Genomic DNA, 114,762 nt, shown 5'->3' on the forward strand with positions numbered 1-114,762 from the left:
ATTCCGAGTAGCAAGAAGCCAAGGGTGAGAACGGGACGGCGTCCGATATAATCGGAACTTGCGCCGGCGATCATTAGCGTGGCGAGCAAAGCGCCGGCATAGATGGCAAAAATGCCCGTCAAGGCTGCTGCGGAAAAGCCAATCTCCTGCTGCAATGCCGGATAAAAGGGAGAGGGCAGGCTCGCGCTGGCCATCATGACAAACTGGCTGAGCAAAGCAATTGTGAAACCGGGTCGGCTACCGCTTGCTGCTTTGATCTGATCATTCGACATAGTGCACCTGCTGCAATCACCACAATGTAGTAGGAAATGGTTTGATAATATTCGAACCATTTCCTACTATGAAATGGCCGACGGTTCAACTATATTCGAACCATGACGAATGAAATTCTATCTCACCCGGTTGATCTGGCTCATCCGAATTGTGAAGAAATCACGCTAACGCAGATACTTTTTGCGCTAAGCGATCCGTCGCGTCTTGAAATTGTGCGGCAATTGGATGGCGGCCCGCTGGAGATGGCGCGGTGTCATTTGAGCGATCCGAATGTACCGAAATCAACGCGTTCGCATCTGATGAAGGTGCTGCGTGAAAGTGGAGTCGTCTGGAACAAGCCGAAGGGTCGCGGACGCTTGTTGTCACTGCGGCGCGAAGAACTCGATCAACGTTTCCCGGGCCTTCTCGATGCGGTTCTCAACGCGGCAAAAGGCTAAGCTGATTAAGGCCATCTCATTCAGCGACGTCTTTTTTTAAGAGCAGTCCTTCGAGAAAAGTGCGAAAAGCCTGCGCGGCTTTTTCCGAAGTAACTTCGGGATCGTCTGCATTGGCAATCCATTGTGCGGCGCTGCTGCTGGCTGCATTGATGAGGCGCGCGCCAGCTTCCGGATCGATGTCAACAATCATGCCAGCTTTTTGCAGGTCGGCGAGGCTGCGCGCCACCGTTGCAATGCAGCCATTGGCATTTGGCCAGCCTGATGGATCTCCCAGCACTGCAGGCCCATCTCTGAACATGATGCGCTGGATTTCTGGTTCGAGAGCCATCTGAACATAAGCAACATTCTCGTCAACGAAGCCCTGCCAGGGTGTCTCAGCTCGGGAAGAAATGGCGCAAAGCCTGTCCGTCATTTCTGCGTCGATCTGAGTAACCACCGCCTGCAACAGACCCTTCTTGTCGCCGAAGTGATGGTAAAGCGCACCTCTTGTCAGACCGGCTGCACCCGTGAAATCATCCATTGAAGCATCCGCATAGCCGACCGTTCCAAATGCCTGACGCCCCGCCGCGAGTAGTTTTGCCCGGGTTTCGGCGATCATTTCGCTGCGGGGTTTGCGCATATCGTTCTCCAATTTCTACATACGTTGCGTATATTAGTTGACATACGCCGCGTATCAACTAATTATTTGACATACGCTACGTATGTAAGTGGTAAATCATTACCATCAAGGAACATGTCTATGTCCAATCCCTACAGAGAGATTTTCCGTGCGCCGGGCGCACTGGGCTTTTCAACGGCAGCAGGCTTCGCGCGGCTCCCAATGGCAATGGCTCCAATTGGAATCGTTGCCATGTTGTCTCTAACGCATGGCGAATATTGGCTGGGAGGCGCAGTTTCAGCTACGTTCGCGCTGACCAACGCGTTTTTATCGCCGCAGATATCCCGGGCGGTCGACAAATACGGTCAACGGGCTGTCGTCGGGCCGGTTACGGTCATTTCGGTGATAGCATTTGCAGTGCTTATTCTGGCCGCCAATCAGAAATGGGCGAGCTGGACCTTGTTCGTTGCGGCGTTTCTGGCGGGCACGACGCCAAGCATACCTGCAATGGTCCGGGCGCGTTGGACGGAAATATTTCGCAACCGGCCGGAGTTGAACACTGCTTTCGCGTTTGAATCAGCTGCCGACGAACTCGTCTATATTGCGGGTGCTTCGCTCTCCGTTGGCTTGGCCGTGGCGTTGTTCCCAGAAGCAGGAATGCTGATCAGTACAGTGTTTCTGGCAATCGGCACGGTTGCGTTTCTGGCGCAGCGCACAACTGAACCCAGAGTCCGTGCTCCTGATCAAACCGGTCCCCAGCGCTCCGCTATCCGGCTCCGTTCGGTTCAGATTATTACACTTGCCCTTGTGTTCGTCGGCTCGACCTTTGCAACGGCGGAAGTCAGTGCTGTGGCAATCACCAGAGAGCTTGGTCAACCCAATATGGCAAGTCTGGTCATCGGCGTTTACGCTATCGGGTCTTTTGCAGTCGGTCTTACTCTCGGTGCGCTTAAGCCAAGAATTCAATTGCCATTGCAGTTGCTGATCGCGGTTAGTGTGCTTGCAATTACGGCCTTACCGCTTTTGTTTGCCAGTTCGTCAGTTGTTTTGCTTGCCTTGGCTGTCTTCGTCAGTGGTGTTGCTATCTCGCCCACCTTCATCACCGCCTTTGGTCTCATTGAGCGTCGGGTGCCGGAAGCTATGCTAACTGAGGGAATCACATGGGTTATGACGGGCATCGGTATCGGGATGGCGCTCGGCGCCTTCATCGCAGGTTGGGTGGTTGATAATTTCGGGGCAGCGAACGGCTTCTGGGTGTCAATTGTAGCCACTGTAACGACTGTTTTGATTGTCGGATTCGGACAGCGTGCTTTGTCAGGAGAGCGGAGAACATCGAGTGTTGATGACAATTGTATGGCTCAACCTGCCGAATGAAGCGGTTTTGTGCTTGAAGATAGCCCCTGACGGAAAACCTGTCGGGGGCTGCTCGTGTCAGGTCACGCGGCCTCTTTCAGCAAGAAAGTCCAGAAGTGCCCGGACCCTTGATGGCAACGGACCGCCTTGACCGATGTAAACAGCATGGAACGCCTCACGGTCATGCGGATTTAAATGTTCCAGAACAGGCACAAGGCGTCCCGCAGCGATATCGTCGCGAACCGTGAATTCCGTCAGGCGTGCAAGTCCCGTTCCGCTGAGAGCCAGGCGTCGTACGGCTTCCCCATCACTGGCCTGCACGCGTTCGACCGTTGGAGCGACGATGGGCTCACCGTTTTGGACCATCGGCCAGCCATCTGTTGTGCGTATATATCCAAGACCGATACAATTGTGAGAAGCGAGTTCTTCGAGCGTTTGCGGTGTGCCGAAGCGGTCGAGATAAGCGGGCGCACCAACCACGATCATCGATGTCTCGCCAAGCTTGCGCGCGACGAGGCTTGAACTCTTCAATGGTCCTGCTCGCACTGCCACATCAATTCGCTCACTCAGCAGATCTATAACAGTGTCGCTGAGCGTCAGATCAAGTGTGACATCCGGATATAGTTCCAGAAATGCAGGCAGGATCGGCGCAAGAACATGCGTTGCGTAAGATGGGCTGGTGCTGAAGCGGATGCGACCGACAGGTCTTTCGCCGACACCTGTAACGCGTTCGGCGTCTTCAATATCGACAAGAATCCGGGTTGCGCGCTCATAGAAAGCACATCCTTCGGGCGTCAGCTGAAGCGCGCGTGTGGAACGATTTATCAGGCGTGCACCAAGCCGCGTTTCTAAACGGGCGACCAGCTTGCTGACAGCTGAGGGCGTCATCCGGCAAGCTCTGGCTGCCGCTGAAAAGCCACCTTGTTCCACAACGCTGACAAAGACTTCCATCTCGCCAGAACGGTTGATCTCTGATCTCGCCATTGGTCTTCTAATTCACAAATGATTTGAATTGTCGCATTCTATATCACAGGATGAGAGAGGTCTATGTTCATTCATCAATTGTTGCGGGGATCATATTGCCCCACCGTTTTGAAAGTCAAAATCTTATGGAATACCGTTATCTGGGACGCTCTGGCCTCAAAGTATCGACCCTGAGCTTTGGCGCGGGAACGTTTGGTGGTACAGGCCCCTTGTTCGGTGCATGGGGAAACACCGATGTGAATGAGGCGCGCCGCCTCGTCGACATATGTCTGGAGGCTGGTGTCAATCTGTTTGATACAGCCGATGTCTATTCGACCGGCGCATCGGAAGAAGTTCTGGGCGCAGCGATAAGTGGACGGCGCGATAGCGTCATTATCTCAACCAAAATGAGCCTGCCGATTGGAGCGGGCGCCAATGATGCCGGGTCATCGCGATTTCGCCTGATACGTTCTGTGGAACAGGCGTTGAAGCGGCTCGATACCGACTACCTTGATCTTCTGCAACTGCATGCCTTTGATGCGCATACGCCAGTGGAAGAAGTTTTGTCCACGCTCGATGTGCTCGTGCGGACAGGCAAAGTTCGCTATGTCGGCGTGTCGAATTTTTCGGGCTGGCAGATCATGAAGGCGCTCGCTGTCGCAGATCGTTATGGCTGGCCGCGCTATATCGCCAATCAGGTCTATTATTCGCTCATTGGCCGGGATTATGAGTGGGATCTGATGCCGCTTGGAGCCGACCAGGGACTGGGCGCATTGGTCTGGAGCCCACTTGGATGGGGCCGATTAACCGGGAAAATCAAACGCGGCGAGGCGTTGCCTGAAGGTAGTCGGCTCCATGAGACCGCAAGCTATGGCCCGCCCGTGGAAACGGAACATCTTTTCAATGTTATCGATGCATTAGAGGTGGTAGCGGGAGAAACCGGCAAAACGGTTCCGCAAGTGGCGCTGAACTGGCTCCTGTCACGACCGACAGTGGCATCGGTTATCGTGGGGGCCCGTAATGAAGAGCAGTTGCGCCAAAACCTCGGCGCGGTGGGCTGGTCTCTGTCTTCTGCCCAGATTGCTACACTCGATGCAGCCAGTGCAGTTACGGCGCCATATCCACATTTTCCCTATCAACGTCAGGCAGCTTTTGCTCAAATCAATCCGTCTCTTATCGCAGGATAAGACATGGCTGTTCGCTCCTTAGCGATCCGGCTGAACGTCACCTTGAGCGATGATTTCGCTTAAGGTGACGAAACGGAAGGACCATGCTATAGGGATATCAACGGGCTGGGGAAAATCGTTGAAACGCCAATGACGGGGAGGGTTATGGCGGACGAAAAGCGAAAAACGGTCCGGCAGCGCCTTGCCACGATCATTATTGCTGGCGTCGGGAGCGCTTTGGCAAGTGCGATTTCCTATGCGACCGCCATCTATCATGCTGCCAATCCGGTACCGTTGCAGGTCGTCACGGAAGGTGGAATGATAGATACTGGGCAGTGGAACATCACAGTGTTCGATGCGCGGTTGAGCAATACGTCTCCAACAGGCCTTCAGCCAGTTGAACCCAAAAAGTTTCTTCTGATCGATTTCGAAGCGGATAACCGCTCGGCTGAATCAGCATTCGTTCCAATGAAGTTGATCGCACTTGATCCCCCGGTAGCGGGGCTGGTTGATCCGACTATCTATCTCGCCAGAGACAAATTTGTAGCCGGCGCGATCCATCCAGGATTGCCGGAAAAACTGACCCTTGCCTGGGAAGTTCCTGCCAATGTCACGTTGCCGGATAAGATAAGACTATTAGTCGGAAGCCAGATTTATAAAAAGCGCGACAATCTCTTTGGCGCGTCCAACTGGCTGGACCGTGACCCGGTTGCTGCTGTCGAACTGAAAATAGCCGAATCCGCTCCCGGAGACAGCGGATGAGACGCACGCTACTAACCTTCGTCGCAGTGGTTGCTACGATCGCGACCTTATACGCCATGCAGCATTCCACGCCTTATTACAGTGACATTGTTTCGATGGTTAAAGTACGCGGTGAAGCTGGAAAGCCGGTCTCAACTGCGAAATTCACCATGGGTGTCGCGGAGGCCTATATGGCGGATCAACTGGTCACATCCAGTTTGGGAAATGATCGCAACTATACGACGTCAGGTAAATGGCTGGTCCTGGAAGCCGCGGCAAGAGCGAACAAGGAGAGCATCAACCTGATGTCGGCTCTGTGGCAGGGACCAAGTGGCGCGCAATATGCGTTGAGCCAACGTATCACCAATGCATGGGGCGTGCTCGGTTCGGAGAGGCTGGAACCGGGCATTCCAAGGCCGGTTCTTCTCATATTTGAGTTGCCGGAACATGAGATCAAGGGCGGTTCCCTTCTCGTGGCTGAAAGCCTGATAACGCCGCTCGCGCAACAGGCAGAGATCCGCGTCGATTCTCCCGATGAAAGCCATACGCAACACGCAATCCTGATCAAGCGCGGCGGTCGCGTTCAACCTTGGGCGTTGGAGGCGCGATGACAGTCGAACAAACCCTGAGCGAAAAGCGATATTTCCGGATCAGTATCGTTCTATTAGTGCTACTCATCCCGCTTGCGGTTCTGGTCCACTCGCGCGGCGGCTTCATTGAATGGGTGCAGGAAAAACTGCGTCAGCCGACAATAGCCGAGAGAGGCGAAATGCCGGGCTATGCAGGCGCAAACTGGAAGCTTGTTGAGCTGACATCTTTTCCCGGCGAGTTACCGCAGACCAATATGCTGGTCGCAGAAATGGAACTTAAAATCGACGATCCCGAGCAATTTAAACAGGCTATGCCGTGTATTATTGCCGTGACTGACAGCCAGGAACGCAGCTGGAGCCCAACTTTCCTGACAGATCAAGTGCTGAAAACGATGAAACCGGATGCAGCTGAAAAGCAGCACTGTCTCAATCTCATTCAAAGCGCGGAGAAAGGAACCGTAGAGATTGCTGAAACATTTCTTGTCCCCGCTGGCGCAAGGGATTTCGCAGTCTCGGTTGCTATGCGGGGCGAACCGCAGCAGAGCCTGCTTTTGAAGTAGCACCAGCAACGGCATATTCAAGCACGGCTGCCAGAAGTGCAACCCGCACGGCATCGAGCACAATGCCACCGTCAAGCTCCGATGGGCTTCCTATCAGGATGACCAGTATATCGGAGATGCGTTGCCATGTTCCAATGTCATAAGGGCCGACGGTATGCGTGATGGCATACCAGATCCAGGCACCGCCCCAGCTGATTGCTTTATAAAAAACGATGAAACTCAACAGCGTTCCAAGTCCGGCCCCGAACACGAGTCGTAGACACGTCCAGACCGGTCGATACCGCGAACGATAGCCGCCCAGATAATGAGCTGCAAAGTCCTTCAGCCAAACCCGCACCGTGGTCACGCGTGAGGGGAGAGGAGGGACTGATGCCCGCTTCGCGGACAGGTCATAGCCATAGATAATGGATGCCATCACCAACCAGACAAGCGGCAGCAGTGCGTAAAAGAACAGGTTTTTTGCCTGCTCGATGAAACTTGGTTGGCGAAATTCGACAGGGACAGACTCTGGAGCCGCGGCATAGGCCTGAATTGAGAACCAGGTCCCATGAGCTTCGAGATATTCGAGAAACGAACCAGCTCCCAACCATGCGATAAAATCGTCTTTCCATTTATCGAGGGCATAAAGACCGATGAATATCCAGCTTGCGTCCGCTGCCACGATCAACAGGCGGAGCCATGGCGATTGCGTCTTGTACGCGCTTTTCTTCGCAATCCACCGTATGAACCAGCAGAGAACGATCGCAGCGATCAGACTTCTGGATCGCACGAGATCGAAAATTTGAATTTTCTCCCCGAAAGCCGCACTATCAAAGGCCAGTCGCGAATATTCGCGAATTGTGTCACCCAGAAATCCCCAAGCGGCATAATAAGCAAAAAATGGCAAAATGGCTGCAGCTGCCACCACGAGCATGCGATCGCTACGCTTATCGTCTTTTCGAGGACTCGCTCCTAGAGCCGAATTTTCACGCAATGCGGTCAGTGCGGGCAAACCGGGTCGCAAAACTGCAAACATCGTGATGAAGACAAGCAGCTTAACCAAAACAACCAGTGACAGAATGACCATGCCGCCCAACGGAAACTTGAGGCCGGTCGCAACGGCCGCGCCCATCAGCAAGTCACGTGCTATGTATCCAATTGCGCCAACCAGAAGCAGCTGAGGCCAAAACCTAGCTATAAGTCGACCAGTCTGCGATAATAGGCCATCAGTATCTTTAAAAATTGCCATTCGTGCAGTTTAACGGTGCGATCTACACCATTCAACCACAAATATATACTTCTCGTTTGCGGTGATGCCGACGTCCTCCGCGCGGTTTTGATACAGAGATGATGTCGCAACGCTTCGAACCAGATTTGCCGATGCATAAACTGGAAAATCGGACCTTTCCGGCCCGACCTTCTGTTTCCAACGAGCAACAGGCCACTGTGAGGCGCTGTAGCTTAGCCCGCCTTCTTCGTGATGAGTGTCAAAGCCCCGTTTTCCGACAGGCTGGCAGCAATGACATCCTGTTCGTTCATACCCTTCTGTTGAAGAGCTTCACGTGCCTGCGGGAATGTCTTCACAGATGTACGTAGTTTGGTGAGGTCGTCGGCGCTTCGTTTTTCGACAACGGCTTGAACTTCCTTCTGGCTTTCAGCCGGGAGTTCCTTGATATCAACCACCGATACCGTCTGAATGGTTGGTGCCGTTGGTTGCGGGGTCGCTGGCGCCGAATTAGCCGGAGGCTGTGGCGCCTGTTGCTGAGCCATTGCGGCTGGGGTCAGGGCGACGAGAGTTGCGAATGCAAACGATGCAATTCTTGGCATCATCTTTCCTTTCCAGTGATTTCGCTTAATGCGATTTGTGGCGACCGGGCCAGTGCACAGGCCCAATGTGACCGTACCGAGTTATTTTCTGGGCTATTCCGGGGTTAAACCTTGTTCTGGAAACGGCACTTGTGGGATCACACAATTGAAAAGGCCCTGGTTTCACAATGTGTGGGTGAAGTACCGTCGAACCGGATTTAATGTGTGTGTCATGACAAAAAATCGTTATAACAGTTCAATCAGTCTTTTGTCATGATGGAGCCCGTGTGCGCATGTGGAAACCCGTATTGGAACTGCGCAAAGGCGCAACCAAGCACCGACTTCTGACAGAAAAAATCGTCGATGACATCGAGAACGGTGTTCTGCTGCCAGCAACTCAAATGCCCACCCATCGCGAACTGGCACACAGTCTTGGTCTTTCGGTGCAGACCGTCAGCATCAGCTATAAGGAGGCAGAACGACGTGGTTATCTGCGCGGCGAAGTCGGGCGCGGAACATATGTCTGCAAGCGCGTAACTGAACGTGCGGACCGCTTCATGCTGGACCGTGATCCGAGTGGAACCGCGGACATGTCAATTATTCGAGCCGTCTATACGGAAGCGCATGAGAGAGCCTCGAAGCGCCTGTTTGAAGAGTTGAGCCAATCAGAAAACGCCAGTTTCATGCGGCCATGTCGCCCGATTGCGGGCTTGGATCGTCATCGTGCGGTTGCTCAGGAGTGGCTGCAGGGGCTTTCCGTTGACGTTGATCCGGGCCGCATTGTCATTACGAATGGAGCGGCGCACGGCCTGTTTCTTGCCGTTGCAACGATTGTTCAACCGGGCGAAGTTGTACTGACCGAGCGCTTGACCGATCATGGAATTATCGGGCTCGCCAACGTGCTGGGCTTTACGTTGCGCGGACTGCCAATTGATGAGCAGGGCGTCATACCAGACGCCTTTGAACTGGCATGCAAAGCCGGTGATGTGCGTGCGCTTGTTCTGATCCCGACATTGGGCAATCCCACAAGTCATCTCATGTCCGCGCAACGTCGCATAGCGATCGCGGAAATAGCGGCCAGATATGAAGTCTGTGTGATTGAAGACGAAGTTTACAAACCCATTCTGGAAGAGCGGTTGCCTTCAATGCCGGAATTACTTCCCGATCTCGGCTTTTTTGTAACCAGTTTTACAAAGACCGTTATGACGGGACTTCGCACAGGCTATCTCGTCGTGCCGTCGCAATATTCCATTCGTGTGGCTTCGATCCTGCGTGTGACGAGCTGGAGCGGGGTCAATCTTCTGGGCGAGATGGCTAGCCGCTGGATCGAGGATGGCACGGTCAACGAATTGCTCGAAATTCAACGTGGCGAATTGCGAACGAGACAGGCGGAAGTAAGCGATATTCTGGGATCTCTCATAGCAGGGAGTAACCCATTGTCCCTGTGCGCCTGGCTCAAGATCCCGCGTCATTGGTCGGAAGATGGGCTGGTGAGGGCGCTGGCGAACAAGGGCGTGGCGGTCACGCCTTCAGATCCGTTCGTCGCTGGTGCTGATCGCGGCCATGGAGGCATCCGGATTTGCCTTGGTGGACGGTTATCTCGGACGGCCTTGCGCAAGGCCCTCGAAACGATACGGGAAACGTCTGCCCAGCTTCCACCTGTTTACGATGTCGGCGCGATAGCCTGATCTCATAAAACAGACTGGAGAAACTCTTTGGTGCGCTGTTCTTTCGGCGCATGAAATATCTGTTCCGGTGTGCCCTGTTCGCAGATGCGCCCTTTGTCGAAAAAGCAAACGCGGTCAGAGACTTCGCGCGCAAAGCGCATCTCATGTGTTACCATCAGCATCGTCAGATCATGCTCTTGGGCGAGGCTGCGTATAACGGATAACACCTCACCGACAAGCTGCGGGTCAAGCGCAGATGTTGGTTCATCAAAAAGCAGAACGCGAGGACGCATCGCCAGTGATCGCGCTATAGCGACGCGCTGTTGCTGCCCGCCTGATAGCTGTGACGGATAATGATCCTTCTTGTCCGACAGGCCGACGAGCGAAAGCAGGTCCAGTGCACGTGCTTCAGCTTCAGCGCGTTTGAGACCAAGCACGTGAACAGGCGCTTCGATGATGTTGCGCAAAACGGACATGTGGGGAAAGAGATTGAAGCTTTGAAATACCATGCCGACATGCGACCTGATTTTGCGCAGATGCGCTTCACTGGCATGGAATGGCTCCTTGCCGCCGGTTTCATGATAGGGCGTACCACCCAATTCCAGTGTGCCCTCCTGAAACGGCTCCAGCGTCATCAGTATGCGAAGCACAGTGGATTTGCCCGAGCCGGAGGGGCCGATGAGCGTGACTTTTTCGCCGTTGCTGACCGAGAAATTGAACTGATCCAATACGGTCAGCGCTCCAAAGCGTTTGACGACGTTTTGAAAGCGGATGATTTCCTGGGTCATTTGAGAGCGATCCCGTTCTTTGGAAGTTTGCGTTCAAGCAGGCGGATAGCTGCCGAGCAGATGAGCGTCAGGATAAGGAAGATCAGACCAACCATTGATAGTGGCACGAGATATTCGAACGTGCGGTCACCGATCAGATTGGCGAGATTGAGCATGTCGACAATGCTGACGACCGATAGAACTGGCGTCTCCTTGAGCATCGATACCAGATAATTGCCCATGGCTGGTACGATACGTGGCACCGCTTGTGGAATGACGATATCACGATAGGTCCGCCAAGGTGTCAGATTGAGTGCGCGCGCAGCTTCCCATTGTCCGCGGGGAATAGCTTCAATGCCACCGCGATAGACTTCCGATGTATAGGCTGAATATTGCAAGCCGAGTGCCAGAGCGCCGGTTAGGAACGCGGGCAGGACGATGCCATAGACAGGCAGAACATAATAGAGGAAGAAAAGTTGGACCAAGAGCGGCGTGTCACGTAGAAACTCCACGACAACAACGGTTGGCCAGGATACGATTTTGTGACTGCTGCGTCGGAGAAGCGCGAAGACCAGTCCTAGCACCAGGGCGATTGCAAAGCCCGTTGCTGCGGCCTTCAACGTCACTGTCAGGCCTATAGCCAGGATCGGCAGGATCGAGATGGCGAAGGACAGGGTAGACGAGGTATCCCAAGCATAGCCGTATATCATGCGAGACCTCCTGCCATCGTCTGACGTCTAAGGCGTCGCTCCAGCCATCTTATTGCGGTTGCAAGCACGAGAGCCATGGCGAAGTAACCAAGCAGTGTGAGGGAATAGATGGTCACGCTATCCAGCGTCAGATTGCGCAACCTCTGCGCCTGAAACGTCAAGTCACTGATAGCAATGAGGGATGCAAGGGCGGTATCCTTGAGATTGTGAATGGCCAGATTACCAAAGGCTGGCATCATTTCGACAACTGCCTGCGGCAATACAATATGAAACAGTGTGTGCCGCTTGCCAAAATTAAGCGCCCGTGCGGCCTCATGTTGGGCTTCGGGCACGGCCTGTAGCGCACCGCGAACCACTTCTGCACCATAGGCTCCAATATTCAGGCCAAGGCCCATGATGCCCGTGGTGACTGGATCAAAGGAGATACCGATCAGGGGCAGGGCATAGTAGAGCCAGAACAGCTGTACCAGAAGCGATGTGCCTCGGAAGACTTCGATGTAGATTACCGCGATAGCGGACAGGAGCGGTCCACCTGCAAAGCGGGCTATGCCAGCAGCGAATGCGAGTATCGTGCCAATCACCATCGAACTGAGAGCCAGAATGATGGTGACTTGGGCACCTTTGAAAAGGGCGGGTAGATATTCCGTCCAATGCATAGGGTTGTCTCCCTGGCAGAGAAAAGACTGAACCCGCCGACCCCCTGTTGAGACCGGCGGGTGCTGGTAAGCTTACTTTGCGTTGCAGAGTGCCGCTGTGTCCGCCGTACGAGCAGCTTCTACGCTCTCATCGCTAAGTCCATATGTCGTCAGGATTTTCTTATAATCGTCGGTCTTCTTGAACTCGATGAGCTCTTTGTTAAAGGCCGCGAAGAAGTCCTTGTCTTCAGGACGGAAACTGAAGGCGCCAAAGCTTCGAGCCGATTTTCCGTCAACGACAGGATCGGTGAAAGGATGAGCCTGTTCCAGCTGCGGTGAGTTTTCAACCAGCTTTGCAACGGTCAGTTCGGTTGCAGCATAGGCATCAGCTCTACCGGTTTGCACCGTCGATGGTGCATCGGCATTGCCCTGGATCATAACAATCTGGGATTCGTCGATCCCCATTCCATGCAGAAAATCGATCTGATCAGCGCCCGACACAATCGCGACCTTCAGGGAAGGATCCTTCTTGATATCGTCGTAGGAGTGAATCTTTTTAGGATTGCCCTTGGGCACCAGAAGTCCTTCGCCATAGCTGGAATTGGCGACGGTGAACTGCACCTGCTTGCAGCGTTCCGGCAAGACATTTTGTTCAGCGGCCACAAACTCAAACCGCTTGGCTTTCAGCCCGGGAATAAGAGAGCCGAACGGCGTGACGGTCCAGTCGACTTCCTCAATACCAAGCTTTTTGAAGATCGCCGCTGCGACGTCGGGACCAATACCCTTGGCTGCGCCGCTCTCGTCCATATAGCCATAAGGCATCTCGTTGGCGGTTGCCCCACGAACAAAGCCAGCGCTTTTCAGGTCGTCGATTGTGACGGCTTGAGATGGCAAGGTAAGGCCAATTGTAGCCACCGCAGAAAGCAGAGCGGAAATCGTATAAAGTTTCATGCGCATCGTGTTCACTCCTCTTTAAAATTACCGGTTTTGTTTTGCACCGGCTTATTGCTTCAATGTCTCTATTCACACGTGTTAACGCGCGACGGGCTCCTCGCAGATCGTAGCGATGACCGAGAGGCAGTCACCCATTTTGACAAGCCCTGGGAAGTGCCGGGCAGTGAGAACGCCGTCGAGCCTTGCGCGGTATTCCTGCGGCGCACCACCGGTCCGCGCAATGTTATGCACACGGGCGATGACATCACCCTCCCGAACTTCGGAACCAAGATCGACTAGAGGCTCCAGAAGACCGTCTGTGTCTGCAAACCCGAAACAGTCTTGTGACGGCATATCGAGCCAGACAGTCGGCGAGTGTTCTATCTCACCTTCCAGAATGCCGGAATGGCGCAAAAGGTTGCGCACGCCGCGTTTGGCAATGGCAGCCGTGCGGGCGGATATGGTTCCACCACCTGCGAGCTCGGTTGTCACAAAGAGCTTCCCTGCATCCTCCGCAGTCGTGTCATACATGCCCACTGCATCGATCTCGATCATGCGCATGGAATAGGGTGCAGAGAAGGCCTTGACCGCGGCAAAGCAGCGGCTTTCCTGCTCCTTGTCGGGCAGAGCGTGTGCAGCCGCATAGGGTAGGAAATCAAGCGTGCGCCCACCCGAATGGAAGTCTACTAGCACATCGGCTTCAGGCAACAGATAGCGGGTGAAATAGTCGGCGATTTTCTCCGTTACCATGCCATCCGGACGGCCCGGAAAACTACGATTGAGATTGCCTTTATCAATTGGGGAGGTGCGTGTACCAGCTTGAAAGGCCGGAAAATTCATCGCAGGTACGATGATGATGCGGCCCTTGATTTCGTCCGGTTTGAGGTTCGCTGCGAGATCATACAGCGCAACTGGCCCCTCATATTCATCGCCGTGGTTGGCGCCGGTCAACAAGGCCGTCGGACCGTCACCGTTGCGGATCACGCAGATGGGGATCATCAACGAACCCCATGCGGAATCGTCCCGCGACCACGGTAGTCGCAAATGACCATGCTGGACCCCATCCAGATTGAGATCGACAGTGGGCGTGATCGGAGAGGGGCGTAAAGGTGGCGTCGCGTGCATCATGACAGACCTAGTCCTTGACCACCAGCTTGCGCGGTACGTTTGATAGGCATTCGACGCCGGTCTCCGTAATGACGATGCTTTCGGTAATTTCGAGCCCCATGGTTTCGAGCCAAAGCCCCGTCATGAAGTGAAACGTCATGCCCGGCTGCAATTCAGTGCGGTCACCGGATCTAAGGCTCATCGTGCGCTCGCCCCAGTCCGGCGGGTAGGAAAGCCCGATCGAATAGCCAGTGCGATTGTCTTTCACGATGCCGTATTTCTTCAAAACATCGAAAAATCCTGCGGCAATATCCTCGCATGTATTGCCGGGACGTGCGGCGGCGAGACCTGCCTCCATCCCCTCCAAGGTGGCCTTTTCGGCATCAAGAAATGCTTGCGTGGGCTTACCGAGAAAGACCGTGCGAGAAAGCGGACAATGATAACGCTTGTAGCAACCGGCGATTTCAAAGAACGTGCCTTCGCCGGATTTCATCGGCTGATCGTTCCATGTCAAATGGGGGGCGGATGCGTCGGCACCTGACGGCAAGAGCGGCACGATGGCCGGATAGTCGCCGCCGAATTCACCCACACCGCGCGTTCCTGCGTCGTAGATTTCCGCCACAAGATCGCATTTGCGCATACCTGGTTCTATTGTATCGACGATACGCTTGTGCATGGCCTCGACAATGCGGCCCGCTTTACACATATAGTCGATCTCGGTAGAGCTTTTGACTGCGCGTTGCCAATTCACCAGCCCCTGCGCATCCTTGAAACGCGCGTTCGGCAGGCCTTTCTGCAAGGCATGATGAGCGGCCGCCGTATACCAGTAATTGTCGAACTCCACCGCGATGGTCTTGTTGCCCCAACCCTTGTTATCGAGGATGGACGCCAGCAAATCCATCGGATGCCGTTCCAGCGACTGCACATAATGATCTGGATAGCCAATGATACTGTCATGACTGATCCAGGCCGTGCGCTTTGCACCGTTTCCGTCCTGACCACGCCCATACCATATTGGTTCTCCATCCATCGCCAGGACAACGCATTGATGGACGTAAAAGGACCAACCGTCGTAACCGGTCAGCCAGTGCATATTGGATGGGTCAGTTACGATGATGATATCGAAGCCAGCCTTATCCATGGCGCGTCTTGTCTTGGCAATTCTGGCGTCATACTCGGCGCGGGTGAAATTGAGTTCAACGCTCATTGATTGTCTCCAGCAGATTTGTTCGAGTCGATTTTAGCACCGGTGTTGCGGGTAATTGCGCGTTCGGTAGCGAAACGTGCGATGGCGGTATCCTGAACGCCCGTGCCCGTCAGGTCGCAGAAAGTGATGTCTTCGGCATTGCGATGAAAAATGCCTTCTTCCGAAATGATCCGCCCGAGTTCCGGGAAAGAGGTGTCGGCTTTGACAATACCGGCTTCAATTGCGTGATGTAACTCACCCAGTCTGCGCGTTTGGCTCAGGCTGTCCGCAACGTAGAGGACTGGACGACGGAAGATCGCGGGATCTATTTCGTTTTTGTGTTCAGCATCAGATCCCATCGCAGTGAGATGCTGTCCCGACTCCAACCAGTCCGCGTCGATAAGAGGCCTTTCAGACGGCGTCGTCGTGACGATGATATCAACGTCCGCACAAGCTTTCCGGGCATCGTCTGCAGGAACGACGGGGATGTCGAGTTTCTGTTCGAGAGCCGCAGCAGCGCTTTTGGCTCTGGTGAAGTCACGTGCCCAGATGCGCGCTTCCCGGATTGGGCGCACCAACATCAGGGCCTCCAGTTGCAACTGGGCCTGTGTGCCTGCGCCGAAGATCGCGGCCTTGCTTGCATCTTCACGGGCTAGATGTCTTGCAGCGACCGCACCCGCGGCAGCGGTGCGAACATCGGTCAGATAACCATTGTCGAGTAGCAGGGCTTCAATAAGCCCAGTTTTTGCCGAGAATTGGATCATCAAGCCGTTGGTCGAGGGCAAACCAATGGATGGATTGTTGAAAAATCCGGGGCTGATTTTAATCGCGAAACTATCGAGGCCGGGAATATAGGCGGTTTTAACATCGACTTCCCCACGCTCGGCAGGAATGTCAAGCCGGAGGATGGGCGGCATGCTGACTTTACCCCTTGCAAGCGCGCGAAACGCATCCTCAACACAGGCAATGCTTTCCAGATCGAGCGCTATGAACTGACGGAGATCTCCTTCGCTCAATATCCGCATCTCAGCCATCAGTTCGCCCCCTCTACACTGGCACTCATGATCATGCGGTGCTGTTTGGGGTCAATATTACCGCCGGAAACAATGATCGCTGTTGGCGTGGAAACATCTAACTTCCCACTGAGGAGTGCCCCAACTCCAACGGCTGCAGCGCCCTCGACGATCTCGTTCTCATGGACGGCCATATGTCTCACGCCTGCGGTAATCTCCTCTTCCTCAAGCAGAACCACGTCGTCCAGCAGATCGCGGCACATAGCGAAGGTCCAGCGATTATCCAGGCCAATGCCGCCTCCAAGCGAGTCTGCAAGCGTATCCACTTCTTCCACATTGACGGGATGACCTACAGCAAGACTTGCCTGCATTGCAGCGCCGCGCTGTATGGAGATGCCAATTATTCTGGCTTTTGGCTTAAGAGCCTTAACTGCAGCCGCTATACCCGATGCAAGTCCGCCGCCAGAAAGCGGGATCAATACGGTCTCGATCTCGGGCGAACTTTCCAGAAGTTCAAGCCCGACCGTTCCCTGACCAGCTATCACATGGGGATCATCGAATGGTGGGACCACATTCATTCTCTGATCACGGGAGAGACGAGCGACTTCCTCCATTGCATCATCTTGAGATTTTCCAACAATGCGAATATCCGCACCCAGTCGATGTATGGCTTCGACCTTATTTGGCGGAACAAGTGAAGACAGGCAGATGGTGGCTTTGAGACCTTGCAGCGAAGCTGCATGGGCCAATGCGCGACCGTGATTTCCGGTTGAAGCGGTGACAACCCCGAACATCCGCTTCGAAGCTGGCAGGCTTAGAACAGCATTTGTGGCGCCTCGCAATTTGAAGCTGCCTGTGGTTTGACGATTTTCAAGTTTGAGAAAAACAGGTGTTCCCGATATTTTACTTAGGGTATTTGAGCGGATAAGTGGGGTTCGCTTGACATGGCCTTTTAACCTGTCACGGGCTTGTTCTATTTCTCTGATGCTCACCGTTTCGGACACGCCTATTGCCTCTCAGAGCTGGTTGAGTGACGGAAACGCTGCAGCCAATTTGAAGGATGCTCAAACGCAAGGCGCAATAATGCACCATATGCGCAACCGTGTGGCCGCAAGCTCGTTCCCCATGTCTTGATTATTTTCGTTGCAATATGTGTGAAAGACAGGGAAGATCATGTCAATGATTATATTGGATCATTACAATTAGATTTTCGCGCTGTTTTGGCGGCGAGCCTTGCCAGCCCTTCTTGCTCATGCCAAGGAACGGCACCCTAATTAGAAAACCTCATGTGAACCGGATCAACCAAATGAAGTCCGCCTTGAAGCTTGATGCTGTTGATCTGCGCATTCTCGATGCAGTGCAGGAGAATGCAAAAATCACGAAACTCGCATTGGCGGAAAAGGTTGGTTTATCCCCGACACCGTGCTGGTTACGCCTTCGCAAGCTGGAAGAGGCGGGCATAGTGACCGGCTATCATGCGCACATCGCCTATCGAAAAGTCGCGCCCATCGCCCATGTTATCGTGCAGATTACACTGGGTAATCATCGTCAGAGCGACTTTGATCGATTTGAACGGGCTGTTTCGGCGTTACCGGAAGTCATTTCTTGTTGGTCTGTTGGTGGCGGCGTGGACTATTTCCTGATGGTCGTAGCGCGCGATATTGATGGTTACCAGCGGTTAATCGACCGGCTTTTGGACCAGAGTATCGGCATTGAGCGCTATTTCACGTATATTGTGACCAAGTTGGTCAAGGACGCGAAAGGCGCTACGCCACTTTCGCTCCTGACGGATAATCCTGCATAGACCAAGCGGACTACGAACAGGGGCAATATTAGTCCAAATTACGTGTGTCGCAGTTTGCTTTGGTCCAAATCGACAGTGCTCCCATGACATGCTTTTCCTGAATTGGGAGAAGCACGATGAATGCCGTTCTGGATCATCCGATACAACACGACGGGCTTAAAAGGCTCCGGGACAAACATCTCTTTCGAGAGCTTGCCTATATCAATGGGCGTTGGATGTCCGGTGAGAAGGCCGAGACATTTCCGGTTGTCGACCCCGCGACTGGCCAGCGCCTCGCACGTGTCGCTAGTCTGAATGAGACCCACACTCTTGCGGCGGTTGATGCTGCAGAGACTGCATTTCCTGCTTGGTCACGGTTGCTGCCGCAGGAACGCGCGGGTATTTTGCGGCGGTGGTATGAACTGATTGTTCAGAACCGGGACGACCTCGCAGTGCTCATGACGCTGGAGCAGGGCAAACCGTTCTCTGAATCCCTCGGTGAGATCGACTATGGCGCAGCCTTTATCGAGTGGTTCGCTGAAGAAGCAAAACGCCTGAACGGAGAAACAATAGCCAGCCATCTGCCCGATGCCGAAATGCTCGTGCGTCGTGAGGCTCTTGGTGTTGTGGGTTTGGTAACCCCGTGGAATTTCCCGAATGCCATGATTACAAGAAAGGCAGCAGCGGCTCTTGCAGCGGGCTGTCCGGTTGTCGTTCATCCGTCCTCCGAGACACCGCTTTCTGCTCTGGCGCTGGCCGAGCTTGGCGAAAGAGCAGGCTTTCCCGCCGGTATTTTCAATGTAGTCACGGGCAAGGCGGCACCTATCGTCGATACGCTTTGCAATGACACCAGAATACGCGCGTTGAGCTTTACCGGTTCCACCCAGATTGGCAAGTTGATCGCTTCAAAATGTGCTAGAAGTGTCAAACGCCTCGTCATGGAACTTGGCGGGCATGCACCATTGATCATATTCGACGACGCGGATCTGGAGCGAGCAGTAGACGTGGCGATGGCCGCGAAATTCGCCACTTCTGGTCAAGACTGCCTTGCTGCAAATCGCATTTTTGTCCAGCGCGGCATTCTCGCTTCCTTCACCGAAGCCTTTGCGGCGCGCATCGCATCGCTCAAGGTTGGTCATGGTTTCGAGGCTGGGGTGGATATCGGGCCGCTGATGCATGAACGGGCCATCGCCAAGGTCGAAGAACACGTCGCGGATGCGCGTGCGCGTGGGGCAAGTGTGCTCGTTGGCGGAAATCGTATCGGCGAAAACACGTTGTTCTATGAGCCGACCTTATTGGTCGATGTGCCGAATGACGCGGCGATCATGCACGAAGAAACATTCGGCCCGGTTGCTGCAATCACCGCGTTTGATCTGGAAGATGAGGTCATTGCGCGGGCTAACGCCACAGAATATGGCCTCGTCGCTTATGTCGTAACGGCAAACGGGGCCCGGCAACTAAGAATGGGACGTGCTCTCGAATACGGCATGGTTGCCATCAATCGCGCCAAGATCACCGGAGCACCGATCCCCTTTGGCGGCTGGAAACAATCCGGACTAGGGCGAGAAGGCTCCCATCACGGCATCCACGCTTTCACCGAACTCAAATATATCTGCATCGATACCGCCGCATGAATGTGTTGCGAAATGAAAGGAAACTGACAGTGTTAAACAACAGCAACGAACTGACCGCCTGGGACCGCGATCATTTTTTCCACCCATCAACACATATGGGTATGCATGCGCGCGGAGAGACGCCAACCCGAGTATTGGACGAAGGCAACGGCGTGTTTATCACCGATGTGAATGGACGTCAGAGCCTTGATGCTTTTGCCGGCCTCTATTGTGTGAATGTGGGTTACGGCCGCAAGGAGATCGCTGATGCGATCGCTGAACAGGCGCATAAGCTCGCCTACTACCATGCCTATGTCGGCCACGGCACCGAAGTATCGATTACGCTTGCCAAGATGATTATCGACCGGGCGCCAGCGCATATGAGCCGCGTTTATTTTGGTTTGTCCGGCTCTGACGCCAACGAAACCAACATCAAACTGATATGGTACTACAACAATATTCTTGGGCGCCCTGAAAAGAAAAAAATCATCTCGCGCTGGCGCGGATATCATGGCTCCGGCGTCATGACTGGCAGTCTGACTGGTCTTGCGACCTTCCATAATGCATTCGATTTGCCGCGTGCGCCTATTCTGCATACGCAGGCGCCTTATTATTTCCGCCGCGAGGATCGCGCGATGGGTGAGGAGCAATTCTCGCAATATTGCGCTGATCAGCTTGAAGAGATGATCCTCGCTGAGGGACCTGACACGATTGCTGCTTTCATCGGCGAGCCTGTATTGGGCACCGGCGGGATCGTGCCGCCACCTGCTGGCTATTGGCAGAAGATACAGGCCGTTCTGGACAAATACGACATTTTGCTGGTTGCAGACGAAGTGGTGACTGGTTTCGGTCGTCTGGGCAGCATGTTTGGTTCCGAACATTATGGAATGAAGCCAGAACTGATTACAATCGCCAAAGGATTGACGTCGGCCTATGCGCCACTTTCTGGATCGATAGTCTCGGATCGCATGTGGGACGTGCTGGTCAAGGGATCAGACAAAATGGGACCGATTGGGCATGGTTGGACCTATTCGGCGCATCCGATCTGCGCGGCTGCCGGTGTAGCAAATCTCCAGCTCATTGATGACCTGAAGCTCGTGGAGAATGTCGGTTCGACCGGTGCTTATTTCCGCAAGGCTCTTCAGGACGCTATCGGCGATCACAAGCATGTCGGAGATGTGCGTGGTGAGGGGCTGATGGCCGCTATCGAGTTTGTGGAAGATCGCGATGATCGCAGGTTCTTCGACCCGTCGCTCAAGATTGGCGCACAAATTTCGGCGGCCCTCCTTGCCAATGGCGTGATCGGGCGTGCAATGCCGGAAGGTGACATTCTGGGCTTTGCGCCACCGCTCTGTCTGACGCAGGACGAAGCGGATCAGGTCGTTTCAGCAACGAAAGCAGCGATTGCAAGCGTTTTCGCAAATCGCTGATAACAGGACTGCGCGGGGTCAACTTCACGATAGGTTGGCTCCGCATTGTTGACGATATTTCTGCATTCTGCGACATTCGATTCATGCAGAACTCCATCTCTATCGATCAGGACTATCTCGTCACACGGCTCAAGGCGCTTCTTTCGATACCAAGCCCAACCGGCTTTACGGATGAAGCTGTTCACTATGTCGCACGTGAATTGGAAATGCTCGGTCTGGAAGTCATGTTGACCAGACGCGGCGCTATTCAGGCGCGTCGATCGGGTGCATCCAGACGCCCGGCGCGCGGCATTGTCTCCCATGTTGACACATTAGGCGCCCAGGTTAAGTACCTGAAAGATAATGGCCGGCTCGAGCTTGTCTCCATCGGCAACTGGTCTGCCCGTTTCGCAGAAGGTGCGCGTGTATCCATCTTTTCCGGCAAGGGAACCTATCGCGGGTCAATCCTGCCATTGAAGGCCTCCGGGCACACCTTCAACGAAGAAGTGGATAGTCAGCCGGTGGGCTGGCCCTATGTCGAATTGCGGGTCGATGCCCTGGCACGAAACAAGGAAGACCTTGTCCAGCTTGGCATTGATGTCGGCGACATTGTTGCTGTCGACCCCGCACCGGAGTTTATTGATAACGGCTTCATTGTCTCTCGCCATCTGGATGACAAAGCAGGCGTTGCCATCATGCTGGCCTCTCTTGAAGCCATGCAGCGAGGTGAAATCGAAACGCCAGTTGACACCTATTGGCTTTTCACGATTGGCGAAGAAGTGGGGGTCGGCGCTTCGGCTGTAGTGGTTCCCGATATTGCCTCTCTTGTTGCCATCGATAATGGAACCACCGCGCCTGGACAAAACTCCTCTGAATTCGGCGTAACACTTGCTATGGCTGATCAGACCGGACCATTCGATTATCACCTGACGAAGAAGCTCTATGAGCTTTGTGGCGAACACGATATTCAGGTGCAGAAAGATGTGTTTCGTTATTATCGCTCAGATGCTGCTTCTGCTGTTGAAGCAGGGCATGACGTGCGCACAGCGCTACTGACGTTCGGGGTCGATGCGTCGCACGGATATGAGCGCATTCATCTGAGTGCTTTGACATCGATTGCAAAACTGACCGTTCATTACGCAATGAGCGACGTGGAAATCAAACGCGATGCCGAAGAAACTGCCAAGGGATTGAAGGGCTTTACGCATCAAAAGTCCACGAAAGCCGAACAGGACTTGAAGCCGGAAGATACTCCTGCCGAATAGCAAAAATTTACCGGAATTTGCGGGTGGGCCAAGGCCCGCCTTTTTCGTCGGCTTGAAATTTATTATGATAGTTCATTGATCCCAACGATTTTATGCCTATAAATTAGAGTTAGCTAATTGGCATAACGAAAGGGGATCGCTCTATGAGAAGATTATTTCGTGCTGCGCTGACAGCGATAGCGCTCGCAATTGCGGGCCCTGCAATGCCGTCGCTGGCTCAAACGCCGCCCAATGTATTGATCGTAGGACAGATTGCTGAGCCGCAATCTCTCGATCCGCATACGGTGACCGCAACCAATGACTTCCGCATTCTCGTGAATATATATGACGGCCTCGTGCGCTATAAGGATGGGACGCTTGAGGTTGAACCGGCACTCGCTGAAAGCTGGACAATTTCGGATGACGGTAAAACCTATCGCTTCAAGCTGCGTCAGGGTATCAAATTTCATGACGGGTCCGATTTCAACGCCGAAGCAGTGAAGTTCAACTTCGATCGGATGTTGAAGGCGGATCACCCTTTCTACAACACGGGGCCTTTTCCGCTTTCCTTCAATTTCTCGTCGATTGAAGCGGTCAATGCGATTGATCCGGCAACAGTCGAGTTCAAACTGAAAGAGCCATTTTCGCCGTTCCTGTCCAATCTGGCCTATCCGACCGGTTTGATCGTGTCGCCTAAAGCTGTAAAGAAATACGGTAAGGAATTTGGGCGCCATCCATCGGGAACAGGTCCGTTCAAGTTCGCCGAATGGCAGTCCGGCCAACGTGTTGTTGTGGAACGAAACTCCGACTATTGGGATGGTGCACCCGCCTTGGAAGCCATCGTATTCCGTCCGATCACTGATCCCAATACCCGCGTCGCGGAAATGATGGCTGGTGGTCTTGATGTGATGGTGGAAGTGCCGCCAGACAATCTCGCCACCTTCAAGCAGGACGGGAACTTCGCCGTTACCGAGCAGGCTGGACCTCACGTCTGGTTCACAATTCTGAATGCAAAAACGGGGCCTTTCGCGGATAAAAAAGTGCGTCAAGCCGCAAATTACGCAGTGAATAAGAAAGCTCTCGTCGATAATGTTCTGCAAGGCTCGGCAACCGTGGCAGCAGGACCGATTCCACCTGCTTTCAACTGGGTGGAGGACAAAACAGAGCCCTATCCCTATGACCCTGAAAAGGCAAAAGCATTGCTGGCCGAGGCCGGGGTCACCAATCCAGAGATTACATTTTATGTGACTGAGGGCGGTTCCGGCATGCTTGACCCCATCACCATGGGAGCAGCTATCCAAGCAGATCTGCAGGCTGTTGGGTTTAAGGTGAAAATCGAGACCTATGAATGGAACACCTTTCTGGGTCGCGTAAACACCGGCCTCGACGGCAAAGCCGATATGGCGGAAATGGCGTGGATGACCAATGACCCCGATACAGTGCCATATCTGACTTTGCGGACGGACGCCCTACCTGACAAGGGTGGGTTTAATTCCGGCTATTACTCCAACTCGCAACTTGACACGCTTCTCGAGAAGGCGCGCACCTCCACCGATCAGACCGAACGGGGCAAACTCTACGGCAAGGTGCAGGCAATTGTGCATGACGATGCGCCGTGGCTTTTTGTGGCCAACTGGAAGCAAAATGCGGTCACAACCGCAGCCGTGAAAGGCTTCAAGCTGCAACCGTCCTTCCTGCTGCATCTGAAAAACGTGACAAAGGAGTGAGCCTCACCCCCGCTCGCCGAGGTTCACGGCAGCGATTTCCCATGACATACAGGAGGGCTTGAAATGCCAGCCTATATTCTAAAGCGTCTTGCCGCGGTCATCCCCGTCCTGCTGGGACTTTCCATCATCGTTTTTCTTGTGATGGCCATGATCCCCGGCGATACGGCAACTGCATTGCTAGGCTCATATGCGACACCGGAAAACGTTGAGCGAGTAAACCGCGATCTTGGTCTGGATAAGCCGCTTGTGCAGCAATATTTCATCTGGATCGACAATCTGTTGCACGGCGACTTTGGCCGTTCCTTTGTGCTCAACAGACCAGTGCTTGATGAAGTGCTGGAGCGATTTCACGCTACTCTGATCCTGGCTGGTGTGGCGCTCGTCCTGTGTTCCATCGTCGGCTTGCTGGCGGGCATCGTCTCGGCGGTACGGCAATACGGTTGGGCTGATCGCGCGATAACCTTTGTGGTTCTGGCCGGAATTTCCATCCCTTCATTTTGGCTCGGCCTATTGCTGATTTATCTTTTTGCAGTTCATTGGCGGGTGCTGCCGGCCTCTGGAATGTATGCTGTCTATGGCGGCGGTGATCTGAAAGACCTGCTCTGGCATTTGATTTTACCAGCGGCAACACTTGCCGTTGTAGCGGCTGGTGTTATCGCCCGATTGACACGCAGCGCGATGCTGGAAGTCCTGCGACAAGACTATATCCGCACGGCTCGCGCCAAGGGGCTCAATGAACGGCGGGTGATCTACCGCCACGCGTTTCGCGCGGCACTTGTCAGTGTCATTCCCGTCATCGGTATACAGGCAGGTTTCGTGCTGGGTGGAGCGGTCTATATCGAAACCGTGTTTCAATGGCCCGGTATCGGCGCAATGTTGGTGAAGGCCATATCCACGCGCGATATCCTGCTGGTGCAAGGTGGTGTTCTTGTGATGGCCGCAAGCTACGTCATTTTCAATCTGGTGGCCGATATTCTCCAGACCATGCTTGACCCGAGGATTCGCACATGAGCTTGCTGACACAAACTGCGGCGGTTCCGGCACAGACACGTCTGACGTCTTGGGGATTGCTCATGAGCAATCGGCTGGCCGCCTTCGGCTTTTTCCTGCTGATTGCTATCTGTCTTGTGGTTCTGGCGGCACCGTTGCTGCCTTTGCCTGATCCGGATGCAACGGCGCCCGCGACACGTCTACAGCCATTGTTCACATCCGGCCATTTGCTCGGAACCGATCAACTTGGGCGAGATATTTTAAGCCGGATCATCTGGGGGACACGTGTATCAGTGGCGGTGGGCTTTGCTGCAACTTTGATAGCGGCTGTTATCGGTTCTTCCATCGGCCTTGTCGCTGGCTTTGTCGGCAGCCGCACCGATAATCTGATGATGCGCGGCATCGATATGTTGATGGCGTTCCCTTACATACTCCTTGCCTTAGCCATTGTTGCAGTCCTCGGGCCCGGTTTGATGAATGCGCTTTTCGCGATTGCTGTCGTCAATATCCCGTTTTTTGCGCGCAATGTCCGTGGTGTTACGCTCGGTCTTGCCCATCGCGAATTCATTGATGCGGCGCGGCTTTCCGGCAAAAGTCCTATTTCGATTCTGGCGAGCGAGGTTCTTCCAAATGTCATGCCCGTGATCGTCATTACCATGTCGACAACTGCCGGTTGGATGATCCTTGAAACGGCCGGTCTCAGTTTTCTTGGTCTGGGAGCACAGCCCCCGCAGGCTGATCTGGGGTCGATGCTGGGTGAGGGCAGGGCACAACTCTTCAATGCGCCGCATGTGTCGATCATACCCGGTCTGATGATTTTCCTGCTTGTGATCAGCCTGAATGTGCTTGGTGACGGTGTGCGCGACATACTCGATCCACGCCTGCGGTCCGGTGCACTTGCACGCCCCGGCGCCAGAACGGAAATAGCCCGTGATCGCGCCACAAAACCCGATGCGCCCTGCGATGCGATATTGTCGGTCGAAGCGCTGGAAACAGGTTTTGTCAGCGGCGGGCGTTTCACCCCTGCTGTGAAGAATGTTTCTCTCCAGTTGTATCGGGGAGAGTGTCTTGGCCTCATTGGAGAAAGCGGTTCAGGGAAGAGCGTTACCGCGCTTTCAATCATGGGGCTCGTGGCATCGCCGCCCGGGCTTATTCGTAACGGTTCGATATATCTGGAGGGCAGGGATGTGCTTTCCCTGCCGGAAACAGAACTCACGACCCTTCGTGGAAGCAAAGTGGCCTATGTGTTTCAAGATCCGCTGACGACATTGCATCCGATGTATTCCATCGGCTGGCAGGTTGAAGAAGCCATTGGAGCGCATCGTCGCATGACGGCGGCCGAGCGACGCGAACAGGCAATAGCCCTGCTTGAGAAGGTTGGCATTCCGGACGCCCGAGACCGCGCCAGTCACTATCCGCATCAGCTTTCCGGAGGGCAGCGCCAGCGTGTTGGCATCGCGATGGCACTCGCCAATGACCCCGATATCATCATCGCCGACGAACCAACCACCGCGCTGGACGTGACCGTGCAGGCGCGAATTCTGGATCTGCTGCGTGAATTGCAGCGTGAGCGCGGCATCGCGCTGTTGTTCATCACCCATGACTTCGGGGTGGTTTCGGAAATTTGTGACCGCGTTGCGGTGATGAAAGATGGCGAGATCGTCGAGACCGGTACTGCAAAGGAGGTCTTATCCAATCCGCAGCATGACTATACGCGTCGACTGATTGCTTGCGTGCCCGAACTCGGACAAGGCGCAAGCTTTCTCGACAAGGTTGCGAAAGTCTTCGGACGCGAGAATAAAGGCATGCAAGCATGAGTGAAATTGCGATCAGTGCACATGAGCTTACCAAGACATTTGGTGGCGGGCGAACTCTTTTCGGTCGGAAACGCCATCAGGTTGATGCGGTCAAAAATGTGTCACTTGATCTGCGGCGGGGGGAGACACTTGCCGTGGTCGGGGAAAGCGGATCGGGTAAAAGCACGCTTGCACGGATGTTTGTGGGACTGACTGAACCGACAAGCGGGACCATGACAATCGCGGACCGCGATGCAACCGATCTGCGCAAATTAGGTGCTCGCGCATTTGGCAAGGTCATTCAGTATGTTTTTCAGGACCCTGTTGCCTCACTGAATCCGCGCAAGACGATCAAGCAAATTCTGGACGTTCCACTCAATCTTCTAGGCAAACTTGATGCTGCGCAGCGTGCACAGAAAATGGCGCAGTTGCTCGATGCGGTACAAATGCCCAGAGACACGCTGGATCGCTATCCGCACGAATTCTCGGGCGGGCAGGCGCAGCGCATCGCAATTGCGCGAACGCTCGCAGCGGAAGCCGAGATCATTGTACTCGATGAGCCCGTGAGCGCTCTTGATGTCTCGGTACAAGCTCAGGTTCTGTTGCTTCTGGAAGAACTCAAGCGCGAATTTAGTCTGTCCTATCTTTTCATAAGTCACGATCTGGCGGTCGTGGAAGCGATCTCGGATCGTGTAGCAGTGATGTATTTCGGGGAAATTGTCGAGGAAGCTGAAGCCGAAGAGCTTTTCGCTCATCCGAAACACGCCTATACGCGACAATTGCTGGAAAGCGCACCAAGCATCAGGAAAGAGTAGAAGCGGCATGGTCAAGACGGGCCTTAAAAATAGCGGCGTAACAGGCGCGCGCACGCGCGCGGGTGCCACAAAAGCCAAGCGCAGACCGGAGGAAATTGCCGACCGCATCAAAGATTTCATACGAGCGAAAACACTGGAACCCGGAGATCGGCTACCTCAGGAAAAAGAACTGATCGATCAGTTTAAAGCCGCAAAGGGCACTGTTCGTGAGGCCATGAAAGCGCTTGAAACGCAAGGGCTTATCTATACGCGAAGCGGGCCGGGAGGCGGCGCATTTGTGGCTGAGCCATCGGCGCGACATGCCATGGAAATGTTGGGCAGCTTTTTCTTCTTTGACCAGCCAAGCTTGAGCGAAATCTACGCGATACGCAAATTGCTGGAACCGGAAATTGCTGCATTGCTTGCAGGCAAACTCACACAAGGCGATGTCATCAAGCTTGAAAACACGATGCGTATTTATGACCGCCCTCCGATTGATCTGGAAGATCAATATCAACAGCGCGTGGCAGAGCTAGATTTCCATTCGCTGCTGGCGCAACAATGTCCAGACAGGCTGCTAGGTTTCGTTTGTGGGCTGACGCATCACCTTTTGCGCAGCCTGCCTGTTGCGCGCGTAATCTATGCAGATCCAACGCCTGCTTCCCGCGAAGCTGGCCTTGTTTTCCAGCATCGCCTGCTTGCCGCTCTTACGGAAAACAGGGCCGAGGATGCCCGGCGCATCACTTATGAGCATATGGTGGCAGCGGAAGACTATATGCTTTCAAAAGCCAGGACTGTCGCTATTGCGGGATAGGAAAAGTCGATAAAAATGGGAACCATCCCGGCGCTCTTGCATTTGCAACTATGAGGGCCGCCGCCAGAACATACGCGACGGCCCCATTCGTGATAGCGTTACTGGAAAGGTTTGAAGCAGTTTTCAGCAATGCAAAGAGAGGGAGCGGGTTTGACGGACCAACCGTCACAGGACACGCTCTCATTATGACAATGGAGGTTTCGACCCTTTTTATGTGTGGAATTTGCGGAGAAGTCAGGTTCGATGGCGGCACGCCATCGGTTTCGGCAGTCTCGAAAATGGCAGATGTTTTGAGCCCCAGAGGGCCGGACGCATCTGGTATCGTCATCCGGGGCAATATCGGCTTCGGTCACAGAAGACTGAGAATTCTCGATCTTTCCGAAAAATCTCAACAACCCATGATCGATGCGGACCTTGGTCTGACATTGGTATTCAATGGATGTATCTACAATTTCCGCGAGTTACGCACAGAGCTTGAAGCGAAGGGTTACCACTTCTTCTCCGATGGAGACACCGAGGTGATCCTGAAAGCCTGGCACGCCTGGGGAGAAAATTGCGTCTCGCGGTTTCTAGGAATGTTTGCTTTCGCAATCCACGAACGCGATACAGGGCGGATTATTCTTGCCCGTGATCGTTTCGGAATAAAGCCGCTCTATCTCGCCGAGGTCAATGGCGCATTGCGCTTTGCATCTTCTTTGCCTGCACTGGTGAAGGCGGGTGGTGTTGATACATCAATTGACAGTGCTGCCCTCCATAATTACATGAGCTTTCACGCTGTCGTTCCGCCGCCGCGTACGATCTATGAAGGCGTACGCAAGCTTCCGCCCGCAACGATGCGTATTTATGAGGCCAATGGCAGTTTCAAGGATCGCATCTATTGGCAGGCGCCTTATCGCCGACTTCCGGGTGACAGCGCGCTCAGCCGCGAGGAGTGGCAGGAACAGCTGTTGGACATGCTCCGCCTCGCAGTCAAAAGACGGATGATTTCAGATGTTCCGGTCGGCGTTCTTCTTTCCGGCGGTGTGGATTCCAGCCTTATCGTGGGTTTACTGGCGGAAGCAGGCCAGACTGGCTTGATGAGTTTTTCTGTCGGTTTCGAAGAAGCCAATGGTGAGAAAGGCGACGAATTCGTCTATTCGGATCTGATAGCCAAGCACTTCGAAACGGATCATCATAAGATCTTCGTTCCGTCGGCGGATCTTATGGACGCTTTGCCCGGAACCATTGCCGCCATGTCGGAACCGATGGTCTCTTATGACAATGTCGGCTTTTACCTTCTGTCTAAAGAGGTGTCGAAACATATCAAGGTGGTCCAGTCCGGTCAGGGTGCTGACGAGGTGTTTGGTGGCTACCACTGGTATCCGCCGCTTGTGGATTCCAACGATGTCGTTAGCGACTATGCCAAGGGCTTTCGCGACCGCACGAATGCCGTGCTTGCAACGCAACTGTCTCCGGAATGGATGACCGAGCGAGATTACAGTCAGGAACTTCTCGAAGAGAAGTTGCTAGAAGACGGTGCCGATACGCCCGTTGATCGTGCACTCAGGCTTGATACCAATGTCATGCTCGTGGATGACCCGGTCAAGCGCGTCGATAATATGACGATGGCATGGGGGCTGGAAGCGCGCGTTCCTTTCCTTGACCACGAACTGGTTGAACTGGCAGCGCGTATTCCGCCGGAAGAGAAGCTGCGCGACGGCGGTAAAGGCATCCTCAAGGACGTAGCTCGAAAAGTCATTCCAAGCGAAGTCATCGACCGCAAGAAGGGTTATTTCCCGGTACCGCAGCTAAAATATATCGCTGGCCCTTATCTCGACATGCTACGCGATGCGCTTTCATCTCAGAAAGCACGTGAGCGTGGGCTTTTCCAGCGTGACTATCTTGAGACTCTGTTTGCCAAACCATCAGACCACATCACACCGCTGCGTGGCTCGGAACTGTGGCAGGCCGGACTGCTGGAAATGTGGCTCCAGACACAGGAGGCATAAATGCGAAATCATGGTGAGGAACATATGACCCGGCAGAAAGCCAGGGGCGGCAAGGCTCTTTCGCATCGTCTGACACGCTTGCGCACGCCTGAAAGTGCTGGATTTTACCAGGAACATTCGCCTGGCGGCAACAAGGTGGAAGCCAATAGTAGACAACACAATGTCACCCTCGATTGCGGTTGGGGGCGACTGTTGTTTGCCCAGACATTCGACAGCAATCAGTCCATTGTCGACGCAATGCGAGCGGAAGCACCGGCGAGCAGAGATATTCTATTCTATGTCAGCGATCCGCACGTACTGCTGTCGCTTGCACCCCACGAAATATTCCTTGATCCGTCGCATACATATCGTCTGGAACTCTCAACTTACCGGGCCGGTGGACGCCGCACACGCGGCATCACCATTCGCCGCGCTATTTCAGAAATTGATGCGGACGGCATCAATGGAATTTATGCCGCATGCGGCATGGTTCAGCTTCGGGCAGACTTCTTTTCTGCAGAGCGCGTCAATCGTGCAGTCACCTATTTTGTCGCTCAGGACGATGTCACTGGTGAGATTGTTGGAACGGTGACCGGTATTGACCATCAGCGCCTGTTCGATGATCCAGATCGGGGAGCGTCGCTGTGGTGCCTTGCGGTTCACCCTCAGGCACGCCAACCCGGCATCGGCGAAAAGCTGGTGCGCATGCTAGCCGAACATTTTCAGGCTCGCGGCCTGCGTCATGTTGATTTGTCAGTGCTGCACAATAATGAAAACGCAATTCGTCTCTATGAGAAACTCGGTTTCAATCGCGTTCCGCTCTTTGCGGTTAAATGCAAAAATGCAATTAATGAAAAGTTTTTCGCATCCCGTCTCGAAGCTGTTGAAGCACTTAATCCCTATGCACGGATCATCGTGGACGAGGCAACGCGCCGGGGCGTGCAGGTCGATGTAACCGATGCAGAGGGTGGGTTCTTTCGCCTCTCTTATGGGGGGCGTTCGGTTCATTGTCGCGAAAGCTTGTCCGAGATGACATCCGGCGTTGCGATGTCGATCTGCGACGACAAAGCCGTAACCAGACGCGTGGTCGAAAAAGCGGGACTGGTTGTTCCCGCGCAGATTTCCGCAGACGAAAGTGCTGAAGTGCTTGAAGCATTCTTACACCAGCATGGGAAACTTGTCGTCAAACCGGCGCGAGGAGAGCAGGGGCGCGGAATTTCTGTTGGAATATCCGACATGAAACACCTTCAAACAGCGATCAAACAAGCCCGCACTGTTTGTGATCGTGTGTTGCTGGAGGCATGTTTTGAGGGTGAGGATCTGCGTCTGGTCATCATCAACTATGAACTTGTTGCCGCGGCAGTGCGGCGCCCTCCGCGTGTGGTGGGTGATGGAAAAACAACGGTGCGAAAGCTCATCGAAATCCAATCGCGAAGGCGCTCCGCTGCGACTGGTGGGGAAAGTCGCATCCCCATTGATGCGGAAGCGAAACGATGCCTTCAGGAACAAAAATTGTCCCTCGATAGCATACTAAAAGATGGCCATGAGATAACCGTGCGTAAAACGGCCAATTTGCATACGGGTGGAACTATCCACGACGTGACGTCGATCGTTGACCCCAAACTTGTTGACACCGCCTGTCGCGCCGCGCGCGCAATCAATATCCCAGTGGTCGGTATAGATTTCATGATCAAGCAGCCGGACCAGCCAGAGTATATCTTTGTTGAGGCCAATGAACGACCCGGCCTTGCCAATCATGAGCCAAGGCCGACAGCGGCTAAATTCGTTGAGTGTCTGTTTCCCCAGCTCTACAGAGAAGGCTGATAATGCTTCCGGCGTTACGTTAAGCCTCGATATGAGTAACGCGGTCTAAGCGTCGATTATGTAATGACAATGCCCGCATCAAAAGCATCGCCATACCCAATCCGTTTCATCGGCTCGATCAACGAAGCTGGGGCCGCAAATGCAAAACAGGTGCCCGGCTTTTAGCGGGGCACCTGTTTGGCGTCTTTTGGTTCAGCGTTTTGAATGCTGTTGGTTATGCCTTGCCAAGACGCTTGCGCAGTTCGGTGTTCTCGGAGCGAAGCTTCGCAGCCAGTTCCTTGCGCAGCTTGATGTTTTCGGCTTCCAGTGCCACAAGCGCCTTCAGATCGTCGCTCGTCGAAGATGCCTTTGCGGCAGCTGCCGGTGCTGCGGTCTTTCCAGCAGCGTTCTTCCAGTTGTAATAGGTCTGTTCGCTGACTTCAGCCTGCTGCAGTGCAGCCTTCAATGTGATCTTGCCGCCCTTGGTGGCTTTCTCGACAGATGCAAGAATGGAAGCACGTTCTGCAGGCGTATATCGCTTTACCTGACGACCAGCCGGAGCAACAACAGCTGCTGTGCTAGCCTTGACGGCCTTGGGAGCAGCCTTTGCAGCTTTAGGAGCCTTCGCCGCTTTTGCAGCTGGCTTTGCGGCAGCAGCTTTGGGCTCAGCCTTCTTGCGCGGTGCGCGGGTTTTCGGCTTGGCGCTTGCTGGCTCAGCTGCAGCGGTCTGGTTTGCTTCTACAATGGTTTCATCAGCCATGGTCAGGTTCTCCTGGATTGATACTCGGGTAAGCTTTCCGGTCGCCGAATATATGGGACAATGCTTAATGCAACTATAAGTGCCATTACTTTGACACTTTGTGAAGAGATGCCCTCAAATGAGCATGGTGAGCTGATCTATTATATGTCTCGATTGTTTGTTGAAAACCGAGGATGAAATCTATAGGTAGAGCGTAGTACCTGCCGGGGAACCTCCATAGAAATTGATTAAGAAAGCTATTTTCGGATGAAGAATCCAATCCGCAATGTTGTCGTTGAATATAAGAACCGACGTGCACGTAAGGGCGGCAACTCGCTTTGGGGCAATCTCGATCTGAAGTCGATTGCACGGGACGTGGAAGAGGACAGCAAGGCACCAGCACCTGTCGAACCAACGCAGCCCGCGATTTCCGAAACCAGCAGTCAGCCTGCAGCAAAAATCCTTGAGCCAACGCCTCAGGTGGAGGCAGTTGTCGAGCCGAAGATTGTTGTTGCAGACACACCGGAAACCATCGCGGCTGAAACAGAAGTCGCTCCGCAGGAAACCCAAAAGCCCGCCGCTGCCAAAGCGACGACTTCTTCTGCCCGCACCAGGAAAAAGCTCAACGCTCCCCGTCGCTTGCAGACGCTTGCTGACAAGCCGGTGAAGGTCAAGCCGGTACCTAAGGCCACAGTTGACATTCTGGATGAACTGGCTGCGCTAGAAGCAGAGAATGTCGCGCTAAAGCGGCAGCTAGCCGAGAAGCTCAGCATAGAAAATAAACGCATGCGGAAAATGCTGAACAGCTAAAGCTTGGCTGTTCAGCATACGATTTTACTATAGATTATAGTTGTCATTAACGGCGGGAAAATACTTGCCATTTGACAATTGATTTGAAATTATAAACTTATTTACATAAGAATTCTGGCGACCTGGGGGGCATTTCGACTTCTTCAGTATCGAAGAGGGGCGGGGCATGGACGCAAAGTCAGTCTATATTACAGTCATGCTGATCATTCTTGCGAACGGTGGTGTTCTGAGCGCCATTCTTTCCGATTTTCCAGCCGCGTTGCGCCCGGCTGCCCGCATCTGGCAATGGGCAACGCTTCTCGTTGCGCTCGGCTGTGGAATTTTCGCGGCCGAGGTTTATTTACCCAAAAATTTCACGGTTATTGTAGCAAATATAGTGCTCGTTATAGCGCTCAGCATGTACCATCTGGCCATAAGACGCTTTCACGGATTACAGCTCTACTCAAATGTGCTGTTGGTGCCGCTTTTCGGTATGCTCGCATTTCTTTATTATATAGTCGTTGCTCCAGACATCAAAGCACGTGTGGTCATCGTATCGGTTCTCTGGGCCAGCATCATGCTGGCCTCCACGTCGATACTGATCAGCAAAGAACATTCAGCGGAGTATCAGTCCCGTAGCCGTTTTGCGATGGCGGTCATCTATATGATGGCAGCATTCACCACTATTCTTCGCGCCATTTTGTATGTCTCTCTTGATACCCAGGCAAACTTTACGATAGCGGATAACACCCATTGGATGAACAGCGTCACGCCAGTCTTCTTATCGGTGCTGCCTGTCATTGGGACAACGACATTCCTGCTCATGTGCTCCGATCAGGTAAAGCGCCGTTGGCAGAATGCTGCATCTCGTGACTATCTGACGGATCTGCCCAACCGGCGCTCACTGATCGCTTATGGCACGTCGATTATCGAATCCGGCGACGAAACTTCCAAGCATCGAGCTGTTGCAGTTCTGGATATTGATTGGTTCAAATCGATCAATGATACCTATGGTCATTTTGCTGGCGATCTTGTTCTTCAAACTCTTGCGCAGAGGTTGAAAGCAGTCCTGGAAGCGGACGACTTTATCGCTCGGACGGGCGGCGAGGAATTCGTCATCATCTTTGGTGAGAAAGGCAGTCTCAATGCTGAATTGGCAGCGGAGCATATTCGAAACGCCGTAGCTGAGAGTATGTTTGCGATAGAGAATACGTCGATATCAGTGACTGTTTCGATCGGTCTTGTAATCCGGAGCGCACCAGCTAAGTTCGACGACGTCATGATCCGTGCGGATAAGGCGCTTTACACAGCCAAGAACAGTGGACGCAATCGCACAGAAGTTGTTGCAATGGGCGATAACTGATTACGTTGACTGAACGATCTTCCTTTGGCTAAGCAATTTTTGGAAGTTCCATAAGATAGATTACGCGATCCAATAGTGTAGTCGGGTGGGTTCTAGCTTGAAGTGCGACTTGCAAGCGATAACAATGAGTTATCCCAAGCAAGGAACCTGTCATGCAAAGGACCTACTCGCATATTGACTTGGATGAGCGGCGCAAGATCGCGCGCTGGCGTATGGCAAATATTTCTGTCGAAACTATCGCCGAGAAACTTGGCCGTCACCGTTCAACCATTTTCCGTGAGCTCAAGCGCAATCAGTTTAACGATGATGAGATCAAGGATCTGACCAGCTATTACTGCACGGTTGCGGATCAGAAAGCGCGTGAGCGGCGATCGCGGCAACGCAAGCTCATTCGTTTTGCTCATTTGCGTCAATCGGTTGTCGACCGCATAAGCCATGGGTGGTCTCCACAACAGATTGCCGGCAGAATGCGGTTGGAACGTCACCCCATTTCTGTCAGCCATGAAACGATCTATCAGTTTGTCTATTCTGCCGAGGGTCGGAAAGATGGGCTTTGGAAGCATCTGCCCGAGCGCCGTACCAAACGACGGCCACGACATGCAAGACGACGTCATGGACGCCGTTTTTCGCCGGAACTGAGCATCCTGCACCGTCCAGACGTAGTGGCCAAACGCAAACAGTTTGGGCATTGGGAATGTGATTTGATCTAGTTTCGCAAGAAGTTCGGCAAGGCCAATGTAACGTCTCTGGTCGAACGGGTCAGCCGCTTTACCGTCCTGTTGCGCAACAATGATCGTCAGTCCCGTGCTGTCATGAATGGACTGATTACCGTGCTGCAACCCCTTCCCCATATTGCACGTCGGTCGATCACCTTTGATCGGGGCACCGAGTTCACGGAATGGGCTTATCTGCAAGCCGGTATCGGATCGCAAACATGGTTTTGCGACCCACAATCACCCTGGCAAAAAGGCACTGTCGAAAACACCAACAGACGCACCAGACGCTGGCTTCCAAGAGACATCGATCCGCTGGCAATAACTGACCGGGATCTGACATTCATTTGCAGTCGCCTCAACAATACGCCGCGCAAATGTCTGGGTTACAAAACACCGGCAGAGATCTTCCGTCAGAAACTTGTCGCAAACAGACATCGATATGAATAAACTCTAACTCTAAAAGTCGCGGTTCAGCATGAACTCACATCGCGAGGTTAAAGTGTCCTGTTTCTACAAAATTGGAATTTCACTCTTCTCGAAAGTCAGCTTGCTGGGAAACCCTAGGTTGCAGATTTGAATGGCAGGGAGTTCATGGCAGCTAAATGCGCCTGCCCGATGAACCATTAAACAAATGTATCCGGTTCTGATCACCGGTCACATGCACGATCTGGCCGACATCCAACTCGCTGTCTCTCGAAAACTCGACCGTTAACATCTTCGGTTGGCCAATTTCTATATAGCCGAAGATTTGACTACCAAGACGTTCCACAACAGCCAGTTCGCCGGTAAACCATGCCTCTTCTGAAGTGCATGGTTTTAGATCTTCCGGGCGAATACCCACAGTGACACGATCGGGGTAGGAAGCCGTTACCCGGGTTATGGGAAGCATGATGTTATTTGCGCCATACTCGAATACAATACCTTCGTCGCCTTGCTGCCTGATCGTGCCTTGGATAGCGTTCATCGTTGGACTGCCGATAAACTGCGCAACAAAGAGACTTGCAGGATTGCGGTAGATATCGAGAGGCTTTCCGATCTGTTCGACATTTCCGCGGTTCATAACCACAATCCGGTCGGCCAGCGTCATAGCCTCAACCTGATCATGCGTCACATAAACTGTCGTAGCCTTGATGGTCCTATGCAGCTTCGCAATTTCCAGCCGCATTTCCACACGCAATGCTGCATCGAGATTTGACAAAGGCTCATCGAATAGAAACGCATTCGGTTGCCTGACAATTGCGCGCCCCATCGCCACACGTTGGCGCTGACCACCCGAAAGCTGTGCTGGACGCCGTGCAAGAAACTCACCAATTTTTAGGGTCTCCGCCACCGCGTTGATACGAGACGACAGATCATTGTCGTTGGCGCCCCGCATCTTGAGCCCAAAGGCCATATTCTCTTCAACGCTCATATGAGGATAAAGCGCATAATCCTGAAATACCATCGCGATATTGCGTTCCGACGGCGAAAGGTCGTTGACCACGGTGTCGCCGAATTTCAGCTCACCTCCCGATATTTCCTCAAGGCCGGCGATCATTCTGAGCAAGGTTGATTTGCCGCAACCGGAGGGACCGACCAAGACAACGAATTCACCGCTCTCAATCTGAATATCCAGATCCTGGATCACCTTATGGGTGCCGTAGGATTTCTGGATACGTTCCAATGCGATGGCAATCATGCTCTCTCCTCCCAGAGTTTCTGCTTGACGTCATTTATTAATATTATTATCAATAATGATAATTCGGGCAAAGCGCAAGAAGGCGCGGTTATCAGCGTGGCTTATTTTTCATCAAAACTCGTTCAGAGCAGACCACCTAAGGCAGCAATCGTGTTTGAAGCCCTCAAGCAGGATATCATGCTTGGAACATTGCCGGCTGGAGCCAATCTTACAGAGTTGGAGATCGCGGCGCATTTTCAGTGTAGCCAGGGCCCCGTGCGAGAAGCGCTGCTTCAGTTGCAGGAAGAAGGTCTTGTTCTGCGGCAAGGGCATAGAGGTACACAGGTTTCACTTTGCACGCCTGACGAAGCCGTAGAGATGTTCCGGCTGCGCAATTCCATAGAATGCAACGGTATTTTGCGCGTCATGGCCCGGCAATCGAAGCAACTGACCAACGATCTTCGGATCATGCTGGACACGATGTTGCAAGCTGCCGATGAGGAAGACGAATATAGCCTTGCGGCAATTGACCGTGACTTTCACCGACGCATATTCGAGGAAGCGGACCTTCCGGCACTCAATCCCATTCTCCACCGCTGCCTGGTGCACAATCACCGCTTCAAGATTTCGCAGAGCCGAGGTGAGCGCGACCTGCGTGGAACGGCATTGCGTCATTGCTCCATCATCGATGCCATCGAAGCGGGCGACGCTGTCGCGGCTCAATCAGCTATGGGGCACCATATAGCGACGATTGTCGATTTTGGTCCGGCAGTTTTCCCAGATGAGGCTCGCCCATGACAGCCCCTACTCTCAATCGTGAACTCCAACCGGAGATGCAGGAACTGCTGGAAATGCTGGCGGTTGAATTGTCGGCCACTCCAGATCCGATGACGCTGCCTCCGGCTGAAGGCCGTGCGCAAACAGAAAAGAACAATACGCGCTGGAACGTCAATCTTCCCAGAATGCATGCTGTGCGGTCGATCAGTGTCGCTGCCGACCCGTCTGTTGGCTCGAAGGAGACGCCGCTTCTGGTCCTCGAACCGGAAAACCAGCAGCCCGGGACCATCCTGTTTATTCATGGCGGTGGCTTTGCGTTCTGTAGCCCGAGCACCCACGAACGCTTTGCGCGTGTTCTTGCCGAAAAGACGCGAATAACCGTGGTTTTGCCCGATTACAGACTGGCTCCTGAGAACCCCTTCCCTGCCGGTCTTCACGATGTCATCGGTACATTGCGTGCATTGCTCGGCGGCCAGATCGATGGATTAAGCGGGCCTATTTATATTGCCGGAGATTCGGCAGGGGCGAACCTTTCACTTGCGGCGATGCTAAGCGAGGTGGAAAACAACAGGTCGCTTCCTCAAGGTGCTCTGCTTTTCTATGGTAATTATGCCATGGATTTCGAAACGCCATCCTATCAAGTTTTCAAGAACGGCCCGGGCCTGACAACAGATAGAATGAAGCGTTACTGGGGTTGGTACGCGGCTTCAAACGACATCGCATCCAATCCACTGGCCTGCCCCTTGCAGGCCGATGATGCAGCGCTTGAACGTCTTCCGCCGCTCTATCTTACAGCCGCCGGGATTGACCCCCTTTACTCCGATACGGTCCTGCTGCACGAGCGGCTTCTCAAGATCGGTCGTAAAGACGAATTCTCAATCACCCAAGGGGTCGTGCACGGCTTCTTGCAATACACGAATGAACTCGCGGCAGCCGGAGAAGCGTTGGAGGACGCAGCTCAGGCATTGAACCGCATGGCCTGATCGGGAGAGGCCACAACATTAAATGGGAGGAATAACATGTTGAAATCTCTTATGCTCAGTGCGGCATTTGCCGCTGCACTGACTGTATCGGCGCAAGCCGCTGAAACCGTCCGTTTCTGGTATCATTTCGACAATCCGGAAAATCCGATGTCGCAATTGATCGCCAAGTTCGAAGCAGCCAATCCCGACATCAAGATCGAAGCCGAGAACATTCCTTGGAATAGCTATTACGACAATCTTTATACTTCGATCGTCGGCGGCAGTGCACCGGACGCTGCTATGGTCAAGCTGTTTGCACAGCCTCGGCTGACCGAGATGGGCGCGCTGGAGCCACTGAGTGAACGCATCGATAGCTGGGCGGGGAAAAGCGATCTGCTCGACAACCTTCTTGAGCTGAACAAAGCCGCGGACGGCACTCAGTATTACTTGCCTATTCAGTACGTTGTCCTCTATCTCTACTATCGCGCCGACCTCTTCAAGGAAGCAGGGCTGGAGCCGCCCAAAACCTGTGAAGATTTCCGCGATGCGGCGATCAAACTGACAGATGCTCCCAACCGTTATGGGTTTGGTCTGCGTGGCGGCAAGGGTGGCTGGGACCAATGGGGTGCCTTCGTGTTCTCGCAGGGCGCTGAACTAAAGCCCGGAGGACTGACCACACCTTCGGCGATCTCCGCCAATCAGTGGATGATTGATCTGTTCCAGAAGGACAAGGTCATTCCTCCATCGGCACCAAATGACGGTTTCCAGGAAATCATCGCTGCTTTCAAGAGCGGCAAAACTGCTATGACTATTCATCACATCGGCTCTTCCAAGGACCTTGTCGCTGCCCTTGGAGACAAGGTGTCAGCTGTACCAGTGCCTGAATGCGCAAACAATCGCTGGACATCTTATGGCGATGAATCCCTCGCGATCTTCTCATCCTCGACGGTGAAGGACGCCGCATGGAAGTGGATTTCCTTCCTTGCAGAAGGTGAGAACAACGTCTCCTTCAACAGTGCGACCGGCCAGATGACGGTGACAAAAAGCGGCTCCAGAGACTGGAAACTTCATGAGCGCCGGTTCGTCGATGCCACTGTGGCTTCGCTGCCCTTCGCACATGTTCTGCCGCAGAATGAAGGCACATCGGAATTCGTCAATACTGCGTGGCAGACCGCAATGCAGCGGGCACTAACCGGCCAAATCACTTCCGAGCAAATGATGCAGGAACTGGACAAGCTGTTCCAGAACTAACTGCCCTGCGTGGCGATGCTCTCAATTGAGTGTCGCCACGTAATCTCTTCAAAAGTCTTTTCGCCAGCTTCCGCGATTATGAGTATGGATAGATAGCCTATGTCCGCCATTCCCTCCTTTGCCAGCGTACCGAAAGTCGCTCGTCGCCGACAGAAGACGCTGCTGCCTTACTGGCTCTTGAGCCCTGCTGTGATCGTCACCTTAGTGATTGTTTTCCTGCCCATGCTTCAGGCGGTCTGGACGAGTTTCTATGATCTCGTGCTGTTCAAGCCCAAAGCAACGGCCTTTGTGGGGATCGGCAATTACATCAAGCTGCTTCAAGATCCGGTGTTCTGGGCGGCATTCTGGAACACTTGCATCTGGATCGGCTTGACGGTTCCACTTCAGATGGGACTGGGCTTATTGACCGCTCTGCTGCTCAACAGGGAATTTCCCTGGCGCGGTCTGGCGCGCGCCCTGGTCATCATCCCATGGGCTCTTCCCAGTGTGGTCATCGCATTGATGTGGCGCTGGATATACGACCCAAATACCGGCGTTCTCAATGAGATTTTGCTCAATCTTTCGGTCGTGAGCCATGCTGTTCCCTGGCTCGCTGATCCAAACATCGCGCTATATGCCATCATCGCAACACTGACATGGCAGGGCTTTCCGTTCTTCGCAATCATGATCCTTGCTGGCTTACAGGGTATTCCCAAAAGCCAGTACGAGGCGGCGGCTATCGACGGTGCGTCCCCGTGGCGGCAGTTTGTGAATGTCACGCTCCCGGGCATCGCTCCGGTGCTGGCAACAGCAGGTTTGCTGCGCGTCATATGGGTCGCTAATTCGATGGACGTTATATTCGTCATGACAGGAGGCGGTCCTGGCTATTCAACCTATACGTTGCCTCTCTACGCATTCGTAAAAGCGCGACAAAATCTCGATTTTGGCTATGGCACATCCATCGCGGTCACCTTCACATTGTTGCTCGGCGTGATCGTGGTTCTTTACCTTGGACGTACGATGCGTGAGGTGGAAAAATGAGACGTCAAAGCACCCTCAGGCGCATTCTGACGACCGACTTGCCCGTCGCGTGTATCGTGCTCTTCGCTCTTGCACCATTTGTCTGGATGGTACTGACGTCTCTGACCCCGACTGAACAGCTTTCGTCTGGTGGCGTAGCCTTGTCCCCACCAGGCTGGAGCCTCGATAACTACGAACGCCTGTTCAACAAGGCGCAGTTCTACAAGAACATGTTCGACAGTCTTGTTATCGCTGTCGGCACAGTAGTCCTTGGTCTTGCTGTTTCCGTAACCGCAGCCTATGCGCTTTCCCGCTTCCGCTTTATCGGGCGCAAGCTGTTCATGATGCAGTTTCTCCTGATCAACATGTTTCCGATTGTGTTGTTGATCCTTCCGCTGTTCGTTCTGATGCGCAAATATGGCATCCTAGACACTTATTTCGGGCTCATTCTGGCAAATGCGACCGTTGCTATCCCCTTTTCGGTCTGGATGCTGACAAGCTATGTTGCAGCCATTCCGAAAAGCCTCGATGAAGCAGCCATGATCGACGGCTGTTCGAGGCTGGCGGCTCTTCGGCGCGTTGTCCTGCCGCTCATGATGCCAGGCATCATTTCCACCGGCATATATATCTTCATCACGGCCTGGAATGAGTACCTCTACGCGCTGACGCTTGGTGGTCGCAATGTGCGTCCCGTTACCGTCGCCATTCAGACACTGATCGGCGAATACCAGATTGAGTGGGGTTTGCTGGCCGCAGGCGCGGTTGTCGGCGCTATGCCTGCAACAGCGCTTTTTCTGCTCGTTCAAAAGCGGCTTATCGGCGGTCTCACGCAAGGGGCAGTCAAAGGCTGATGCTTTCAATCGTTACCTGTTCTTTATTCAATTGAGGAAAGACCATGAACCCCATCGGGTTGATTTCAATGCAATATGCACGCCCCTTCACGGCCGAGCACTTCCCCCTGTTCCATAAGATGCGAGAGCATGGTTTCGATTTCGTCGAATTACTGGTCCCAGAGCCTGGCGAGCTTGATCTGAAAGAAACGCGCAAGGCTCTGGATGATGCAGGGCTTGGTGTCGTTCTTGCAGCTCGTGTGAATCTTGAGCGCAATATTTCGTCCTCCGATGCCAAAGCCTATCAGGGAGGTATCGACTACCTCAAATACACCGTCGATTGTGCGCACGCGCTCGGTGCACAGGTTGTGGGAGGACCTCTGACCGGCAATCCGCTTGTCTTTGCTGGACGACCGCCACAGCCTGTCTCGGAAGACGAACGTCTGCGGCGCAAGGACAGCTGTGTCGAGGCTCTGAAGAATGCAGGTCAACATGCTCAAGGTAGCAATGTCCTGCTGGCGGTTGAGCCGCTCAACCGGTTCGAAAGCGACGTTCTGTGCACCACCCAACAAGCCATCGAGCTGCTGGATGCTGTCGATCAGCCCGCGGTGAAACTCATGCTCGATACTTTCCATATGCATATGGAGGAAAGCTCGATCCCCGAAGCGATCCGGTTGGCTGGCGAATTGGTTGTTCACTTTCAGGCCAATGAAAATCACCGTGGCTTCCCTGGCACGGGCGCCACAGACTGGGTTGCCGTTTGTCGTGCGCTTCACGATATCGGCTATACTGGCCCTATTTCATTGGAACCTTTCCGCCGGCAGGACGACCGCTTCGGCGTTCCGTTCGCACAATGGCGTGCTCCGCATGAGGACGAAAGCGACCGTCTTGCGGCCAGTACCGCATTCATGAAAAGCCATCTTCTTCTTACGGAATATCGTCGATGACCCTTAAAATTGGTTGGATTGGTTGCGGTGTGCACGCAACTCAGATGCTGCTGCCACAGCTTGTACGCTATGATGTCGAGATCGCTGCCCTTTGCGATATAGACACGGCGCGCCTCGCCAGTGCAGGACGACAGTTTGGCGTCCGCACGCTTACCAGTGACGTAGAGACTTTGCTGAATACGCCAGGTCTGGATGCCATCGGCATGGCCGTTGGTCCCGATCAGCATCTGGCGTTTGGAAAGGCGGCGCTGGAACGTGGGCTGCCCGTCTTCATGGAAAAGCCCCCATCTGGTTCTGCAGCAGGGGCGCGCAAACTTCTCAAGGCATCCGAAAAAGCCAAGAAGCCGCTCTTGCTTGGCTTCATGAAGCGCTATTCGATCGGCAACAAGATTGCCGCAAACATCATTCGATCTGGCCAATTCGGTGACGTTCTGGGAATGACTGGTTATTACATGACGGCCCCCGGCTACTTTGCGGGAAATGTCGACTATACCGGCTTCTTTCTGCATCACTGCGTCCACTATATGGATCTCGTTTCCCATCTTGTTTCTCCGGTCCGCAAACTCACAGCCAAGAAAGTTGAGAAGGAACCGGGAAAGCTTCTCATTCACGCGTCGTTTGATTTCGAATGTGGAGCCATTGGTACGATCGCGATGGGAACCATTCAGTCACGCGGTACACCAGTCGAGCGTATCGAGCTGATGGGCGATCATCAGCGTATCGAAGTGGATAACGTCATCGACGTGCGCTGGAGTCGCAACCCGGTCTTCAAGATTGACGATCCAAAAGCCACCCTTTCAGGCGATTGTGATACGCTCACATGGAAACCGAACTTCACAGCAGCCGCCAATGAGGACCCGAAGGGTTATCATTCCCTGCTCGCAGATGTGGTCCCAGCACTTCAAGGTAAAGATACCGCCGCACCGAATATTGCAGACGGTGTTATTGCCATGGAACGACTGGAAACAATGCGGTCGAGCATCGGTTTGTAAGGCGCGATCATAGTGGACGTCAACGGAAGCGGCTGGTTCTTAGTCGGCCGCTTTCAAAATCTAGGATGGTGCGCGAAGCGTACGCAAAGCGTTCAGAATAACTGCAATATCGATTGCTTCCTGGAACAGCGCGCCTGCGAGTGGAGGAATTAACCCAAAGGCAGCGGCTATCATTCCGACACAAGAAAGGCCAAGGCCGAACAGGATGCTCTGCAATGCTATGCTGCGCGTCCTGCGGGCGATTGTCACTGCCTCGGCGACAGGATGTAATTTTTCCCCCAGGATCACAATATCTGCGGCTTGGCTTGATGCGGTTGCTCCGCGAACACCCATGGCCACACCCACCGTTGCAGCTGCGAGCGCGGGGGCATCGTTCAGGCCATCCCCGATCATCATAACCGGAAGGGTGTTCTTTTCGGCGTTGATTGCATCAAGTTTTTCTGCAGGACTTGCCTTTGCAATAACCGTATCAATGCCCAATGCCTTTGCTATCGGGCTGGCGGAACTATAATCGTCACCCGTGATCATGATAAGGCGGGACAGACCGAGCGATCTGAGTTTAACGAGTGTTGCATTGGCATCTGGCCGGATGGCGTCGCCGAAGGTAAAGACCGCTACAAGTTCACCATTGAGTGAAACATAGACGCGCAAGACCGGTTGCTTTTCAAATCGACCCACAGCCGCCTCTGCCCACAGAGGCAATGCATCAGGCGAAACAAGCTCTCTCGTTCCGGCGCATAGTCGTTGTCCCTCTACTATTCCCTCCATGCCCGAGCCTCTGTGCTCAATGACATTTTCAGGTGTCGATAGCACTGAGCCCTTTGCACGGGCGATTGCAGTAATATGATCAGCCAGAACGTGCTGTGATGCCTGTTCCAGAGAAGCAAGAAGCCGGAGAATATCATCCGGATTCCGATCGGGCGCCGTGGCAGTGTCAACCAGATGCGCCCCGCCTTCCGTCAAGGTGCCAGTCTTGTCAAAAAATGCGACCTTGATGCTGTCCAGCGCTTCGAGTGTCGGACTGCCCTTGATCATGATGCCAGCCCGCGCCGCGCGCGCGAGGCCACCGATAAACGCGACAGGAGCGGCAAGGATAAGAGGGCAAGGCGTTGCAATAACGAGAACTGCCAGCGCCCTCACCGGATCGCCCGAAAAATACCAAGCCAGTCCAGACAGAATTAATGTGAAAGGCAGCATCCAGATGGCAAAGCGATCTGCGAGACGGATAAATGGCGCCTTCGCCGTTTGAGCAGCCGTCACCATATGCACGATCCCGGCATAAGTGCTTGCTTCCGCGGAAGCCGTCGCTTGCATCAAAAATGCTTCACCAGCATTGATGGTGCCGCTATGCAGCTGGTCGCCGGAAGAAAATCGTCTAGGAAGCGGTTCGCCGGTTACCGCTGCCTCATCAATAAGGGCGCTGTCGTCGCGTAGAATGCCGTCGACCGGCAACAGTTCGCCACTTTGCACAAGAAGCTCATCTCCGACTGCCACCTGATCGACGTGGATCGTTTCAAACTCTTCACCACCCTTGCGATGCGCCACGCGTGGAGATCGGTCGACCAAAGCGGTCAGGCTGCGTTCGGCCCGGCCACGCGCAAAATCTTCCAGCGCGGTGCCCCCCGCATACATGATCGCCACAACAATGGCGGCCAGCGTTTCGCCAAGGAAAAGCGCCGCTATCATGGATATGAGTGCGATGAGGTCAACGCCCATACGCCCGGCGCGCAAATCCCTGATTATGGAAAAGCCGAGGGTTGCAATAACGGGAAGCGTGCTGATCGTCCAAACCTGACTGGGTTCAACGATCCTGACGTCCATGAAGTACGCGATTATTCCAACAACGAAACCAGATAACACGAATGCCAGGACAGTTTTTCTGATCAGCTGCTCGCTCATCGACATCTCCGTGCCGCGTTACTCTTTGGAAAAGTATACTATTTAAGCATAGCTAATTCTTATACTGTATTGATTGAAAACAAAATAGATGGCTTGTTCATTCGGATATTGGCCTGAACATCACCGTGCCTTTGATATTGCATCACGGATTGATCCATTGTGACACTATAATAGCACCAGAGAGGTCATAGCTAAATCTCGCCCTGCTATTACCTTCTCGACGAAGCTGAAACCAGTCCAGCGTATCGACGCGGAAAGCCAACACCCCGAAGTGGAGTATACCGTCTGCATCGTTTGCAGGTTTCGTTACGAATGACTTTTCGTCTACCGCAAAGGCAAGCTCGTCTCCGGGTGGCCCTCCTGTATAGGTCGCACGTGTCCATGAAGGTAGTAGCTCCCAAGCCGTTTCGGCCACCGCGCTACCCTGCGCGTGAAGCACGACCATTCCCTGCAGACGAAGCTGCAAGCGCGTCTGCGAACAATAACCGAGCACTGTCGCATGAGGATGCGCGTCAAGCTCACGCCATTTGGCACTGCGCGTATCCGTATGGAACTCAAGAACGCGTCCGACCACATCAGTTCGCCGCAGCACAACCATTCGCGCCTGCGGGATGTTGTCGGCATCGACCGAACAGAGGTTTACATAACGAAAGCCGGATTCTGGAGAAGCGGCCGCTGCTTCAAGCTGGGCCCAGGCAGCAAGCTCTACCTCGTCGGCATTATCCATTCTGCGTCTCTCCATACGATAAGAAGCGGCGCTGGCCTGACTGCCGGCACCACTTCTTGATTGGTCAAGCTAAGGCTCGATTAAACAGACCGGGTCACGCCACCGTCAACGCGCAGGTTCTGCCCTGTAATGTAGCCAGCTCCGTCGGACACCAGGAATGCGATGGTCGCGGCGATTTCTTCTGCCGTGCCATAGCGGTTCATCGGCACGCTATCGCGCCGCTCATCGGTAGACGGAAGGCTGTCGATCCAACCGGGCAGCACATTGTTCATACGGATGTTCTTGGCGGCATAGTCATCTGCGAAGATCTTGGTGAAGCTCGCCAAACCCGCCCGGAATGTTGCCGAAGTCGGGAACATTGCCGAAGGCTCGGAGGCCCATGCCGTCGAAATATTGACGATAGCCCCGCCGCCCTGCGCTTCCATGATCGGCGTTACCAGACGGATCGGGCGCACGGCACTCAGGAAATAAACTTCCATACCCTTGTGCCAGTCTTCGTCGGTCAGCTCGAGGATCGGCGCACGCGGACCGTGACCGGCAGAATTGACCAGAGCATCCACCCTGCCCCACTTGTCCATCGCAAGATCGACAAGTCGCTTCACATCGTCATTGACCAGATTTGAGCCGGTGACGCCCACGCCGCCCAGTTCCTGCGCTAGCGCTTCGCCCTTGCCGGATGAAGACAAGATCGCCACGCGATATCCGTCCTGCGCCAGCTTGCGTGCAGCCGCAGCGCCCATGCCGGAACCGCCAGCGGTGATGATTGCTACTTTTTCTCCAGACATCAAAGGCTCCATTGTTTCGATATTGAGCATAGTATGCCAAATTTCGAGCAGACTTTCGCGCCAGAAAGAAACGCAGTATACTGTAGAAAATCTACAGGCTATTCCATGAACCCGTCACGCCGTAAACTGCCTCCATTAAATGCCCTGCGCGCCTTTGAAGCTTCGGGCCGCAGACTGAATTTCCGCGCCGCGGCGGACGAATTGCGCGTCACGCAAGGCGCGGTCGCGCAACAGGTCCGGGCATTGGAGGATCATCTCGGTCTTACGCTGTTTCATCGCCTGCCACGTGGACTTGCCTTAACCACGCAAGGCGCGAACTATCTGGTGGATGTGACCCGCGCCTTTGACACGCTAGGAGAAGCGACTGGGCGGCTTCTCGACCGACCGGAGACTGTTACGATCAGTGTCACGCCAACTGTCGCGGCGAAACTACTCATTCCAAGGCTGGCAAGACTTCATGCCGATCTTACAGGCGTGGAGCTACGCACAGTTGCAACGGAGACCATTTCCGATTTTGATCGAGACAATGTGGACATTGCGGTGCGCCTCACCCGTCCGCCTTTTCCATCTACACTTGATGCAAAGTTACTGTTTCGCCAGGAACTGGTGGCTGTCGCCAGCCCCTATCTTATCGATGGACGTCCGTTACCGCTGACAAGCGAACAGCTTCGGGAAATGCCGCTCCTACACGATGCGCATAATCACTGGCCCGAACTTCTCGGCTCAAAAGGAAAACTGCCGGGTGCGATGTTCAACCAGACGGCGCTTGCATTGGATGCTGCTCTTGCCGGTCAAGGCGTCGCTCTCGCATGTAGAGCCTTCGTTGCGTCCGACCTGGCGGCCGGACGACTGGTGCAAGTGGCCGAGCCTACAATCATGATAGAACCAGATTATTACCTTATCCGCAAACGCTCGACCTCACCGAGAAAGGCCGTCGATGCCGTTTGGAACTGGTGTTCTGAACGGTTGCTTCTGCCCGAAATGAAGTAAGGCCGAAAATGCATAGTCTTGCTAAAGGTTAGCCGACGTCCCGAAACCGTCTGTTTTCTAGAACCCAGAAGAAGACAATTGTTATGACGAGCACGATCAGAAGCAGGATGAATGCTGCTGCCGAACCCTCGTTGAGGGAGAGCCCGAGAAACGCCTGTCTATAGGCGAAGAAGCTCAAGACTTCCGTCGACGTGCCGGGGCCGCCCTTTGTGAGAACATAGGTCAGATCATACGTGCGGAACTCATTGATCAGTTGGATGATGATGGCGATAGCCGCAACGGGACGCAACATCGGTAAGGTCAGATACCAGAACTGTTCGATCTTGCCCGCGCCGTCCACTTCTGCCGCCTCGTAAGGGTCACGCGGAAGCGAAGCCAGTCCAGCCGCAAGGATCAAAACGACAAAGGACGTTTGCTGCCAGATATCGATGGCCGCCATAGACCAGATCGCGAGGTCTGACGAGCCAAGCCAGTCGAGCCTTGGCAGGCCAATGGTCTCCATCATGTGGTTCACGATGCCCAGATTGGGCTGCAACAGCATGCGCCAGATAAGGGCGACACTGACCGGAGACATAGCCATAGGAATGGTCAGGATTGCGAAATAGATAGGCTTGGTTTTCACGACAGCATTCAGCATGAGCGCGATCCCCAGCCCGAGTATGAACTCGGCAACCACAGTGACGATCGAGTATTTGACCGTCAGCCACAGAGAACTCCAGAACTGCGCGTTGCTCATGATCCGCGCATAGTTTTCAAAGCCAGTGAACGGCAACAGTGATGGCCGCATCAGCGTCATCGAGGAAATCGACATCAGCACCGCATAAAGAAGCGGCAACCCCATGACGACGGCAAGGGTCAGTAGGCCAGGTAGGGAAAACGCCCAACCAGTTTTCCAGGTGCGGTCGATTGCAGTGGTGGACGTGGACATACGAACGTTTCCTAGAATGCCGGCGGGATGAAACTGAAGATTTTTTGCCGCCCTCCCCTTCAACAGACAGGGCGGCAAAAGTGTTACTTCTTGAGAAGGTCTTCCAGACCGGAAGCGGCTGCCTTTATGGCTGCGTCTGGCGTAATCTCGCCACCTGCCGCCTGCGATACTTGTGTACCGAGCACATCTTCATACTGTGCCGAATAGGCGAATATCGGGAACGATTTTCCAGAAGCGACTACATCCAGAGCCTGCTCATAGAACGGATACTTCTTCAGGACTTCAGCGTCCTTGTAGACAGCTTCGCTGACCGGGGCATGGCCCTCAAGTGCACGTGCAACGCCGATCTTCTTGCTCTGGACCCACTTGATGAACGTCCAGGCTGCTTCCTGTGCTTCCGGCGATGCGTTCTTTGGAATACCCCAACCCCAACCACCGCTTTCGCCATGGCCGCCCGGCATCACGGAAAGACCAACCTTGCCAGCGACATTGGGGCACTTTTCGGCATTGTCCATCTGAGGCAGCATCCACCAATAGGTGACCATGCTGAAAGCATCGCCGCTGCACATCAGGCGCATCGTATCGTCCAGCGTGGCGGACAGTGCACCTTGTTGGGCTGCATTCTTGATCGCATCAACATACAGCGTCAGCGCCTTGACGGCTTCCGGGCTGTCGAGCGTAACCTTGCGGTCCTTGTCGAGATAGCCGCCACCTGCCGAGAACAAGTAGTTGGAGAACTCCATGCTGTTCGGGTCACCGCGCTGTCCCTGCATGGCCGCGCCAGCCACATTTGCCTTCGCCTTCATGAATTTGGCGACCTGCACATAGTCTTCTAGCGTTTCGGGCTTCTTCAGCTCAGCATTGAATTCGCTCTTGTAGGCTTCCTTGAGCTTTGGATCTTCCAGCAAGTCTTTTCGATAAAGCATGCCCATTGAGTAATTATACATCGGCAGGATCGGCATTGCTTCATCGGTCCGGCCAAGCAGATCCAGCGTCGAGGGGATAAACTCGGACAGATCAAGCTTGTCGCGTTCGGCAAGAGGCTTCAGATCGGTCAACCAACCGGCAGCCGGGAATTCGCCCGCCCACAGGAAGTCTACCTCAAGGAGATTGTAATAGCTCTCCGGCGAAACAAGCTGCGTGGCAAGCTTGTCATGCATATCACCATAGCCGACCTTCTCAAATTCCACCTTGATGCCGGTTTCTTTCTCGAAATCCGGCAACAATTTTTCAATGATGTGCGTCTCGGGCACATCTTCCATCAGTGCGCGCAGCGTGACGGTTTCCGCCTGTGCGTATCCCACACCCGCCAGAAGAAGCAGGCTGACGCCTGCCATCAGTTTGTTCCCATATCTCAGCATTTTCGTGGTTCCCTTTGTTTTGTTTACCCGCATGCAATTTATCTTGGCGTCATTTGACGCTGCCGAATGTGAGTCCCTGCACGATGAAGCGCTGGATGAAACGCGATGCAATCACGAGAGGCAAAATAGCCAGAATGACGCCAGCCGCCACTTTCGCAATCTGAACTCCGTTGGACGTCTGCAGAGAGGCAAGACCGACAGGCACGGTCGCTGTCGCCGGGCCGCTTAGCACCAGTGCGAACAGAAATTCGTTCCAGGCAAGGATGAAACCCAGCACACCCGCTGCCGCGATACCCGGCAGTGAAACCGGCACGACGATGCGCCAGAACGCACCCCAGGCACTGGCACCATCTGTCTGCGCGGCCCATTCCAGATCGACAGGAATACCCTCAAAGAAACCCATGAGAATCCAGATCAGGAATGGCAGATTGATAGCAGCATATGCAATCGTCAGGCCGAGCACAGAATTGGTCATACCCACCGAGCGAAACAACATGAAGGCTGGCAAGACAATCGCTACGGGCGGAAGCATCTGTGTGGCAAGCACCGTAAAGCGGGCCAGCGGACCGCCGGTCTTGAAGCGGGCAAAGGCATAGCCCGTCATAGCCGCAAAGGGCAAAGCGAGCAGCACAGAGCCCGTCGCCACAATCAGACTGTTGAGGTAATAGACGCCAAAGCGCTTTTGCGTGAACAGATCCACATAGTTCTGGAAGGTGAACTGCGGCATCAGTTCTGTGGAATAGGCCATCTGCTCTGGCACAAAACTCGTTCGCAATGTCCACAGCAATGGTAACAGGATCGCAAGCGATACGACGAAAAGGCCCGTATGGATGACTATCTTGCGCATCGCCATCTCCTAGACCGTCACAAGGCCGGGTTCTAACGGCGGTCGTTTGATCACCTTTTCGGTCTCGGCATCAAAGAGATGCATCGGTCTTGTATCGATAAACAACCGTACCTGTTGCCCGACTTCAGCGGTAAAGTGGCGGCTCACGCGGGCATTGAGTTCCAGCGGCCTGTCATTTCCGATCTGCCCGATGACAACAGTTTCCACGCCCAGTTTTTCGACGGCAACGACAGTCAGATCAAGCGGCTGCCAATCGGGATTGTTCTGGGCTTCGTAAATGTCTTCGGGTCTGATGCCCAGCAGAAGCGGTTTGCCGCTGCTCGCCGCATAATGCGGTTTATGCATCGCCGGAATGCGGATATCCACACCCTCACCCTTCGCCTGCAATTCGCCATCGGCAGATGACGTGAGTTGCACGGGGATGAGATTCATCGGCGGTGTTGCCAGAAATTTTGCAACGAACGTATCGGCAGGATTGGCATAGACCTCCAGAGGAGCCCCCACCTGAACCATCACGCCGTCGCGCATGATGCAGATGCGATCACCCATGGTCATGGCCTCGACCTGATCGTGCGTCACATGGATGATAGTCTTGCCAAGCCTGCGATGCAGCTTGACCAGTTCAAGCCGCATTTCAGCACGCAACTGGGCATCAAGATTGGAGAGCGGTTCGTCGAGCAAAAACGCATTGGGCTCGCGGACAATCGCACGACCGAGCGCAACGCGCTGGCGCTGCCCGCCGGACAGTGCGGCGGGTTTGCGATCAATGTACTTGTTCAGCCCCAGCATATTGGCAGCATCGGAAACCTTGGCGGCAATCTCGGCGGCGGGCACGCCACGCATCTTAAGACCGAAGCCCATATTCTGCCGCACGCTCATATGGGGATAGAGTGCATAAGATTGAAACACGACCGCAACATTGCGATCTTTTGGCGGGAGCCGTGTCACGGATTTACCACCAATACGCAGGTCGCCGGAGGTGATACCCTCGAGCCCTGCAATCATGCGTAATGTCGTCGATTTCCCACAACCAGACGGGCCGAGAAAAATCACAAACTCGCCATCTTCGATCTTAAGATCGACATCACGCACCCCATAGGCGCCATTGGCGTATAGTTTGGAGACGTGTTCTAGTTCGATCGACGCCATTCAGGTCTACCCTTCTGCACGATCAGCGACACGGGCCATTTTTAGCCGACCGCCGTTATTCCCCTGGAGGTGACTGCACGTTGTCAGCCATTCTTGTTCGTGGGCGCTTCGCGCTTGGCGTGAAGCGCCTTGTCCGTACTAGGTCGTATAGACGCCGCCGGTCACATTGATGCCTTGTCCGGTCATAAAGCGCGCGCCATCCGAGCAGAGGAAGACAACCACTTCGGCGACATCTTCCGGCTCTTCAAGACGGCCAAGTGGGGTCTGCGACACGTAATCGGCAATGACCTGTTCGGGTGTAATGCCACGCAGTTCTGCCTCCCATTCCACTTCACGCGATTGCATGGAGGTTTTCACGAAACCGGGACAAACCGCATTCACGCGAATTCCATTCGGCGCGAGTTCCCGCGCCAGGGCCTGCGTCCAACCGAGAACTGCAAATTTGCTTGCCGAGTAATGCGCCAGAAGCGGTGCGCCAATCTTGGCGGCGAGCGACGCCGTGTTGACGATCACGCCCTTGGTGTCGCTGGCGAGAAAATAACGGGCCGCAATCTGATTGGTCAGAAATACGCCGCGTGTATTGACGTCGAAATTGAAGTCCCACTCTTTGTCAGTGAGGTCAACGGCACGGTTCATCGTTGAAACACCGGCATTTGCCGCGACAATATCAAGGCCACCCCATTGGGCGATCAGCGCTTCGAAGCCTGCCTCAACGGACGCGCGCTGGCTGACATCCATCGCCAGTCCGACAGCATCGCTGCCAAGCTCGCTAGCAGCGCGCTTCGCAGCATCACCGTTGATATCGGCAATAGCAATGCGAACGCCATGGCGCGCCAATGCACGCGCAATCGCATTGCCTATGCCGGAAGCAGCACCCGTCACAATGGCGCGCTTTCCGTTCAGTTCGCTGGCCAGTTTGCCCGGCATTGCAGCGTTTGTCATTTTGTTCACCCTCGGAACGAATGTTATCGATCGCGAAAAAGCATATTCATTGTTTGATTATGTTGGCAATACATAAAATTATGTTCGTTTATGTTTTTTTACGATTGCTTTTGTTCGATCCTTCTCCTAATGAATAAATTGAATGCCTGGTCGAACCACCGGAGGAAAGCATGACGGACAAGCAAAGGGACATCCAGCCAGCGGAAGCAAAACGGCTGCCTGCCCGCGTTCGCCATGCTCATCTCGTCGACGCCGCCCGTAAGCGCGGATTTCTCCAGGTTGTTGATATCGCTGCCGAACTCGGCGTTTCAGAAATGACCATTCGGCGCGATCTCGTTGAACTGGAACGCGATGGCCTGCTGGTGCGGACCCATGGCGGGGCCGTTATCGATGAGGACGCACCCGAACCGTTTCTCGACCGCGAAGAGCCCGCCTTTTCGGCCCGCCTCCGCGAACACAATCCTGAAAAGATGAGCATCGTCGCCAAGGCGCTGGAGCTTGTTGAACGCCGTATGAGTGTCGCGCTTGATGTCGGTTCCACCACCTATCTGCTGGCGGAAGCCCTGTGCGACACCGTGGGCGTCAAGTTTTTTACTTCCAGCCTCCGGACCGCGCAGCTTCTCGGCGGCGCACAACGCGAAGTCTATGTCCCTGCGGGTCAGATCCGCGGTGAAGAGCTTTCCATCTGTGGCAAGTCAGCCTGCGATGAATTTGAACGCCTGTGGTTTGATATCGCCTTTATTGGCGTTTCAGGCATTACAGCAGACGGCCTCTTCGATTATTCGCCGGAAGACAGTGACCTGAAGCGGGTTTACCTGCGCCGAGCCAATCGCAAGGTGCTTCTCTGCCATAGCGCCAAGTTCAACCACATGTCGCTCATCAGGATCGCCGACCTCAACGAGATCGATACCCTGATCAGTGACGCGGCCCCGCCTCCCAATATCGCCAGCGCGCTTTCCAGAGCGAATGTCGAGATCATTATCGCTCCCCCCGTTACAGGCATTTGACCGGAAATTTCCATGAGCTGTGTTCTAGGTCTTGATATCGGCACCACCTCTACGATCGGCATTCTCGTGCGACTTCCGGACGAAGTGCTTGGTATTGTATCCAGGCCCGTTACCCTGACGTCACGCCAGCCCGGCTGGGCGGAAGAGGACCCAGAACAATGGTGGAGCAATTGCTGCGCCATTACTGAGGAGCTGATTGAGATTGCCGGTGTGTCGGCGTCAGATATTGTCAGTGTCGGCGTCACTGGCATGTTGCCAGCCGTTGTTCTTCTGGATGAGAATGGCGCGGTCCTCCGCCCCAGCATCCAGCAAAGTGATGGACGCGTTGCCGCCGAGGTCGCGGAACTACGCAATGAAATTGATGAAGCCGAATTCATTACCAAAGCTGGCAATGGCATAAACCAGCAGCTTGTCGCCACCAAGCTACGCTGGATCGAACGGCATGAACCGGAGGTCTTTGCCAGAATTGCAACCGTGTTCGGCTCCTATGATTACATTAACTGGAAGCTAACGGGCGAACGGCGGATCGAACAGAATTGGGCTCTTGAAGCTGGTTTTGTCGATATCGCAACCAATGAGCTATCACCCGAACTGATCGGTCTCACCCATCTGCCTTTGTCGGCCGTTCCCGCGAAGGTTTCATCTCATGCGATCATGGGATCGATAACCAAAACTGCGGCCCTCTCAACAGGCCTTGCAGAAGGAACATCGGTGGTCGGCGGCGCTGCTGATATGATCGCTTCCGCACTTGCGGCAGGTGTTTCGCAAGAAGGTCAGGTACTGCTCAAATTTGGTGGTGCACTCGACATTCTGGTTGCAACGGCAAAGGCCGCGCCCGATCCGCGCATGTTCCTCGACTACCATCTGGTGCCGGGGCTTTATATGCCGAATGGTTGCATGTCGACTGGTGGTTCCGGCCTCAACTGGTTTGCCGAAAACTTTGCAGGCGGCGAGAAACAAGCAGCGATTGATGCTGGTTTAAGCCTGCACCAGCATCTCGATACGCTTGCCGCGAAAATCGATGCCGGCGCTGACGGCGTGGCGATTGTGCCGTATTTTCTTGGCGAGAAGACCCCAATCCACGATCCCTTCGCCCGAGGCACCATTACCGGCCTCAGCCTCAATCACAAGGTCGGCCATCTTTGGCGGGCTTTGCTTGAATCCTATGCCTATGCTGCACGTCACCATATCGAAGTGCTTCAGGATATGGGACACCGCCCCAACCAGTATCTCGCTTCCGACGGCGGCGCGAACAGCCGCGTATGGATGCAGATCGTGGCAGATGTTTTGCAGGCTCCAATCCGGCAACTGAAGGGCCATCCCGGCTCGTCGCTTGGCGCAGCCTGGGCAGCGGCTGTAGGTGCCGAGGCAGTCAACGGCTGGTCAGGAATTGCTGCTTTCGTTGAAAACGGCGACTTCATTCTTCCAAGACCCGAAAATGCGGCGACTTACGCCAGCGGTTACCAACGTTTCCGCGAGATCTACACCAACCTCAAGCCGCTTTACAGAGAGTAATCACGACGATGACAATCAAAGCCATCGCATGGGATATTGACGGTACGCTCGTCGATAGCGAGCCGCTTCACCATAAAGCACTTCTGGCCGGTACGGCGCATTTCGGCACCGATCTCAGCGATATTCCAGAAGAACGCTTTCGCGGGGTCCATATGGATGCCGTTTTTGAAGCGGTCAAACCGCGCCTGCCATCCGATTTGAGCTTTACACCGTGGATCGAACGCATTCGCGATCACTACATCGCCCATGCAGCTGAACTGCGGCCAATAGTTGGCGTGCTTGAAGCGATGGACGCTGCCATGGACTACGGTCTTTTGCAGGTATGCGTCTCGAATTCGGGTCGCAACATTGTTGACACCAACATCGCCGCGCTTGGAATTGCAGACAAACTTCGCTTTTCCATCAGCATTAACGATGTGCTGCATGGCAAGCCCGATCCAGAGCCTTATCTGGCTGCGGCTGAGCGGCTGCGCCTTGACCCAACAGAGATGATTGCAATCGAAGACAGTTTGACGGGAGCAATCTCGGCCCGTGCCGCAGGCATGAAGGTCGTCGGCTACGGTTTGGCCGAACAGGCTGGAAATCCAATCGATCATTACCTGCATCACTATGCAGAGTTACCGGCAATCCTGCGCGCTCACATGTGAGCGTGCAGACCACATGAAGATCAACCGACCAGAGGTCGGAAGAAGAATACGAAGCTAACGCCGTCTCCGGATAGACCCGAAGACGGTCACAACAAAGGGGTTCACTATGAGCAAGTTTTTTGATCTTTTCCCGACGAAGAAGCCCATCATTGCGATGGTGCATCTTAACCCGATGCCTGGCACTCCGCTTTACGACGCGGAAGCAGGTATTGAAGGTATCGTCGAGGCGGCGCGTCGCGATCTCACGGCCTTGCAGGATGCCGATGTCGATGCTGTCATGTTCGGTAACGAAAACGACCGTCCATACGAACTTGCTGTCGATGTCGCTTCCACGGCAACCATGGCCTATGTCATCGGCCGTCTGCGTGGTGAAATCGCAAAGCCTTTCGGCGTCAACGTTCTCTGGGACCCCAAAAGCTCGGTCGCTTTGGCCACAGCAACAGGCGCATCATTCATGCGCGAAATCCTGACCGGTACCTACGCCTCCGACATGGGGCCGTGGACGCCAAATGCGGGCGAAACGATGCGCTATCGCAATCGTCTTGGCCGTTCGGATCTTGTTATGCTGGATAACGTATCTGCTGAGTTCGCTGATTCAATGGATCGCCGCCCCCTGCCCGACCGGGCGCGTTCGGCTGTCTTTTCGTCCATTCCGGATGCCGTTCTGGTGTCGGGCACGATCACGGGTGAAGCCGCTAATGTTTCGGACCTCGAAGCCGTCAAGCGGGTGCTGCCAAACACGGCGGTACTGGCCAATACGGGCGTGCGTCATGCAACCGTTGCCGATATCCTCAAGATTGCCGATGGCTGCATTGTCGGATCGTCGCTAAAGGTCGATGGCAATACCTGGAACGCGGTCGATCCTGAGCGCGCCAAGGAATTCATGAACATCGTGAAAAAAGCCCGCAAGGACTAATGAAAAGACAATCGCGCGCGGTGCATGTTCACCGCGCGCGATTGACGCCGATCACGCTCCCAGAGGCTGTGCCAGACGAGCCCGATGCCGGCTCAATCGCTCGATCAATATCGGCAAGCCCGTACCCGCCACAATCAGACAACCAATAACGACCTTTTGCCAATAGGATGGCACACCCGCCATCAACAGCGTCGTATTGATCATTGTGATGACAAATACACCAAGTAGCGTCCCGAGCACTGTACCGTGACCACCTGTTATTCGGGCTCCACCGAGAACAACGGCAGCGATGACATTCAGTTCCGTACCGACCAGATCGAACGGATTTGCCATGCGCGACAGGGTCATATGGGTCATGCCGGCGAGACCAGCAATCGCGCCCGCCAGAACATAGATCAATAGCTTGACGCGTCCCACACGGATGCCGATGCGCGCAGCCGCCTCTTCCGAGCCGCCAATGGCGTAGATTTTCCGCCCAAACAGCGTGAAATTCATGATGAAGGCAACGAATAAAGCCACCCCTACCAGCACAAAGAATGACATGGGAAGCGACACCATCTGGCCCAGTGCGTTTTCCATCCGCACCAGAATGCTGCGAGCGAAATTGATAACTTCACGCGGCACAGACGTGATGTACATCGTCCCGACGAAGGTCAGCAATGCACCCCGAAAAAGGCTCATTGTACCAAGCGTAACGATAAGCGTCGGCAGACCTAACCCGCCGACCAGTATTCCATTGATGAGGCCAAGACCGGCACCAATGAGAGCTGCCAGCCCGAAATAGGCAATAATCGGAACATGGATGTCGATACCCATGACGATTTTCACCGTCGCATACATCGCAAAGGCGCCGATTGCCGTGCAGGATACGTCGATACCGCCGGATGCCAGCACCATCATGACACCCAGCGCAAATATTCCGGTCACCAGTGAGTTTCGTGCCAGGTCTATCAGCGTTGCGGGCGAGAAGAACGCCGGATTGAGAATACTCAGCACAATCGCAAAAGCGACTGCCGTCAGAAAGACAACGCCCTGCGGTGTGGACAGCACCCGGATCAATGAATTGTTCATGGCCGGTCCTCCCGAATGACTTCCTGATAGAGCGTTTCCTCGTCGATATCACCGGCATCGAAACTGGCCACAATTCGTCCCTTCACCATCACCTTGATTGTATCGGACAGTGCTATTGCCTCGCCGATGTCGTCAGTCACCACCAGAACCGCTGTTCCCGAACGGCTCAGTGCGAGCAGTAATTCGTGAATTTCCCGCTTGGAGCCGACATCGACGCCGACCGTCGGGCCATTGAGAATAAGCAGCTTCGGCTTTCGCTCCATCCAACGCGCCAGAACGACACGCTGTTGATTGCCGCCAGAAAGTGTCACCACTGGTGGAAAGACACTGGGGGTTTTGATACGCAACCGTTTAACGGCTTCACGCGCGCGCTCCGTCAGGCTTGACGCACTGACGATGCCGCCCTTGGTATCCGCATCAAGGCTTGAGACGATGATGTTTTCACGGATCGGCTGATTGAGAAAAAGCCCTTCTGTCAGACGATCTTCCGGCACATAGGCAATGCCGCGCTCCATCGCGTCAGCGGGAGCCGTGAGACGCAGTTGTCCGCTCGCATCTTCAATGCGACCTTCGTCCGGTGTAAGACATCCAAACAAAGCCAATGCAAGTTCCGTTCGCCCTGACCCCAGAAGGCCCACGACAGATATGATTTCGCCCGCGCGTAAATCGAGATTGATCGCGGCGAACTGGCCCCGTCTTCCGAGATTGCGCACTTTGAATATCGCTTCCGAAGGCCTGACCACCTCACGCGCCAGACGCTGGCTGTCAATTGGTCGACCCGACATTGCCTCTACGAGACGCGGTGGATCGAATTCACCAATCGGCCCTGCAACCACAACATGACCATCACGCAGAACAGTGACGCTGTCGCAAACCGCAAAAACTTCTTCGATCTTATGGCTGACAAACAGAAAGGCTACACCCTCAGCCTTCAGTGCAAAGACGATATCAAGAAGCTTTGCGACCTCACTGCGAGTCAAGGCTGTGGTGGGCTCATCCATAACGATGATGCGCGCATCATTGGCAAGCGCACGCGCAATAGCAACCAGCTGCTTTGAAGCAACAGGCAGTTTTTCGACAAGAATATCGGGGTCGATGTCAACCTTCATCCTTGCAAGCGTTTCAATCGCCCGCTTGCGTCCAGACAAGCGGTTGAAGAAGCTCTTGTTCTCGGTAACGGCTGCCAGAAAGCTTACGTTCTCCCAGACTGTCAGATTGGGGAAAAGCGCGAAGTCCTGATAGATGACCGAGAGCCCCGCCGCTATTGCGGCTTTTGCGTCATTGTCGATGTGCTTGCCGCCAATCGTGACCGTACCGGCGTCGGCACGAACGACACCGGACAGTATCTTGATCAACGTCGATTTGCCGGATCCGTTTTCACCGGCCAGACAGCGCACCTCGCCCGGTCGCAGGCTTAAGCCGACATCTTCCAGTACCCGGACGGGACCATAAGACTTGGCGACAGCCTGCATTTCCAGAACGAAAGCGCCGGAATTCTGCTTATCACTCATGCAGTTCTCCCATAGAGGCCGCCGGTTGCCCGGCGGCCCATCATCCATGGATCAGAAGTCGTAATTGCCCATATTATCTTTGGTCACATCGACCCAAGCCTGGCCGTAGACGACCTTGTCCTTGAGCTGAACCTTGTTGTAGCCCTCGACACCAAGGTCCATTCCATCGGTCACAGCCTTGCCGTCAATTGCCATCGCTGCGAGCTTGTTCATGGCGATGCCAGCCTTGGCCGGATCCCAGAACGAGATCATGTTGATCGTACCGCTTTCAAGATAAGGGCCTGCAACCGAAACAAGGCTGGTCCCAACAATCTTGACCTTGCCTTCAAGCCCAGCTTCCTCGACAGCAAGCGCCGCACCCGCAACATCTTCACCTGCCGAGCCCTGAATGCCCTTGAGGTTCGGGTAGGTTCTCAACAGTTCCTTGGTCTTGGCATAGGCCGTCTGCTGCTGCTCGTTGCTCTCGATTTTGTCGGTCGCGAGCTTCATCTTCGGATAATGCTCTTTCTGATAGGCAATGGCTGCATCAACCCATTCATTGTGGGTCTTTGCCGTCAGATGGCCAACGAAAACCGCATATTCACCCTCTTCGCCCATGGCCTCGGCCAGTGCTTTCATCAGATGTTCGCCATAGGCGCCATTGTCGAAGGCTTCGACGTCATAGGTGACGTTCTTCATGCTAGATGCTTCGTGGCCGATTACCTTGATTCCGGCCTGCAACGCCTTGCCCAACACGGGTTCCAGAGCTTCGGGAGAGTTCGGCACTACGGTGATCGCGTCCACCTTCTTGGCAATCAGGTCTTCGATCAGCTGAACCTGCAGGGCAGCGTCAGCCGAAGCAGGTCCGATCTGCGTCGCGTTGTTTCCGCTTTCCTTCGCATACTCCTTCACGCCGGTTTCCATGCGATTGAACCAGGCGATGCCGGAAAGTTTGACGACAGTGACGATGGTGTGTTTTGCATCCTGCGCGTTGGCATAGAATGCACCACCAGCAACAATAGCTGCGCTGACAGCGAGTCCGGCTGCAATTTTCCTCAAGCTGATATTCATTGTTATTCCCTCCGTTGGTTCACCCCTGCTTGCCTCCCCGGCAATCAGTCAGGCTATAGTCTGGCGAAGCTTCTGCGGCTTTCACCAATTCTTGTCCGGGCGCATGACAGCGCCCGGCATCTCTTCAAACCGATGCGATCCGCATCAGATCGGCAGTCCGCTCGTAGAGCTTCTTGAATGTATCGAAACCCTGCTGGTAGACGTGCTTTGTTCCCGCATCAGGTTCAATGCGCCTTTCCACCGGGTTCCATTGCTCAATATCGGCCTTTGCGACATCGCCAACCGCAAGCGCCCCCAGAAAGCAATTTCCGTAGGCAGCGCCGATAGTCTTGCTTCTCACGAGCTGAAGTTTTTCGCTGACATCCGAAATAGCCTGCGACCAGACGGCATTTCTGGTGCCGCCGCCCACCGCGGCAATTCGGTCAAGCGGCGCATTTGCTTCGTGATAGGTATTGAAAATGTCGTTGACGCCATAAGCGACGCCTTCAAGAAGCGCGCGATAAATGTCAGCGCGCTTATGGGTCAAATCGAGACCGAAAATCATGCCTCGTGCTGACGGATCATGAACCGGTGTTCTCTCTCCGGAAAAATAGGGGAGGACAAAAAGCCCTTTTGCGCCGGGCGGTGACGATGCTGCTTCTTCCGCCAGTGCTTGCAAGGCGCTGGCGGCGGGCAACTCGCGAGCGAACTGCTCCTGAAACCATCGCGTCAGCGTTCCGCTGGTCGACGTGCCGGACATGCACGCATGTTCGCCCCTGTAAAGCCAAGGTGCATACCACAGCCGCGTGTCGGCGATGCGTTGATCGGTGACTAGAATGATGAACATGGTCGAGCCATACATGACCATCATCTCGCCGGACTTCTGCACGCCAACACTGACAGCCTCAGCGGCGGCATCAATGGTGCCAGCGATCACAGGCGTTCCAACAGCGAGACCAGTCGCGGCTGCGGCTTGCGGTGTCACCGTTCCTGCGATGTCGGTCGTCCAGAGGAGAACAGGCAGTCGCTCACGCGAAACGATGCGTTCGGCAAAATCGTCAGTCCAATCCTGCCGCGCAACATCATAAAGCGGCGAGAACCCGGCCGCCGAATAGTGATCGATCGTGTAGTTCCCCGTCAGCCTGTGAACAAGGAAGGAGGAGGAGTTGAGGAACTTGTGCGTGCGGTGGAAAATATCCGGGTGGTTCTTTTTCAGCCAAAGAATCTTCGGGCCAACCGACTGTGATGTGAGCGCATTACCGCCTTCCCGCATCAGACAATCAAGTCCGATTTCAGCCGTCAGTTCCTCTATTTCCACCGCTGCGCGCGTGTCGACACCATAAAGAACGGCATTCATCAGCGGAGCGCCGTTGTCATCGACTGGCAGCATACATGGGCCGATGCCGCTGGCCGCGACTGCGCGAATATCGCTTGCCGCTACAGAGCTTTGTTCGATCAACTCACGACTGATCGAACAGAATTCACCCCACCAGTTTTGTTCAGCATCATGCTCCGCCCAACCCGGTTGTGGAACCAGCATGCGATGCGGACGCGCGGCAGAAGCGACGATCCTTCCTTCCTCATCGGAAAGAACACCCTTCGATTCAAATGTGCCAATGTCGATGCCCAGATAATAGCGCATCAGGTGTAAAGATCCCTGTCGAGGCTGAAGTCCTTGTTGATCCTGCCAATGGCCGCGACTAGAAGCGCGGTCAGGCTTTCAAGATCGCGCAGATCGCACATTTCAAGCGCCGTATGGGTATAGCGGCACGGGAAACACACATCGATACAGGCAACGCCCTCATTGACGAGCTGTACGTAAGACGAATCCGTCAAGGCGCCTGTATGGGCCGTGCGTTGCAGCGGAATGGCTTCGCTGGCCGCTGCATCGGTGAAGAGTTTCGGCAGAGCCGGATGGGGGATAGTACCATTGAGCGTACCGCGCCCATGAAAGGAGTAGAGGCTGATAGCCGGGCCGCCGCCCAACTGAATTTCACCGCGATGGGCCATATCTGGCGTATCGGCATTGAGCCCGATATCGAGCTGGATGGCGATATCCGGTTTGATCGCCTGCGCTGCGACCATGGCGCCACGCAGATTGAACTCCTCCAGAACCGCGAAAACAAAATGAACGGTTGGTCGTGGAACACCTTTCGCGAGCTGACGTGCAACTTCCATAACGACGGCGCAACCGGCCCGGTCATCAACCGACGTTCCGATAACGCGATTTTCGTTGAGATGGATGACGCGCGGTGCATAGACAACCGGTGTACCGATCTCGATGCCGAGCGCCTTTACATCCGCAGCGCTTTCCGCGCCGACATCAATGAAAAGTTCGGCATAGGGCGTGACCTTGTATTTTTCTTCGGCAGGCGTGGCATGATGGCTCTTATTGGCGATAACGCCGTGAACGTCACGTCCTTCGCCGACACAAAATAGCACCGCCTGTGCAGGCAACGCCTTTTCCGGAATACCGCCCAACCGCTCGATGCGGATCAGGCCATTGTCCTCAATCTTGCGCACGATGAAGCCCAACTGATCCGTATGCGCGAACAGCATGACGGAGGGCGCGTTTTCATCCCCCTTCATTGTTGCAATCAGATTGCCCAGACGATCGGTGACAAATTCGAGTGGCAGATCAGCCAGATCGCGAGCGATGAGACGCCGCACGCGATCCTCATGACCCGACAGGCCAGGCGTCATCATCAATGCTTCGAGCGTAGAACGTAGTCGATTTTTCATGCCGTTCGGGCCTTCCTTTGGAAAATGGGCGCAAGGCCAAGTCGGCCTGCCAGAACGCGCGCCGACATGACAACCACAAGCAGGCCACCAAAGAACAGATCGCGTGAGAACGCACTGAACGACAGAAAGTTCAGTCCGCTTGATATGAGCTGGAGACAGATGACGGCTAGCGTCACACCGGTCACGGTGCCAAAGCCGCCGGCCGGCGAAACACCTGCCAGAATATTGATCAGAATAACGAGAAGCAGATAGGAGCTACCATAGTCGGCATTGGCGGAATTCACCCGCGCCAGAACCACAAGTCCCGCAATCGATGCTATGAGACCAGCAATAGCGTAGATGCGAAGCAACAGACCTTTTTCGCGTGTGCCTGCAAAATGGGACGCGACAGGATTGGCTCCAAACAGCCGCAGGTGGATGCCCACCGGTGTTCGCTTGAGCAGAAAACCCAACAGAAGCGCTGTGGCTATGAACAGGACGAGTGGTAGCGGCACCACGCCGCCGAGCGACCAATTGCCAAAGGCTGTGTACCACTGCGGAAGACCGGTAATTGCCGGGCCTCCGGTTATCACGATACCAATTCCGGAGAACAGCTGCATCGTGCCAAGCGTGGCCAGAATTGGCGGCAGGCGCAGATAGGCAATCAGAAAGCCGTTGAGCAACCCGCAGGCAACACCGATCAGCAGCGCAACCGGAATGGCAAGGATGGCAAGTTCGGGCCCTGCCCTCATCATTACCGCTGCAACAATAGCGGCGAGATTAGCCGTGGCCACGACGGAAAGGTCGATGCCACCTGACACCATCGTCGGCAGAACGGCCAACGAAAGCAGTCCGAACTCAGGAAACTGAAACCCCATGGAATTGAGGTTTGCAGCGGTGAGAAAGCCTGGCGCGAGCAGGCTCAACAACCCAAAGATGGCAATAGCCAGAACGGCCAGCCCCTTCAGATAATTGCCCGTCGTGTCCTGTCTTGCATCCATTGGCGCTCTCCCCTGCGCTGGTTGCCTTGGCCCGCCTAGCGGGCGAAAACGTGTTTGGCGATTAGCATTTCAGTTCCTCCCCCGAGGTGCCCGCTAAACGGTTTCCAGAAAAGGCAGTTGGTCGCGATAAGGCTGCAATGAGCCTTCGAAACCGGTATCGGTTATAAAGCCGCTCAAATCCTGCAGCCCACAAACCGGCGCAAAGCTGCAGCATCCAAGTTTACGCTGATCGGCGACAAGTATCGTCTTTTGCGCAATGGCGATTGCGGCGCGCTTTACTTCCGCTTCTTCGACGGTAGAGGTAGAGACGCCTTCAAGATCGACGCAGTCAGCGGATAGAAAGAAACAATCGGCGCGGATATGGCGCAGCGTTTCGGTAGCCCAGGCGCCGATCAGCGAATAATAGTCATTTCTGACGCGACCGCCGATGATATGTACTTCCGTTGCGCCAACCGCTGCAGCTTCAGCAATCTTCAAGTCCATCGTGACAAGCGTGATCGCCCTGCCCGCAAGGGCGCGTGCGACAGAAAGCGCGGTTGTACCGGAATCAAGGATAACGGTGGAATTGTTGGCAACATGCGCTGCCGCTGCCTCACCAATCCGCGCCTTGGCGCTTTGGCTAATACGCAGCTTTTCCAGAAACATAGGTTCGGCGACCCCCTCACCCGCACCGCGGGCAACAACCCCGCCGTGAATTCTCAGGATCAACCCGGCCTGTTCCAGCGTGATGAGATCGCGACGCAATGTCGGGAGCGAAACACCCATAATGCCAGCCAGATCCGACGTGCCAATACGCTTCGCGTCGGCGATAACGTCCATCATCTGCCGGTGACGTTCCTGCGGAAAACGTGTTCTAGCTTCGCTCATGTCCTGCTCCCAACGTGAACATTAATGATCGTTTTGAGCGAGTCAAGCGATTCTGTTCAGATTCGAAACAGGACAAACGGCATTCGAACGGATTGAGAGATCGAGACTTATGGATGCGTATCGGTTCAAACCAGCATTGCAAGACAGCGCTTTTTCAGATCAGCCAATAAGGGCGTGCTGCGGTCACGCGGTCGCGGTAGTCCGACATCGAACACATCACGCACCCGACCGGGATTGGGCTCCATGATCAAAACCCGGTCAGCGAGATATAGCGCCTCCTCAACATCATGCGTGACGATAACGATGGAGACCTTGTTCTTCTCCCAGATAGACAAAAGTTCATCTTGAAGACGCATCCGCAGGATCGAATCCAACGCACCGAAGGGTTCGTCCATAAGCAGAATGTCGGGTTCCTGCGCCAACGCTCTGGCTATCGCCGCGCGTTGCGCCATTCCGCCTGAAAGCTGTTTTGGGTAAGCCTTCGCGTAGTCACTGAGGCCAACGAGTGCGAGGTAGTGCCGTACTCTCTCCCGCTTCAACGAGGAGGAAATATCTGACTTGTCGAAAGCCAACTCGACATTGCCTTCGACCGTCAGCCACGGGTACAAGCGGTGATCCTGAAAGACCATACCAATCTTTGCCGGTGATGTTTGGTCTGTGACGCCACGTGTAATGGACCCACGGTAATCACCATCCAGTCCGATAATCAGCCGCAGCAGCGTGGATTTTCCACAGCCGGACGCACCGACAATGGATATGATTTCATTATGCCCGACCTGAAAATTGATATCCTTCAATACGGGTCGAGGAGTGCCATCAAGAACAAACGACTTGCTGACATGTTCGATTGAAAGGGCATTCATCAATTCTCTAAGCTCCAAGGCGATATGATCGATGTGACGCGGCGAATGAGGGATGCAAGCAAGACGCCACCCGCCGCAAGGGTGAAGACGCCTACGATCACAATGTCCATGCGAAACTGGTCGCGCGCGCTGGCGAGGTAGCTACCCAATCCACGACCGTTTCCAATGGCGTATTCCGCACCTACAGTTCCAATCCACGCCGACAGAGCAGCGATCTGCAAGCCGACATAGATGCTGGGGAGCGCTGACGGCAGGTAAAGTCGCCAAATGCTAGTCCAGCGTCGCAAATTCAAAGTGTCGGCAACTTCGATCAACGAGGACGGCACCTGCCGCACCCCCTGCTCCGTCGCCAGAAAGAGCGGGAAGAATGTCGAGAGAGCCGTAAACACCAGTTTGGTGCCTTCGCCATTTCCAAACCACGCCGTCAGCAGTGGTATCCAGGCAAAGAGCGCCACCTGACGCACGGCATGAATGGACGGTGCAAATGCCAAACCGGCCCAGCGGTAACTTCCAACCACATAACCAAGTACGAGCCCGGCAATGCCGCCGATGCTACCACCAATAACAACGCGAACGATGCTTGCCAAAAGCGCTGTCCACAGCTCGCGCCCTGAAGAGTCAAGGAAAGGCGCTTCCAACACCTGCAAAGGATGAACCGCCATAGGACCAGTTATCAGACCCGCTGATACACCACCCCACCAAACGACAACCGCCGATAGTGGCACCATTGCGCCACGAGGAACCCGCAAAGAGAAACGTTCAGCCATTGACATGACTACCTTTCCGCATGAGCGCTTCCGCCCGCTTCAAGAGTAGATCGAGGACGAAGCCGACGACTCCCACAACGATCATGCCGACGATAACGATATCAAGCTGGAAGAGCGTGCGACCCCAGACCATCATATAACCAAGACCGTCAGTACCGGCGAGCATTTCGACAACGATCAGGGAAACAAATGCCTGGCTGAGCGAAAGCCGCACGCCACTGGCGATATAAGGAGCCATAGCCGGGATCGTCAGCTTGAAAAATCGGGTCCGCGCGCGGAGGCCAAGAATGTCTGCAACCTCGCTGAACCCTTTGGGAACGTTCCTCGCTCCTTCAGCCGTGCTGATCGCCATTGGCACAAAACAGGCTTTTGAAAGAATGATGATCTTCACGCTTTCTTCGATGCCAAATAGCAGGACCAGTATCGGTAGCCACCCCAGCGAGGGTACAGCGGCTAGCGCTCTGAAGCTTGGCCCAAGATAGGCTTCTGCAGTCTTAGATTTCCCGATCAGGAGACCGAAAGCGAAGCCGAGAGATGCTCCGATCAGAAAGCCCTCGGCAATGCGTTGGAAACTGACGACGGCGGCAGAGAATATGTCGCCGTCTGCCAGAAGATCCACAAATGTGTTGAAGACCCAATCCGGTCGTGGAAGCACTTGCGGCGAGATCCAGCCGTTGGCTGATGCAATCCACCAGAGAACCAGCAAGCAGACTGGGCCGGTCAATGCCAGAACTGAGCTTGCGATGCGGGACTGCAACTTCGCCAGCCGCTCGCCTCTAAGTCCCCGGGAGACGCTAAAGTCGACTCCAGCTTCGAACGTCGCCATCGGCTTCTCCGATCAGTTCAGGAGTTCGCCTGTCGCGGAGCGGTCAGGCCACAATGACTGAAGGTTCAATGCTTTCACGGCATTGTCCACGTAGCTTCTATCGACCCAAGTATCGAGATCGATATCATGCCTGATGAGCTTCTGCTCCTTGTCGAAGTCGATGCCGCTGCGATAACGGGCCGCAAAGAACCCGTCGAGACGTGGATTGTATTTCTTGCCCAGTTCCCCGCCTTCATTGGATTTGCGGATAACCTCGATTGGCGATCCTGCCCGCGACCAGATACTGAATGCTTCTTCGCGGTTTTTATCATCCGACAGCCATTGCGCCGCTTTGACAAAACCCGTCACGACTTTCTGCGTTGCTTCCGGGTAGGTTTTACGGAATTTGTCGGTAACGAGGAATGCACCGAAGCCGTCGCCCGTCGCTCCCACAGCGGACGATTTGTAAAAGATCTTGGCCAGACCTTTATCCTCAAGCGGAAGCAGGAAATCGGCCCCGAATACCGCATCGACGCTTTTCGCAGCGATAGCCGCAAGCTGGTCTGCATTTTTCAGATCGACGATGGTGATATCTTTTTCGGAGAGGCCAGCATTCTTCAAAGCCGTAATCAGCGCCCAGTGAATGATGGTTGCTTTCTGGATGGCGACTTTTTTGCCCTTCAGGTCGGCGATGGACTTGATGTCGAGGTCCGGACGGGACGCGCCAAAGATCGTAGTACCACCATAGGACGCCAGAATGACCGTATCGAGACCATTGGCCTTACCGATGATATTTGGAACCGCGCCATAGGATGCGAAGTCCAGCTGACCATTGGACAGCGCTTCGTTGATTGCTGGGCCTGTTCCGGTGAAATAAGTGAACTCGATCTTGGTTGGTGTGCCCTTGAATTCGTCAGCGATAAAGCCCTTCGCATCCGCGATAGCCTGAAGGCCAACGCCAAACGGCGTTCCGAACCCGAAGCCCACATCACCGAAGCGAATAGTCGCGGGCGCATCCTCCGCAAACGATTGAGTTGCTGGGGCGGTCAAAACGCCTACAGCCAGCAGAAAGGTTGATAGAAAACGTCTCATTCATTTCTCCAGTCAGGGTATGATTTTGCCGGTCTCGAAGATCCGGTAACTCCAGTCGCCAGCCGTTCCGCGCGGCTTGGCGTTTTTCCATCCCATTTCACGACGGAAACTACCCATCACGCCTCGTGCAATGAGTTCGCTCTCTGACGCGCCTTCAATCGTTTCCGAAAGAGGCGACACGTAGAGCGCGTCTGTCGGGCAAAAAAGCTCGCACAAGAAGCAGGTCTGGCAGTCGGACTGCCGGACAATGATGGGCGCACTATCGGGAACGGCATCGAACACATTGTCCGGGCAGGCCTCGACACAAAGATCGCATTTGATACAGCGGTCTTCACTGACGATCTCAATCATGATGCTGCACTCACTCGATTTTCGGTTTGAAACGAAGCCCAGATGTTTTCGACACCACCGGAGTCGATTGGCTTCGCCATGCCGGGATTTGTTTCGGGGAAATCTGTGCGCCGCTGCAAGCCGCGGCTTTCCTTACGCAACAGCGCGCTATGGGTTGCCCAGCGGGCGGTCGCGATAAGCGCTTCGACCTCACGCACCTTGCTTGAGCGTTGCAATCGCCACGTCCCGTCCTGCCAAAGTGCGGCTAGTCTGGCAGACGTCGCGATCAGTCGATCATGGTTCCTGAAGAACCCGCCATCCAGCGGAAGAATCTGCCGTTTGACATCATCCAAGACCGCATCGACATGCCCGGTCACCTGATTGGCACGTTTGCTTAATTGACCATTGGCGGAACGCACAATCCGATCCCGCCAGTTCGCGCCAAGCAATTGCACAAACTTCGCCGCATCCTCGCCAGCCCAGGAACCTGTCGCCATTGCCCAGCTCGAGTTCGGTCCGCCACCGCCGCTTGAGGCTCCCGACATGCCTTGACGGGAGGCGGCATCACCGGCGGCAAACAGACCGGGGATCGTCGTCGTTGTGCGCCCGTCTATCTTCAGACCGCCTGTGCCGCGAACCGTGCCTTCATGGCGAAGGGTGATGGGAAAACGTTGCGTGAATGGGTCAATGCCCATGCGGTCAAACGGAACAAAAATGTTCGGCTGCCCCCGGCGAAAACCCTCTTGCAGACGCGGCGGCGCTTTATCCAGCACCGCATAGACCGGGCCCTTGATGAGTTCCCGCGCGACGACGCTTTGGCGATCTCCGGTCGAGGAAAGCTCGTTGCCCTGCTCGTCACTGAACGTACCCCAGAAATACACCACGCCTTTCGTGACACTTGAATAGGCAGGTGAAATGCCGAACTGAGCAGAAAATTCCATGCCCGAAAGAACTGCACCTGCTTCTGCAGCCATAAGATAGCCGTCGCCGGTGAGATTGTTGGTACCGAGCGCGCCACTTCGAAAAGCGCTGCCGCCTGTGGCAATTACAACCGCTCCGGAACGAATATGCAGCGTTTCATCAGATCGTCGATATCGCGCAATGGCACCCGCAACCACTCCATCGGACACGAGCAATTCTTCTATCGGGCAATGATCGATTATCTGGACGCGCGCCTTGATGAGTTTCTGCCGCATAAACCGCAGATAGTCGGGTCCCCGCAGCATGCCGCGATAGGGAGTTCCATCTTCGTAAGTTGGGAAATCGTACCCCCATTGGGCAAGCAGATCGAGGTTCTCATATGTCCGGTCGAGTACGCGCTCAATGCGCTCCTGCTCGGCAAAACCCAGTCCCAGCCGCACCCTTTGCGTGACCGTCGCGCTCCGCTCAGTGGTGCCGCGGCGCGTGTAAATCGTTGTGGTGTTCCCGGCTGCGGTAGCCCCACTTGTACCGACGTAGCCCTTCTCTACAAGAACGACGCTGGCACCCTTGGCAGCCGCATTCCAGGCAGCCCAGCACCCCGCTGGCCCTCCCCCGACAACAAGCACATCCGTTGATATTTCTAGCGTATTTTTGGTCATGGTTTCTCGCATTCGCGAAAAACCTATAATTTATATAGATTTTATCAAGGAAGGTTTCGATGGTCGCGACAGCAAGAGTTAAAATAGTTTTCCATTATGATGAAACGCCTCGCAAACACTTAAATGTTTGCGAGGCGTAACAGAAATACTCAAGGAGTAGTCGTGGTCGTATCGCGATAATGGCTTAGAGCATCATTCTCGGCATGCCATCGGGCCTCAGATAGCGCCGAAGCGCTGCGATGCGGAATATGGCGTTGACGGCGCCATAGCCCTTATAGCCGCGTCGCTGTACGACTTCGAAGAAGAAGCCCTGATCGTCAGTCGGGCTATATAGCTGGTAATATTCGCCAGTTTCATCGCGATCATAGAGGACATTGGTGGCTTTGAGCTGATCCGTGAAATCCGGATCAAGACCGAGCCTCGCTTCAAGATCGTCATAGTAGTTGGGCGAAATTTCCAGCGTATGAAAGCCATTGGCTTTCAATGCCGCAGCCGTTGCAAAAATATCGTCGGTGGCGAAGGCCAGATGCTGAATACCCGAACCAAAGGTCTCAGCAATAAACCGACCAGCCAATGTGCGCCGGTTTTCAGCACCATTGAGCGTGATCCGCAGTGATCCGCTGTCATTTTCAACGACCTGACTGCGCACGACACCGCCCGGGTCGACAATGTCGACCATAGGCGATTTCCGGGATTCTGTCAGCGACGTGTAGAACAGAAGCCAGGTCAAAAGTTCGTCAAACTTCATCGTCTGGGCAACATGGTCTATATGGGTCAGCCCTACCCCACGAAAGCTATCAGCCCCAGCGACAGGCTCGAATTCTATATCGAAGATACGACCAAGATCAGTCTTTTCGTCAAGGAAGTAGATCAAGCCGCCACCCACACCGCGTATCGCTGGCATACCAATTTCACCGGGGTCGAGCGGTTGTTCGAACGGCTCCGCGCCCAGTGCGATAGCTCTTGCTTGCGCCGCTGCGGCATCATCGACGACAAGGCCCATCGCATAGGCGGTCGTGCCGTGAACGGCATAGGCTGAACTTGCAAAGCCGCGTACATCGGTGTTGACGACCAGATTGATCTCACCTTGACGGTAGAGCGCGACATCCTTGGTTTTATGCTTGCCTGCGAGCTGAAAGCCCAATGCACCGAGCACCGATGCGAGCCTGTCGGCGCTCTCGGCATGGGCCGTAAACTCGATGAAACTCACGCGATCCACTTTGGCTCTCGCAGGCATATCGGTCACGGTCAGCCGGTTTTCCGGCTCGACGCGCCGAACCTGATCGCCAAGATAGATCAGTGAGCGACGGCCATCCGCTGCGATAGATGTCGGCAAGCCGCCACGGAATTGATCGTTGAAAATCTCCAGCGAAAAATAGCCGTCATAGCCGGTCGCGGCCACTGCGCGCATGAAATCCAGAACTGGCAGGTCACCCTCACCCGGCATATTGCGATAGTGACGGCTCCAATAAAGCAGATCCATATCGATCAGCGGCGCGTCGGCCATCTGAACGATGAAGAGTTTTTCCTTGGGAATGGAGCGGATCGAATTTACGTCGATCTTGCGCGCAAGCGTGTGGAAGCTGTCGAGGATCAGACCGACATTCGGATGATCCGCGCGGCGCACAATCTCCCAGGCATCGCGATGATCGTTAATGTGGCGGCCCCAGGCAAGCGCCTCGTAACCCACGCGCAAATTGCGGCGCGCTGCCCGTTCGCCAAGCTCCCGGAAATCATCCGCGGCGCGATCAAGACCGCCCATAGCAACTGGCGATATATTCGAGCACACCAAAACGAGATCGGTGCCAAGCTCCTGCATCAGATCGAATTTGCGTTCCGCTCGGTCGAAGGTGCGACTACGCAGCGGTTCCGGCATGCCTTCAAAATCGCGAAACGGCTGAAACAGCGTGATCTCCAGCCCAAGATCACGGGCCATGCGGCCAACCTGACGCGGGCTTTCATCGAAGGTGAGAAAGTCGTTCTCGAAAATCTCGACACCGTCAAAGCCAGCTTTGGCGATAGCTTCGAGTTTTTGCGGCAGATCACCACTGATCGAAACCGTTGCTATCGAAGTTTTCATGACGTTTTCTCCTACTTCCGGGCATTGGTACGCCCGCATTCAACGCGTTGGGGCCAGTATCGTGGATTGAATGCGTGTTGTTTCAAATTCGAGTTTTGAATTCCGGTCGCCCTAGAACGCCTGGCTTAAGGGCGAGTAACTTGCCAGCCAGAGGCTCACGAGACCGCTCAGTATCAGTCAACGGCTCAATCGCTGAGGTGATAAACAGCATGTCGAGCGTATCTCCGCCAAAACAGCAACAGGTCGGGTGGCTGACTGGCAGTTCGATCACGCGGTCTATCGCGCCGTCCGGGTCAAAACGGATGAGCTTGCCTCCGGCGTAAATCGCACTCCACACGAAGCCTTCTTCGTCAACGCAACTGCCATCCGGTCGTGCCGGCGCAGTCGTCGTTGCGAAAATCTGCGGCTCCCCAAGCCGGTCTTGCACGGGATCATAGTCGCGCATCCAGATCGTATAGGCACGTGTATCAGCGAAATACATGCGCTTTCGGTCTTCGTCGAATGCAAGACCGTTGGGGATTGCGAGATCGGCGACTTCTCGTGATATGCGATGACCCGGCTGTACCCGATAAAGCGCGCCCACAGGCGCGTAATCCGTCTCTCGCAAAGTGCCGATCCAGAAATTACCTGCCCAATCTGCACGCCCGTCATTCTTGCGATGCCCTGTGACACCGGGCTCGGGATCGACAAGAAATGTCTGCGTTCCGCTCTCGGAATCAAAGGCGAACAGCCCATTGTCACAAGCCAGGACGAGACCACCTTTTTCCCGCAAGGCAAGAGACCCAATGCGGCGCGCCTCAACCTGGTGTTGTTGAACACGCCCCGTTTTCGGGACATAGCTCATGAGCGCTGGTGTGAGCACATCGACCCACCAGAGGGTTCCAGTCTGCTCACACCAGATTGGACACTCCCCCAGACGACTGGCGGGAGCGCCGATGACGTCAAACTTTTGCGTCGTCATGCTCGACATGTCCGCCAAGGAACAACTGCCCCACGCGTGGATCTGCAAGGAGCTTTGCTGCTTCATCATGCATGCGCGTTTGTCCAAGTTCAAGAACCAGACCGTAATCCGACATAGCAAGTGCGGCTTTCGCGTTCTGCTCGACCATGAGGATGGTTACACCCTGATCACGCAAGCGAATGAGTGTCTGAAACACCTCCTGAACGAGATTGGGCGACAGGCCGATGGACGGCTCATCAATCAAGATGAGCTTCGGATCTAGCAACAGAGCACGGGCAACTTCCAGCTGCTTCTGCTGACCGCCCGACAGTTCAATCGCTTTACGGTCCCGGAACTGCCGCAGCATTGGAAACTGATCCATGACCTGCTCGATGCGGGCGCGAACCTTGGCAGGATCAGGCGATGTGATGCCCCCAAGCTCAAGGTTGTGGTAGACGGAAAGCTGCGGCACGACATTGCGCCCTTGCGGCACATAGGTCACGCCATTGGCGATCATCTGACGCGGCGTATTGCGCGTGACGTTTTTTCCGTCCAGCAGGATTTGTCCCGAATGGATGTTCAAGAGACCAAAGATCGCCTTGAACACGGTGGATTTGCCAGCTCCATTCGGGCCGATCACAGTTGTGATGGAGCCCTTCGGAATTGAAAAAGACACACCGTTCAGAATGGTGATCTTGCCATAACCGCCGTGAAGATCTTTCAATTCAAGCATCTGTCATCCTCCCAGATAAGCGTCGATGACCATCTGGTTTGCTCGAATTTCTTCGGGCTTGCCTTCAGCAATGATGCGACCTTCCGCCAGCACGATGATGCGCGTGCACAGGCTCATGACGAACTCCATATTGTGTTCGATGACCACAAAAGTCGTTCCATGCTCCGCATTATAGGCGATCAAACGATCCTTGAGATTGGCAAGCATTGTCAGATTGACGCCGCCGGCCGGTTCATCGAGCAGAACAAGACTGGGGCCTGCCATGAAAGCCATGGCAGCATCGACCAGCTTTTGCTGGCCGTAGGAAAGCGACCCCGCCAGCTCATCACGCAGATGATTGAGGCGGAAGAACGAAATCATCTGTTCCGCTTCTGCGGTCAATCCGGCATCGCCGGGACCGAAAAGCCGCGAGGCCATGGTTCCCTTGTGTTCCTGCCCGGCGAGTATGATGTTTTCGAGGACAGACATCTTCGGAAAGACTGAAAGCTGCTGAAAGGTTCGTCCGACGCCAAGCTTGTTGAGGTCGGATGACCGCATGCCGGAGACATTCTTGCCGTTCACCTGCACTTCACCACCATTGGGCTGAAGCTGACCTAGAATGCAGTTGAACAGCGTCGACTTGCCAGAACCGTTCGGACCAATCAGTCCGAGTATCTCACCCTGATTGACGTCGAAGGACACATCGCGGACGGCGTGGATGCCGCCGAAACGCTTCTCGATATTGCGTACGGAAAGTACAGGACTGCTCATTTCAGCCGCGCTCCTTCGCTCATATCACCGCGAACCTGACGCTTGGGCCAGAACTTTTCGCGGAACTTGCCCCACACTCCAATCAGACCCGATGGCACGAAGATCAGCATAACGATCACGAGTACCGAGTAGATGATCAGATAGTAGCCTTCGGTGAAGCGGAGCACTTCCGGCAGCAGGATGACAACCGCAGCACCAATGAAAGGGCCAAAGAAGAAACCTGCACCACCCACAACAACCATAAGCAGAATGCGCAGTGAATGGACGAGACCGAATGAACCCGGCTCGATAAACTGAACCAGCGGCGTGATCAGCGATCCGGCAAGCCCGCCATAGACCGAACCGATGGCAAACGCCAGAAGCGTGATGCGACGTGTATCAACGCCAAGGCTTTCAGCCCGGATGGGGTTTTCCCGCAGAGCCTTGAAGGCGCGGCCCCACGGGGAACGCACGATGCCCCACATGATCAGCGCGGCGACAACAGTAATGCCGAGCGTGAAGTAATAGAATGGCAGCTGCTTGGTGGTGGCGAACAGTCCGAGGTGTGGACGCGGCATGCCGACGAGACCGTAATTGCCGCCAGTCAGCCACTCTTCGTTGCGCAACACCAGAAAGACCAAAGTGTTGAAGGCAAGCGTCACAAAGGCAAGAAAATGTCCTTTGACGCGCAAAGCCGGATATCCAAGCACAAGGCCCACAAAGAAACAGAGCACGAGGCCGACCGGCATTGCCAGAAACCAGTGCCATCCGGCCAGTGTCAACAGCGCTGTGGTATAGGCGCCAATCGCCATGAAGGACGCCTGCGCCAGCGAGATCTGACCGGCATAACCAAGCGTCAGGTTGAGGCCCATCGCTGCGATCGAGAAGATCAACCAGGAGGTCAGCACATAGGTGATGTAGTTGCCCTGCCCAATCGGTGCGAGCACCGACAACAGCAACAGGACAGCAATTGAAATATAGCGTTTGCTTGCAGTCATCACACAGCCCTCCCTTCGGAAGTGCCCATGATGCCCTGCGGGCGGACAAGGATGATCACAATCAGCAGGACCAGTGGCAAGGCGGCGCGATATTGCGCGGTTACATAAGCCGCCGTCAGATTATCAAGAACGCCGATCAGCAATCCGCCGACAAGCGCACCACGGATCTGGTTGAACCCGCCGACAATCGCCGCAATGAAAGCAATCAGACCAAGCGTTTCACCGTTGGAGAACTTTGCGAGATAGACAGGGCTGATCAGATAGGACGCCAAAGCGGCCAGAGCAGCATTGATCAGAAATGTATAGAGGATCATGCGCTTGACATTGACGCCAAGAATTTCCGCAACAGCCGGATTTTGCGCTGTTGCCTGCATGCAGCGACCCGTGCGGGTGCGATTGAGGAACAGCGTTAGCAGAACGACGATACCGAGCGACAGCGCGAGATTGAGAATGTCACGCAATGAGAGAACCGCGCCGAAAAACTCGATTGGATCGTTCGGGAACATCGATGGGAACGGCTGTGCTTCAGCGGAATAGAACTCTTTCACGCTTTCTTTGAGCAAGATGCCCAAGACCATCGTCGCGATGATCAGTGTGATGCCTCCATGAGGCAGGATTGGTTCAACGATCAGCTTCTTGAACAATAGCCCAAGCACGATCAACGAAACCACAAGCCCGATAAGCAGAGCGGGCCAGAACGAAATGCCGAAGATGGTCATTGCCGCCAGAACGAAGAAGGCCGGCAGCATCACGAATTCACCTTGCGCGAAGTTCACGGTCTGGGCTGCTTGCCAAACCAGCGTGAAACCGATCGCAACAAGTGCGTAAATGGAGCCGGTCGCAAGACCGGATAACAAAACCTGTAGAAACTGGGACATGACTTTACCCGTCTGAGGCGGCAGCCAGACCGCCGCCTCTGCTGAAAGGATTGATCAGTTTGCCGGAACAGTACCAATAACCGTCGGCACACCGTCCTTCACCTGAACCATGAAGCTTGGGCGAGACATTTCTCCGCGGTCATCCCAGCAGGTGTCGAGAAGCACTTTCGGATAGTCAGCCGCCTTCAGGCAAAGACCATGCATCTTTTCAGCAAATGCTTCACCATCGAGCTTGCCCACCATGTCGGTGACATATTTGGTGGTCCAGACACCGACATAACCCTTCAACGCATCATGCGTCGGCTTACGCTTGTAGGCTTCCTCGAACTTCTTCGCGAATTCGCCAATACCAGGCACGTCGGTTGCAGCAGCCGTAATGCCAACATGGGCAATAGCGCCATCGGCTGCACCGCCTGCAAGTTCAACCACCTTGGCTTCCGTCAGCGTTACTTCGCCAACGAGGGGCATCTTCAGCCCCTGCTTCTTGGCTTCGATCAGGAAACGTGCAGATTCTTCCTGGTTCATATAGACGAAAATCGCTTCAGGATTAGCTTGCTTGAGCTTGGCAACGTCGGCTGCATAGTCGGTTTGCGCCTGCTCAGAGGCGACATCGGCGATAATTTCGATCCCGGCCTTCTTCATTTCCTCAACGAACACGTCATGACCGCCCTTGCCGAACTCGTTGTTCAGCCAGGCCACGCCAACCTTTTTCGCCTTCAGCGTATCGGTGAAGTAAGACGTCAGCGCCGGAACGCCCTTTTGAGCACCGGTCGAGGTGCGGAACACGAACGGATTGCCTTTTTCGACAATGCTCGGCGATTCCGAACCGACGAACTGTGGAATGCTGTTCTGCTGTGCAACCAGCATGTTGACCATCGTCGAGCCGGAATAGATCGTGCCGAGAATGGCGTATGCGCCGTCGTCGATAGCCTTCTGCACAAGCGCGCGCGAAACTTGCGGGTCGGTCTGGGTGTCATATTCACCCAGTTCGACCTTCTTGCCCAGAATGCCGCCTCCGGCATTCACTTCATCGATGGCGATCTTGATACCGTCACGCCAGTTCGTACCAGACGGTGCGCCCGGGCCGGAAAGCTCGACAACCATGCCGAGTTTGACCACGTCTTCTGCGTGCGCTGCGCCGAAAGTCGCGAAAGCCGCCGCCGAAAGCGCCAGAAGTTTCTTACGATAATGCATTTTAGTTCCTCCCCTTAAAGTCATAGAGATCGAGATATAGAGATAAGCCTACCCTTTTTCGGGTGTCGGCAACGGCGCGCAACTTGCATGGTGCCCGTCGAGACCGGTCAGAAAATCCGCCAGGACCTCCGCCTGCGCATCGAACATTCCAGCACCAATCATCGTCTGACAGCCCCGTTTTCTAGCTTCCTCGATAAATGGCGATACGTGCGGTTTAGTGATCACGCAAGCAGCAAACTGCTCTGACCGCAACTTTGTTACGTTTACGGGATATGGATCATTCAATTTCATACCCATCGGCGTAGCATTTGCAATCAGATCGAACCCCAAAGGGTCGTCGCTCCCAGCGGCAACCTTACCCGGATAACGTGCACTGAGTTTGCCGATTACAGAATCACGCTTGTCACCATCGACATCGTGAATGGCAAGGCGCGCTGCTCCTCGCTTGAGCATTTCAAGCGCAATGGCTGTTCCGGCACCGCCGCATCCGACGAGAAGGACGCTTTTCCCTTGCACCTCGTACCCTTCCCGTTCGATGCCATCGAGAAAACCGATGCCGTCAGTATTATCGCCGTACCACCCATTTCCAGTGCGCCGAACAACATTGACCGCCTGAATGAAGGTGGCATTGTCCGTCAGTCCGGCACATAGCTCATAGGCCTGCTGTTTGTGCGGTATCGTCACCAGCAAACCGCCGATATTGTCCACCACGCTCAATGTGGCGAAAACAACTGGCAGATTGGATGGCGCAACATGCAGCGGAACGACAATTGCATTCTCACTGCGCTCGCGGAACAATTCCGTCATGACTTCGGGCGAACGCACCTGCTCAATCGGATCTCCAACCACAGGAAACAGACGCGTTGCCCCATTTGGAGACGGCCTCTTGTCCTGCAAAGATTGAGCATTATAGCCATACGCCATTAATTCACTGATCCTAGCCTGCCTGCTCGCATTCGAGCGCTCCCGGGATCAGATTAGCGAATGGAAGAGATAATATCGCCTACCAAATGAATAGGATTCCATAACATCATGTTAACTGGCGACAAGTCAGCCTTTTTGGCTGAATGAGCTGACCGCGTTCATTTCCTTGCGCAAGACATCGATGAAGTGTTCTGCATAGACGGAAAGCGGTAGGTCGTTACGGTACGCAATATAGGTATGAAAGGCGCTCTCGGCGTCGATTGGAATGCTCTTGAGACCTCGCACCACGCCATGTGCGACCGTAAACTCATCGATTATCGCTATACCCAATCCGGCGGCGACCAGACTGCAAACGGTCGTTCCGAAACGGGCTTTGATATTCATGCGATAGTCGAGACCCGCATTCGTAAACATCGCCGCCATAATCGCGCCGTAAGGGTCTTTCGGATTGATGCCGATCAGCGGATGTTCCGACATTTCCTGCGGTGTTATTTTGTCACGCGACGCCAGCGGGCTTGTTTCCGGTACGATGCAAAGCAATCGGCCTTTCGCCAGCGGTTCAAATTCGATCAGCGGATGATCGAAACGCGATGAGATCGCGACAATTTCGCCGCGTCCGAGAAGGAGATAGTCAACCGCTTCTTCAATTTTGAGAATGTTGAGATCGAGATGAACATCGCTGTAACGCTCGCGCACTTTTGCGACCGCACGCGGCACCATCACATTGGCGATGCTTGGTACAGAGGCAACGCAAAGTTCCTGCGCCTTGCCCCTGCTCAAATCCGCGACGGCTGATTGCAGATCATCGATTTTCCGATGCACCGTATCCAGAAGATCGAAGATGTTGCGCGCTTGTGATGTTGGAACATATCGCCCGCCACGACGGTCGAAGAGCCGGATACCGAGGGAATCTTCCGAATATTTCATGAGCCTGCTGATGCCCGGAGCGGAGACATTCAGCAGCTTAGCCGCACCGGCGATCGTCCCGGTCACCATGATCGCCCGGATCACTTCGATTTGTCGCAATGTCAGCATTTGTTTCTCGCCTGAATGCACGTCCGCAAAAGGCATATTCAACAAATGCTGATTAAATTGCCACAACTTCTGAAAAAGGTTCGCATGACGATGTTAGAATTCATCGCCTCCAAACCGAACCATGACATGCAGAACCGCGCGATTAAGGCATGTTCTTCATCATTTCCGGGCTCATCGGCATCATGTTCTCGTTGAGATGATGCATAACCCAAAGCGAGCCAGCCAAGGCGATACCAACGATGATGAGCGTGAAGATCAACGCCATCAGCGTCCAGCCGCCCTCCGACCGTGGGCTCATGTGCAAGAAATAGATCATGTGAACCACGATCTGGACAGCCCCGATCCCCATAACAAGCATCGCTGTCAACTGTTTACTGGCAAAGACGTCGCCCATTACCAGCCAGAATGGAATGGCCGTCAGAATGACCGACAGGACAAAGCCTGTCATATATCCGCCAAAGGTTGCGTGAACTTCATCCGCGCCCGACCCATGGTGGTCATGATGCCCCGATTGGGCTCCGTGGTGCTCGCCTTGTACGCTCATCCCAGAACTCCCAACAAATATACGAACGAGAACACGCCGATCCATATCACGTCGAGAAAATGCCAGAACATCGAGAGGCACATCAGACGCCTGCGGTTTTCGACGATCAGTCCATGACGCATGACCTGCGACATCAGCGTGATCAGCCAAATAATGCCGAATGTAACGTGCAGCCCATGGGTGCCGACAAGCGTGAAGAACGACGATAGGAATGCCGAACGACCCGGCCCTGCGCCTTCACGGATAAGATGGCTGAACTCGTAGATTTCGATTGCAAGAAACAGTGCGCCGAAAACCCCGGTGATGCCCAACCAGAACAGCGTAGCCGTCTTGTCATTGCGCTGCATCTGCAGCATCGCAAAACCATAAGTGATCGACGACAGAAGCAGCATCGCGGTATTAATCGCAACAAGGCTGAGATCAAACAGGTCGGCTGGTGACGGTCCAGCTGCATAATTGCGACCAAGCACACCATAGGTGGCAAAGAGAACAGCAAAAATCAGGCAATCGCTCATGAGATAGAGCCAGAAGCCCAGCATCGTGCTGTTTTCCGGATGATGGTCTTCCGTCAGATAAAACTGCGGCTTCTCGGCTTGGTCCAGATGTGTCTCTGTCATAATTCAGCCTATCCAGCGAGAAGTTTCGAACGCGCATCTTCAGTCGCCGCCACAGTTTCAGCGGGAATGTAGAAATCACGTTTATAGTTGAACGTATGGCCGATGGCGGTGATCAGCAAAGCGACGAAAGATACGATTGCGAGCCACCAGATATGCCAGATGAGAGCGAAAGCAAGACCGACGCTGAACCCTGCAAGTATGACGCCCGCACCCGTATTACGCGGCATATGGATGGGTCGATAGCCGGTGAGCGGGCGTTCATAACCACGGTTTTTCATGTCATACCAACTGTCGTGATCGTGCACGACTGGCGTGAAAGCGAAGTTATATTCCGGCGGTGGGGAAGAGGTTGACCATTCAAGCGTTCGCCCACCCCATGGATCGCCTGTCAGGTCACGCAACTGTTCCCGTCTCAGAAAGCTGACCACGAGCTGAATAACGAAGGATGCGATACCGAGCGCGATAAGAACCGCGCCAAAAGCGGCAATGACAAACCATATTTGCAGCGAAGGATCTTCAAACTGACTGAGGCGGCGCGTGACGCCTTTGAGACCAAGCACATAAAGCGGCATGAAGGCAAAGAAGAAGCCGATCTGCCAGAACCAGAAGCTCATCTTGCCCCAGAACGGATCGAGCTTGTAGCCGAAAGCTTTCGGCCACCAGTAGACCAGCCCCGCCATCAGGCCAAAGACAACGCCGCCAATGATCACATTATGGAAATGCGCGATGAGAAAGAGCGAGTTATGCAGCACAAAATCAGCAGGCGGAATGGCAAGCATAACACCAGTCATGCCGCCGATCACAAATGTCACCATGAAGCCAATGGTCCACAGCATCGGCACTTCATAGCGGATTCTCCCGCGATACATCGTGAAGAGCCAGTTGAACATCTTCGCGCCCGTGGGGATGGAGATGATCATTGTGGTGATGCCGAAAAACGCATTGACCGACGCGCCGGACCCCATGGTGAAGAAGTGATGGAGCCAGACGATATAGGACAAGATCATGATGACGCAGGTCGCATAGACCATCGACGCGTATCCGAACAGGCGCTTACCGCAAAATGTTGCCACCACTTCCGAGAAAATACCAAAGGCTGGCAGAACAAGAATGTAAACTTCTGGATGCCCCCAAATCCAAATGAGGTTGATATACATCATCGGATTGCCACCAAGATCATTGGTGAAGAAATTCGTCCCCACATAACGATCCAGCGATAGCAGCGCGAGCGTTGCGGTCAGAATCGGGAATGTCGCGACAATGAGTACGTTGGTGCACAAAGACGTCCAGGTAAACACAGGCATCTTCATGAACGACATGCCCGGCGCACGCATCTTGACGATCGTAGCGATCAGATTGATGCCGGATAGTGTCGTGCCGACGCCTGCCACCTGCAAGCCCCATATGTAATAATCAACCCCGACGTCAGGACTGTAGTCAATGCCAGACAAGGGTGGATAAGCCAGCCAGCCTGTGCGAGCGAATTCCCCCACAAACAGTGACATCATGATTATGATCGCACCGCCGGTTGTCATCCAGAACGAAAAATTGTTGAGAAACGGAAATGACACGTCGCGCGCGCCGATCTGAAGCGGCACCACATAGTTCATCAGACCAGTTACGAACGGCATGGCCATGAAGAAAATCATGATCACGCCATGAGCTGTAAATATCTGATCATAGTGATGAGGAGGCAGATAGCCTTCATATCCGTTGAAGGCGAGCGCTTGCTGGATACGCATCATGATAGCATCCGCAAAACCACGCAAAAGCATGATCAGGGCGAGAACGACATACATGATGCCGATCTTCTTGTGGTCTACACTGGTGAACCATTCATTCCAGAGATAGCCCCATAACTTGAAATAGGTGATCAACCCCACGACGGCGATACCTCCTATTGCGACCACTATGAAGGTCAGCAGGAGGATCGGTTCATGATATGGTATCGCCTCAAGAGTGAGACGCCCGAAAATCATACTCGTAGGACTGTTACCGCCAATCATGATAGAACATTCCCGAAGTTATATTCACGCGATCATCGCGTTTTCATTGTTGGACCTGTGTATTCACCTGAACTCTACGTTGAAGTCGCACTAACCTGTATCACGCAATCGACGTGAACCGACTTCAGGGCATGTTGTGCATATTGTGCATGTCATGACCCTGCTCCTGATTGGTATTAGGAGTGGTTTGAACATCCGTCGCCGCGGGTTGAGCTTCCTCATTGCTATAACGATTGTCGTGTTGGAGCTTGGCCTTATTCTCCCGGCTATCGACACCTGCACCGCCCATCCGGTCAATATGCATCATATCGCTCATGCACATCTGGCCCGGTCGAACGCACATATTGAGTATGGCTTCGAAGAGCCCGTCATCAACTGCGCCGAAATACCGAACGGGGTCCTTGATACTCGGCTTTTCGAGCTTCAGATATGTGTCCCGGTTCAGAGCCGTGCCGTTCTGCTTCACCTGATTTATCCAGTTGTTAAAACCTGAATCATCAAGACCGTGAAACTGAAAGCGCATATGTGAAAAGCCTTCACCGCTGTAATTCGATGAGAAGCCTTCATATTCGCCGGCCTTGTTGATGACAGCATGCAGCCGGGTCTGCATTCCGGGCATCGCGTAAATCATGCCTGCAAGTGCCGGGATATAAAAGGAATTCATGACAGATGAGGCCGTGATCTTGAAGTTAATTGGCCTGTCAACAGGAGCCGCCATCTCGTTGACGGTGGCAATTCCATAGTCCGGATAGAAGAACAGCCACTTCCAATCAAGAGCTACGACCTCAACCGTCAGCGGCTTGATACCAGCCTCAACCGGTCGCGCACCATCAATTCTATCTAGGGGGCGGTATGGATCGAGCTTGTGCGTATTGACCCATGTAATCGCGCCCAATGCGATGATGATGAGCAGCGGGGCCGTCCAGATAACCACCTCCAGCGCAGTCGAATGATGCCATTCCGGATCATATTTGGCCGCGCTGTTGGACTGCCTGTATCGCCAGGCAAAGAAGAGCGTAAGGAAAATAACCGGCACAATGATAATCAGCATAAGGATCGTCGATATGACGATGAGGTCCCTCTGCTGTACGGCAATGTCACCTGATGGCGACATGACGACCATATTGCACCCGGCCAGCCCCAGAAGAAGTGAAGCTAGGATCGTATTTCGTATGAAACTAAAGAATGAGTCCATGTTAAACCCGACCTACATTCTGTTCCTTTAATCATGATAAGGCACAATCGCGTTTCGGGAAGACCCATTTTTCAGTTTGTGAAAATTTCGCGGCAAAGCAGCTTTTAGGCAACTATATATGCTTTTTTTTTGCCCTGTTCCTTGATATCGTGCGCTGGTGCGACATCATAAAGCACATGATACGTTTCCCTCGGAGAGTTTCATGAGTTCGTCCGCCACGCCGACATCATCAGGTCTTGAACAAGACGCACGACGCATCCACAGTGACGGAAAGCCCCTGTCTCCGGGCAACGTCGCCATCGGTGTTGTAATTGGCCGCACGTCCGAATTCTTTGATTTTTTCGTCTACGGACTCGGGTCCATTCTGGTTTTCCCGAAGCTCATATTCCCGTTTGCACCTGATCCGGTGACGGCGACATTAATGTCGTTTGCGGTTTTTTCGCTCGCATTCATTGCGCGCCCCGTGGGTTCTTTCATCTTCATGTGGATCGACCGGCAGTACGGGCGGGGAACGAAACTTACGCTTGCCCTTGTCATTCTCGGTGGTTCGACGGCATCCATCGCATTCCTGCCCGGCTTTGAGACGATCGGATATTGGGCCGTATTCCTGCTCGCTCTGTTCAGACTTGGACAGGGCTTCGCGCTCGGTGGCGCATGGGATGGCCTGGCTTCACTGCTCAGTTTGAGCGCGCCCCAGAACAAAAGGGGCTGGTATGCAATGATCCCGCAGTTGGGGGCACCCATTGGCTTTGCGCTTGCCAGCGTTCTCTTTGCCTATTTCGTGCATAATCTCAGCGAAGCGGACTTCCTTGCCTGGGGCTGGCGCTACCCTTTCTTTGTGGCCTTCGCGATCAATGTTGTTGCGCTATTTGCCCGTCTTCGCATCGTTGCAAGTAGTGAGTTCGGCGCGGCGATGGAGGCGCAGGAATTGCAGCCGCGGCCGGTATTTGAGATGTTGAGCAAGCACAGCACTGACGTCCTGCTCGGCGCATTTGTTCCGCTGGCAAGCTTCGCCATGTTCCATCTTGTGACGATCTTTCCACTCAGCTGGGTTGTTCTTTCGGGCACGCAGCCTGCCGAACGCTTCCTCTGGGTGCAGGTAGCAGGTGCCGCGATTGGGGTTGTCGGTATCATCCTGTCGGGGTTTGTCGCAGATCGCATCGGACGGCGCAGTGAATTGATGGTTGGCGCCATCATCATCGCCATATTCAGCTTTTCCGCCCCCTTCCTTCTTGATGCAGGCAGCGCCGGACAAGATGCTTATATTCTGATCGGCTTTGGTGTCCTGGGACTGACATTTGGCCAATCTTCGGGCGCTGTCTCTTCCCGTTTCACGCAGTATTATCGTTATACCGGCGCGGCTTTGACATCGGATCTTGCCTGGCTCGTCGGTGCGGCGTTTGCCCCGCTCGTCGCCCTTGGGCTTGCGACCAGCCTCGGCATTATCTTCATCGGCGGATATCTGATATCCGGCGCAATATGCACACTAGCCGCGTTAAGCCTGTCGCGCGTGCTCGATCACAACTGAGAGAATATTTTCGGCAAGCCAAGCCGTCTCGGCTTGGCTTGCCGGGTGTCGTGCGTGCCTTACGCCAGCGGCTTATAGGCGATCACATCCATTTCTACCTTGGCGTCAATCATCAACGGTGACTGCACTGTGGAACGCGCTGGCGGATAGTCGATAAAATGTTTTTGAAACACTGCGTTGAAACTGGAGAAATCGCGCGCGTCATCAAGCCAGACATTCACTTTGACCACATCAGCCAATGTGCAATCGGCAAGGGCCAGCACATCCTTGATGTTGGTAATGACCTGTTCGGTCTGCGCAACGATATTACCTGTAACCACTTCGCCATTGACTGTGGGAACCTGTCCGGAGACATAGACAAAATCGCCTGCACGAACCGCTTTGGCAAAGGGTCGGCGTTGTCCGCCAGCCTGATTATCAGCGGTTTCGTAACGGATCAGCTTTTCATTGCTCATCTCTAAGCTCCTTATTTAATTCGTGTTTTCGCTTGATGACAGGCATGGTCGTATCATTCACGCGGCGGATAAGCGTTCGCCCCATTCAGCAAAGTCCTGCACCAGATGACCGGGCGAGACTTCGATATAGCTGCGTTTTGGAGGTACGTAGTCGAGCGGTCGCAATGGGCTCTTTATTTCCTCGCCAAGCTCTGGGCGCACCAGTCCACGCGATGATGGATCAGGAACCGGCACGGCGGCTATGAGGCGGCGCGTATATGGGTGCTGAGGATTGCCAAAAATCGCCTTGCGAGGCCCGATCTCGACGATCTCACCGAGATACATCACCGCAACGCGATGACTGATCCGCTCGACCACGGCCATGTCGTGGCTGATGAACAGGTAGGCAAGATCATGCTCCTCCTGCAAATCGAGCAGAAGATTGGCCACCTGTGCTTTGACTGAAACGTCGAGCGCCGAAACAGCCTCATCCGCAACAATCAGCTTTGGCTTCAACGCCAGGGCGCGCGCGATGGAAATTCTCTGTCTTTGGCCGCCTGAAAATTCATGCGGAAAGCGCTCTGCAACCGAAGTCGATAGTCCGACCTGCTCCAGCAGTTCCGCAACGCGCTGTTTCGCCTCGCGCTTTCCCATCATCTTGTGGGCCAGAATTGGCTCTGCAATCACCGCGCCAATGCGAATACGGGGATTAAGCGAAGCAAATGGATCCTGAAAAATCATCTGTGCGCTGCGCCGCATTTCACGCAACTGCGATGCGCCCAGTTTGGTCACATCTTGGCCATCAATGACTATATTTCCCGATGTCGGCTGGAGCAGACGCATGACCGTTCGTCCGGTCGTCGATTTTCCGCAACCGGATTCCCCGACCAATGCGAGCGTTTCGCCGGGGCGAAGATCGAACGAAACATCTTCAACGGCGTGAATGCGACCGTTTGGAAGATCAAACCGCACGACAATATTGGACGCCTGAAGAAGCGGCTTTCGGTCTTCGGACACGGGTTTTGTCTGCACACCATCCGTGGCTTTTCCGGTTTGCGGATCAACGGATGGAAACCGCTTTGGCGCTGTCGCAGCGCCCATGGTCCCCAGACGCGGAATGGACGCGAGCAGCGATTTGGTATAGATTTCTTTCGGTGCAGCGAAGAGGTCTTCCGTTCGACCGGTCTCGACCATATCGCCACGGAACATAACCACAGTCCGGTCCGCAACCTCGGCAACCACACCCATGTCATGCGTGATGAAGAGAACAGCCATGTTCTCTTCCTGCTGCAACTCGCGAATGAGGTGAAGGATCTCGGCCTGAATTGTTACATCCAGAGCAGTCGTTGGCTCGTCGGCAATCAAAAGCCTGGGGCGACAGGCGAGCGCCATCGCAATCATCACACGCTGGCGCATGCCGCCGGAGAACTTATGCGGATATTCTTTCAGGCGGGAGCGGGCGGCTGGAATGCGGACACGCTCCATGAGACGAACAGCCTCATCTTCGGCCTGCTTCCAGCTCAATTTTTGATGAAGCACCAAGGCTTCGGCCAATTGATTGCCAATCGTGAAAACCGGATTGAGCGAAGTCATCGGCTCCTGAAAAATCATCCCGATGGACCCACCGCGTACCGAGCGCATTTCGGCTTCGGACACTTGCAGAAGATCGCGCCCATCGAGCAGAATCCGGCCTTCCGACTTCGATTTTGCAGGCGGCAGCAATCGCATGGTGGAAAGCGCGGTAACGCTCTTGCCCGAGCCGCTCTCGCCGACAATTGCAACTGTCTCGCCGGCCTTCACATGGAAATTGATGTTGCGGATAACAGGCCGCCAACCCTCTGCCGTTTTGAACGAAGTGGTCAGGTTTTCAACTGACAGAACGGGACGAGTATCATTGCTACGCTGTTCAAACATGATCAGCTTTCCTTCGCGAGACGCGGATCGACCAGATCACGCAGGCCGTCGCCGACGAGTTGCAGCGAAAGGACGGAAAATACGATGGCAAGGCCGGGAAAAAGCATAAGCCAGGGCGCGTTGTTCATATATTCGCGTCCCGATGCCAACATGGTGCCCCAGGTCGGCATGTCCGCCGAAACGCCAACCCCCAGGAACGACAGGCTTGCCTCTGCCAGCATTGCTGAGGCGAAAACGAATGTTGCCTGAACGAGAATGGGTGACGCCAGATTGAGCAGCACGTGACGCAACAATATCTGCCAGGTCGGAAGTCCCAGCGAAATTGCAGCCTCGATGTAAGGCATCTCGCGGATCACCAGTGTAGAGCCGCGCACGATACGCGCCAGACGTGGCGCATAGGTAATCCCAAGCGCAATGATGACGGTCATCAGCGAAGGTCCAAGCGCTGCAACAAGCGCAATGGCGAGCAGAATATCCGGGAAGGACATCATCGCGTCGAGCAGTCTGGAGATAGGTGTATCCAGCTTTCGGAAATACCCGGCTGTAACACCCAGAATGACGCCCAGCACGGTTGAGATCACAACCACACCGAGGCTGACGAGCAACGAAATGCGCCCTGCATAAATGGAACGCGAGAAGATATCGCGCCCGAATTCGTCGGTGCCGAAGAGGTGCGACCATGACGGCCCGTGCAACTTGTTGACGATCGACAGTTTATTGGGCGCGTAAGGCGCGACCCACGGCGCGAGAATGGCTGCCAACACCACGACAAGCAAAATGAATGATCCGAGCAGGATTGCACGGTTGCCGAACAGACGCCGCAAGCTTGATGCAAAGGGCATGGAAAGGGAAGCGAGCGTCACAGGCGTACCCTCGGATCTACGAGAATATAAAGCATGTCGACCACAAAATTGATCAAGACATAAATGGCGGCTACAACAAGCAGGGTGCCCTGGATTACCGGATAGTCACGGCGCAAAACCGCCGACACCACCAGATTTCCAATGCCCGGCAGACCGAAGACGGTTTCCGTCACGACTGCGCCAGCGACCAGCATTGCAATGGATAAGCCAATGACGGTGATGATGGGTACAAGCGCATTCTTGAAAGCATGCTTGAGGATCACACGCCGTTCACTCGCGCCTTTTGCGCGAGCTGTGCGAACATAGTCATCTCCCAGCACGTCAAGCATGGCGGCCCGTGTAAATCGGGTAATCAGAGCGGAATTGACCACACCAAGCGCCACGGCAGGCAAAATCAGGTGATGCAGTCTTTCCAGAAAGCTCGTGTCGGGACCACCATAACCAGATGCCGGGAACCAGCCATATTGCACCGCGAAAATCTGGATAAGGAGGAGACCCAACCAGAAACTCGGCACGCTTGCTGCCACCATGGTTAGCACGACCACAGTCTGATCGAAGAAAGTACCCCGTTTGACCGCTGAGAAAATTCCAACAGGCAAGGCGATCAGCACCGCAATAAGTATCGAGAACAGCGTAAGAAAGAATGTCGGTTCCGCACGCGACGCAAGCGCATGCGTAACAGGCTGATTGAGAAAGATAGACTGGCCAAGATCACCCTGGAATATGCCGAGCACAAACTGTCCATACTGAACCAGAAGGGGCGCATCCAGCCCCATCCGTGCTCGCAAATCTGCGATGTCCTGCGGGGTCGCGTCAGACCCCAGCATGACGGCAGCCGGATCGCCCGGTGTGACCCGGACAATGACGAATACAACTGTGACAACAAGGGCAAGCACGACGGCCATGCCTATCAAACGGTGTAACAGCGCCCGGGCGATCCTCGACATAGTCTGCCTCACTTCTTAGGGGCTACATTCCAGAAATGCGGCCAGTAAGTTGGCGTATAACCGGACACTCCATCCGCAACGCCGGCAAGCGCATTGAAATTGCCGACCTTGTAGAGCGGTGCGTCATCATAGATGACGGTCTGGATGCCTTCCCACGCCTTCTGTTTTGCTTCATCGCTCGTCGCATCCATATAGGTCGCGACAGCCTTGGCTTTCTGGTCTGATACATACCAGCCTGGATAGGTATCCGTGATGGTGTTGATTGTCGTTGGATCGCCCGGGAAATTCGAATGGGTAATGAAGATATCCCATTCTTTCGGATCGGCGCGGCGTGTCGTCAATGTAGCCCAATCGACAACCTGCATATCCACCTTGAAGCCTGCTGCCTCAAGATAGGCTTTCGCCACTTCACCAATCTTGTAATGGAACTCATATTGACGGCTGGTCAGGAGCCGGATCGGCGTGCCGTCATATCCGGCATCTGTCAAGAGCTTGGCAGCGGTTTCCGGATCACCCTCGCCATAGCGAGCGACACCGGCCTCCGTGTGCCAGAACGAACCTTCTGGGAAGATGGAACCGTCGACGCTGTAGAAACGGTCATCGGAGAAGGCTGCGAGCATCATGTCGGACGCATTGAGTGCGGCCTGCACTGCCTGACGCAGTTCCTTTTTGACGAGCGCGCCTTCCTTCATGTTGATATTCATGGAGGCCCAGCCAGAGTTCTTAAATATGACCGGCTTGGCCTTACCGCTTGCCTCAACGCGCTCATAGGCGCTGACAGGAAGCGAGTCTGCGAAATCAAACTGACCGGAAATCAGCCCCTCGACGCGCGTATTCGCATCAGGAACGGGCACAAAGCGCAGTTCCTTTGCAATGGCCTCGCGCTTGCCTGCATAATTGCTTGGCTCGCCTTCCGGGGACTTATAGTCGTCGAAGCGGACAAGCTGTGTGTACTGATCGGGCTTGCGTTCCTTGAGCGCATAGGGACCAGTGCCGACGAACTTCGTCAGCGTATCGGCGATCGTCTCGGACGGAATGATGATCGATGCCTGCGATAGAGTGGCAAGGAGCGGTGCATAGCGCGACTTGAGCTTTATGATGACGGCGTGGTCGCCGTCTTCAGCCAGGCTGTCCACGATGCCGGCAACCTGCTTGCCCTTGGAATTGATTTCCATCCATCGCTTCAAGGATGCAACGACGTCCTTGGAGTCAAAGTCGCTGCCGTCGTGGAACTTCACCCCTTCTCTCAGCGCAATCCGGTAAGTCAAACCATCTTCGGAGATTTCTGGCATACCAGCGGCGAGCAATGGAACCGATTTCCACTGTTCATCATAGGTATAGAGCGTCTCAAAGATATGCTGATCAATCGTCAAAACGATATCGGTTGGAGTCTGCATCGCATCCAGCGTTGGCGGCTCGCCAATGGTCGCGATGGTCAGAATGCCATCTGACGATTGCGCGAAAGCCATCGCGCTCGAACATAGAAGTGCTGCGGTGGTCGCGAGCAGGAAACGTTTCTTCATTGTGACTCCCCTTTTATAATTGGACTGACTGATGGTTCGCTGTTGTTAGTCCAGCCTCAGCGGATCGGCGACCCGTGGCCAGAGTTCCAGACTTGCTTTCCTGTATGGCGTGACTGCCGGATTGGTTGGATATGATGTCGGCGCTGCGATATAGACGATCTCCGACGCGACAGGCTGAAACCCGGCCTGGAAATGATTGGTCGACTTGACGACGAGGAAATCCTTGTTGGCAAAATCGATCCCAAGGTTAGTGAAGATATCCGGTTCATAGGTCTGAGACCGGCTGGTGATCAGAATGATATCAATTTGTGTTCCAACGGGACGGATTACCGCAACGCGTCCCAGATTAACCCTACTGTTGCGGAAACTCTGCCAGCCTGCATCCGCCACCTTTTCTATGGTCACGCGCAAATCCAGTGGTTCACCGCCCTGCCATGAAGATTTGCCGCCGACGCGGATTTCAAGCTCGGCTCCCTCGCCTGCCGCATGGCAGAAGGCGACTGCAACCGGATCCCAGATGGTCGCAACGGCGAAATTGTCGAGCTTGCGCTCGAACATACGACGCAGAATATAGGTCGCGTCACCCGCCACGCCGCCGCCCGGATTATCCCATATGTCGGAGATCACAACAGGACGCGAGAGATCGCTGGCGCGCACTTCCAGTACGCGGTCCAGACCGGCTTCGGTATCGAACATCTCCATGGCGGTCAGTTTGCGCATGCCGTAAAGTTCCTGCCCAAGCTCGCGCGCAAGCTGGTCACCTTTGGCCTTGTCATTGTCGGTAACGACAACAATCCGCGTCCCCATATCGGGCGCGTCACCGGCCATGAAACCATGGATCACGGAAATCGACAGGATGCCATTCTTGCCCTGCATGGCCACGAGGCGATCGACATAGGACCGCATTGGCTCGCGATTGGTGGGGTAGATTGTGATCATGCGACAATCGAAGGTCGAAATGACAGGCTTGACTTCTCCGCGCAGCGTCCTGAGAGCCAGATCGACGACATGCTCTCCCCGTTCCTCAAAATCCGTATGTGGGAACTCAAGAAACGTCGCCATAATGTCGAGATTGGCCACACGCTTGGTCGTCAGGTGACTGTGCGGATCGAATTCGGCAGCGACCAGAATGTCAGGACCGACAATCGCGCGCACTTTTTCCAGAAAGTCGCCTTCCGGATCATCGTAGCCCTGCGCCACCATTGCACCATGCAGTCCAAGAACGACGGCGTCCACGGGAAGCGCTGCTTTCAGTTCGGCCAGAATTGTATCGCGCAGCGTCTCATAGGTCTGGCGTTGGATGAGACCTGCAGGTTCAGCCCAGCACGACGTGCCTTCGATAACCGTGAAACCTTCGGCTTTGCCGCGGCGTCGCAAGATAGGCACAACCGATGAACACAGGGTCGGTGTTTCCGGGTGCTCACCCGGCCCCGCATAAAAGGCAGCCTTGAATGCATCCATGTCCGTTGGAACGGGAGAAAATGTATTTGTTTCCGTGGCCATTGAGGCTGTGAATATGCGCATGAATTGGTTCCAAGTGGACGGGGTAAGCAAGGCATGCTTGCAAATGGTCATGCACAAGACCCGACGATCAGGTGCGCTGGCTTCAAGATTGTCTCCACGTCCTGCACGCAAGGAACAGTTCACGCAGCCCGGCGAATAAGCCGATACAACCATTGAATTTGGAGTATGAAGGTAGTCTCCGCCTTATGTTCACCCTTTGATTATTTTCTGTAATTTATTTTCTTGATAATGCGTTGAATATTGGCTGTGTCAACCGGATATCGCGGCAGACGTCGCCAATCTAACCGACCTATGAAAATTCATGAAATTCATTTTCACAGGTCGATGGAGATGGCTCGAGGGGTGACAAGTCGAAAATGCTCGATCAATCAAGGCTTTTCGATGCTGACGCAATGCTTCAACCGAAGCAATTTTACTTATCAGATGAAAAAAGAGCCGGAAAATCCGGCTCTTTTTTCATAAATTCTACTCATTTTTTTGGCGGTACACCGTCAATTCACACGTCGAACACCACACAACTCACCAAACAGTGCCACGCGCGGCAACATCTTCAACGCGAGTCACCACACCATCGCGATGAAAAACCATGCGGTCGAAAAGGTTGCTAACGACACATGTGTGGTTCGGGATGACGCGGACAATTGCACCCACTGGCGGAAACTCCTGCTTGCAATCTGTCAGGTCCACCACACCATGCTCCTCCGAAAGAGAAACAACCCGCGCGCCATCAAAGCCTTCGATGATGCCATGATCGACAAAGCCAAGAAGGTCGGATGTCAGAGCTTTGGAACCGCAATCAAGAACCGCCCTGCCCGGCGCAGGTCTGGAAACCACAGTCGCCAGAATATGCATGGCAAGGTCGTCATTGGTGCAATGCCCTGCGCGAACCATGCTTCGGTCATTATAGACATAGGTGCCGGCACGATGCTCCGTGGCAGATGGCACCAGATGTGCGGAGTAAAGGTCCGGTGAGCCGCCATTGGAGCGGATCGGGCAGTCTATTCCTTTCGCGGAAAGCTTATCCATCGTCTCGACGATGAAACTCTCGACCCGCTCTGCCCCACCCGCCGCCGGATAGGTCAAAATGCCGGCAAAACGCAACCCCGGCTGCGCAGAGATCAGCTCAGCCAACGCCACAGCGGCATCGGGTGTCTGAACGCCACAACGTTTGCCGCCCGTATCGCATTCCACCAGTACTGAGAGCGATCGTTCGGCGTTGAAGGTCTCACCAAGCCCTTTAATCGTGACGTCGCTGTCGACCGTCACTTTCAAACCGCCAATTTTCTCATTGAGCGCTTTCAGCCGCACAAGCTTCGCTGCACCCAGAATGTTATAGGTAATCAGGATGTCATCGAAACCGGCATCGGCAAAAACCTCCGCCTCGGTGATCTTCTGGCAATTGATGCCTTTGGCGCCCGCTTCCACCTGCTGTCGTGCAACAGAGGGGATTTTGTGCGTCTTGATGTGTGGGCGAAAAGCCTTCCCATGCTGATCGAAATAAGCCTGCGCGCGGGCAATGTTCGAAGCCATACGATCTTCATCGATGACCGGCATTGGCGTGGGGATGTTTTCAAGTGGCGTGCCTGCTTCTGGCCAGGGGAACGTCATGAAGTGCCTCTCTCGGGTGCGGAATGCAATGCTTGCTAGCGGTGTATATTATTTTCTTGATAGCTCTCTTGTAAGAGATAATCATTGATCAGAACGTGGAAAATTTCCATAGTTCTGTAATTATTTTTCATAATACAAACACGATAGACCGTCTGCCGAACGCAGTTTGCACCCCGACCGGAGATCCCATGGACGTCATTCACGCATTGTCAGACAAGGAAGGCAAACTTTCCGGTCTCGAGAAAAAGCTCGCCACTGTTGTGCTTGAGAATGTCGATTTCGTCGTCAATTCTTCCATTGGCGAGTTGGCAGAAAAAGCGGGCGTATCTCCGCCGACCGTAACGCGGTTTTGCAGGCGGATAGGCTGTCAGGGCTACTCCGACTTCAAGGTGCAACTGGCAAAGATCACCTATGTTGGGTTGCGTTACCTGATGCCGGAAACGGAAACCAGCACGGTAGAAGAAGTGGCTGAAGACATTATCACTAAAGCGCAGAATGCGCTTTTCCAGCTCCACCGCCAACTCGATCTGGTTGCCATGGAAAAGGCTGCCCATTTGCTGCGTGGGGCTGATTTCATCCAAGCCTTCGGTGCAACCGGCAACTCGGCCATGATCGCCAATGAGCTCCACAACCGGCTGTTTCGTCTTGGATGCCGCATCAATGCATCGACGGATCACAGCATGAACCACATGCTCTCCGCCGCTGCCCAGCCGGGGACGGTTGTGATTGGTTCATCCATCACAGGTCGCGACCGCGATCTGGTGCATTGCATGAATTTGCTGCGCGCCCGCGCTATTCCCACCATTGCGATAACCCAAAGCAATTCCGCCGTAGCACAAGCTTCTGATTTGGTGATCGCTATCGATCTCGATGAGGGCAAGAACATCTTTCGCCCCACATCCACCCGATATGCCTATCTGGCGACAATCGATATTCTGGCCAACATGGTAGCCTATGCCGACCGCAGTCGCTCCGCCCATGTGCTCCGACAGATCAAGGAGGAGCTTGTCCGGTCCCGCGACGGCGACGACAAACAGGTACTAGGGGACTGATATTTATAGCTCAGGCCGCATTTATCATGCGGCCTGAGCAGTTACTTGAGATGCGCCACCGGTGGTTAGCGTTGCGCCACCGGGCGAACCAACGGCGTCACGCGGCGAATGGTAACCCGACGGTTTTCCTGTTCCGGTCCATCGGTCTTGATCTTCAGGAACCGCTCACCATAACCTTGTGTGACAAGATTTTCAGCCGGAATATCATAGACTTCCGTCAGCAGGCTCGCGACCGACTCTGCGCGCTTGTCAGAGAGAACAAGGTTCGATCGATCAGAACCGACAGCATCTGTGTGGCCTTCGATGAAGAAGGTTTCGCCGGGATCTTTGGCAAGGACCTTTTGCATGGCGTCGGCCACTTTGCGCAGTGTCTTGGCCTGCGAAAGCGAGACTTCCGCGCTGCCGGTCGCGAAGTGGATTGTGTCGAGATCGATACGACGCACCTTATCGCGCAGACGTGCAGAATGGCGCACTTCATCGATCGTGTAGACGCGTTCAACACGCTCGACCGGAGGCATGGCCAGGAAGTCATAGAAGTCACGATCACGGTCGTCTGTTACGTCGATGATATAATCGCTGACAGGGATCGTGAGGCGCATCGGTGGCAGATCGTAACCAACATCGGCGATAGCGGCACGCGGCGTATCTTCATAGTCGGGGGCATAGACCATCAGATATTCGTTGCCGTCGCGGTCGATACGGGAGCGCTGCACAACATCACCATAACGGTCATAAACAGTGACCACACGGTAGCCACCGGGACGCACAATCGTTTCGCGCATGCGGCCGCGTGGCAGCTCATCATAATAGGCTTCTTCGGCATTGTGGCGCAGACGTGGGCGATCATCGCCGCGCACGAACATCCGGTCGCCGACATCCATAACAACGCGGTTATCGACCTGCTCAAGTACCTTCACATTGCTGACGTTGTTCGTCACATTGTTAACCGTCGTGTTATTGACGACCGTGTTGTTAACAACGGTGTTGTTCACGATATTTGTGGTTTCCGGGACAACGAAAGCGGGTGCTTCGTCGACGCGCTTTCCCTTTTCCTTCAGATTGGCTTCAATCTTCTTGGGAAGATCGGCCTTGATCTGCTCGGGGATGGCAACCTGCGCGGATGCGTCGTCTGCGGGGGGCGGTGCTGAGGCTTCGGCTTTACGCTGTTGACCACGCTGCTTGCGACGTTGCTCGCGGGCCTGATTGCCACCGCTATTATCGGCATCCTTGTCGCTATCGAGAATGGCAGCGCCATTTTCGACCGGTAGAACCACCGTTTCGTCGGTCTTCGATGGATCTTTCGCGATTGCTTCCTTTTCGGCAGCTGAGCGCTTGTCCACAATTGCAGGCACAGGCTCTGGCTTCTTTTCAGCTTCCTGCGGCTGCTCCACTGGTTGCTGCTCTACCGGCGACGGCTCGCGATTCTTCTTTCCATGCTGTTCTTTGACAGCTGGCTGTTCCGCAGGTTGAACGGGATTGACTTCACCAGGCTGTGGTTCGGTCGGCTGCACTGGAACAGGTGCAGATTCCGGCTGTGGCGCTGGCTTCTCTGCCTGTGCATCATCGGCAGGAGCCGGCCTCTTCTTTGGCCGTTCTGCTGGCTCCTTGGCAGTCTCTTCCGATGCACCGTTTGCATCCGGCGTCTTCGCTGCTGGCTTCTTGTGGGCAGGAACCTGTTGTTCTGGTTCAGCCTCGCCTTTCGGCACGCTTTCTTCCGATGCAGGCTTCTTCTCTTGGGCTTGGCGCTGCGTCTCTTGCTCTGCCGCCTTCTTTTGCTCGACAGCCTGCTTTTCAGCCTCGTCGGCAGCAGCCTTCTCCTGCTTCTGTTTCTCGGCCTGGCGTTCCGCTGCTTCCTGCTCCGCTTTCTGCTGCTGCTCAGCTTTACGCTGTGCCTGTTCTGCCGCCTTCTGCTGTGCGGCAGCTTCTTCCTCGGCCTTTTTCTGTTCAGCCGCCTGACGCTGCGTTTCCGCTTCAGCCGCCTTGCGTTCTTCAGCCTGCCTTGCAGCCTCTGCCTTTTCCGCCTGCTGCTTTTCTATTTCCTGGCGATGCGCTTCTTCCTGTTCGGCACGCTTGCGCTCTTCGGCCTGACGCTGGGCTTCCTCCTGCTCAGCCTGTTTCTGCTCCTCAGCCTGACGACGCCCGTGGCCCTCTTCAGAAGGACGCTCGCCCTCTGCCTGTGGCTGTTCAACGGGCTGCTCCTGAGGTGCTCGCTCTTCGCTGTTTTCCTGAGCCACCTGATAAGGCTGCGACAGCATATCCGCGAAAGATGGCTGCGCAAAAACGCAGACCGACATCACCGGTATCGCAACAGTGGCGCGAAGCTTGGAACGAATAGACATAGATCCTTCTCCTTCTGGAAGGCAGAACTGATAAGCAAAGGGCCTGCTTCCGATTCCGCGCATGCTGGAATGCGAATAGAGGCAAATTGCGGCAACTTCACAGAAGCGTTACCGGTATGATCATGAACCGTTGCTGAATGCGGTTTTGCACGGTTTTAAAGCAAAAGAGCGCGAGCTTGACTTTAAATGCCGACACAAGGAGCCATGGCTTACTGTGGCTTATTCATGGTCGCGTAACTGTGGGAGAGAGCGCCCGATTGAGACAAGCACCGATTAGCAGTTGCCCTGCGATGGAAACTCTAGGCAGAAGTTGAGTCTGCTTTTCCCGAATGGCCATTCCTCGCCATGCTTGTAGAAAAATTCTGCGCAATATCGGCAAGGGTGACGCCTTGCAATCGCGTCATAAGCAGTTGTTCTGCTTCATTGAAAACGCTTTTGAGTTTTTCGTTAACTGCTTGTTCTATAACGCAACCTGGCATGTCGTAGGCCGGACCGACCGCAAAAATAGACGGCTCGCCGACAGCGCGATAAATGTCAAACAATGTCAGCTGATCGAGCGGTCGCGCCAGTGTCCAGCCACCGCCATGCCCCTTCTCCGAGCGCACATAGCCCTCCTTCCGAAGTCCCGCCATCGTGCGTCGGATCACCACTGGATTGGCATCCAGCATCGATGCGATTTCCTCTGACGTCATGGCGCCGTCGTGATGCTCCATATGGATCAAAACATGCAACATGCGCGATAGCCGGCTATCCTGCCTCATATATTTTCACTCTTTGTATCGGCCTGAAAAGACAGGCCGGATTATCGGATATTTCTGGCCGGAAAGCAAATTGATACAAGTGAAGTTACATGACTATTGACTCTCTCATTTCATGTAACTTATGTTGTGTCATGTTCGATAAACACCGTTATGGAGGTTCACAATGGCAGCTCAAAAAGCTGTTTCAGCAGGGACACCATCAACGACTATCAAGATGACCGGATCAACAATCATGCAAAATTACGAGACCATCATCATCGGCGGCGGTCCCACCGGACTTTCTGCGGCCCTGATTGCTGGGCGCGCGTTGCGCAAAATGCTTGTCATTGATGGCGGCGAACCGCGAAACCGGAAAGCGCCTGCAATGCATAGCTACCTGTCGCGGGATGGTATCCTGCCGCAGGAATTCCGGAAGGCGGCGCGCGAAGAGCTATTGCGTTATGACACGGTGACCTATCGGGAAGGTCTGGTCCAGACTATACAGTCAGCGGACGGCGGCTATTCATTGGAGTTAGCCGATGGAGACATTGTTTTTGCGCCCAAAATTCTCCTCGCCCTTGGCGTGACTGATCAACTACCGACAATTGAAGGCCTCGTAGAAAACTGGGGGCGCGGCGTTCATCATTGCCCTTTCTGCGATGGCTTTGAACATCGCGGCGAGCATTGGGGTGTGCTTGCGGAAACAACAGCCATGCTGGATCACGCCGCATTCTTCAAAAACTGGGCGGGTCGCCTGACTGTTTTCACCAACGGCGCTGACCTTCCAGCGGAGAAGTTGTCCGATCTATCGCGCGCAGAGATCAATCTGGTCACAACACCAGTCAAAGCAGTCCTCAGTGGCGATGGTCACACCATCGGTGGAATAGTGCTCAGGGATGGACGCCGGGAAGATATCCAGTCGCTGTGGATCAGGCCACTTCAAAGCCAGACGTCCATCGTCACCGGATTGCCACTCAACATACGCGATGACGGCGGCTTGTGGCGCAACGAAATGAACGAGACTTCAATGAAGGACATCTACGCTGCAGGTGACTGCGCGGCAGGGCCGATGCAGCAGGCCATTCTTGCCGCAGCCGATGGAGCGCGCACAATGTTCTCGATCATACACAGTCTTGTAAACGCGTATTGAAAGCGCGCAGCAACTGAGGTCTCATCAGAAAATAAGCCCGGAGGCACCCTAAACTGGACGCCTTCGGGCTTGCAAAATGCTTAAGAACTTAGTCCAGCACGTAGCAGGCTTTTCCTTTTCCGGGTGCCGGATCACCGAATGAATAATTGCCGCAATCAACCCCATCACGGAAAGTGCGCTCTATAAAGCGGCCGTTCGCGCCATAGCGAACCCGTTTGCGACCATAGAAGTCACAATATCCGCCTTCCTTGGCGCAAGGCCTCCAATCCCGGTCCCGGTCGTCGTAACGATCTGGTCGACCCCGACGGTCGGGGCGGTCGGGGCGACCGTCTCGGTAGTCACGGTCACGGACAACGAAAGAACAGCTTTTCTTCTTGCCCGGTGCGGGATCGTCAAAAACGCGGTTTGAGCACGGCACTTCCGGGCGGTCGATGAAACGGGACGTGTTGCGCCCGCCTGTTCCGTAAACAACTTCAGCCGGATAAGGCAGTCGGCATATGCCGCCCTCACTTGCACAACGCTGCAACTCTGCTGCGGAAGCGGTCGTTGCGAGCATGGGCGAAAGCATTGCCATTACGCCGCCGAGACAAAGCGATGCAACCGTCGTCTTAACTACAGATACCATTCTTGGTCCCTCCATATGTGCCGGACTATGCTTTAATTCCAGATATTTGAATAGAGGATGAATGAGGTCGTACGCTTTGCAATTAAGATGACCGCATCGCCATATGGCTCGGACCTTTTACGGCGCCTAAAATAGAAAAAGCCCCGCAAAACGGGGCTTTCCTGAAAGACTGGGGCTGAACGCGCTTAGCTCTTCGGGCTCAAATCCATGGAAAACCACTTTTCCGACATTTTGGCGAGTGTGCCATCTGCCCGCATTTCGGCCAATGCCTTGTCGAGCTTGGCTTTCAGTTCCGGCTCTTCCTTGCGCAGGCCAATGCAGACATTGGTTGCCTGGATGCCACCAACCAGAAGCGGCCCAGTGATCTTCAGCCTGCCATTGCTCTTCTCAGCGCGGTCACGTGCGAAAACCACATTGTCGTACTGACCGTCAACGCGGCCGGATTCGAGATCCAGCTTGACCTGTTCCGATCCTTTATAGGTACGGACCTGAACTGCATCACCGAAATTCTGTTCGACAAACTGCAGCTGGCTGGTCGAAAGCGATGCGCCAATCGTCTTGCCTTTCAACGCTTCCTTGAGGTCAGCAATCGCCTTTTTGCCTTCCTCGGTATCCGTGGAAAGGCTCTCGCCGGTGTGCGGCAGGTTGGCCAGAGGACCATCGGCTGGCACCAGGAAGGTGTTCGGCGTGATCACATATGGATCGGAGAAATCGATAACCTTGCGACGCTCGGGGTTCGGTCCCATCGTCAGCACAACGTCGAATTTGCCAGCCAGCAGCGACGGGATCTGGCTATCCCAATCCTGCGCAACAATGTTGCACTCAAGTTCGGCGCGCTTGCAAACCTCCTTGATGACATCAAGATCAAGGCCCTGAAGCTCACCGCCCGGGCTTGTCAGATTGAAAGGCGGAAAAGCGCCTTCGACACCCACCGTCACAGCTTTCCAGTCTTTCGCCAAAACACTGCCGCTATAAAGCATCGACAAAGTGCAAAGGCCAATGGCCGCAATTTTCTTCAGCATAGTTCCCTCATGCTTATTTGTGTTTTCTATCGGCAATGCGGGCGGCGGTTACGCGCTTTTCTCTACCCGCTTGCAAAGAGTTTGAACCCACGAGCGAGCGATGAAAAGCGGAATTATGTTCATATATATGAATTTAATTCCGCTTTTTGAAAGGCATCCATGGCCACCGATCGCAAAACGCGCCCGACCCGAAAATCGGGCCAAGGTTAGTTGCAACTGCGTCACAAAGCGTTAATTATCAGCCATTTAGCTTGGCATAACGTGCAACATCTGCATGGGTCGCAAACCAAATATCCTTATGGGTACGAATATGCGCAATCAGCTTTTTCAGTATCCAGATTCTCGAACGATGACCGATGATATCCGGATGCATCGTCAGCTGGAAAATGCCGCCCTCTTCATAGGCTGCATCAAATTCCCGAAGGAATATCTGGAGAATATCGTGCGGCGCGATCTGCGGACGCAACCCGCCCCAACGGTCCATGACGAGATAGGCTGCATCATCGCGAATCCACTCAACCGGCAGTTCGGTGACACCGCACGGCTCGCCATTGAGCAATAGCTCGTAGCAATCAACATCCGCCATAAGCGATGAATCGTAGATCAATCCCATTTCAGAAGTGATCTGCAATGTGTTGTCGCTGAAATCCCAGGACGGCGTACGAATGCCGACCGGGCGAACACCGGTGATCTTTTCCAGCGCATCAGCCGCACGATGTTGAAGATCGCGCTCTGTATCACCGTCAAGCAATGTGTTGCGTTCGTGTATCCAGCCATGAAGGGCAATTTCGTGCCCCTCGCCGATCAATGCACGTTGCTCTTCAGGATAATGCATGGCGGAAATGGCAGGTACGAAGAATGTGGCCGGAATGTTGTCCCGGCGCAGAATTTCGCGAATGCGCGGAATACCCTGCCTTGGCCCAAACTGGCCCTGCGACAAAGCCGAAATCGACTTTCCGCCATCGCGCAGTTCGAATGTGTCATGGTCTGAATCGAAGGACAGAGCGACTGCGCATCGAGCGCCGCCCTGCCAGGATGCAGGCTTGAAACTACGGCCAGCGCGGGCGCGGTTCATGATGGTCTGAAGGCGTTCTTCGGACCAGGTCCAGGTTGGCACAGGAGCGTCGGTTGTCATGATGTCGGCCCTCCACTGACCGATAATGTCTGCCCCGTGATCCAGCTCGCAAAGGGGGATGCGAGAAAGAGCACAGCATTTGAGATGTCTTCGGGCAGCCCGATACGACGCAACGGAATTTCGTTGATCATTGCGGCCTGCCCATCGTCTCCATAAGAAGCCCACTGACGCTCATAGTCAGGGCTGGTGCGCAAAAAGCCGGGAGCAACCGCATTGACGTTGATCCCGAACGGTCCAAGCTCGTGACCCAGCTGGCGGGCAAGACTGATCAGCGCTGCCTTTGCACTCGCATAGGCCTGAATGCCCGTCAGACTGACGCCAAGACCGGCGCCACTGGAAATGAACACCATTTTGCCCGTGCCCCTCCGCTTCATGGCGGGGACAAGCGCCCGGGCAACCAGAAATGCGCCGCGCACATTGATGTCGTAGATACGATCCCAATCCGCAGCCGGAACTTCATCCACAGGGCGTTTCTTCTGCCCGAGCACGCCGCCTGCAACATGGACAAAGATATCGAAACCGCCATTGGCGTCTTCTTCCGCCGCCAACGAAGCAATCGCGGCCTCATCGGTCACATCCAGATGCGCCGTTCTGATCGAGCCGCCACGCGCGGGCCGCGCTTCACTGGCCAATGTTGCCAGTTCGGCATCCAGAACGTCGGTGGCTGTGACGATTGCACCATCCGCAGAAAATGCCTCGCAGATAGCCCGTCCAATTCCCCTTGCGGCCCCGGTCACCAGGACCCGCTTTCCCTTGAATTCTATATCCATGTTACTGCTTGTCTGCCGCTGTTGGTTTATATCCGAGACGTGCGCTCAACTCCGCCGCGTGCTTGACGACAGCGTCAATCATACGCTGGCGACACGCGGTAAAGCGCGATGAGATCGTGGCCATATTGAGCGTAGCGATCACATCGCCGCTGGCGTCGAAAACCGGGGCTGCAACACCCGAACCACCGACCACTGCCTCTTCGTCGCAGATGGCAAAGCCAGCTTCGCGGGCCGCTTCAATGATGCGGCGTATCTGTACCCGATCAATCACGGTCTTGTCCGTCAACGGAACGATCCGTTCTTTGGCCAGATAGGTAGACGTCTTTTCCGGCTGCCAATGCGCCAGAAGAACCCGTCCCATCGCGGTGCAATAAGCGGGATCAGACCCTGTCAGATCGGAATCGAAACGAACCGCCTGATGACTGACGCTCTTGGCGAGGAGCTTGACCCGCCCGTCCTTGCGGCGCGTGCCGAGAAAAACGGTCTCGCCTTCGCTGTCGCGCATGGCGTCCATGATCGGCTGGGCCGTTGCGATCAGATAGGCGTCGCTTCCGCTCGACCAGCCCGGCCCGTCACGAAATGCCTCATGGATGCGATAGGACTCGGTATCGTCGCGAACGACATAGGCCCGCGCCACCAATGTAGCCAGCAGATTGAACGTGCTGCTTTTGGGATAACCGAGCTCAGCGACGATTGCTTTCAGCGTCACCGGCTTATGCGCACGACCGAGGAACTCGAGGATCTCAAGAACCCGAACGGCCGACTTAACTTCACCACTGTTTTCAATGTTCATATATGTGAACCAAATTCCTATTGTGGAATAATGTGGCAGACATACGATCAAGTGGCAATACAAAAAGGAGCGCATCTGGAAATGAACTCACAAAACAAGGTTGCCATTGTTACCGGCGGAGCAAGGGGCATCGGAAAGGCTTGCGCTCTCGATCTGGCGCGTGCGGGCTATAACATTGCGCTGGTTGATCTGCTGGAAGTGGAACTGGCGGCAACCGCAGCCGAAATCGAAGGCCTCGGCGTCAAGGCAATCTCCTGCGTGGCCGATGTTTCCAGCCACAAGCGGGCTGGTGAAGTCGTTGCGCAAACGATTGAAACATTTGGCCGTCTCGATTTTCTGCTCAACAATGCAGGCCGTTCTGCCCCGGTTGGCATTCTCGAAATTTCGGAAGACGAGTTCGACCGCGCAATCGCGATCAACCTGAAAAGCTGCTTCAATTATATTCAGCATTCAGCCCCGCATATGCTGAAGCAGGGCGGTGGTCGCATCGTTTCCATGTCGTCGCTCAATGCACTTTCCGGCGGAGTGACCGCAGCCGTGAGCAAATTCGCCTATGCCGCTGCAAAAGCTGGCATTCTCGGCATGACGCGCTCACTGGCCAAGGAACTTGGCCCGAATATCGTCGTCAATGCGATCTGCCCCGGCGTCATCCGCACCGAGATCGATACGAATGTTACCGAACGTGCCGATGAAGTCATCAAGGGCATCGCGCTCGGTCGCCTTGGCTGCGCTGACGACGTGGCGCGCCTTGTCACTTTCCTTGCTACATCCGAACCGTGTTTCATCACCGGTCAGGCATTCACGGTTGATGGCTTTCAATTCAATGTTTGACATGAACGCAGAAGGGGGTAATCAGCACCACTTCAGATTACCCCCTTCGACGGGATTGCGCTGAAAAGCGCAATCCCGAACATAAGGGCCGACAATAACGGACCCCGATACAATGGGAGCCAGACGATGGAGGATCGAGCTATGGCAAAGAACCATCACGATATCTGGGATATCGTAGACGGCAAAAGTGCCGCTTATTTCGAACTCAGCGACACGGTTTGGGATAATCCCGAGACCAATTACGAAGAATATGAGTCCAGCGCCGCTCATGCTGCGATGCTTGAAACCGAAGGGTTTCGCGTCTCACGCGGCATCGCAGGACTGCCAACCGCCGTTATGGGCGAAGCTGGCGACGAAGGTCCGGTCATTGCCATTCTTGGCGAATTCGATGCCCTTCCCGGCTTGAGCCAGATCGCTGGCATTGCCGAAGAACAGCCCGTCGAGGCAGGCGGCCATGGTCATGGCTGCGGGCATAATCTGCTTGGCGCAGGTTCCCTTCTGGCAGCCGCCGCAGTGAAGCAATATCTGGAAACGCATGGAATCAAAGGCCGCGTGCGCTATTACGGCTGCCCGGCAGAAGAAGGCGGATCGGCCAAGGGCTTCATAGTACGTGAAGGCCTTTTTGACGATGTCGATATTGCTTTTTGCTGGCACCCGGCACCTTTCGCAGGCGTCAACGACCCTGTGTCGCTGGCTTGTAACGAAATAAGCTTTCATTTCTCGGGTCGCGCGGCTCACGCCGCTTCCGCTCCTCATTTGGGACGCAGCGCGCTCGACGCCGTTGAGCTGATGAATGTCGGCGTTAACTACATGCGCGAGCATATGCCATCAACGGCCCGCATCCACTACGCCGTAACAGATACGGGCGGTTTCGCGCCCAATGTTGTACAGGCCAAAGCCAGTGTCCGCTATCTGATCCGCGCTCTGAGCCTGCCCGTCATGCAGACCTTACTTGAACGGGTCAAAAAAATCGCTGATGGCGCAGCACTCATGACGGAAACGACAGTTCGCAGCGAAATCGTCAGCGGCGACGCCAATCTGATCGGCAACAAGCCGCTGGAACAGCTCATGCAGCGCGAGCTAGAACGTCTGGGGGCTCCGGTTTTCGACGCAAAAGACCAGGAAATGGCACAGCGTTTTCAGGCGACGCTATCCAAGGAAGACATTTCTGACGCCTTTCGCCGTTTCGGCGTCGAGCCCAAGGACGGCCTTGCTCTTTGTGAAGATGTTTATGAGCCGTATAAGGGAGACAATTCCCTTGTTGGTTCAACAGACGTCGGCAGTGTGAGCTGGGTTGTCCCCACCGTGCAGATGCGTGGCGCGACCTGCGCTATTGGCACGCCGCTCCATTCGTGGCAAATGGTGGCGCAGGGTAAATTGCCTGCCGCTCATAAAGGAATGGCTCACGCAGCAAAGGTTATGGGAAGCACGGCAGTGGAACTGTTTCTGAATCCCGAACGGATTGCAGAAGCCAAACAGGATCACATGAAAAAGCTGAATGGCGACGTTTTCGTCAATCCCATTCCCGACAACGTGCAACCTGCCCTGCCCGTCGCAGCGAAGTGAAAGACGGCCCGATACGGCCGCCGGAAAGTGAAATGAAGTTCAATCGCTCCTTCAAGAATTGGCCTGAAGCATCATGAAGGCTTTTTTCGATATTTTAAGCTTCGGCCCCGATGGCTGGGGCTATGTTCTCGTGATGGCGTCTCTGGTAACAGTCTCGCTGGCCGTGGTCGGCTTTCTGCTTGGTGCAACGATTGGTGTTTTTGCTGCATGGGCAAAGATTTCCGGCGGACGCACACTGCGCGGCATCGCTGACGGGTATACCACCGTCATCCGCGGCATCCCCGATCTTCTGGTGATCTACCTGTTCTATTTTGGCGGTAGCGCCGCCATCACAGCGCTTGGAAAGTTCTTCGGCGCTCAGGGTTTCATCGGCTTCCCCGCCTTTCTGGCTGGCGTACTGGCAATCGGTATTTCCTGCGGCGCACATCACACGGAAGTGTTCCGTGGCGCATTCAGAGCCGTCTCCAAGGGAGAACTTGAAGCTGCATCGGCCTGCGGCATGGGCCAGGCACTGAAGTTTCGCCGCATTATCGCGCCGCTGGCTTTGCGCCATGCGCTGCCGGGCCTTGGCAATGTCTGGCAGGTTGCCTTGAAGGAATCTGCACTGATTTCTGTCGTTGGTGTGGTTGATATTCTGCGTCAAGCACAGATTGGTGCAGGCTCCACGGGCTTGCCCTTCAATTTCTTCCTGATCGCAGGCGCGCTCTATCTGCTGATTTCCTCCGTTTCCGGCGGTATTCTGCAAGCTGCTGAACGTCACTTCTCGCGCGGCGTCAGGAGGGCAAAATGAACCTTCAATTCTATACAGAATCCTTTCTCGCAATGATGGGCGGCGTGCCGCTGACGCTGCAGCTTGCTGCTATATCCATCGTGTGCGGCGCAATTCTTGCCCTGCTATTTGCGATGATGCGCCTGTCGGGAATAGCTGTTCTCGACTGGATTGCCCGGCTCTATGTCTTCGTGTTCCGCGGCACACCGCTTCTGGTGCAGATCTTCATCATCTATTACGGCCTCAGCCAGTTTTCGACGATCCGCTATTCATTCCTGTGGCCCGTTCTTCGTGAACCATATTGGTGTGCGATCATCGCGTTGACGCTGAATAACGCGGCCTATGCGAGCGAAATCATTCGCGGTGGCCTGTTGTCGGTGCCACATGGCCAGATCGAGGCGGCAAAAGCCTGCGGCATGTCGCGTTTCACCTGCTTCCGCAGAGTAGTCATGCCGCTTGCCATCCGTCAGGCGCTGCCCGGCTACGGCAATGAGATGATCTCGATGATCAAGGCGACCTCGCTTGCTTCCATCATCACGCTCATGGAAGTCACAGGCATTGCGGCCAAGCTCATTGCAGAAAGCTACCGCGTGATTGAGGTGTTCGTGATCGCGGGCGCCATCTATCTGGCTATCAATTTCGTTCTGACACGCTTGCTCCTGATTGCCGAATACAGGCTCACGCCCTATTTGCGCCAGCCAGCCGTTAGCATCTCCACCGAAGGAAAAACATCGTGAGTAAAGCCATCTCTCCTAACGCACCGGTGGCGCTAAAAGTCGAAAACCTGCGTAAAAGCTTTGGCGCGAACGAAGTGCTAAAAGGCATTTCGCTTGAAGCGCGCGAAGGCGAAGTCATTTCTATCCTCGGCTCTTCGGGGTCGGGAAAGTCAACTTTGCTGCGCTGCATCAACCTTCTGGAAATTCCAACATCTGGCACCGTGACCGTTTCCGGTGAGACGATCCGAATGGCCAAGAATTCCAAGGGCGAAGCCTATCCCGCCGACAAGAAGCAGGTCTCGCGGATCCGCTCTGAACTGGGCATGGTTTTCCAAAGCTTCAATCTGTGGTCGCACAAGACCATTCTTGAAAACATCATCGAAGCGCCGATCTATGTTCAGGGTCGGCCGCGCGCGGAATGTATCGCAGAAGCCGAAGCGCTGCTGGCCAAGGTTGGCATCGCAGACAAACGCGACTTCTACCCGTCGCATCTCTCCGGCGGTCAGCAACAGCGCGCCGCCATTGCACGCGCTCTGGCGATGAAGCCAAAAGTGATGCTGTTTGACGAACCGACCTCCGCGCTTGATCCCGAACTCGTCGGCGAAGTGCTGCGCGTCATGCGCGGATTGGCCGAGGAAGGCCGCACCATGCTTGTCGTCACGCACGAAATAGGCTTTGCCCGCGACGTGTCGAACCGGGTCGTCTTCGTCCATCAGGGGCTCGTTGAAGAAGACGGTGCGCCCGAAGATGTGTTCACAAACTCCAAATCAGAGCGTTTTCGCAAGTTTATCAGCCACGAAAACGCTGGCTGATTATTTCAAACGTCACTGATTTATGCCAAAAGACCGCTCAGCACTTAACTGCAGTAAGGTAATTAAAATGAAGACCAAGGGATTGTTCAAAGCCCTGCTCGTTTCGGCCCTCGTTGTGACCGCTGCTTCGGCCCATGCCGAAGAGAAGAAGTGGACCAAGATCACCATCGCAACCGAAGGCGCTTTCCGTCCGTATAATTTCACCAAGCCGGATGGCACGCTGGACGGTTATGAAATCGAACTGAGCAAAGACCTCTGCGCCCGCATGAAAGTGGAGTGCACCATGATTGCACAGCCTTTCGACGGCATCATTCCGGCCTTGAATGCAGGCAAGTTCGACGCGATCATGGCTGGCCTGACTGCCACGCCGAAGCGCGAAGAAACCATCGACTTTTCCGTCTCTTATGGCTTGACCCCACAGACCTTCGCCACGCTGAAGGACAGCCCTTTCGCCAAGCTGCCGCATACGGGCGAAACGCTCTATCTGGCCAAGGATGAAGCCGCTGCTCAGAAGGCCATTGACGACGTCAAGGCTGAAATCAAGGGCCGCACCATCGGTGTACAGACGGCCTCGCTCGGCCTGTCGCTGCTCGACAAGTATTTCAAGGATTCTGCTGACATCCGCGAATACAAGACCACCGATCAGCATGACCTCGACCTCAAGTCGGGCCGCGTCGATCTCGTCGTCGCTTCACTGGCTTATCTCAGCGATGCCGCCAAGAAGCCGGGCAACGAAGATATCGTCATGACCGGCCCTTTCTTTAAGGGTGGCATTCTGGGTCGCGGCGTTGCCGTTGGTCTTCGCAAGAACGAACCTGAACTTCAGAAGATGTTCAATGAAGCCATTGAAGCCGCCAAGGCTGATGGCACCATCAAGCGCCTCTCCGAAAAGTGGTTCGGCTTCGACGTGACGCCGTAATCGGTTCCTCCGCAATGTTATGAAAAGGCCGCCTCAAGGGCGGCCTTTTTTATGTCATGACGCCAATTGATCAGGCGCCATATTTCGATTCCACTGGCCAGACCGACTGAAGCTTTTCGCCACCCAGAATACGGTCACGAGCCGAAGCTTCGTTTGCGCCCAGCTTGTCGGCCTGATCAGCAACTGCTGCAACCATGGCCTTGGGGATGACGACAACGCCATCGATATCCGCGAAGACAACGTCGCCCGGCATGATCTTCACGCCGGTGATTTCGATTGGAACTTGCGACAGCTTCGGTTCCATCTTGCCGGATACTGAAACCGGAGACCTTGCACGACCGAAAAGCGGATAGCCGAGATGGCGAACCTGCGCGATATCACGCACCGTTCCGTTGACGATCGTAGCCGCAGCGCCCCGTGTTTTAGCGCCTGAGCTCATCAGCTCTCCCGAACACGAACCCTGCGCGCAGGATGCATCAACGACAACAATGCCGCCCTTTGGCGCGTTGTCGATGGCGTTGTGATAAACATCTTGCGGCTGATTGCGACGTTCGCTTGGAGCAAACTGCACCGTGACTGCCGGGCCGCAGACCACTTCGCCCGGCTTCAATTCACCCTGTAACGATATACCGTCCAGATAACCCCAGCCGCCGAGTTGTTCCAGGCTGTCATGGACATCGCCGGAATACCATTTCGAAAGACGCTCGATCGACGCCCAGTCAGTATCGGAATAATCGAAGTTGCTCATTTGGTTTTGACCTTGTTCTTAAGATTTGAATTGTCCAGCGCGACCTTGAGATAGCGCGAACTTTCATCGATCTGTCTGCGAATGGATTGTCGGGCGGTCTCGGGTTCTCTGGCCTTGATGAGGTTGTAAATTTCCTCATGCTCGGCAAACCCGTCCTCCAGCGACTTGTTCGGCACGCGGCTCGTGACCCGGATGACGTCGATGATGATCGAGAAAAGATTGTCATAGACGACATTGAGGATCTCGTTGCCCACGGAATGCACGAGCCCTAGATGGAAAGCGGCGTCACTGTCGGTAAACCGGGCCATGTCATTGGCGTCAGCTGCAGCTCTCATGCTGGCAAGTGCCTCGTCAACTTCCGGCGTCATCACCAGATCTTCCGAACTCAGCCGCGTTACGACTTCCGTCTCGATGATCCGGCGCACGTCCATCAGCTGGACGAGATAGTCGGAGTTATTGGCAAAGAGCTGTTTGACAGTCGTAGCAAGCGAACCGAGAAATTCTCCGACATCGTCGCGCACAACAAGCGCTCTTTCACCGTGTTTGCGGCGAACGAGACCCTTTGTTTCGAGAATTTGAAGCGCTTCACGAACAGACCGCGTGCTTACATTGAATTCACGCGCCATTGCGGCTTCGGCAGGCAGACGATCGCCAATCTTGAGTTTGCCGGAAAGAATCTGCGCTTCCAGCGCCTCAACGACCGAGACGTGCAGCTTGTCACGATCAGGTAACGCGCGCCTCGTCAGATATCGATTGTCTGCCTGTTCTGTCACCATGCCGTAAAGCCTCCATCGACGACGACATTCGAGCCTGTCATATATGACGAGGCATCGGATGCCAGAAACTGTATCACGCCATTATATTCATCGATCTCAGCTTGTCGGTTCATCGGCACGCGTTCGAGAAACGCATCCACAAATTCCTTGTCGAAGTTTGCGGTTTTCACGCCACCGAATGAAATCAGGTTCACCCGGACATTCTTGGTTCCCCAATAGGTGCCAAGATAGCGGGTCAAGTTGACAAGGCCGGATTTGGAAGCCGCATAGGAGACAGCCTTGATGAAGGGCTCGCCATCTCGTGCCTCGCGATACGCGTAGAGCGCCTGATTGGGTGACACGATGCCGTAGATCGAACCGACATTGATGATGCTGCCGCGTCTGGCATCGGCCATCTTCGAGCCGATCACCTGACAGCACAGCATCACACCCGTCAGATTGGTCTCGATGATCTCGTTCCAGTATTTCTGCGGGTAGATTTCAAATGGACTGTTCTGGTCTGCCGAACCCGACGGCTTTGAATCAATGCCTGCATTATTGACCAGAATATGCGGCACGCCCCAATCGGCGATGAGCTGTTCGGTTGCCTGCTCAAGGCTGGCCTTGTCCGTAACACTCGCGACATAAACGCGAATGTTCTTCGTCAAGCCCGGAAACTTCGCTTCAAGATCGGCAGCGTTAATTGCCCGGCGACTGAAGATCGCGACCTTGGCGCCAGATTCCGCGAGCGATTTGCTGAATTGCGTTCCAAGCTGCCCTAACCCGCCAGTCACAATGGCAATCTTATCTCTTACACTGAACTTGTCTGTCATTATTTCGTTCCTGCACCTTAGAACTCGTTTCGATCTGATCGGGCCAGATCGGCGCTCAAAATGTTTGTTTTAACGCGCATCTTTTCCGAAAGCCGTTTCACACTTTTCGGGATGCGCTCTCATCTACTGGTTTCGGGATCGTCCAAGTTCTCAAGAGCAAGGTTCCGTTCCATCAGTATCCAGACCAACGCCGTGGCGGGTCGAGGTTCTCACCGCCCCGCCACGACAGCTTCGTCACGACCGAGGCAAATCACTGGCCAGCAGCTTCTGCGGGTCCAGACGAGCGCCGTGGTACTTTTCGTAAATGTCGATCAACTTGCCATTGTCGAGATTGGTCTTGATCCAGGCGTCTATCCATTCCTTGAGCTTTGGCTCGTTCTTGCGAAGCGCAATGCCGAGCGGATAAGCCTTGGCGACAAATTTCTCTTCGAGGTCGAGCTTGGGATTGGCCTTGATCAACTCGGTCAGAAGCGGACGGGAAGTTGCATAGATTGCAATCTGGCCGCTGGTGACTGCCGCGCTCGATGTTGGGTCATCTTCAAACCGCACGATCTGAACGCCGGAAACATCCGCCGTCTTTTCCGTCAGATTGGTATCGTTGACCGTGCCGCGTGTGACGGCGACCGACGCATTTGCCAGATCCGCATAGGACTTCACGTTTGCTTCTTTGGGAGCTGCAACGACGATTGCGGTTTCAGCATAAGGAATGCTGAAATCCACAACCTCAAGCCGCTCCTTTGTTATCGACAGCGTCGACACGGCCAGATCAGCCTTACCCGAAACAAGGAACGGAATACGGCCCGAGGTCGGAACCGTCAGAAACTCGATATCCACGCCCATGTCTTTGGCCAGCAGCTGTGCCGTTTCGACTTCCGAGCCGGTCGGTTGGAACTTCGCATCACGCATCGCATAAGGCGGGTTGCCAAGATCAATAGCGACCTGAAGCTTGCCACGCTGGCGGATCGTATCCAGCTGATCGGCAAAGGATGGCTGTGTCATCATGGCCGCCATGCCGATACCAAGGCCCATCATCGCCAGAAATTTTCTCTTGTTCAGAATAGTCATATTTCCTCCTCCTGTTGTTGATGGTGTCGCTCCTCATCGACACCACATGCTTTGACTGGATGGTTAGTGATGCGCGCCAACAAAGCTGCTCAATTCAGGCGTTTGCGGGCTG

At 54.5% G+C, this 114,762-nt stretch carries 109 protein-coding genes and 1 pseudogene (2 of these 110 running past the window's edge); 42 read left to right on the plus strand and 68 right to left on the minus strand.

Going from position 1 to position 114,762, the window contains the following annotated elements:
* A protein-coding gene (locus QBD01_RS16160; protein WP_280993663.1) for an MFS transporter crosses the window boundary here: on the minus strand, positions 1 to 272 show its beginning. It extends 955 nt beyond the left edge of the window; only the first 272 of its 1,227 coding nucleotides appear in the window; the start codon lies at positions 270 to 272; its stop codon lies off the left edge, out of view.
* Between the two features lie 102 nt (positions 273 to 374).
* Here QBD01_RS16160 and QBD01_RS16165 point away from each other — a divergent pair, with 102 nt between their 5' ends.
* Positions 375 to 710: a transcriptional regulator gene (locus QBD01_RS16165; protein ID WP_280993664.1), complete on the plus strand. Its 336-nt coding sequence runs from the start codon at positions 375 to 377 to the stop codon at positions 708 to 710.
* Between the two features lie 16 nt (positions 711 to 726).
* Here QBD01_RS16165 and QBD01_RS16170 read toward each other — a convergent pair whose 3' ends face one another.
* Positions 727 to 1,329, minus strand: coding sequence for a TetR/AcrR family transcriptional regulator (locus tag QBD01_RS16170; RefSeq protein ID WP_280993665.1), 603 nt, complete (start codon positions 1,327 to 1,329; stop codon positions 727 to 729).
* Between the two features lie 120 nt (positions 1,330 to 1,449).
* Between QBD01_RS16170 and QBD01_RS16175 the strand changes: the two genes are divergently transcribed.
* Positions 1,450 to 2,682, plus strand: a complete 1,233-nt coding sequence (locus tag QBD01_RS16175) for an MFS transporter (RefSeq protein WP_280993666.1) — start codon at positions 1,450 to 1,452, stop codon at positions 2,680 to 2,682.
* Between the two features lie 57 nt (positions 2,683 to 2,739).
* Here the strand turns inward: QBD01_RS16175 and QBD01_RS16180 are convergent, their stop codons facing one another.
* Positions 2,740 to 3,645, minus strand: coding sequence for a LysR family transcriptional regulator (locus QBD01_RS16180; RefSeq protein WP_280993667.1), 906 nt, complete (start codon positions 3,643 to 3,645; stop codon positions 2,740 to 2,742).
* A gap of 125 nt (positions 3,646 to 3,770) precedes the next feature.
* On the opposite strand from QBD01_RS16180, the gene QBD01_RS16185 reads away from it, so the two are divergent.
* From QBD01_RS16185 to QBD01_RS16200, 4 genes are all read left to right on the plus strand, one after another.
* On the plus strand, positions 3,771 to 4,811 hold the full coding sequence (locus QBD01_RS16185) for an aldo/keto reductase (RefSeq protein ID WP_280993668.1): 1,041 nt from the start codon (positions 3,771 to 3,773) through the stop codon (positions 4,809 to 4,811).
* A 144-nt stretch (positions 4,812 to 4,955) separates the two neighbouring features.
* Positions 4,956 to 5,552, plus strand: a complete 597-nt coding sequence (locus QBD01_RS16190; RefSeq protein ID WP_280993669.1) for a hypothetical protein — start codon at positions 4,956 to 4,958, stop codon at positions 5,550 to 5,552.
* Positions 5,549 to 6,142, plus strand: coding sequence for a hypothetical protein (locus QBD01_RS16195; protein WP_280993670.1), 594 nt, complete (start codon positions 5,549 to 5,551; stop codon positions 6,140 to 6,142). The genes QBD01_RS16190 and QBD01_RS16195 overlap by 4 nt, the downstream gene beginning before the upstream one ends.
* Complete coding sequence (locus QBD01_RS16200; protein ID WP_280993671.1) at positions 6,121 to 6,681, plus strand: hypothetical protein; 561 nt, start codon at positions 6,121 to 6,123, stop codon at positions 6,679 to 6,681. The genes QBD01_RS16195 and QBD01_RS16200 overlap by 22 nt, the downstream gene beginning before the upstream one ends.
* Here the strand turns inward: QBD01_RS16200 and QBD01_RS16205 are convergent.
* Both QBD01_RS16205 and QBD01_RS16210 read right to left on the minus strand, forming a co-directional pair.
* Complete coding sequence (locus QBD01_RS16205) at positions 6,641 to 7,909, minus strand: hypothetical protein (RefSeq protein WP_280993672.1); 1,269 nt, start codon at positions 7,907 to 7,909, stop codon at positions 6,641 to 6,643. The two genes, QBD01_RS16200 and QBD01_RS16205, sit on opposite strands and share 41 nt — an antisense overlap.
* A gap of 212 nt (positions 7,910 to 8,121) precedes the next feature.
* Positions 8,122 to 8,490: a hypothetical protein gene (locus QBD01_RS16210; protein ID WP_280993673.1), complete on the minus strand. Its 369-nt coding sequence runs from the start codon at positions 8,488 to 8,490 to the stop codon at positions 8,122 to 8,124.
* 269 nt (positions 8,491 to 8,759) lie between these two features.
* Between QBD01_RS16210 and QBD01_RS16215 the strand changes: the two genes are divergently transcribed.
* Entirely contained in the window at positions 8,760 to 10,154 is a 1,395-nt protein-coding gene (locus QBD01_RS16215; protein WP_280993674.1) for a PLP-dependent aminotransferase family protein, read from the plus strand.
* 2 nt (positions 10,155 to 10,156) lie between these two features.
* Here the strand turns inward: QBD01_RS16215 and ehuA are convergent, their stop codons facing one another.
* The 8 genes from ehuA to eutB all read right to left on the minus strand — a co-directional run bounded on the left by ehuA (position 10,157) and on the right by eutB (position 17,488).
* Complete coding sequence (gene ehuA / locus QBD01_RS16220; RefSeq protein WP_280993675.1) at positions 10,157 to 10,921, minus strand: ectoine/hydroxyectoine ABC transporter ATP-binding protein EhuA; 765 nt, start codon at positions 10,919 to 10,921, stop codon at positions 10,157 to 10,159.
* A complete protein-coding gene (ehuD, locus tag QBD01_RS16225) occupies positions 10,918 to 11,610 on the minus strand; it encodes an ectoine/hydroxyectoine ABC transporter permease subunit EhuD (protein ID WP_280993676.1) in 693 nt (230 codons plus the stop codon). The genes ehuA and ehuD overlap by 4 nt, the downstream gene beginning before the upstream one ends.
* Positions 11,607 to 12,266: an ectoine/hydroxyectoine ABC transporter permease subunit EhuC gene (gene ehuC / locus QBD01_RS16230; RefSeq protein ID WP_280993677.1), complete on the minus strand. Its 660-nt coding sequence runs from the start codon at positions 12,264 to 12,266 to the stop codon at positions 11,607 to 11,609. The genes ehuD and ehuC overlap by 4 nt, the downstream gene beginning before the upstream one ends.
* Positions 12,267 to 12,338: 72 nt before the next feature.
* Complete coding sequence (gene ehuB, locus QBD01_RS16235) at positions 12,339 to 13,202, minus strand: ectoine/hydroxyectoine ABC transporter substrate-binding protein EhuB (RefSeq protein WP_182521940.1); 864 nt, start codon at positions 13,200 to 13,202, stop codon at positions 12,339 to 12,341.
* Between the two features lie 75 nt (positions 13,203 to 13,277).
* Entirely contained in the window at positions 13,278 to 14,306 is a 1,029-nt protein-coding gene (doeB, locus tag QBD01_RS16240) for a N(2)-acetyl-L-2,4-diaminobutanoate deacetylase DoeB (RefSeq protein ID WP_280993678.1), read from the minus strand.
* A 7-nt stretch (positions 14,307 to 14,313) separates the two neighbouring features.
* On the minus strand, positions 14,314 to 15,492 hold the full coding sequence (doeA, locus tag QBD01_RS16245) for an ectoine hydrolase DoeA (protein WP_280993679.1): 1,179 nt from the start codon (positions 15,490 to 15,492) through the stop codon (positions 14,314 to 14,316).
* Positions 15,489 to 16,505, minus strand: coding sequence for a cyclodeaminase (locus tag QBD01_RS16250; protein ID WP_280993680.1), 1,017 nt, complete (start codon positions 16,503 to 16,505; stop codon positions 15,489 to 15,491). The genes doeA and QBD01_RS16250 overlap by 4 nt, the downstream gene beginning before the upstream one ends.
* On the minus strand, positions 16,505 to 17,488 hold the full coding sequence (eutB, locus tag QBD01_RS16255; RefSeq protein WP_280993681.1) for a hydroxyectoine utilization dehydratase EutB: 984 nt from the start codon (positions 17,486 to 17,488) through the stop codon (positions 16,505 to 16,507). The genes QBD01_RS16250 and eutB overlap by 1 nt, the downstream gene beginning before the upstream one ends.
* 314 nt (positions 17,489 to 17,802) lie before the next feature.
* Between eutB and QBD01_RS16260 the strand changes: the two genes are divergently transcribed.
* The 11 genes from QBD01_RS16260 to ngg all read left to right on the plus strand — a co-directional run bounded on the left by QBD01_RS16260 (position 17,803) and on the right by ngg (position 32,445).
* Positions 17,803 to 18,288 carry an Lrp/AsnC family transcriptional regulator gene (locus tag QBD01_RS16260; protein WP_280993847.1) on the plus strand — a complete coding sequence of 162 codons (486 nt, stop codon included), beginning with the start codon at positions 17,803 to 17,805 and terminating at the stop codon, positions 18,286 to 18,288.
* A gap of 116 nt (positions 18,289 to 18,404) precedes the next feature.
* Complete coding sequence (locus tag QBD01_RS16265) at positions 18,405 to 19,901, plus strand: NAD-dependent succinate-semialdehyde dehydrogenase (RefSeq protein WP_280993682.1); 1,497 nt, start codon at positions 18,405 to 18,407, stop codon at positions 19,899 to 19,901.
* A 29-nt stretch (positions 19,902 to 19,930) separates the two neighbouring features.
* Positions 19,931 to 21,310, plus strand: a complete 1,380-nt coding sequence (locus QBD01_RS16270) for an aspartate aminotransferase family protein (RefSeq protein WP_280993683.1) — start codon at positions 19,931 to 19,933, stop codon at positions 21,308 to 21,310.
* Between the two features lie 83 nt (positions 21,311 to 21,393).
* Entirely contained in the window at positions 21,394 to 22,554 is a 1,161-nt protein-coding gene (locus tag QBD01_RS16275; RefSeq protein ID WP_280993684.1) for an osmoprotectant NAGGN system M42 family peptidase, read from the plus strand.
* A 143-nt stretch (positions 22,555 to 22,697) separates the two neighbouring features.
* Positions 22,698 to 24,260 carry an ABC transporter substrate-binding protein gene (locus QBD01_RS16280; protein ID WP_280993685.1) on the plus strand — a complete coding sequence of 521 codons (1,563 nt, stop codon included), beginning with the start codon at positions 22,698 to 22,700 and terminating at the stop codon, positions 24,258 to 24,260.
* Positions 24,261 to 24,323: 63 nt separating this feature from the next.
* Entirely contained in the window at positions 24,324 to 25,271 is a 948-nt protein-coding gene (locus QBD01_RS16285) for an ABC transporter permease (protein ID WP_280993686.1), read from the plus strand.
* A 5-nt stretch (positions 25,272 to 25,276) separates the two neighbouring features.
* The gene (locus QBD01_RS16290) at positions 25,277 to 27,067 is read left to right on the plus strand and encodes a dipeptide/oligopeptide/nickel ABC transporter permease/ATP-binding protein (RefSeq protein ID WP_392391431.1); all 1,791 of its coding nucleotides are present in this window, start codon (positions 25,277 to 25,279) and stop codon (positions 27,065 to 27,067) included.
* Positions 27,064 to 27,861 carry an ATP-binding cassette domain-containing protein gene (locus tag QBD01_RS16295; RefSeq protein WP_280993688.1) on the plus strand — a complete coding sequence of 266 codons (798 nt, stop codon included), beginning with the start codon at positions 27,064 to 27,066 and terminating at the stop codon, positions 27,859 to 27,861. Before QBD01_RS16290 ends, QBD01_RS16295 begins: the two co-directional genes overlap by 4 nt.
* Before the next feature lie 7 nt (positions 27,862 to 27,868).
* The gene (locus QBD01_RS16300) at positions 27,869 to 28,654 is read left to right on the plus strand and encodes a GntR family transcriptional regulator (RefSeq protein ID WP_280993689.1); all 786 of its coding nucleotides are present in this window, start codon (positions 27,869 to 27,871) and stop codon (positions 28,652 to 28,654) included.
* Positions 28,655 to 28,866: 212 nt separating this feature from the next.
* The gene (locus QBD01_RS16305) at positions 28,867 to 30,642 is read left to right on the plus strand and encodes an N-acetylglutaminylglutamine amidotransferase (RefSeq protein ID WP_280993848.1); all 1,776 of its coding nucleotides are present in this window, start codon (positions 28,867 to 28,869) and stop codon (positions 30,640 to 30,642) included.
* Positions 30,643 to 32,445, plus strand: coding sequence for an N-acetylglutaminylglutamine synthetase (ngg, locus tag QBD01_RS16310; RefSeq protein WP_280993690.1), 1,803 nt, complete (start codon positions 30,643 to 30,645; stop codon positions 32,443 to 32,445). It begins immediately after the preceding gene.
* A gap of 214 nt (positions 32,446 to 32,659) precedes the next feature.
* Here the strand turns inward: ngg and QBD01_RS16315 are convergent, their stop codons facing one another.
* Positions 32,660 to 33,184 (minus strand): transposase, encoded by a 525-nt coding sequence (locus tag QBD01_RS16315; RefSeq protein WP_280993661.1) that lies wholly within the window; start codon positions 33,182 to 33,184, stop codon positions 32,660 to 32,662.
* Between the two features lie 246 nt (positions 33,185 to 33,430).
* Between QBD01_RS16315 and QBD01_RS16320 the strand changes: the two genes are divergently transcribed.
* The 3 genes and pseudogenes from QBD01_RS16320 to QBD01_RS16330 all read left to right on the plus strand — a co-directional run bounded on the left by QBD01_RS16320 (position 33,431) and on the right by QBD01_RS16330 (position 36,478).
* Positions 33,431 to 33,973, plus strand: coding sequence for a hypothetical protein (locus QBD01_RS16320; RefSeq protein WP_280993691.1), 543 nt, complete (start codon positions 33,431 to 33,433; stop codon positions 33,971 to 33,973).
* 166 nt (positions 33,974 to 34,139) lie between these two features.
* Positions 34,140 to 35,315, plus strand: a complete 1,176-nt coding sequence (locus tag QBD01_RS16325) for a GGDEF domain-containing protein (protein ID WP_280993692.1) — start codon at positions 34,140 to 34,142, stop codon at positions 35,313 to 35,315.
* Between the two features lie 152 nt (positions 35,316 to 35,467).
* Positions 35,468 to 36,478, plus strand: a pseudogene (locus tag QBD01_RS16330) (IS30 family transposase).
* A 151-nt stretch (positions 36,479 to 36,629) separates the two neighbouring features.
* Here QBD01_RS16330 and QBD01_RS16335 read toward each other — a convergent pair.
* Positions 36,630 to 37,709: a sn-glycerol-3-phosphate ABC transporter ATP-binding protein UgpC gene (locus QBD01_RS16335; protein ID WP_280993693.1), complete on the minus strand. Its 1,080-nt coding sequence runs from the start codon at positions 37,707 to 37,709 to the stop codon at positions 36,630 to 36,632.
* Here QBD01_RS16335 and QBD01_RS16340 point away from each other — a divergent pair.
* From QBD01_RS16340 to QBD01_RS16370, 7 genes are all read left to right on the plus strand, one after another.
* Entirely contained in the window at positions 37,662 to 38,486 is an 825-nt protein-coding gene (locus QBD01_RS16340; RefSeq protein ID WP_280993694.1) for a GntR family transcriptional regulator, read from the plus strand. The genes QBD01_RS16335 and QBD01_RS16340 overlap by 48 nt on opposite strands.
* Complete coding sequence (locus tag QBD01_RS16345) at positions 38,483 to 39,448, plus strand: alpha/beta hydrolase (protein ID WP_280993695.1); 966 nt, start codon at positions 38,483 to 38,485, stop codon at positions 39,446 to 39,448. The genes QBD01_RS16340 and QBD01_RS16345 overlap by 4 nt, the downstream gene beginning before the upstream one ends.
* 36 nt (positions 39,449 to 39,484) lie before the next feature.
* Positions 39,485 to 40,678, plus strand: coding sequence for a sugar ABC transporter substrate-binding protein (locus tag QBD01_RS16350; RefSeq protein ID WP_280993696.1), 1,194 nt, complete (start codon positions 39,485 to 39,487; stop codon positions 40,676 to 40,678).
* A gap of 99 nt (positions 40,679 to 40,777) precedes the next feature.
* Entirely contained in the window at positions 40,778 to 41,698 is a 921-nt protein-coding gene (locus QBD01_RS16355) for a sugar ABC transporter permease (protein ID WP_280993697.1), read from the plus strand.
* Positions 41,695 to 42,528, plus strand: a complete 834-nt coding sequence (locus QBD01_RS16360) for a carbohydrate ABC transporter permease (protein WP_280993698.1) — start codon at positions 41,695 to 41,697, stop codon at positions 42,526 to 42,528. The genes QBD01_RS16355 and QBD01_RS16360 overlap by 4 nt, the downstream gene beginning before the upstream one ends.
* A gap of 44 nt (positions 42,529 to 42,572) precedes the next feature.
* On the plus strand, positions 42,573 to 43,454 hold the full coding sequence (locus tag QBD01_RS16365; protein WP_182521435.1) for a sugar phosphate isomerase/epimerase family protein: 882 nt from the start codon (positions 42,573 to 42,575) through the stop codon (positions 43,452 to 43,454).
* Positions 43,451 to 44,446, plus strand: coding sequence for a Gfo/Idh/MocA family oxidoreductase (locus tag QBD01_RS16370; RefSeq protein WP_280993699.1), 996 nt, complete (start codon positions 43,451 to 43,453; stop codon positions 44,444 to 44,446). Before QBD01_RS16365 ends, QBD01_RS16370 begins: the two co-directional genes overlap by 4 nt.
* Positions 44,447 to 44,506: 60 nt before the next feature.
* Here the strand turns inward: QBD01_RS16370 and QBD01_RS16375 are convergent, their stop codons facing one another.
* The 3 genes from QBD01_RS16375 to QBD01_RS16385 all read right to left on the minus strand — a co-directional run bounded on the left by QBD01_RS16375 (position 44,507) and on the right by QBD01_RS16385 (position 47,857).
* Positions 44,507 to 46,345: a heavy metal translocating P-type ATPase gene (locus QBD01_RS16375; protein WP_280993700.1), complete on the minus strand. Its 1,839-nt coding sequence runs from the start codon at positions 46,343 to 46,345 to the stop codon at positions 44,507 to 44,509.
* A gap of 142 nt (positions 46,346 to 46,487) precedes the next feature.
* Complete coding sequence (locus tag QBD01_RS16380; protein ID WP_280993701.1) at positions 46,488 to 47,072, minus strand: pyridoxamine 5'-phosphate oxidase family protein; 585 nt, start codon at positions 47,070 to 47,072, stop codon at positions 46,488 to 46,490.
* An 80-nt stretch (positions 47,073 to 47,152) separates the two neighbouring features.
* Positions 47,153 to 47,857, minus strand: coding sequence for an SDR family oxidoreductase (locus QBD01_RS16385; protein ID WP_280993702.1), 705 nt, complete (start codon positions 47,855 to 47,857; stop codon positions 47,153 to 47,155).
* Positions 47,858 to 47,962: 105 nt separating this feature from the next.
* Between QBD01_RS16385 and QBD01_RS16390 the strand changes: the two genes are divergently transcribed.
* Positions 47,963 to 48,847 carry a LysR substrate-binding domain-containing protein gene (locus tag QBD01_RS16390; protein WP_280993703.1) on the plus strand — a complete coding sequence of 295 codons (885 nt, stop codon included), beginning with the start codon at positions 47,963 to 47,965 and terminating at the stop codon, positions 48,845 to 48,847.
* A gap of 28 nt (positions 48,848 to 48,875) precedes the next feature.
* Here the strand turns inward: QBD01_RS16390 and QBD01_RS16395 are convergent, their stop codons facing one another.
* The 5 genes from QBD01_RS16395 to QBD01_RS16415 form a co-directional block, all read right to left on the minus strand.
* Positions 48,876 to 49,775, minus strand: a complete 900-nt coding sequence (locus QBD01_RS16395) for a carbohydrate ABC transporter permease (protein ID WP_138785591.1) — start codon at positions 49,773 to 49,775, stop codon at positions 48,876 to 48,878.
* Positions 49,776 to 49,858: 83 nt separating this feature from the next.
* Complete coding sequence (locus tag QBD01_RS16400; protein WP_280993704.1) at positions 49,859 to 51,136, minus strand: extracellular solute-binding protein; 1,278 nt, start codon at positions 51,134 to 51,136, stop codon at positions 49,859 to 49,861.
* A 49-nt stretch (positions 51,137 to 51,185) separates the two neighbouring features.
* Complete coding sequence (locus QBD01_RS16405) at positions 51,186 to 51,983, minus strand: carbohydrate ABC transporter permease (RefSeq protein ID WP_182521442.1); 798 nt, start codon at positions 51,981 to 51,983, stop codon at positions 51,186 to 51,188.
* Between the two features lie 9 nt (positions 51,984 to 51,992).
* The gene (locus QBD01_RS16410; RefSeq protein ID WP_278376185.1) at positions 51,993 to 53,132 is read right to left on the minus strand and encodes an ABC transporter ATP-binding protein; all 1,140 of its coding nucleotides are present in this window, start codon (positions 53,130 to 53,132) and stop codon (positions 51,993 to 51,995) included.
* 138 nt (positions 53,133 to 53,270) lie between these two features.
* Positions 53,271 to 54,074, minus strand: a complete 804-nt coding sequence (locus QBD01_RS16415; protein ID WP_280993705.1) for an SDR family NAD(P)-dependent oxidoreductase — start codon at positions 54,072 to 54,074, stop codon at positions 53,271 to 53,273.
* Between the two features lie 170 nt (positions 54,075 to 54,244).
* On the opposite strand from QBD01_RS16415, the gene QBD01_RS16420 reads away from it, so the two are divergent.
* The 4 genes from QBD01_RS16420 to QBD01_RS16435 all read left to right on the plus strand — a co-directional run bounded on the left by QBD01_RS16420 (position 54,245) and on the right by QBD01_RS16435 (position 58,159).
* Positions 54,245 to 55,081 (plus strand): DeoR/GlpR family DNA-binding transcription regulator, encoded by an 837-nt coding sequence (locus tag QBD01_RS16420; RefSeq protein WP_280993706.1) that lies wholly within the window; start codon positions 54,245 to 54,247, stop codon positions 55,079 to 55,081.
* A 12-nt stretch (positions 55,082 to 55,093) separates the two neighbouring features.
* Entirely contained in the window at positions 55,094 to 56,596 is a 1,503-nt protein-coding gene (locus tag QBD01_RS16425) for an FGGY-family carbohydrate kinase (RefSeq protein ID WP_280993707.1), read from the plus strand.
* Between the two features lie 8 nt (positions 56,597 to 56,604).
* Positions 56,605 to 57,243 (plus strand): HAD family phosphatase, encoded by a 639-nt coding sequence (locus QBD01_RS16430; protein WP_280993708.1) that lies wholly within the window; start codon positions 56,605 to 56,607, stop codon positions 57,241 to 57,243.
* A 106-nt stretch (positions 57,244 to 57,349) separates the two neighbouring features.
* A complete protein-coding gene (locus QBD01_RS16435; RefSeq protein ID WP_182521447.1) occupies positions 57,350 to 58,159 on the plus strand; it encodes a BtpA/SgcQ family protein in 810 nt (269 codons plus the stop codon).
* 51 nt (positions 58,160 to 58,210) lie between these two features.
* On the opposite strand, the gene QBD01_RS16440 is transcribed toward QBD01_RS16435, so the two are convergent.
* The 26 genes from QBD01_RS16440 to cyoA all read right to left on the minus strand — a co-directional run bounded on the left by QBD01_RS16440 (position 58,211) and on the right by cyoA (position 85,669).
* Positions 58,211 to 59,230, minus strand: coding sequence for an ABC transporter permease (locus tag QBD01_RS16440; protein WP_280993709.1), 1,020 nt, complete (start codon positions 59,228 to 59,230; stop codon positions 58,211 to 58,213).
* The gene (locus tag QBD01_RS16445; RefSeq protein ID WP_280993710.1) at positions 59,227 to 60,741 is read right to left on the minus strand and encodes a sugar ABC transporter ATP-binding protein; all 1,515 of its coding nucleotides are present in this window, start codon (positions 60,739 to 60,741) and stop codon (positions 59,227 to 59,229) included. Before QBD01_RS16445 ends, QBD01_RS16440 begins: the two co-directional genes overlap by 4 nt.
* Positions 60,742 to 60,792: 51 nt before the next feature.
* Positions 60,793 to 61,791: an autoinducer 2 ABC transporter substrate-binding protein gene (locus tag QBD01_RS16450; protein ID WP_280993711.1), complete on the minus strand. Its 999-nt coding sequence runs from the start codon at positions 61,789 to 61,791 to the stop codon at positions 60,793 to 60,795.
* A gap of 124 nt (positions 61,792 to 61,915) precedes the next feature.
* The gene (locus tag QBD01_RS16455; RefSeq protein WP_280993712.1) at positions 61,916 to 63,412 is read right to left on the minus strand and encodes an FGGY-family carbohydrate kinase; all 1,497 of its coding nucleotides are present in this window, start codon (positions 63,410 to 63,412) and stop codon (positions 61,916 to 61,918) included.
* Positions 63,412 to 64,512, minus strand: coding sequence for a M42 family metallopeptidase (locus QBD01_RS16460; protein WP_280993713.1), 1,101 nt, complete (start codon positions 64,510 to 64,512; stop codon positions 63,412 to 63,414). The genes QBD01_RS16455 and QBD01_RS16460 overlap by 1 nt, the downstream gene beginning before the upstream one ends.
* A complete protein-coding gene (locus QBD01_RS16465; RefSeq protein ID WP_280993714.1) occupies positions 64,509 to 65,492 on the minus strand; it encodes an ABC transporter permease in 984 nt (327 codons plus the stop codon). Before QBD01_RS16465 ends, QBD01_RS16460 begins: the two co-directional genes overlap by 4 nt.
* A gap of 93 nt (positions 65,493 to 65,585) precedes the next feature.
* Positions 65,586 to 66,359, minus strand: a complete 774-nt coding sequence (locus tag QBD01_RS16470; RefSeq protein ID WP_280993715.1) for a DeoR/GlpR family DNA-binding transcription regulator — start codon at positions 66,357 to 66,359, stop codon at positions 65,586 to 65,588.
* 125 nt (positions 66,360 to 66,484) lie between these two features.
* A complete protein-coding gene (locus QBD01_RS16475) occupies positions 66,485 to 67,222 on the minus strand; it encodes an ABC transporter ATP-binding protein (RefSeq protein WP_280993849.1) in 738 nt (245 codons plus the stop codon).
* Positions 67,222 to 67,989, minus strand: a complete 768-nt coding sequence (locus QBD01_RS16480; protein ID WP_280993716.1) for an ABC transporter permease — start codon at positions 67,987 to 67,989, stop codon at positions 67,222 to 67,224. Before QBD01_RS16480 ends, QBD01_RS16475 begins: the two co-directional genes overlap by 1 nt.
* Complete coding sequence (locus QBD01_RS16485) at positions 67,982 to 68,815, minus strand: ABC transporter permease (RefSeq protein WP_280993717.1); 834 nt, start codon at positions 68,813 to 68,815, stop codon at positions 67,982 to 67,984. Before QBD01_RS16485 ends, QBD01_RS16480 begins: the two co-directional genes overlap by 8 nt.
* A 12-nt stretch (positions 68,816 to 68,827) precedes the next feature.
* Positions 68,828 to 69,886, minus strand: a complete 1,059-nt coding sequence (locus QBD01_RS16490; RefSeq protein WP_280993718.1) for an ABC transporter substrate-binding protein — start codon at positions 69,884 to 69,886, stop codon at positions 68,828 to 68,830.
* Between the two features lie 12 nt (positions 69,887 to 69,898).
* Positions 69,899 to 70,237, minus strand: coding sequence for a ferredoxin family protein (locus tag QBD01_RS16495; RefSeq protein ID WP_280993719.1), 339 nt, complete (start codon positions 70,235 to 70,237; stop codon positions 69,899 to 69,901).
* Positions 70,234 to 71,796 carry an FAD-binding protein gene (locus QBD01_RS16500; RefSeq protein ID WP_280993720.1) on the minus strand — a complete coding sequence of 521 codons (1,563 nt, stop codon included), beginning with the start codon at positions 71,794 to 71,796 and terminating at the stop codon, positions 70,234 to 70,236. Before QBD01_RS16500 ends, QBD01_RS16495 begins: the two co-directional genes overlap by 4 nt.
* Positions 71,797 to 71,980: 184 nt before the next feature.
* Complete coding sequence (locus QBD01_RS16505; RefSeq protein ID WP_280993721.1) at positions 71,981 to 73,876, minus strand: TIM barrel protein; 1,896 nt, start codon at positions 73,874 to 73,876, stop codon at positions 71,981 to 71,983.
* Positions 73,877 to 73,958: 82 nt separating this feature from the next.
* A complete protein-coding gene (locus QBD01_RS16510) occupies positions 73,959 to 74,837 on the minus strand; it encodes an SMP-30/gluconolactonase/LRE family protein (RefSeq protein ID WP_280993722.1) in 879 nt (292 codons plus the stop codon).
* The gene (locus QBD01_RS16515) at positions 74,818 to 75,549 is read right to left on the minus strand and encodes an ABC transporter ATP-binding protein (protein WP_280993723.1); all 732 of its coding nucleotides are present in this window, start codon (positions 75,547 to 75,549) and stop codon (positions 74,818 to 74,820) included. The genes QBD01_RS16510 and QBD01_RS16515 overlap by 20 nt, the downstream gene beginning before the upstream one ends.
* Positions 75,550 to 75,552: 3 nt before the next feature.
* Entirely contained in the window at positions 75,553 to 76,299 is a 747-nt protein-coding gene (locus QBD01_RS16520; protein WP_182521462.1) for an ABC transporter ATP-binding protein, read from the minus strand.
* Positions 76,296 to 77,276: a branched-chain amino acid ABC transporter permease gene (locus QBD01_RS16525; protein WP_182521463.1), complete on the minus strand. Its 981-nt coding sequence runs from the start codon at positions 77,274 to 77,276 to the stop codon at positions 76,296 to 76,298. The genes QBD01_RS16520 and QBD01_RS16525 overlap by 4 nt, the downstream gene beginning before the upstream one ends.
* On the minus strand, positions 77,276 to 78,154 hold the full coding sequence (locus QBD01_RS16530; RefSeq protein WP_182521464.1) for a branched-chain amino acid ABC transporter permease: 879 nt from the start codon (positions 78,152 to 78,154) through the stop codon (positions 77,276 to 77,278). The genes QBD01_RS16525 and QBD01_RS16530 overlap by 1 nt, the downstream gene beginning before the upstream one ends.
* Before the next feature lie 54 nt (positions 78,155 to 78,208).
* Positions 78,209 to 79,348 (minus strand): ABC transporter substrate-binding protein, encoded by a 1,140-nt coding sequence (locus tag QBD01_RS16535; RefSeq protein WP_182521465.1) that lies wholly within the window; start codon positions 79,346 to 79,348, stop codon positions 78,209 to 78,211.
* A gap of 48 nt (positions 79,349 to 79,396) precedes the next feature.
* Positions 79,397 to 80,272 carry a shikimate dehydrogenase gene (locus tag QBD01_RS16540; protein WP_280993724.1) on the minus strand — a complete coding sequence of 292 codons (876 nt, stop codon included), beginning with the start codon at positions 80,270 to 80,272 and terminating at the stop codon, positions 79,397 to 79,399.
* A 126-nt stretch (positions 80,273 to 80,398) separates the two neighbouring features.
* Complete coding sequence (locus QBD01_RS16545; RefSeq protein WP_280993725.1) at positions 80,399 to 81,307, minus strand: LysR family transcriptional regulator; 909 nt, start codon at positions 81,305 to 81,307, stop codon at positions 80,399 to 80,401.
* A gap of 142 nt (positions 81,308 to 81,449) precedes the next feature.
* Positions 81,450 to 81,851 (minus strand): cytochrome o ubiquinol oxidase subunit IV, encoded by a 402-nt coding sequence (cyoD, locus tag QBD01_RS16550; RefSeq protein ID WP_182521468.1) that lies wholly within the window; start codon positions 81,849 to 81,851, stop codon positions 81,450 to 81,452.
* Positions 81,848 to 82,468: a cytochrome o ubiquinol oxidase subunit III gene (cyoC, locus tag QBD01_RS16555; RefSeq protein ID WP_182521469.1), complete on the minus strand. Its 621-nt coding sequence runs from the start codon at positions 82,466 to 82,468 to the stop codon at positions 81,848 to 81,850. Before cyoC ends, cyoD begins: the two co-directional genes overlap by 4 nt.
* An 8-nt stretch (positions 82,469 to 82,476) precedes the next feature.
* Positions 82,477 to 84,474: a cytochrome o ubiquinol oxidase subunit I gene (gene cyoB, locus QBD01_RS16560; protein ID WP_280993726.1), complete on the minus strand. Its 1,998-nt coding sequence runs from the start codon at positions 84,472 to 84,474 to the stop codon at positions 82,477 to 82,479.
* A 124-nt stretch (positions 84,475 to 84,598) separates the two neighbouring features.
* Positions 84,599 to 85,669 (minus strand): ubiquinol oxidase subunit II, encoded by a 1,071-nt coding sequence (gene cyoA, locus QBD01_RS16565; RefSeq protein ID WP_280993727.1) that lies wholly within the window; start codon positions 85,667 to 85,669, stop codon positions 84,599 to 84,601.
* A gap of 202 nt (positions 85,670 to 85,871) precedes the next feature.
* Between cyoA and QBD01_RS16570 the strand changes: the two genes are divergently transcribed.
* A complete protein-coding gene (locus QBD01_RS16570) occupies positions 85,872 to 87,197 on the plus strand; it encodes an MFS transporter (protein ID WP_280993728.1) in 1,326 nt (441 codons plus the stop codon).
* A gap of 59 nt (positions 87,198 to 87,256) precedes the next feature.
* Here the strand turns inward: QBD01_RS16570 and QBD01_RS16575 are convergent, their stop codons facing one another.
* From QBD01_RS16575 to QBD01_RS16605, 7 genes are all read right to left on the minus strand, one after another.
* The gene (locus tag QBD01_RS16575; RefSeq protein ID WP_182521473.1) at positions 87,257 to 87,652 is read right to left on the minus strand and encodes a RidA family protein; all 396 of its coding nucleotides are present in this window, start codon (positions 87,650 to 87,652) and stop codon (positions 87,257 to 87,259) included.
* 57 nt (positions 87,653 to 87,709) lie between these two features.
* Positions 87,710 to 89,545 (minus strand): ABC transporter ATP-binding protein, encoded by a 1,836-nt coding sequence (locus QBD01_RS16580; protein WP_280993729.1) that lies wholly within the window; start codon positions 89,543 to 89,545, stop codon positions 87,710 to 87,712.
* A 2-nt stretch (positions 89,546 to 89,547) separates the two neighbouring features.
* Positions 89,548 to 90,387: an ABC transporter permease gene (locus QBD01_RS16585; RefSeq protein ID WP_280993850.1), complete on the minus strand. Its 840-nt coding sequence runs from the start codon at positions 90,385 to 90,387 to the stop codon at positions 89,548 to 89,550.
* 17 nt (positions 90,388 to 90,404) lie between these two features.
* Entirely contained in the window at positions 90,405 to 91,355 is a 951-nt protein-coding gene (locus QBD01_RS16590; RefSeq protein WP_392391425.1) for an ABC transporter permease, read from the minus strand.
* Positions 91,356 to 91,363: 8 nt separating this feature from the next.
* Complete coding sequence (locus QBD01_RS16595; protein ID WP_280993730.1) at positions 91,364 to 92,878, minus strand: ABC transporter substrate-binding protein; 1,515 nt, start codon at positions 92,876 to 92,878, stop codon at positions 91,364 to 91,366.
* A 45-nt stretch (positions 92,879 to 92,923) separates the two neighbouring features.
* Positions 92,924 to 94,402 (minus strand): M81 family metallopeptidase, encoded by a 1,479-nt coding sequence (locus QBD01_RS16600; protein ID WP_280993731.1) that lies wholly within the window; start codon positions 94,400 to 94,402, stop codon positions 92,924 to 92,926.
* A gap of 519 nt (positions 94,403 to 94,921) precedes the next feature.
* Entirely contained in the window at positions 94,922 to 96,010 is a 1,089-nt protein-coding gene (locus QBD01_RS16605; protein WP_280993732.1) for a D-TA family PLP-dependent enzyme, read from the minus strand.
* Positions 96,011 to 96,198: 188 nt separating this feature from the next.
* Between QBD01_RS16605 and QBD01_RS16610 the strand changes: the two genes are divergently transcribed.
* Positions 96,199 to 97,062, plus strand: coding sequence for a MurR/RpiR family transcriptional regulator (locus QBD01_RS16610; protein WP_280993733.1), 864 nt, complete (start codon positions 96,199 to 96,201; stop codon positions 97,060 to 97,062).
* A gap of 65 nt (positions 97,063 to 97,127) precedes the next feature.
* On the opposite strand, the gene QBD01_RS16615 is transcribed toward QBD01_RS16610, so the two are convergent.
* Both QBD01_RS16615 and QBD01_RS16620 read right to left on the minus strand, forming a co-directional pair.
* Positions 97,128 to 99,401 carry an OmpA family protein gene (locus QBD01_RS16615; RefSeq protein WP_280993734.1) on the minus strand — a complete coding sequence of 758 codons (2,274 nt, stop codon included), beginning with the start codon at positions 99,399 to 99,401 and terminating at the stop codon, positions 97,128 to 97,130.
* Positions 99,402 to 99,700: 299 nt separating this feature from the next.
* Positions 99,701 to 100,162 carry an Rrf2 family transcriptional regulator gene (locus QBD01_RS16620; protein WP_182521480.1) on the minus strand — a complete coding sequence of 154 codons (462 nt, stop codon included), beginning with the start codon at positions 100,160 to 100,162 and terminating at the stop codon, positions 99,701 to 99,703.
* 163 nt (positions 100,163 to 100,325) lie between these two features.
* Between QBD01_RS16620 and QBD01_RS16625 the strand changes: the two genes are divergently transcribed.
* Positions 100,326 to 101,291, plus strand: coding sequence for an NAD(P)/FAD-dependent oxidoreductase (locus QBD01_RS16625; protein ID WP_280993735.1), 966 nt, complete (start codon positions 100,326 to 100,328; stop codon positions 101,289 to 101,291).
* Between the two features lie 88 nt (positions 101,292 to 101,379).
* Here QBD01_RS16625 and QBD01_RS16630 read toward each other — a convergent pair whose 3' ends face one another.
* The 5 genes from QBD01_RS16630 to QBD01_RS16650 form a co-directional block, all read right to left on the minus strand.
* Positions 101,380 to 101,916 (minus strand): hypothetical protein, encoded by a 537-nt coding sequence (locus QBD01_RS16630; RefSeq protein ID WP_280993736.1) that lies wholly within the window; start codon positions 101,914 to 101,916, stop codon positions 101,380 to 101,382.
* 185 nt (positions 101,917 to 102,101) lie between these two features.
* Complete coding sequence (locus QBD01_RS16635) at positions 102,102 to 102,938, minus strand: transporter substrate-binding domain-containing protein (RefSeq protein WP_280993737.1); 837 nt, start codon at positions 102,936 to 102,938, stop codon at positions 102,102 to 102,104.
* A 238-nt stretch (positions 102,939 to 103,176) separates the two neighbouring features.
* The gene (locus tag QBD01_RS16640) at positions 103,177 to 104,073 is read right to left on the minus strand and encodes a polysaccharide deacetylase (RefSeq protein ID WP_280993738.1); all 897 of its coding nucleotides are present in this window, start codon (positions 104,071 to 104,073) and stop codon (positions 103,177 to 103,179) included.
* Positions 104,070 to 104,843 carry an SDR family NAD(P)-dependent oxidoreductase gene (locus QBD01_RS16645; protein ID WP_280993739.1) on the minus strand — a complete coding sequence of 258 codons (774 nt, stop codon included), beginning with the start codon at positions 104,841 to 104,843 and terminating at the stop codon, positions 104,070 to 104,072. Before QBD01_RS16645 ends, QBD01_RS16640 begins: the two co-directional genes overlap by 4 nt.
* A 1-nt stretch (position 104,844) precedes the next feature.
* The gene (locus QBD01_RS16650; protein ID WP_182521486.1) at positions 104,845 to 105,636 is read right to left on the minus strand and encodes an IclR family transcriptional regulator; all 792 of its coding nucleotides are present in this window, start codon (positions 105,634 to 105,636) and stop codon (positions 104,845 to 104,847) included.
* An 81-nt stretch (positions 105,637 to 105,717) separates the two neighbouring features.
* Between QBD01_RS16650 and QBD01_RS16655 the strand changes: the two genes are divergently transcribed.
* From QBD01_RS16655 to QBD01_RS16680, 6 genes are all read left to right on the plus strand, one after another.
* A complete protein-coding gene (locus tag QBD01_RS16655) occupies positions 105,718 to 106,467 on the plus strand; it encodes an SDR family NAD(P)-dependent oxidoreductase (RefSeq protein ID WP_280993740.1) in 750 nt (249 codons plus the stop codon).
* A gap of 126 nt (positions 106,468 to 106,593) precedes the next feature.
* On the plus strand, positions 106,594 to 108,033 hold the full coding sequence (locus QBD01_RS16660) for a M20 family metallopeptidase (RefSeq protein ID WP_392391426.1): 1,440 nt from the start codon (positions 106,594 to 106,596) through the stop codon (positions 108,031 to 108,033).
* A 73-nt stretch (positions 108,034 to 108,106) separates the two neighbouring features.
* Positions 108,107 to 108,823 (plus strand): ABC transporter permease subunit, encoded by a 717-nt coding sequence (locus tag QBD01_RS16665; RefSeq protein WP_182521489.1) that lies wholly within the window; start codon positions 108,107 to 108,109, stop codon positions 108,821 to 108,823.
* Positions 108,820 to 109,539, plus strand: a complete 720-nt coding sequence (locus tag QBD01_RS16670) for an ABC transporter permease (protein ID WP_280993742.1) — start codon at positions 108,820 to 108,822, stop codon at positions 109,537 to 109,539. The genes QBD01_RS16665 and QBD01_RS16670 overlap by 4 nt, the downstream gene beginning before the upstream one ends.
* Positions 109,536 to 110,330, plus strand: coding sequence for an ATP-binding cassette domain-containing protein (locus tag QBD01_RS16675; RefSeq protein ID WP_280993743.1), 795 nt, complete (start codon positions 109,536 to 109,538; stop codon positions 110,328 to 110,330). Before QBD01_RS16670 ends, QBD01_RS16675 begins: the two co-directional genes overlap by 4 nt.
* 67 nt (positions 110,331 to 110,397) lie before the next feature.
* On the plus strand, positions 110,398 to 111,249 hold the full coding sequence (locus tag QBD01_RS16680) for a transporter substrate-binding domain-containing protein (RefSeq protein ID WP_078337159.1): 852 nt from the start codon (positions 110,398 to 110,400) through the stop codon (positions 111,247 to 111,249).
* 70 nt (positions 111,250 to 111,319) lie between these two features.
* Here QBD01_RS16680 and QBD01_RS16685 read toward each other — a convergent pair whose 3' ends face one another.
* The 5 genes from QBD01_RS16685 to QBD01_RS16705 form a co-directional block, all read right to left on the minus strand.
* Positions 111,320 to 111,997 (minus strand): RraA family protein, encoded by a 678-nt coding sequence (locus QBD01_RS16685; protein ID WP_280993744.1) that lies wholly within the window; start codon positions 111,995 to 111,997, stop codon positions 111,320 to 111,322.
* Positions 111,994 to 112,773, minus strand: coding sequence for a FadR/GntR family transcriptional regulator (locus QBD01_RS16690; RefSeq protein WP_078337161.1), 780 nt, complete (start codon positions 112,771 to 112,773; stop codon positions 111,994 to 111,996). The genes QBD01_RS16685 and QBD01_RS16690 overlap by 4 nt, the downstream gene beginning before the upstream one ends.
* Complete coding sequence (locus QBD01_RS16695; RefSeq protein WP_138785704.1) at positions 112,767 to 113,585, minus strand: SDR family oxidoreductase; 819 nt, start codon at positions 113,583 to 113,585, stop codon at positions 112,767 to 112,769. Before QBD01_RS16695 ends, QBD01_RS16690 begins: the two co-directional genes overlap by 7 nt.
* 234 nt (positions 113,586 to 113,819) lie before the next feature.
* Positions 113,820 to 114,650 carry a transporter substrate-binding domain-containing protein gene (locus QBD01_RS16700; RefSeq protein ID WP_280993745.1) on the minus strand — a complete coding sequence of 277 codons (831 nt, stop codon included), beginning with the start codon at positions 114,648 to 114,650 and terminating at the stop codon, positions 113,820 to 113,822.
* Positions 114,651 to 114,713: 63 nt separating this feature from the next.
* A protein-coding gene (locus tag QBD01_RS16705) for an amino acid ABC transporter ATP-binding protein (protein ID WP_280993746.1) crosses the window boundary here: on the minus strand, positions 114,714 to 114,762 show its end. It continues 680 nt past the right edge of the window; 49 of the gene's 729 nt are visible here — the last part of the coding sequence; the start codon falls outside the window, past its right edge; it ends in the stop codon at positions 114,714 to 114,716.

Origin of the sequence: Ochrobactrum sp. 19YEA23, from assembly GCF_029909865.1 — a bacterium.
Classification (GTDB): Bacteria; Pseudomonadota; Alphaproteobacteria; order Rhizobiales; family Rhizobiaceae; genus Brucella; species Brucella gambitense.

Excerpts from the sequence above, each read along its gene's own strand:
- QBD01_RS16165 (WP_280993664.1), top strand. The coding sequence starts at position 375 with ATGACGAATGAAATTCTATCTCACCCGGTTGATCTGGCTCATCCGAAT.
- QBD01_RS16170 (WP_280993665.1), bottom strand. The coding sequence starts at position 1,329 with ATGCGCAAACCCCGCAGCGAAATGATCGCCGAAACCCGGGCAAAACTA.
- QBD01_RS16175 (WP_280993666.1), top strand. The coding sequence starts at position 1,450 with ATGTCCAATCCCTACAGAGAGATTTTCCGTGCGCCGGGCGCACTGGGC.
- QBD01_RS16180 (WP_280993667.1), bottom strand. The coding sequence starts at position 3,645 with ATGGCGAGATCAGAGATCAACCGTTCTGGCGAGATGGAAGTCTTTGTC.
- QBD01_RS16185 (WP_280993668.1), top strand. The coding sequence starts at position 3,771 with ATGGAATACCGTTATCTGGGACGCTCTGGCCTCAAAGTATCGACCCTG.
- QBD01_RS16190 (WP_280993669.1), top strand. The coding sequence starts at position 4,956 with ATGGCGGACGAAAAGCGAAAAACGGTCCGGCAGCGCCTTGCCACGATC.
- QBD01_RS16195 (WP_280993670.1), top strand. The coding sequence starts at position 5,549 with ATGAGACGCACGCTACTAACCTTCGTCGCAGTGGTTGCTACGATCGCG.
- QBD01_RS16205 (WP_280993672.1), bottom strand. The coding sequence starts at position 7,909 with ATGGCAATTTTTAAAGATACTGATGGCCTATTATCGCAGACTGGTCGA.
- QBD01_RS16210 (WP_280993673.1), bottom strand. The coding sequence starts at position 8,490 with ATGATGCCAAGAATTGCATCGTTTGCATTCGCAACTCTCGTCGCCCTG.
- QBD01_RS16215 (WP_280993674.1), top strand. The coding sequence starts at position 8,760 with ATGTGGAAACCCGTATTGGAACTGCGCAAAGGCGCAACCAAGCACCGA.
- ehuA (WP_280993675.1), bottom strand. The coding sequence starts at position 10,921 with ATGACCCAGGAAATCATCCGCTTTCAAAACGTCGTCAAACGCTTTGGA.
- ehuD (WP_280993676.1), bottom strand. The coding sequence starts at position 11,610 with ATGATATACGGCTATGCTTGGGATACCTCGTCTACCCTGTCCTTCGCC.
- ehuC (WP_280993677.1), bottom strand. The coding sequence starts at position 12,266 with ATGCATTGGACGGAATATCTACCCGCCCTTTTCAAAGGTGCCCAAGTC.
- ehuB (WP_182521940.1), bottom strand. The coding sequence starts at position 13,202 with ATGCGCATGAAACTTTATACGATTTCCGCTCTGCTTTCTGCGGTGGCT.
- doeB (WP_280993678.1), bottom strand. The coding sequence starts at position 14,306 with ATGATGCACGCGACGCCACCTTTACGCCCCTCTCCGATCACGCCCACT.
- doeA (WP_280993679.1), bottom strand. The coding sequence starts at position 15,492 with ATGAGCGTTGAACTCAATTTCACCCGCGCCGAGTATGACGCCAGAATT.
- QBD01_RS16250 (WP_280993680.1), bottom strand. The coding sequence starts at position 16,505 with ATGGCTGAGATGCGGATATTGAGCGAAGGAGATCTCCGTCAGTTCATA.
- QBD01_RS16265 (WP_280993682.1), top strand. The coding sequence starts at position 18,405 with ATGAATGCCGTTCTGGATCATCCGATACAACACGACGGGCTTAAAAGG.
- QBD01_RS16275 (WP_280993684.1), top strand. The coding sequence starts at position 21,394 with ATGCAGAACTCCATCTCTATCGATCAGGACTATCTCGTCACACGGCTC.
- QBD01_RS16280 (WP_280993685.1), top strand. The coding sequence starts at position 22,698 with ATGAGAAGATTATTTCGTGCTGCGCTGACAGCGATAGCGCTCGCAATT.
- QBD01_RS16285 (WP_280993686.1), top strand. The coding sequence starts at position 24,324 with ATGCCAGCCTATATTCTAAAGCGTCTTGCCGCGGTCATCCCCGTCCTG.
- QBD01_RS16295 (WP_280993688.1), top strand. The coding sequence starts at position 27,064 with ATGAGTGAAATTGCGATCAGTGCACATGAGCTTACCAAGACATTTGGT.
- QBD01_RS16300 (WP_280993689.1), top strand. The coding sequence starts at position 27,869 with ATGGTCAAGACGGGCCTTAAAAATAGCGGCGTAACAGGCGCGCGCACG.
- QBD01_RS16305 (WP_280993848.1), top strand. The coding sequence starts at position 28,867 with ATGTGTGGAATTTGCGGAGAAGTCAGGTTCGATGGCGGCACGCCATCG.
- ngg (WP_280993690.1), top strand. The coding sequence starts at position 30,643 with ATGCGAAATCATGGTGAGGAACATATGACCCGGCAGAAAGCCAGGGGC.
- QBD01_RS16315 (WP_280993661.1), bottom strand. The coding sequence starts at position 33,184 with ATGGCTGATGAAACCATTGTAGAAGCAAACCAGACCGCTGCAGCTGAG.
- QBD01_RS16320 (WP_280993691.1), top strand. The coding sequence starts at position 33,431 with ATGAAGAATCCAATCCGCAATGTTGTCGTTGAATATAAGAACCGACGT.
- QBD01_RS16325 (WP_280993692.1), top strand. The coding sequence starts at position 34,140 with ATGGACGCAAAGTCAGTCTATATTACAGTCATGCTGATCATTCTTGCG.
- QBD01_RS16340 (WP_280993694.1), top strand. The coding sequence starts at position 37,662 with ATGGGTGCCGTAGGATTTCTGGATACGTTCCAATGCGATGGCAATCAT.
- QBD01_RS16335 (WP_280993693.1), bottom strand. The coding sequence starts at position 37,709 with ATGATTGCCATCGCATTGGAACGTATCCAGAAATCCTACGGCACCCAT.
- QBD01_RS16345 (WP_280993695.1), top strand. The coding sequence starts at position 38,483 with ATGACAGCCCCTACTCTCAATCGTGAACTCCAACCGGAGATGCAGGAA.
- QBD01_RS16350 (WP_280993696.1), top strand. The coding sequence starts at position 39,485 with ATGTTGAAATCTCTTATGCTCAGTGCGGCATTTGCCGCTGCACTGACT.
- QBD01_RS16355 (WP_280993697.1), top strand. The coding sequence starts at position 40,778 with ATGTCCGCCATTCCCTCCTTTGCCAGCGTACCGAAAGTCGCTCGTCGC.
- QBD01_RS16360 (WP_280993698.1), top strand. The coding sequence starts at position 41,695 with ATGAGACGTCAAAGCACCCTCAGGCGCATTCTGACGACCGACTTGCCC.
- QBD01_RS16365 (WP_182521435.1), top strand. The coding sequence starts at position 42,573 with ATGAACCCCATCGGGTTGATTTCAATGCAATATGCACGCCCCTTCACG.
- QBD01_RS16370 (WP_280993699.1), top strand. The coding sequence starts at position 43,451 with ATGACCCTTAAAATTGGTTGGATTGGTTGCGGTGTGCACGCAACTCAG.
- QBD01_RS16375 (WP_280993700.1), bottom strand. The coding sequence starts at position 46,345 with ATGAGCGAGCAGCTGATCAGAAAAACTGTCCTGGCATTCGTGTTATCT.
- QBD01_RS16380 (WP_280993701.1), bottom strand. The coding sequence starts at position 47,072 with ATGGATAATGCCGACGAGGTAGAGCTTGCTGCCTGGGCCCAGCTTGAA.
- QBD01_RS16385 (WP_280993702.1), bottom strand. The coding sequence starts at position 47,857 with ATGTCTGGAGAAAAAGTAGCAATCATCACCGCTGGCGGTTCCGGCATG.
- QBD01_RS16390 (WP_280993703.1), top strand. The coding sequence starts at position 47,963 with ATGAACCCGTCACGCCGTAAACTGCCTCCATTAAATGCCCTGCGCGCC.
- QBD01_RS16395 (WP_138785591.1), bottom strand. The coding sequence starts at position 49,775 with ATGTCCACGTCCACCACTGCAATCGACCGCACCTGGAAAACTGGTTGG.
- QBD01_RS16400 (WP_280993704.1), bottom strand. The coding sequence starts at position 51,136 with ATGCTGAGATATGGGAACAAACTGATGGCAGGCGTCAGCCTGCTTCTT.
- QBD01_RS16405 (WP_182521442.1), bottom strand. The coding sequence starts at position 51,983 with ATGCGCAAGATAGTCATCCATACGGGCCTTTTCGTCGTATCGCTTGCG.
- QBD01_RS16410 (WP_278376185.1), bottom strand. The coding sequence starts at position 53,132 with ATGGCGTCGATCGAACTAGAACACGTCTCCAAACTATACGCCAATGGC.
- QBD01_RS16415 (WP_280993705.1), bottom strand. The coding sequence starts at position 54,074 with ATGACAAACGCTGCAATGCCGGGCAAACTGGCCAGCGAACTGAACGGA.
- QBD01_RS16420 (WP_280993706.1), top strand. The coding sequence starts at position 54,245 with ATGACGGACAAGCAAAGGGACATCCAGCCAGCGGAAGCAAAACGGCTG.
- QBD01_RS16425 (WP_280993707.1), top strand. The coding sequence starts at position 55,094 with ATGAGCTGTGTTCTAGGTCTTGATATCGGCACCACCTCTACGATCGGC.
- QBD01_RS16430 (WP_280993708.1), top strand. The coding sequence starts at position 56,605 with ATGACAATCAAAGCCATCGCATGGGATATTGACGGTACGCTCGTCGAT.
- QBD01_RS16435 (WP_182521447.1), top strand. The coding sequence starts at position 57,350 with ATGAGCAAGTTTTTTGATCTTTTCCCGACGAAGAAGCCCATCATTGCG.
- QBD01_RS16440 (WP_280993709.1), bottom strand. The coding sequence starts at position 59,230 with ATGAACAATTCATTGATCCGGGTGCTGTCCACACCGCAGGGCGTTGTC.
- QBD01_RS16445 (WP_280993710.1), bottom strand. The coding sequence starts at position 60,741 with ATGAGTGATAAGCAGAATTCCGGCGCTTTCGTTCTGGAAATGCAGGCT.
- QBD01_RS16450 (WP_280993711.1), bottom strand. The coding sequence starts at position 61,791 with ATGAATATCAGCTTGAGGAAAATTGCAGCCGGACTCGCTGTCAGCGCA.
- QBD01_RS16455 (WP_280993712.1), bottom strand. The coding sequence starts at position 63,412 with ATGCGCTATTATCTGGGCATCGACATTGGCACATTTGAATCGAAGGGT.
- QBD01_RS16460 (WP_280993713.1), bottom strand. The coding sequence starts at position 64,512 with ATGAAAAATCGACTACGTTCTACGCTCGAAGCATTGATGATGACGCCT.
- QBD01_RS16465 (WP_280993714.1), bottom strand. The coding sequence starts at position 65,492 with ATGGATGCAAGACAGGACACGACGGGCAATTATCTGAAGGGGCTGGCC.
- QBD01_RS16470 (WP_280993715.1), bottom strand. The coding sequence starts at position 66,359 with ATGAGCGAAGCTAGAACACGTTTTCCGCAGGAACGTCACCGGCAGATG.
- QBD01_RS16475 (WP_280993849.1), bottom strand. The coding sequence starts at position 67,222 with ATGAATGCCCTTTCAATCGAACATGTCAGCAAGTCGTTTGTTCTTGAT.
- QBD01_RS16480 (WP_280993716.1), bottom strand. The coding sequence starts at position 67,989 with ATGGCTGAACGTTTCTCTTTGCGGGTTCCTCGTGGCGCAATGGTGCCA.
- QBD01_RS16485 (WP_280993717.1), bottom strand. The coding sequence starts at position 68,815 with ATGGCGACGTTCGAAGCTGGAGTCGACTTTAGCGTCTCCCGGGGACTT.
- QBD01_RS16490 (WP_280993718.1), bottom strand. The coding sequence starts at position 69,886 with ATGAGACGTTTTCTATCAACCTTTCTGCTGGCTGTAGGCGTTTTGACC.
- QBD01_RS16495 (WP_280993719.1), bottom strand. The coding sequence starts at position 70,237 with ATGATTGAGATCGTCAGTGAAGACCGCTGTATCAAATGCGATCTTTGT.
- QBD01_RS16500 (WP_280993720.1), bottom strand. The coding sequence starts at position 71,796 with ATGACCAAAAATACGCTAGAAATATCAACGGATGTGCTTGTTGTCGGG.
- QBD01_RS16505 (WP_280993721.1), bottom strand. The coding sequence starts at position 73,876 with ATGAAAACTTCGATAGCAACGGTTTCGATCAGTGGTGATCTGCCGCAA.
- QBD01_RS16510 (WP_280993722.1), bottom strand. The coding sequence starts at position 74,837 with ATGACGACGCAAAAGTTTGACGTCATCGGCGCTCCCGCCAGTCGTCTG.
- QBD01_RS16515 (WP_280993723.1), bottom strand. The coding sequence starts at position 75,549 with ATGCTTGAATTGAAAGATCTTCACGGCGGTTATGGCAAGATCACCATT.
- QBD01_RS16520 (WP_182521462.1), bottom strand. The coding sequence starts at position 76,299 with ATGAGCAGTCCTGTACTTTCCGTACGCAATATCGAGAAGCGTTTCGGC.
- QBD01_RS16525 (WP_182521463.1), bottom strand. The coding sequence starts at position 77,276 with ATGACTGCAAGCAAACGCTATATTTCAATTGCTGTCCTGTTGCTGTTG.
- QBD01_RS16530 (WP_182521464.1), bottom strand. The coding sequence starts at position 78,154 with ATGTCCCAGTTTCTACAGGTTTTGTTATCCGGTCTTGCGACCGGCTCC.
- QBD01_RS16535 (WP_182521465.1), bottom strand. The coding sequence starts at position 79,348 with ATGCATTATCGTAAGAAACTTCTGGCGCTTTCGGCGGCGGCTTTCGCG.
- QBD01_RS16540 (WP_280993724.1), bottom strand. The coding sequence starts at position 80,272 with ATGGCGTATGGCTATAATGCTCAATCTTTGCAGGACAAGAGGCCGTCT.
- QBD01_RS16545 (WP_280993725.1), bottom strand. The coding sequence starts at position 81,307 with ATGCTGACATTGCGACAAATCGAAGTGATCCGGGCGATCATGGTGACC.
- cyoD (WP_182521468.1), bottom strand. The coding sequence starts at position 81,851 with ATGAGCGTACAAGGCGAGCACCACGGAGCCCAATCGGGGCATCATGAC.
- cyoC (WP_182521469.1), bottom strand. The coding sequence starts at position 82,468 with ATGACAGAGACACATCTGGACCAAGCCGAGAAGCCGCAGTTTTATCTG.
- cyoB (WP_280993726.1), bottom strand. The coding sequence starts at position 84,474 with ATGATTGGCGGTAACAGTCCTACGAGTATGATTTTCGGGCGTCTCACT.
- cyoA (WP_280993727.1), bottom strand. The coding sequence starts at position 85,669 with ATGGACTCATTCTTTAGTTTCATACGAAATACGATCCTAGCTTCACTT.
- QBD01_RS16570 (WP_280993728.1), top strand. The coding sequence starts at position 85,872 with ATGAGTTCGTCCGCCACGCCGACATCATCAGGTCTTGAACAAGACGCA.
- QBD01_RS16575 (WP_182521473.1), bottom strand. The coding sequence starts at position 87,652 with ATGAGCAATGAAAAGCTGATCCGTTACGAAACCGCTGATAATCAGGCT.
- QBD01_RS16580 (WP_280993729.1), bottom strand. The coding sequence starts at position 89,545 with ATGTTTGAACAGCGTAGCAATGATACTCGTCCCGTTCTGTCAGTTGAA.
- QBD01_RS16585 (WP_280993850.1), bottom strand. The coding sequence starts at position 90,387 with ATGCCCTTTGCATCAAGCTTGCGGCGTCTGTTCGGCAACCGTGCAATC.
- QBD01_RS16590 (WP_392391425.1), bottom strand. The coding sequence starts at position 91,355 with ATGTCGAGGATCGCCCGGGCGCTGTTACACCGTTTGATAGGCATGGCC.
- QBD01_RS16595 (WP_280993730.1), bottom strand. The coding sequence starts at position 92,878 with ATGAAGAAACGTTTCCTGCTCGCGACCACCGCAGCACTTCTATGTTCG.
- QBD01_RS16600 (WP_280993731.1), bottom strand. The coding sequence starts at position 94,402 with ATGCGCATATTCACAGCCTCAATGGCCACGGAAACAAATACATTTTCT.
- QBD01_RS16605 (WP_280993732.1), bottom strand. The coding sequence starts at position 96,010 with ATGACGTTCCCCTGGCCAGAAGCAGGCACGCCACTTGAAAACATCCCC.
- QBD01_RS16610 (WP_280993733.1), top strand. The coding sequence starts at position 96,199 with ATGGACGTCATTCACGCATTGTCAGACAAGGAAGGCAAACTTTCCGGT.
- QBD01_RS16615 (WP_280993734.1), bottom strand. The coding sequence starts at position 99,401 with ATGTCTATTCGTTCCAAGCTTCGCGCCACTGTTGCGATACCGGTGATG.
- QBD01_RS16620 (WP_182521480.1), bottom strand. The coding sequence starts at position 100,162 with ATGAGGCAGGATAGCCGGCTATCGCGCATGTTGCATGTTTTGATCCAT.
- QBD01_RS16625 (WP_280993735.1), top strand. The coding sequence starts at position 100,326 with ATGGCAGCTCAAAAAGCTGTTTCAGCAGGGACACCATCAACGACTATC.
- QBD01_RS16630 (WP_280993736.1), bottom strand. The coding sequence starts at position 101,916 with ATGGTATCTGTAGTTAAGACGACGGTTGCATCGCTTTGTCTCGGCGGC.
- QBD01_RS16635 (WP_280993737.1), bottom strand. The coding sequence starts at position 102,938 with ATGCTGAAGAAAATTGCGGCCATTGGCCTTTGCACTTTGTCGATGCTT.
- QBD01_RS16640 (WP_280993738.1), bottom strand. The coding sequence starts at position 104,073 with ATGACAACCGACGCTCCTGTGCCAACCTGGACCTGGTCCGAAGAACGC.
- QBD01_RS16645 (WP_280993739.1), bottom strand. The coding sequence starts at position 104,843 with ATGGATATAGAATTCAAGGGAAAGCGGGTCCTGGTGACCGGGGCCGCA.
- QBD01_RS16650 (WP_182521486.1), bottom strand. The coding sequence starts at position 105,636 with ATGAACATTGAAAACAGTGGTGAAGTTAAGTCGGCCGTTCGGGTTCTT.
- QBD01_RS16655 (WP_280993740.1), top strand. The coding sequence starts at position 105,718 with ATGAACTCACAAAACAAGGTTGCCATTGTTACCGGCGGAGCAAGGGGC.
- QBD01_RS16660 (WP_392391426.1), top strand. The coding sequence starts at position 106,594 with ATGGAGGATCGAGCTATGGCAAAGAACCATCACGATATCTGGGATATC.
- QBD01_RS16665 (WP_182521489.1), top strand. The coding sequence starts at position 108,107 with ATGAAGGCTTTTTTCGATATTTTAAGCTTCGGCCCCGATGGCTGGGGC.
- QBD01_RS16670 (WP_280993742.1), top strand. The coding sequence starts at position 108,820 with ATGAACCTTCAATTCTATACAGAATCCTTTCTCGCAATGATGGGCGGC.
- QBD01_RS16680 (WP_078337159.1), top strand. The coding sequence starts at position 110,398 with ATGAAGACCAAGGGATTGTTCAAAGCCCTGCTCGTTTCGGCCCTCGTT.
- QBD01_RS16685 (WP_280993744.1), bottom strand. The coding sequence starts at position 111,997 with ATGAGCAACTTCGATTATTCCGATACTGACTGGGCGTCGATCGAGCGT.
- QBD01_RS16690 (WP_078337161.1), bottom strand. The coding sequence starts at position 112,773 with ATGGTGACAGAACAGGCAGACAATCGATATCTGACGAGGCGCGCGTTA.
- QBD01_RS16695 (WP_138785704.1), bottom strand. The coding sequence starts at position 113,585 with ATGACAGACAAGTTCAGTGTAAGAGATAAGATTGCCATTGTGACTGGC.
- QBD01_RS16700 (WP_280993745.1), bottom strand. The coding sequence starts at position 114,650 with ATGACTATTCTGAACAAGAGAAAATTTCTGGCGATGATGGGCCTTGGT.